The sequence below is a fragment of the Gardnerella vaginalis 1500E genome (assembly GCF_000263595.1).
GTDB lineage: Bacteria > Actinomycetota > Actinomycetes > Actinomycetales > Bifidobacteriaceae > Bifidobacterium > Bifidobacterium vaginale_E.
The window spans coordinates 1-102,476 of the sequence record NZ_ADES01000027.1 but is presented as its reverse complement, the minus strand read 5'-3'; the positions used below and the strand labels follow the sequence as shown (position 1 = coordinate 102,476).

Genomic DNA, 102,476 nt, shown 5'->3' with positions numbered 1-102,476 from the left:
TGCTTCTATAGTGCTGTTTTGCAAAAATGTAGGTATAGGCGAATATATTTTGCGTACTATGCTGCTATTTTTTAAAAATGGCTGTATAACACGCGACTTTCTGTAAACTATGTTGACATTTTGCTGTTTTCGTTGTTTTGTTGCGGATTTTGACGAGTAACAGAGAGTTTTGACTTAAGTGGGTGAAGCAAGCGATGTTTAGGAATGTTACTGCGTTTGAGCGCGCGCTTGGCATGGGGATTATTATCTCCAGCAGCAAGCCGATTCCGCAGCGCGTTGAAAAGCGGATTCGCGCTTTTATTGACGAGTATGAATCGGTGCTTTCGCGCTTTCGCGCAGATTCGCTAGTTTCACGCATGGCCTGTGCGGCTGCTGGCGGCGATTTTGAGTTTCCGTCGTGGGTGCAGCCGATTTTTGAGATTTACGACGAGTTTTACGCTGTAACGCACGGAGCTTTTGATGCTTGCGTTGGCGCGGATCTGCTTGCGCTTGGATACGATAATTCTGTGCAATTCGTTCCAGAGTCTACTACTAACGCGAGTGAGAACGAGAATAGCAGCAGTCACAGTTGGGCTAATTATCGCCGCGCTCTGCCAGTTACGTGGGCAGATATTTCGCGAAATGACGGCAGTGCAACGCTTCGCACAAATAAGCCAGTGCATCTTGATTTTGGTGCAGCTGGTAAAGGTTATTTTGTAGATCTTGTAACACAGATTATTAAAGAGGAGCTCAGTGGCGATATTCCTTCGAATTGTGATTCACTCGCGGATTTTGATTTTTTGGTAAACGCTGGCGGAGATATGCGCGCTTGTTTTAGCGAAGAGAATAGTCAAATAAAAGTGGCTCTGGAAAATCCTTTTGACACAACTCAAGCAGTTGCAGTGGCATCAATCGCAAGTGGAGCGTTGTGTGCATCGTCTACTTCAAGAAGGCGATGGAAAGTAAAAGACGCAAGTTATTTAGGCAAAGATGCAAGTGTATTTGAGTCTAATTTAATTGCGACTCACTTAATCAACGCTTTAGATGGAACTCCTGCGCAAAAACTTTCTGCAAGCTGGGCGTACATTCCTGCCAAAACTTGCGCTTTTCCAACGGCTTATGCTGATGCGCTCGCAACAGCGTTGTTTGTATCGCAAGAAAGCGATTTGCAAAAAATCGTGCAAACTACCAGCGCTGAGTTTGCTGTAATTCTGCCTAATAAAACGCTTCGCAAAACGCGCGCATTTCCCGCGCACTTTTTTGCAGCCTGATTCCGCTTGATTTCAACTAATGCAAACTAATGCCCAATAATGACGATGCGAGTTAGCTTGCCTGCAGAATTGAAGTTCTATGCAAGCAATACGAGTATTATCGCAATCAACTTACACTTTCAAATGTGAATAGTAAAATTGTAAAATGAATTTTACTGTAAAGTAAAAAATTGCAGAGAAGAGATTATGTGTAATGTCTTATAAAACAGTTGATTCTTTAATGCGACATCTTAGAGATAGTGGCGTAATGATTTCTGGTAGTGCACAAAAAAGACAACTAATAAATACTGGATATTTGGGTTATAGGCCAAAAGGTCTATAACCCAAATTTTTTACTCGGCACTGTTAACTCAACCTTAAACCCACCGTATTTGCTTCTACTTATATCAACTGTTCCATTATGAGCGCCAATAATCTGCTGAACAATCAGCAAACCCAAACCATGCCGTTGCTCTGCAGTACTTGTATCGCAAATCATATAGTGCGGTGCATGGTTAAGCTTTTCGATTTTTTCATCTGAAACACCTATACCGTTATCTTCAACACAAATAATACAATTATTATTATTTGCAGCAACGGATACATAAATCGTGCACCCATTTTCATTATGAGATATGCTGTTCTGAATAAGATTAGATATTGCTCGTTTTAATAAATCTTTGTCTACATTAATATTGCAAACAGTCAATTCTGCGTCTGTTTCCCATTTAATCGAAAACTCATCTTGCATACCCATATTCATAAAATCCACAACAACTTGCCTAACAACAGCAACAACATTTTCCTCTTTTTTCATAATTGGTTGCATATTGTATTCAAGTTTTGAAGCCAGATTAAGGTCATTAATCAAATTCTTCATTCTGGCACTTTGCTTAATAATCATCGTCGCTTTTTTACGATCTTCTTGCGAAATATGGAGAGAATTTTCTAACTGTCCCGCATATCCCATAACCATAGATAACGGCGTACGAATATCATGCGAAACCCCAGCTATCCAATTCGCTCTCGCAGTCTCCCTTTTCCTCAATTGTTCTTTTTGTATTTGCAAAATATCGGAAGCAGAATTTATGTTAGATGAAATTTCTGAAAGCGCTCCTATTTCTGGAATATGCACGCTTTCTCCACTAGATAAACGTTGTATCCCTTTCGTAATCGGATTAATTGATTTTAGTAGTTTTATATTAGCTATTAAATAAATTCCAAGAATCAGCAAAATGTTGATAAATAATACGCTTAAAACAATCTGCGGAAAATTTGAGATTAAACTGTAGTTCCAACTTGGTTGAGTATGTTTCCAAAAGCTGTTGTGCGGAAATCCGACTACAACAACTCCATCCTTATTTTTGCCAGTGTAAGTTGGATAATCATCAATGTATCCAACGCTCAAATTAGCTATATCAGACAAAGTATAGTTGTTTGGGATACCTGCAGGGACATTTTCTGTTTTCCATACGACTTTCAACGTATTATTATCAATCAAAATTGCCCATGCGCCAGAATTTGTCAATTTGGAAGACATATTTTTTGATAATGCATAATCCCCACTTGGTGATAAATGTAATGCTTCTCCCGTCTCTTTTGCTATGCTATAAGGAGACATCTCTTTATCGGGAGCGTAATTTCCTATAAGTACAGCAAACGCAATAATATTCATTAATACTACAAGCACAGAGCTTAGTAGAAAAATACTTATAAAGCGTTGTATTAGTTTTGGTATGCTTTTCATTCTGCTTTACTCCACAATAAGCTTATATCCTAAGCCTTTAACTGTTATTAAAGAAACAGGCTGCGATGGATTGAGTTCTATTTTTTCTCTGATACGACGTATATGTGCCATTAAAGAATTTTCATATCCAAAAGGATTAGCTCCCCATGCAGCTTCACATAACGCGTCAATTGTTACAATGCATCCAGCATTTCTATATAAAGCAGAAAGCAAATCGTGTTCTTTGGCCGTGAGTGGAATATGTTCGTTATTTTTTATTACTTGGGCAGAAGAAAAATCAATCTGACTATTTTTCAGTTTAACAATGGGATTTTCGCTCTTGTAGCTTCGTCTTAAAATTGCCATAATGCGAAACGTTAGCTCTTTTGGAAGAAACGGCTTTACAATATAATCGTCTGCGCCTAAGTCAAATCCCTTAAACTTATCTTCATCTTCACCGCAAGCCGTAAGGAATAAAATAGGACAATCGCTATATTGTTTTATCTGCTTCATTAACTCAAATCCATTACCGTCTGGGAGCATAACATCAAGTATTGCTAATTCTGGACGTAATTTTTGTGTTGCCTCTACTGCATCTTTTATACTTTTTGCAGTCGTTATATTATAAAAACCGTATTCGTTTAATATGGATACAACCATATCTAGAAGTTCCTGCTCATCATCAACAAGTAGCAGATGCTTGTTCAATAAATAATCATTCCGATTCATGGAGAACCCCCTAACATTATTATGCCATGTGAATATTCATTTTTTGACCTCGCATAAAAATGTAAGGTAGATGTAAGGTGAAGAGAATGTTGTAGAAAGGTTGACGCAATATCATAAATCCCGAAAGGAGATATTGCCATGAACAATATTGTTACAACAGAACATTTAACAAAAAAATATAAGTCATTTATTGCTGTTAATGATGTTTCACTTCATATTCGCAAAGGTAGCATTTACGGCTTTCTTGGGCCAAATGGAGCTGGAAAATCTACAACAATGAAAATGCTCCTAGGGCTTACGGCTCCAACAAAAGGTGTATTTACAATCGACGGAAAGCAGTTTCCTGCCGACCGCATACCTATTTTGAAAGAAATAGGCTCGTTTATTGAATCACCATCTTTCTATGCAAATCTAACAGGTAGAGAAAATCTTGACATTATACGTCGCATTTTAGAACTACCTAAGAGTGCAGTTGATGACGCATTAGAATTAGTAGGTCTTTCTGAGTTTGCAGACCGTCTTGCAAAAAAATATTCGCTTGGCATGAAGCAAAGGCTTGGTCTTGCTGGAGCATTGCTTGGTAGACCACCTATTTTGATTTTAGATGAGCCAACAAATGGACTCGATCCATCTGGCATACACGAAATCCGAAACCTGATTAAGTCGCTGCCAGATCTTTACGATTGCACGATTCTTATTTCTTCTCATATGCTATCCGAAATTGAGCTTATTGCAGATGATATTGGAATACTTAATCACGGACACTTGTTATTTGAAGGTAGTTTAGATGAACTACGACAGCATGCATTACAATCTGGTTTTGCTTCCGACAATTTGGAAGATATGTTCCTATCCATGATTGATGAAGACAATAAGATCAGGAAACAGAGTGCAAGACTATGAAAACGCTTGTAATCGAACTAAAAAAATGCAAGAGAACTGGCTTTATAGCTCTTATGATTGCTATTGGCGTTATGGGAGCAGCGTACGCTTTTGCGAATTTCATTGTACGAAAAAATACATTATTAAACCTGCCTTTAGCTCCTATGGATATTCTTCTCACACAGCTTTACGGCATGATTATGGTGTTAAACATGTTCGGCATAATAGTCGCAGCATGCATTATCTACAACATGGAATTTAAGGGAAATGCAGTAAAAAAGATGCATATGCTGCCTATGAGCGTTCCTGCTATGTACCTATGCAAATTTATGCTGCTGACTGTTCTATTACTAATCGCTATTTGCATACAAAATTTAGCACTTGCAAAAATCGGTGTAACAGATTTGCCACAAGGCACGTTTAATGTAAGTACTCTTATATCTTTTGCTGCATATTCATTTATTACGTCAATGCCTGTATTGTCCTTTATGATTTTTGTATCATCACGATTTGAAAACATGTGGGTAACGCTTGGAATTGGTGTAGCAGGATTTTTAAGCGGCATGGCATTGGCTTCGTCAGACATAGTACTTTTTATGGCATCACCTTTTATCGTTATGTTAAAACCAGCAGTTGCCATGAGCGCGCAGCCTAATATTACGGTCGTAATCGTATCCATAGTTGAAACACTTCTGTTTTTATGTTCTGGATTGTGGGCAGCTAAGAACCTGCACTACGAATAAGGAGATTATGAAAATGAGATTTTTTGAACTTCTTAGAATCGAATTTAAGAAAGTAAAGCGTAGTAAAATTATTCCTTTAATTTTTATTGCACCACTAATTGTGGTTGGATCTGGTGTAGCAAGCCTTCATAGCTACTTCACCCCAGAATATACACACGCATGGGCTGCTATGTTTATTCAAAGCGCATTAGTCTATTCATACTATTTGCTTCCTCTTAGTATGATTGTTATTTGCGTTATGATTGCAGGACGAGAAACAAGCAATAACGGAATACTAAAAATGCTGGCACTTCCTGTTAGCCGATACGCGATTTCTGCTGCAAAATTTTGCGTACTGTTATTTTATTTGCTTATGGAAATGGTCGTATTTTTTGCTGTATTCGTTATAGCAGGATTGTTTGCAACCAGTAGCACAGGAGTTACAGAAACGCTACCAATTATGTATCTACTAAAATGGTGTTTAGATCTGTTTTTGACTATGATTCCAAGCGTAATAGTCATGTGGGCGATTACTGTGCTTTTTGAAAAGTCAATGTTATCCGTTGGATTAAATATACTTCTTGTAATTCCTGGCGTATTAATAGCAAATACTCCACTTTGGATAGTTTATCCTTATTGCTACAGCGGATATATGGTCTCCCGCTCTCTACATGCAGTTACATCAACAGGATTAGGAAACGGATTTAATCTTATACCATTTTTGCCATGCGCAATTGCAATATCTTTGTTCGTATTTTTGATAGCAATAACACAATTTGGCAAAAAAGAAATGAGATAACAAGGGATACTAAATAACAATGCTGCGAAATAACAAATGCAGATGCGACTTGCAAAATCTCATATAAGGTTTTAGCTATACGCAAAACGCGCGCATTTCCCGCGCACTTTTTTGCTGACTAATCACGAAAAATGATATTGATAATTCTCGTTATCAATATCATTTTTGTAATATTTGCGTGTTTTTTGCTCCGAACTATATCAATCTACTTGATATGTCGATATTATGTACCTGTGGGGCCTTTGATGGCAAGTTTTAGTTGGGTGCGCTCAATCGGGGTAGAGCGCGTTGAGAAGCAGGAAGTGTAAGAAGACACGAGGAGATGTTATGCGCGCGTGTAAAAGTGTGCGCCGAGTTGTTTCCGGCGCTACCGCGCTCATGCTGGCTGTGTGCATGGCTGTGTGCATGTCTATGTGTACGTTTGCGAGTTTTGTTATAAGCTCGTTTGCTGTAACTACGCCAGCTTTTGCAACAGACGCAGATCGTTCGTACGCCAGTTGGTCGGATGTTTCTAAGGCGATTGATAGCCAATTGAATCAGGGCCAAAGTGAATATAAAAGCGGCAATAATTCGGGAGCTGCCACACGATTCCAAGCAGCTTACAATTCCGTTTATGTTGCTTCGAATATGATTACTGTTGTGCGAGATACTTTTGGCCAAAACAAAGTTCAATCGCAAAGCGATCAATTTCAGCAGCTACAAACGCTTGTGTACCAGCAAAATCAGGGAGATCAAATAGCCGCTGTATCAAAAGCTCTTTCGGAAGATGTTGCGCAAACTGCAGCTCAGCTTGACTCAAACTCAAAAATAGATAAGCCAAATGTTTACTCGCAAAAACTTCGTGCACAAATCAAAGCAGAACGCAAAAAGCTCGATGCTGCAAAAAAGAAAAATCTTGGGCGCAATGGTCGCACATGGAGTCAAGTTGCTCGAGAAATGAACGTTATTCTAGACAAATCTGTTGCAACCTACAAATCTGCAAAAGGAAACAAGTCTCAAGTTGCAACAGCAGTTGATTTAATCAACGAAGCCTACTATCAGTATTACGAAAAGCTAGGTTTTGAAAAGAATGTAATGAACGCAATAAGCGGTAGTCGCGTTTCAACTGTCGAATATCAGTTCAAAGAGTGCCGCCAAGCAATGAACAACGGAAAAACTGTTGAGCAAGCTAAAAAGTTCGTAACGGATCTTAAAGCAATGCTTATTGAAGACTCGGCGAAATTAGATAAAGGCGCATCTTCAAACGCTAATCCATTTATGCAGTTTATAACCAGTTCTTTCGGCCAAGCTTTTGTGATTTTGCTTCGCGAAGGCTTGGAAGCGCTGCTGGTTGTTGCCGCAATTATTGCGTACCTGATTAAATCCGGCCACAAAAACATGGTTAAGTACATTTACTTAGGACTTGCTGCCGGTATTGTAGCTTCGCTGGTTGTTGCCGCACTGTTTGGCTTACTTTTCAACGGTTCTGGACCTCAGCAAGAGATTACAGAAGGCGTGGTTGCACTGTTTGCAATGCTTATGCTTCTTTACACAAGCAACTGGATGATTTCGCGTTCTTCCGTACAAGCGTGGAATAAGTATATTAGTGATCAGACTACGGCTGCAGTGTCTAAAGGCAGTCTGATTTCACTCGCTCTGCTTAGCTTCCTTGCGGTGTTTAGAGAAGGCGCAGAAACCGTAATCTTCTATCAGGCTATTTTTGCTGTTTCAAGCGGGGCTGACTCCCTGATTTGGGGCGGTTTTGCTGCCGCGGCTGCAGTTCTGGTAGTTATATTCTTGCTTATTCGTTTTGCTTCCGTTCGCATACCAATTCGCCCATTCTTTACCGGCACAAGTGCTCTTATGTCTGTGCTTGTGGTGATTTTTGCCGGCGGCGGCGTGCATGCTCTTATTGAGGGTGATGCGCTCGCAGGTATGTATATTCAAGGCTTGCCAACTAACGATTGGCTTGGGTTCTATCCGTATGTGGAAACGATTACGGCTCAGATTGTTGCTGCAATCGTGGTAATTTCGCTACTTTGCGTGTCTATTGCGCGGAGTCGTGGAAAGCGCGCGATAGAAGGTAAATAGGCAAAATTAAATAAATAACAAATAAATAACTAAATAACAACTAAACAATAAATAATAAAAATAACTAATCAATCAAAAGAAAAGGTTAGATATGAAGAATAAAAAAATGATGGCAATTGTAGCTTTGGCTCTCGCAGGTGTGCTTGCGCTTGCTGGCTGCGGTTCTAACGGAAATTCCGCAAAGTCTGCTTCTAAATCACAGGCAACCGAGCAGAAGGCTGACGACAAGGCTGATGACAAAGGCGGCGATAAGGGCTTTGAAGAGGTTCCAGTTGGCCCTCACCAGGATCAAAACATTGGACCTTTTACTATTGGCGCTGTGTACTTCCAGCCAGTGGACATGGTTCCAGCTGGCATGGGTTTGAAGGCTTCAGAGGCTAGCTTCCACCTTGAGGCAGATATTCATGCTAACCAAAAAGGCACTAAGCTCGGCTACGGTAAGGGCGAGTTCATTCCAGATTTGACTGTGAACTATGAGATTGTTGACAAGGCAAGCGGCGAATCCGTTGGCAAGGGCACTTTCATGCAGATGAATGCTTCCGACGGTCCTCACTATGGTGCAAACGTTAAGCTCGACAAGGCTGGAAACTACAAGCTCGTACTTTCGATTGAATCCCCAGAAAAGAAGGGTTGGATGCTTCACGTTGATCCTGCTACCGGCGTAACCGGCCGCTTCTGGACTGAGCCAATCAAGGCCACATTCGACGATTGGAAGTACACTCCTCGTCAGTGGTAGTAATAGTTAGTAATAGTTAGTAATAACAATTAGTGATTGTTAGTAAATATTAGAAACTATTGAATAATAGATTGTAACGAATAGCAAAGGAGGGAGTTATGCTCAGACTGTTCGTAACAGTGCTTCCTGGGCTGCTCCCTCTTATGCTACTTACAATGGGCTTAAGTGCCTCACTTACAGTGGGTGAGGGGCGAGATAAGCCGCTGAGTGCGCGCTGGAGACTGTACGGATTGTCGTTTGGCACAGTTGCTGCACTTATTTTTGCAATTCTTCGCGCAAGCGTAGTAATTAATCAGCGTAACTTTGTGAACATGCCGGCGCTTTGCGTTGCAGTTCCTTTCGATATTGCAGCGATTGCTGTTGTAATTCGCTCTCGCAAAACTGTTGAAAACTGGCGTGAGCATCCACTTGCAATGCACATAAGCAACGCAATCGGCGCGTGCGCACTAGCATTTACAGTATTTTATGCGCTTCCGGATGTTATTTTGCAGCTTACTATTTTTGTAGATTCAAGCACACCTCCTTTTACATCCGACATGCTACTTCGCGCGCTCGGATTCGTGCTTGGTGCAGCTGCCGCGATTTGCATAAGTCTTATGGTGCGCTCTTTGCAAGCCACATCTAACGCAATTTCCTTCAAAATTGCAATTGTGCTCAGCATGATTATTCTGCTTGTGCAGCACGTAACTTCACTTTTGCAGATTATGCAAGGAAGTATTCTGCTTTATATTGACGACTTTTCTTTCAGCGTGCTTGTTTGGCTGATTAACAATAATCCGCTTATGATTATGACGCAAATTAGCGTATTTTTGATTCCTGCAGTTGCGTCTCTCGTAATCGGTTTTAAGACGGCAGTAGTTGGCGAAAATGCTGCAGAAATTCGCACAAAGCGAGCTTTTAAGCGGAAATCTCGAAAGTCTGCTCTTGCTGCACTTTTGGCTGCTGTTACAGTAATACTTACGCTTACTGTAGGCGTATCTATTATGAATATTAAGCCAACTCTTACGCCGCCTGAACCGTACGAATTGCACGATGGTGTGGCAACTATCAACTTTGTGCAAATTTCAGACGGCCACCTTCATCGTTTCCAATACAAAGCAAAAGATGGCACTGTTATGCGCTTTATAATCATTAAAAAGAATGGTGGAGCGTACGGTGTTGGCTTGGACGCGTGTGAAAACTGTGGAGACGCAGGCTACTACGAAAAAGACGGTAAGATTATTTGCCGTAAATGTGATGTAGCAATTAACTTAGCAACTATTGGTTTTAAGGGTGGTTGCAATCCGATTCCGTTCCCGTACAAGGCTGGGCATGGCAAAATCACAATTCATACTGCTGATTTAGACGTGCTTAGTTCGCACTTTAAGTAAGGAGCAACTAATGTTTATGATGCGCATGGTTGCTCGATCTCTTGTGCGGCAAATAAAAAAGCGTGTGCTGATTGCGCTTGTAGTGTGCTTAAGTGCGTGCGTTAGTGTGTCAATGCTTAGCGTTGTGTACGACGTTGGAGACAAGATTAACGCCGAGCTTAGCTCGTACGGTTCGAATATTGTTGTTCAGCCAAAATCTAGCGCTGTTGTAAATGATTTGTATGCGTCTCGCGAGCAGGAAGACGTTGCTTCTTTGCATAATCTAGCAGCTGCCGAAAGCCAAGAGTCTACTGTTTTTTTGAAGGAATCAGACGCTGCAAAAATTAAAATGATTTTTTGGGCGTTCAATATTACGAATTTTGCGCCGAAAATAAAAGTTCACGCAAATCTTGAAGAAAATTCTTCTACGAAAACTGTTGTGCCTATTGTTGGAACTTGGTTTAATCGCAAACTTGCGCTCGCTTCAGGGGAAACAACTGTTGTTGGTGTTCGAGGCTTGCGCTCTTGGTGGAAAATTAATGCAGGCCGTTGGGCAAAAGATAATCAATCCGAAGCGATGGTTGGTTCGCAGCTAGCTGAGCGCTTGCACTTAAAACTTGGTCAGCGTTTGCGTTTGCTTCGCGACGGGCGCGAGGTTTCATTGCGCTTGGTTGGCGTATACGATTCTGGTGACGACGATAATAACGCAATTTACGCAAGCTCTAGCGATGCTCAAAACCTTGCAAATAAGCCGAATATGGCTGATTTGATCGAGGTAAAAGCGCTTACTACTCCTGAAAATGATTTAGCGCGTAAGGCGGCTAAAAATCCGGCGGCACTCAGCCAGGAAGAGTGGGAAACTTGGTATTGCACTGCTTACCCGAGTTCGATTACTTACCAAATTGAGGAGGTAATTCCTGGAGCTGTTGCAAAGCAGGTTCGTCAAGTTGCAGCTCTTCAGGGTAACGTGTTAAATAAGACGCGCGCTGTTATGGTTTTGATGACTGCTTTGAGCTTGATTGCTGCGGCTGTTGCTGTGGCGAATCTTATGGCTGCTTCGATTTCTGAGCGTTCGGGCGAGCTTGCATTGCTTAAGGCGTTAGGTGCGCGAGATGGTGCTGTTGCGCGGTTAATGCTTATGGAAACCGCGGTTATTGCGTTTGGTGGAGCGTTACTTGGCATGGCTTTGGGATTTGCGGTTGCGCAGATTATTGGTTTTACAGTGTTTGGCTCTGCGATTTTGTTCCGACCAATGGTATTTGTTCTGGTGTTTGTGCTGCTTGCGTTGACTGTGCTTGCGGCTGCAGGCTCGTCGATTCGTTCGATTCTGAGTGTGCGTCCTGCGGAGGTGCTTCATGGCAGGTAAATCTTATATGACTTCCAACAATGCAATGTTTATAACTATGCTATTTAGCGCGGTATTTCGCCGAAAATCGCGTGCTTTAATGGCTGTTATTGCAACTCTTGTTGGTGCTGCTACGCTGTTTTGTTTGGCTGCAATCTGCTTGGTTGTACCTCAGCAGATGAGCGACGAAATGCGTGCGTATGGAGCAAATATTATCGTAACTCCTTTAGAGGGCGAGTGGAAAAACGGTATTGATCGTGCAATGGTTTTGCACACAAACGATATGGTTCTTGCAAAAGGTGCTATGCGCTCTGCTACGTATCGTTACGAAAATGTGCGTATTAACGCAGCTCCGTATGTTTTAGCAGGAATAGATGTTCGTTCAGTAAAGTCTCTTAATAAGCATTGGAATGTAGACGGCTCTTGGCCGAGCAGTGTAAATGTGATGGTTGGGCGAGATGTTGCTTCTGCGATGGGCTTAAAAATAGGCTCTCGCATTGCAATTGCGTATAGGTCTTCGGATAATACTGACGGTTCGCATAAGCCGGCAGAAAAGTCCGCAAGTCAGTCTTCCAGTAAGTCTGCGAATCAGTCTGCGCAAAAATCTTCTCAGCAAAAGCTTGTTGAAGGTCGCGTTTCAACGGATATTATGGATACTCACGGCACAACTTTCCGCGTTTGTGGCATTTTGGACACTGGTGGTGCGGAAGATTCCATGCTTTATGCTCTTAATGCGGATGTGAATACTCTTACTAGAGTTAAGCGCGGAGCAGACGTGATTGCTTACTCGTCTTCTGCGCCTAGTGTTGATGCAGTTGTTAGAAGTATTAACGATATGACTTCTATGCGTGTTCGCGCTCAGCAGGTTACTAAAGTTACTGCTGCTGACACTGGCATTATTACTATGCTTCGCAGCCTGTTCTGCATTGTGTCGCTTGTTGTTTTAGTGCTGATGATGGTTGGCGTTAGCACTACGATTTCTTCGATTGTGCAGCAGCGTCGAAATGAAATTGGTTTGCGCAAGGCTTTGGGTGCGAGTGCGCGGAGTATTGGCGTGGAGTTTACTGCCGAAGCTGGATTATACGGCTTGATTGGCGGCATTGCGGGTACTGCAGTAGGGTATGTGTTTGCTCGTTTGCTTGCAGCAATGGTGTTTGCTAGAGATTTGGGCGTGAATTGGTGGCTTGTTGCATTTTCTGTTGCATTTAGCCTGATTGCGTCTTGCGTTGCGGCGTTGCCGCCTGTTTTGCGCGCTTCAAAAATTGACCCTGCGATTGTGCTTCGAGAAGAATAGCTTTTAGAGTGATTTTAGAGTGATTACTAAGGATTTGAGTTAAGGATTTAATATGACAGAGAATAAAGAAACTAAGCCGGAGAACACAAAAGCTACGCCAAAAATGCTTTTGACTTTGGACCATATTTCCAAGATTTACGGATCTCTTCGTGCGGTTGACGATTTGTCGCTCACTGTGCCAGAAGGTGAGTGGCTTTCAATCGTTGGCTCGAGTGGTTCTGGTAAAACCACGCTTATGAACATTATTGGCTGCATGGATTCGCCGTCCAAGGGTTCCGTGTCTTTGCAAGGTCGCAAACTTGAGGATTTGAATGCAGGTCAACTTGCAGACGTTCGTAAAAACGTAATTGGCTTAGTTTTTCAAAAGTTTTATCTTGTGCCGCATTTAACGGCAGTTGAAAACGTGATGGTTGCGCAATACTATCATTCTGTTGTTGACGAAGCTCAGGCAATGGATGCTTTGGATCGAGTTGGATTGAAGGACCGCGCTCACCATTTGCCAAGCCAGCTTTCGGGAGGTGAGCAGCAGCGTGTTTGCGTTGCTCGTGCGCTTATAAACTGCCCTAAGTTGCTGCTTGCGGATGAGCCGACTGGTAATTTGGATGAAAAAAATGAGCAGATTGTACTCGATTTGTTTAAGCAGCTGCACAATCAAGGAACGACGATTATTGTTGTAACGCACGATTCTTTGGTTGCTCAGTGTGCGGATCGCGAAATTATGCTCAACCACGGTGTGCTTGTTGGTGAGCGCTGGAATAATGAGGATGCGCACAAAGCGTACGAAGCGATTGGTGGAAAGCCTGCGTTTACGAGTGCGCATATTGATGAAAGCGTTGCGGAAGCTTTGCAAGACCATGAGCCTACTAAGTCGCCTAAGTTGGCGAATTTAGATGATTAGTTGCGCAAGGTTTTAAAATATATAAGATTTGAAGGCGATGATTTTATGGTTTCAGATAATATGTTTCACGATGTTTCACGCGATGATTTGAAATCCAAAAAAGTTGCAAAAACCGTTGCTACACTTGCGATTGTAGCCGCGTCGTCCGCTATGTTTTCTGCTTGTGGTGAGCCAAGCGCTGTGCCGATGAACGATGAGTTCGCTGGTAATTCCGGTCAGAGCGCTGATGATGGCGGTAATCCTTCTGGAAAGTACGATGCTGGCGCTCAGCAATCTAAATCTTCTGCGCAAATTGAGGATTCTGGAGATTTGCAAGATTCTAAAAACCAGCAGAATCATCCTAAAACAGACACCGGCAATTATAAAGATGGCGATTATAAAATCAAAGCTACGTATGGCCCTGTTGCAGAAGATAGTATTGAAGTAAATTTAAGCGTTGCAAATGGAAATGTTAGCGATGTGCAAATCACGCCTCATCCGTTTACGCCGATTTCAAGAGGCCATATGGATGCATTCTCAAAGGCTATTCCAGGAAAAATCGTTGGTAAGCCGTTAAAAGATTTGCATATTTCGGTTGTTGCTGGAGCAAGTTGGACTAGTGATGCCTTCAACAAAGCGCTTGATGTTGCTCGCCAAGAGGCTTCAATTCAATCCGCGCAATAATCTTGAACCACCTTAATCTTTGACTTCAAAAATAGTGCCTTCGTTTCGAGTCATCGTTGCTGTGCTTGCTCCGGTAGTTGCTATAAATGGAATAATAGCATTACTGTATTCGTGCATGAACTGTACAAAATCATGATTCCAAGAAATAATCGCAACGTACAAAATAAAGAATTCGAATGCTGTAAATATTGCCCACTTAAGAATCCAAATAAGCGTTTCTTTAATAAGTTTTATATAGTACTTGCTCATGAGTTGTTTCCCTTCCAATTTGCTGTTTTGTTTGTGAGCATTGTAGCTAATTCGCGTACATTGCTTCTCGTTCATACGTATTTTGTATTTCTAGTATAAATATTGCAATTTTTTGCAGCAATATGATGTACTCAAAACTCAGTACTCAAGATTGCGCGGAAAATGTTTGTAATTAGACTTAAAGCAACGCACAAATGTGTTGCAAATATATGTTGCAAATATAAGTTGCGAATATATTACAAATATAAGGAGATGCAAACATGAGTAGCGCAAATATGTATAGTGAAAATACTGTCAATCAAACTAAAGAGCAGGAAGATAAACTTGCGGAAAATAGTAGCGAAGAGCTTTCACAAGATGAAATTGATGAATTAGCTAAGCAATTAGAAGAATTCTTTACAAAATATATTGTGCTAGAAAATGGCTCTTTTGTTGTAAAAGATGATGCTATTATTGCAGACGGTTATGGAGATTGCATGGAAGATTTTCACAAAGCTGCAAAAGGATTTAACGTTGCAATAGAAAAGCAACATAAGCATTAATTCCTTAGAAATCGCTTTCATCAATAGGGTGACCTTGTGGGCGCTTTATTACTCGCCACAAAATCACCAATGTTAAAACGCCATTTGCAATTCCGTAGTAATAAATCCAAGGAACGTGAATAAGCCCACAAATAAAGCATGAAATAATATTTATTAAATTATTTGAGTAATTGTTGAGTATTTGCTTATTTTGTGATTCGACTTTTTTGCGCTCTTGCTCAAGAGTAATTATGTAATCTTTGTTGTTCTCTGTATTCTCAACGTCACTACTTATGCTGTTAGCACCCGCGCCGCTAATCTTAGATATATTATTTTCTATATACGCATTTTTTGCTTTAATAACGCTGTTGAGCAAGAAAAAATATGCACAAGAATACATTGCAACAGAAAGAAGTCCTAGAACAAGCCACAAAGCGAAAAGGTCAAAGCTACGCATAAAAGCAGCTGCTGAGGCAAACGCCATCGCAGCTACTTCTGCGGAGTGCAATACTACTAGTCGTTTTGTCATATAATCCTGCTGCAATCATTATTGAAAATGAATTTTCAACGCAACCAAAAGTCACATATTGTTACTTATTATAATCACATTTGACTTACATGCATTACTTGTAATCATTTATTACTACACGATTTGCTCTACTTTGCGCGCGTTTATAAAGTAGAATATAAGAAAAGTAGCGTGTGATTGCAAGAAAGCCATTATGCCAAAAACGTATGCAATAGTAGATAACGACCCGCTAGTTTTAGCGGTTATGCGAAACGTGCTCAGCAAGCTTTTGCCGAGTGAGTACGTGTGCAAATGGTGCGTAAAATCTGGAGCGCAAGCTTTGAAATATTGCCTCGTAACAAAAACAACTCCGGATTATATTTTGATTGATATGTCAATGAAAGACATGTCTGGAGTAGACGTAATACGCGCAATTCGCGAAAAAAACAACAGCATTATTTTAATTGGTATGACTTCGTATGACTGCAGATCCTATGCTTCGATGGTTTCGCAAGTTGGCGGGCAAGCGATGGTTGCTAAAGACAATTTCAAAGGGCTAGCAGAAGCTTTGCAATATTGCGATAAGCAGAATGTGTATGGCTGCCGTTGCGTTAAAGGCGTTGCTTACGATTTTGCTACACCGCAAGAATCTTTTATTAGGCTTTCTAAATCAAGGTCGCGCAGCGTTTTGCCGCCTCAAGAACTGAAAATCATGGATCTGCTTGCTAAAGGTTACACAACGAATCAGATTGCGGCTCAACTTGGCCTTATGCCAAACACTATTAACACGCATATTCATAGAATTTACAAAAAATTGCATGTTTCTAACCGAGTGCAAGCAATATCCGCGTTTGCTGCGATGCAAAATCGTGAGCAAGATAGCAATATGCAATATTTTAATGATTCGCCGCAGAATCATCCAAATCTTTTGCAAGAAACGGATAACGCATGTTAATGAACACATTTTCGCGCGTTATCGAGTTGGTTAAAAGCTGGAAAATTCAGCGAACTTTATTCATAATATTGGCGATTCTTGTAGTATCAATGGACGTGCAATCTTGCAATACAGCTGGTTTGTGGCATAACCCGCAGCAATCTGTGTGCCAATACGTTTGGATGTTTGCAACTTTTCTTATGATTGCTTTTCCGCGTCAAATATCACTCGTAACTCCGATTTTGTATTGTTTAACGCTAGCAATGCCAGGTGTAAATGCAACTTGCTTTCTTTTTTCATTGATTGCTAGCATGTTTGTTGCAGGCTTTTACGATTCGTGGAAGTATTTGCTTTGTGCATACATAGTTTCGTTGAATATTATGTACTTTGCAAAAATGGCGTACATTCCGCTTACTTTCCCTTGTTTTATTCTTATTTCCATGATTTGCGGTTACGCTTTGCGCAAGTATTTGACCATGTTGGAGGAAAACAGTCGCGCAAAAATGGATATTGTGCGCAGCGAATTCCAGTCTTATATTGCGTCTGTTGCATTGCAATTGCACGACGATGTGAACAATGAGATTACTGATATTACGTTGCTTGCAACGGATGCTTTATATGCCGAGAAAAGTGATCATACAAAAGAATCGTTAGAGCAGATTATTGAACATTCGCGTAATGCACTTTCCAAAGCGAGACTTGTTATCAGCCTGCTTGAGCAAGCTGAACAAAAGTATGATGATTCTTTAGATTCAAATATTGCTAGCACGCAGTTTATTTATGGTTCTAATGGCAATAATTGCATGACTTTGGCTGATTTTCTATGTAATATTCGCGCGCGCTTACAGTCTGAACGTAAGATTTGTGAGCAGCTTGGGTATTATGGCTCTATAACAGTAAATGATGAAAGTTCGGGGAGTGGTGATTTTACTGCATCTGCGACTGTTAGTACTGAAAAAGCTCAATGTGCTATTCGCATGTGCAGCGAGCTGCTTACTAATATTCGTAAGCATTGCAGTACTAGCGTTGATTTTTCTATGAATGTTACGGTTGATGAGCGTGAATGCAAAATAATGTGCATGAATTCGATTTCGACGTTGAACAAGTTTGACGAAAAGCTTGTTTTTGGCAAAGGACTACTGTTCCACAAAAAATCTGTGGAACTTTTAGGTGGATCTTTAAAGGCGCAAAAAGATGATGACACTTGGTTGGTCAATGTTGTTATTCCGTTAAACTAACATCACTCAAATCGCACGTTATCGTGGCAAAAATTGCAAAATTAGAAAAAATCACAAATCTAGCAAAAACTGCCACGATAGCTCCATGTTCTCATATGTTACGTAAATATATATCTTTATTATTTTGGCGGCAAGACGGCAATTTTGGCGACATAAAAATGTCTCTTTGCGTCATATCTCTCATGCTCATGCTTGACAAACTCATACAGCGACTTTAATATTTTTAATAAAAGTTTAATTTAATTAAAGTTTATAGGCTGAAGAAAGGGGTGATATGGATCATATTCCAAAATGGATGGCTAATCTCACAGATGAAGATATGTCGTTTATAAAGAACTTTGTATTATCGTCTGGATCGTTAAAAGAAATGTCGCAAATGTATCAAGTCTCTTACCCAACGATGAGAATCAGGCTTAACAGGCTCATTGAAAAAATTCGAATAAGCGACAATGAACCAGAAGACCCGTTCGTTCTTTTAGTAAAGAGTCTTGCTATTGACGATAAATACGATGTTGACACAGCTCGAACACTCATAAACGAATATAGAAAAAGAAAGGATGAATCATGAGCTATGCATTATTTGGTCCGATAATTGACATTCTTATCGCACTTGTTATATGTGCTTTAGTGTTCTTTATTGCAAGAAGTCTTATTCGCTATGCGCATTCTCTTAAGAAAGACGATAAGTCATCTAAACAGTCTGCAGAAGATAAAAGAATTGCGTTACAGGACTTATAAAACACAAAAACCGAGTTATCGTGGCAGTTTTTGCTAATTTTGCAATTTTTGCCACGATAACTCGAAATTTAACGAAGAGAAGAGAAGCAATGCAACTACCGAGCTAACGCCTCAATATGCAACACACGATCACATCGCTGAGCAATCAAAGGATCATGTGTCACTACAAGCAATGTCTTGTTATATTCTTTATTCATCGCTTGCAATTGCGCAAACACTTTATCAGCAAGATCTCTATCAAGTGAACCCGTCGGCTCATCTGCCAAAATCAACGAGCCAGGTTTCAGCATTGCACGAGCAATCGCAACTCGCTGCTGTTCACCACCAGAAAGCACAGCAATACGGTCATTTTTAGCATACTCAATATTGAGTTCAGCAAGAACTGCATCAATCATTTGGTGTTTAACAGACTTTGACTCTTTATTATATGCCATCGCAATCCACAAATTATCAAATACAGTTCGATTATTGAGCAATGCAAACGATTGAAATAAATAGCTAATATGATAACGACGTAACTTAGTAGCAGCAACAGAATTAATAGCTGGAAGTTCTTTGCCAGCAATCTTTATTTCACCTTTATCATAGGTTTCAAGCATGCCGAGAATGTTTAGAATAGTGGATTTTCCAGAGCCGGAAGCCCCCATGATTGCTAACGATTCTCCTTGTTGCACACTAAAACTAAGATTATTTAAAACCAGTCGATTCCCATATGATTTATAAAGATTGCGTACGCTTATTAAAGGTTCAATACTGTTATTTTGCATTATCGACTACTCCTTTACCATAGAAGTAATGTGTTTATTACTCAAATAATATGTTTGTATCGTTAATAATATGAGTTCAATAATTGCCGAAATCAGCACATATATCATGCCAGAACGAGTCCGTTCAATCGAAGCAATAATAAAAAGTACTCCTTGAACGAGTCCCACAAGCAAGAATGGCATAGAGAATATGCGTAATAGCGAAAAACCAAGCAATCGTTTCACTGCAATACTTTCTTGATAGCATGCTGCAAACATAGCAATAATCGCTATAAGCAATATCAACATAAGCAGAGTAATAAGCAGAATTACGCTACCAAACAATTGCAACGTCTGCATAATCGTCTTTTGGTAGCCTGCAATGCATTCTCCTACTTGTAAGAATTGAAGATGATTATCATCAAGATGATACCGTGCAGTATAAGCGTCGCTCAGATATCGAGCTGCTGCTTGATCATTCAATTTAATGTAGCTATTGTCAAGGCCGCCAGCAAGTAATGATTCACTTTCAGATGCATTCAAATTATCGCTCGTCGCATAAAAAATAATAGGATCTTTTACCATAACTTTATGATGAATATCCGTAGACCAGTTAAACCACTCGCGAGAAGGATGATACGTGCGGAATGCGAATTGTGGATGCGCAGTAAACTTGGTCGAAACATCAGTAGACGTTAAGTTGTCTGACTCTTGAAGCCACTGCTTCATCGAAGTCTGCTCTTGAGGATTATACGTGTCGGGAATGAAGTAGATGCGCACACCCTGACGAGCAAGGTTTTTGACCTCGTTATCTACAGTAAATCCTTGATCTTGCAAGTACTTAGGCGATGCCACAAACGACCAGAATGGCTTAGAAGGCACATGCTTATATACGCTACCGTTGCGCCAATCTTGTAGTATATCCGCATCAAAGAAGCTTGTGTAAATAAGCCTTACTCCTGGCTTATCCTCAATAGAACGATACCATGCAAAAGCATCTTTGGCATACTGCGTCGATTGACCAGATACCGAAGCACCATCTTGCCCTACAAGGCGGTGATACATAATTCTCTGGTTTAATACAGGATGCCACATACGAGCAACTTCCACACTTTTCGTCAACTCGCCTATTGGCCCATCTATGCTATGCACACCTTCTAATACACATGTTGATGCAATAGCATAAACGAGTGCAAGAGCAATAAGCATACCGCGTTTGGTAATACGATTACGAATTGCATCTACTGGTTTTACAGAAATAATCATCAAAATAACTAATGCACTGAGAAGCAACACAACTGCAATAACTGGCAACGCTATAATCAGCGCCTGCATTAACAATTGAATATTCCATATAAATCCGTGAGTAAATAAACTCATCACGATACAAACAAGAGGATATACGGCGAGCTCTGAAACAAGTATCGGCATAAGATGACGCAAAGCAAACGATGAACGCGACCAACCCAGCAACAAGTAGCTTCCCAATGTTCTATACGAAAGATACCCATCAGCGATTATCGTAATGCCAAGAAGCAACACTGTTACAATGCAGACAATAATAAAAGTAAGTTGATTAAAACTATTGGATCGTGCTATTCCAGATTTTCCACGTTGAAAATCTTGGTAGGTTGTACCAGCGATGCGAGCAGCTTGAGTAACTAATGCATGGTAGTCTCGATTGGAAAGTCCCACAATCCTGTAATCACCAAGCTTTGTTTTACTATTGTCGACGAGGGCATCTAATTGACGAACAACTAAACGCGAACCCTCAATGGAAATAGTGGGCAGATCGGCAAGCATATCTGCTTTTGCCATATCAAGTCCAAGCGTTTTGTTACTTTCGCTGTGCAATAATTGCGTAAAGGCATGCGATGTCAGAATCGGCGTTCCGAGATATGACAAAGTAAGCAAATCATCTTTACCCCGCGGATTGCCAAATATGCCAAGCTCAAAACCATCTACACCGGCGTCACTCGCTGCCAAGCGCATATCATTACGAACCACAAAAGCATTATGCTGAGCAACAGTCTTCTTGAGTAATGCATAAATTTGATCAGCTTTGTCTTCTGTCACACCGCGTAATGAAAAAAGGCGACTCGTTTGTGGATATATAGCAATACAATCACCCAAGGAGTCATTCATTTTTGTCAAACCTAACAGCGATGCAAATAATGCAAGCAGAAGAACAAGTGCGCATGACAATGAACGCAACAATCGAGACATCGCATCCCCTATGATAAGTTATTCATACATACAGATTATTTGCAATCCCAATATGCAGTAGCGCATGGAGCCAATGCCATGGAAATTGCTAACACTACTGTCGATGCAATACGTGAAATTTTCTTCATCGTAAACCTCCAACTTATTTGCTGGGGGGGGGGGCAATGTGCCTCCCACTAACATTATAGATTCACTTATTTGTTGCGTCAACAAGAAATGCTAACGACTTATTCCGACCGAGTATTTAGACGAACCTTTGCGTAGCAAACGCAAATAAGAAGTTAATCTGCGATGCAGAATGGTGTTTCGTTGCTATGTTATACGAGTTATCGTGGCAAAAATTGCAAATTTAGCAAAAACTACCACGATAACTGTGTGCGTCACGCATTTGCTGGTTCTATTGCAATACGTCCACCTAATGCTTGAACAACCTTCGCAATAGTTTGGAAGCTGGGATTGCCGTCTCGTCTTAAGCTTTTGTAAAGGCTTTCCCTTCCAACCTCGGCTTTTTGAGCAATTTCTTTCATTCCTCTAGCTTTTGCAATATCGCCTATAGCGGCTTGCAGTAAACAAGGATCATTTAGTTCTGCTGCTGCATTGAGATACGCAATAACATCATCATCGTTCTCAAGATACTCACTCGCATCCCATTTACTTATATTTACCATTTCTTCTCCTCAATTAACTGTGCAAGGAGTATCTTTGCTTGTTTAATATCTTTACTTTGACTACTTTTATCTCCACCAGCGAGTAACAGCATTAGTTTTGAGCCTTTTTGCGCAAAATACACACGATATCCTGGCCCAAAAGTAAAACGCAGCTCGCTAATGCCATTGCAAACTGGATGCAAATCACCTACTGGCTTGCCTGCAATTTCACATAATCTCAGCCTCGCGTTAATTCGAGCTTTAGATTGCGTATCGCGAAGTTTTTTCATCCAATTGCGATACTCATCTGTTTTAAGTATCTCCATAAAAATATTTTATCCTGTAGGATACAGTTTTGCAATAATAAGTAAACAGTCATATCAGTTATCGTGGCAAAAATTGCAAAATTAACAAAATCTGCCACGATAACTCCATAAGTAAGCCTCTATTTAAAAATAGTTCCAAAACGGAAATATTCTTAAATATTGATTGTTAGGAACATACAAACTGCCAATAGTAAAAGTTTTTTTAAAAGTTTTTCTAAAAGCACTATCGTTAAAAATAGGTACGCCTATTTGTGTAGATAAAATCTGCACGTTAGTATGTTGGTAATTTACAAAACAAGAATCACGAGGAGGTGCTTATTATGACTAATCCTTTGCGCGGTATACGAGAAGAGGATATTGTTAAGTACTTTAAAGCGCATAATCTTTCAGTTGGCAAAACGTATGTGCTTACTATGAAGTACGACCCTTGGTGGAAAGATTTAATCAAACTATTTTTGTTACCTAAATTATTCTATGTAGCGCAAAGCGTTGTTGCGCGTATTATTGCTGCCACTAATAATGAGTTTATTATTGTTAATCCGAATGTCATTTTAGGCTCGGGTAATCTAGCTAAATTAGACGATAAGTATCTTCGTCGTATTGCGTGGAATCAACTCACTAATTTTGAAGTTATAAGTAAGCCAACAACTCAAATAATTCGTTTTACTGCGAATGGCAAAACCGAAGAATGGAGTGTGCCAACGGAAAGTGCTAGCGTATGGCACTTTAATGTGTACAATCTTGATAATTTGAGAAAAACAATACAATCGCACATCTCTTGATAAGTGGATTCCAAAACAAGATACCATATATTGTATGAACACTACCTACGCAATTGTTGATAATGACACGCTTGTATTGCGATATATGCAACTTCTTCTGAAAAGTCGTTTGCCTGAAAACTTTGTTTGTGCATGGATGTGTTCTTCTGCAAAACAAGCTATTCATCGTTGCGTTACAGAAAATACTCCTGACGTACTTTTAGTAGATATGTCAATGAGAGAAATGAGTGGCGTTGATGTAATTAAGGCAATTCGCGAGCGCAATAGCAATATTGTTTTAATCGGCATTACTTCCTACATGTTAGATGAATACGTATTGCAAGTGGCTAAGTCAGGTGGTCAAGCGCTAGTACATAAAGACAATTTATCAGACGTAGTTGCAGCTATCCAATCGCGCGCAACAAGCTACGGGTGTCCAGAATTGCCACAATATATTGACTATTTTCACACTCCGCAAGAATCATTTAATATGATTTCTCAACTTCCGAAGACTTCAGTTTTGTCTCCTCAAGAATCGGAAATTATGCGCTTGTGCAAACAGGGGTATTCTACGAAAGAGATTGCAGATCAGCTTAATGTGAAAGTTTCAACAGTCAACACGCATTTACGGCGTATTTATGGAAAACTTCACGTCCGAAGTCGAATGCAGGCGCTTGCTGCGCTAGCAAAATATTCGCATGACATATAACGTGTAAGAAATTAACGTGTAAAAGTAGGTAGTTATGAAATTATTAACGCGTATGATCAATTTTTTGCCGCATGATGCTTGGCAGAAAATTGGAATTGGTGCAATCATAAGTTGTACTTTGATTCTTGAAATTTGTTCTTATAATAATCTTCATTACTACTCTAATTGGCATGCAATTACGGTTGAAATAGTATGGATTGTAATCTGCTTATGTATTGCAATCTGGCCTCGTAAAGCATCTTTTATTGTGCTTATTTGGATGCCGTTGGTAATTATTGCGCCAAATATCAACTACTCATCTATGATGCTTACTATATTGATTTGTTTGGCAATTGCTGTAATTACTCAACCTTGGTACACTGTGCTTTCTTCTTGCGGAGTATCTTCATGGTTCTTTATTATCTGCGATTTTCAAAACGCTTATGTGTTAGCGTGGTGGCTTCTTATCACTCTTATTTCTAGCGCAATCGTAAAATACTATATTTCTACTATTCACCAACAGCAGGAACAGTTATTTGCACAGCGTTACAACGTTTTTCAAAAATATGCCACTATTGCAGCAATTCGCATGCACGATGAAGTAACTAATGAGCTTTCCAGTATTATGATGATGGCCCAACAATCTATTGAACCTCAAACAACTCATGACCAAGAGCATGAAAATTCTCGAGAGATTCTTCAATGTGCTACTACAACTATTCATAAAGCACGTAATATTATTTCTCTTCTTGACAATGCTACAACTGCAAGCACTAGCGATGTTATGCAATCTACTACATGTTATAAAGATTTTTGCACAGGCTTACGTGTTTTATTTGACTGTGAACAAAAGTCATTTGAAAAGCTTGGCTATATTGGTTCCATTGACTTGAGTAGTGATTTAACTGCTGAAGATTCTCAATCAATGCGTTTGCCTTTTGAAGAATGTGCTCAAATTGAATATATTTGCAGAGAACTACTTGCGAACGTAAAAAAGCATGCTGCAAAGCCTAAAGAATATGCTATGAATGTAATGCTTAATGACCATGAATGTCATATTACGTGTATAAATAGTGCACAACGCGGTATTCTTTCTAACTTGCAATTAGGATATGGACTGCGTTTTCATAAGATGCTTGCGGAACGAGTTGGCGGAACTTTTAAAGTTATTGAAGATGGAGATTCGTGGATTATTAATGTACACGTTCCACTTCATGTAGAGAAATAGCCATTGTGCAAGAATAAATTATTGTGCTTTTTTGCGCTTTAATCGAGTATTTGGATCTATTTCAATCGAGTATTTGGACGAACCTTTGCGTAGCAAACGCAAATAAGAAGTTAATCTGTGATGCAGAATGCTGTTTCGTTGCTTTTTATACACGTTATCGTGGCAGAAAATGCAAATCTAGCAAAACTGCCACGATAACGCGTGATTTCGGCCGCGCGATATGGTCGTAACTATTGTCTCGTAATCAGTTAAAAAACATTGCCTGTTCATCAACCTCGTCGATGCACAAACAATATTTTTTAAGACAACAAAATTTGGTGAATAATCTAAATTTTGCGGCTAAATCGTTTACTATTTTGCTACGTCAAGAACTACTAGACGTTGTCCGCCATAAGTTCTGGCATCGAGACAAGTTTGAATAAAGTAAGCAGACTTAGGGAATTGGTCAACGTACTCTTTGAATACTTTTAGCAACTTATCCGAGCTTCCGCCACCCTCAAAGTCTTTATAATCCGCCACTTTGTAATCTTTGCCGTTTAATTTAACTGGCATGCCTTTTTGGAGTTTCTTTAATAAGATGCCTGAACTGTTCAAACGGTCAACGACCATATAATGGCCAGTATTAACCTGGAACCAGTCGTCTTGAAGAGTCCAGTGATAGAAAGCATCTTTAACGTAAGCCAACTGATCAGGATAAGCGTCCCAAATAACGCGTTTAGTTTCACCTAGGGCTTCCAAAGTACCTTCTTGTCCCTTTACAAAAGCTTCGGCGATTTTCTTTTTTGAGGCTTTTTTGACTGGTTTTGAATGTTTTTTAGTAGAATGACGGCTTATTTTTGTTGGCACTGGTTTGTTTGCTTTGGAGTTACCGCAGGCTGCTAGCCCAACCAGCGAGCTGAAGAGCACTACAACACAAAGTAATTTTTTATAAGTCATTTTCCCCATAAATGGACTTCTTTCTTCTTCTAGATGCGTCTAACGGATGTTAGTCATCTTTATAAACTTGAACTCCAACTTTAGTGCCTGCTCAGTTCAGTTCAAAAATCTTGGTTTGAACGTGAGTAGGAGTGACGGCACTGCTGATTTTTGCATAAACAAATCAACAAGACCGGTTCCTTTTCACATAGTGTAGCATAAAGGCTGAGTGACCTGTGTTATTTTTTGACTTCTAGCTTTTATATAGGATCTATTTTGCTGCAATAATTAACCTAACTAAATTAAAATTGGTTAGCTAATTAAGATAATTAGCTAACCAATCAGTTAGTTATTCAGTTATTTAGTAAATCAGTCAGTTAGCAAACTGTGAGATTAGAAGTCCCAATCATCGTCGTCAGTTTCAACCGACTTGCCCATAATGTAGCTGGAACCAGAGCCGGAGAAGAAGTCGTGATTTTCGTCGGCTGCAGGAGAAAGAGCTGCGAGAATCTCAGGGCTTACGTGAGTCTCTTCTTCGCTGTACTTAGCAGGGTAGCCAAGGTTCATCAAAGCCTTGTTAGCGTTGTAACGAACGAAGTCAAAAACGTCATCGTGGAAGTCAAATCCTTCATAAATCTGACCAGAATACTCAACTTCCAAATCGTACAAAGTGTCAAGCAAGTTCATAGTGAACTTTTCAAGATTCTTCTTATCGTTTTCGCTTCTAAGCTCCAGACCGCGCTGGAACTTGTAGCCGGAATAATAGCCGTGAATCGCCTTATCGCGCAAAATCAAACGAATCATGTCGGCAGTGTTCATCATCTTTCCGCGAGAAGCAAAGTAAAGCGGAAGGTAGAAGCCTGCGTAAAGAAGAAGTGAAGAAAGCATAGTTGCTGCAATCTTGCGCTTAAGCGGATCTTCGCTCTCATACTCGCAAAGCACAGTGGTAACTCGCTGCTGCAAAACGTCGTTGCCAACAGCCCAACGGTAAGCTTCGTCAATCTCCTCGCTAGAGCAAAGAGTGGAGAAAATAGAGGAGTAGGAGCGAGCGTGAATCGACTGCATAAAAGCAATATTCGTGTAAATAGCCTGCTCGTGCTCAGTGCGAGCGTGCTCAATCTGGCAAAGCTCACCAATAGTTGCCTGACTGGTATCAAGCAAAGTCAATCCTGTAAAAACGCGAGTAGTTGTCTTGCGCTCAAGATCGGTGAGGGAACGCCAAGAAGGAATATCGTTGCTCAGTGGCACTTTTTCTGGAAGCCAGAAGTTAGCGATAAGACGATTCCAAACGTCCAAATCCTTGTCGTCAACAATATTATTCCAATTAACTGGGCGCACACGCGAACCGTGATGGTAGCGGTATTGAGCTGGTGTGATGGAAGCTGCCATCATAGAGTCATCTGCGATTACGCGGTTCGTGCCGAAAGGCTTATCGAGACTACTGCGTAGTGCTGTTGGATCGAGTTCTGTCATAATTACTCCTGATCTTGTGTTTACGTTTTATAAAATTTTTAAGTTTTTGATTTAATTTGCGAAAGATTTACGCTGATAGATTTACGTCGCTGCGATTTTTAGCGCTACGATTTACAGCGTGCAGCTTACGCAACCCTCGATTTCCGTACCTTCCAAAGCTTTTTGGCGAATACGAATGTAGTAAAGAGTTTTAATGCCCTTACGCCACGCGTAAATCTGAGCCTTGTTCAAATCGCGAGTAGTCGTAGTGTCTGGGAAGAACAAAGTAAGCGACAATCCCTGATCCACATGCTGAGTCGCTTCAGCGTAAGTGTCAATAATCGCCTTCCAACCAACTTCGTAAGCATCCTTAAAGTACTGCATATTGTCGTTCGTCATATAAGCGGCAGGGTAGTAGACGCGTCCAACTTTGCCTTCTTTGCGAATCTCAATGCGAGAAGCAATCGGGTGGATCGAACTCGTGGAATGGTTGATGTACGAGATGGAACCAGTTGGAGGGACAGCTTGCAAATACTCGTTGTAAATGCCGTCGCGCAAAATATCGTCGCGCAACTGCTCCCAGTCCGAAACGGTTGGAATCGCAACGTTAAAACGAGCAAACAAATCGCGAACCGCTTGAGTTTTAGGCTCAAGCGAGCGGCTGCCATCAGTGTACTTATCGAAGTAGTTGCCTTTGCCTGCAGGCTTAGCGTAGGCGCTAGTCTTAAAGCTTGCAAAAGCGCGGCCACGCTCCACAGCCAAATCGTGAGAAGCTTTATAAGCGTGGTAAGCAACCGTCATAAAGTACATGTCTGTAAAGTCAAGCGCTTCCTCGCTTCCGTACTGCATGTGTTCGCGAGCAAGGAAACCGTGCAAATTCATTTGACCCAAGCCAATAGCATGGCCTTCTGCGTTGCCGCGACGAATCGAAGGCACGGAATCAATCGAAGTGTGCTCCGAAACAGAAGTGAGCGCGCGCACAGCCAAATCAACGCTTGTGCCTAAGTTTCCATCCATTGCCTTAGCAATATTAAGAGAGCCAAGGTTGCAAGAAATATCGCGGCCAACGTGGCTATAAGACAAGTCTGCATTGTAAGTACTTGCTTCTTGAGTTTGCAAAATCTCGGAGCACAAGTTACTCATAGTAATGCGGCCCTCAATAGGATTCGTGCGATTCACAGTATCCTCAAACAAAATGTAAGGGTAGCCAGATTCAAACTGGATTTCCGCAATCGTCATAAAGAATTCGCGAGCATCAATGTACTTCTTGTGAATGCGAGGATTTGCAACCATCTCATCGTAATGTTCTGTAACAGAAATGTCTGCAAAAGGCTTTCCGTATTCGCGCTCAACGTCGTAAGGGCTAAACAAAGCCATCTTTTCCTTACGCTTAGCAAGTTCGAAAGTAATATCTGGAATCACAACGCCCAAAGAAAGAGACTTAATGCGAATCTTTTCGTCCGCATTCTCACGCTTAGTATCAAGGAATCGCATAATATCTGGGTGATGTGCGCTAATATACACAGCGCCAGCGCCCTGACGAGCGCCAAGCTGATTAGCGTAAGAGAATGAATCTTCCAAAAGTTTCATAACAGGCACAACGCCACTCGACTGATTCTCAATGCGCTTAATAGGAGCGCCGAGCTCGCGCAAATTAGTAAGAAGCAGAGCTACGCCGCCGCCGCGCTTAGAAAGCTGCAAAGCAGAATTAATTCCGCGCGCAATAGACTCCATGTTATCTTCCAAACGCACGAGGAAGCAGCTCACAGCCTCGCCTCGCTGGGCTTTACCAAGATTTAAGAACGTTGGAGTGGCTGGCTGGAATCGCCCTGCAAGCATCTCGTCCAAATAGTTGAGTGCAGCCTTTTCGTCACCATCGGCAAGTTCCAAAGCGACTGCAGCTGCACGCTGAGCGAAGTTTTCCAAATATTGCTTGCCGTCAAAAGTCTTTAAAGCGTAAGAAGTGTAGAACTTAAAAGCGCCCAAGAAAGTGCCAAAAGTGTGGTGAGCGGATTCTGCGTGCTCGTAGAACTTATCTAGAAACTCGTCGCTGTACTTTCCGAACACATTGCCGTTGTAGTAGTAGTTGTCAATCAAATAGTTCAAGCGCTCGCGAGTTGAAGCAAACTTCATGCTGTGTTCTTGCACGTAACCCGAAACGTAAATCTTTTCTGCTTCCTGGTCCTTGTCGAACTGAATGCCTTTTTCTGGATCAAAAAGACCGAGCATAGCGTTAAGAACGTGGTAATCGCGGCTGTTGCGAATGCGTTCTGCTGTGCTGCTAGCAGCTGCGTTTGCAGTTTCGCTGGAGTCAGTGTGATCAAGATTAAGCGAAGTAGATTCGCTCATCGGATCCGTGCTATTCATTTGATTGATTCCTTTCTTCATGCGTTATTTTTGCTTTTCAAACGCTGATTGTTTTTTGATTCTTTTACTTATTTTGATTATTTAGTTTCTTCTGCTTCTTTTAATTGCCTTAAAAATCTAGGTATTCCCTGCGCTACTTTTTCAATATCTTCTTGAGTTCCTGTCAACTCAAACGAATACATATTTGGGATTGCGCACTTTCCTGCAATCTGACCGCCTGCAGCGCAATAAGCGTCTCCAAAATTCGTGTTTCCGGAAGAAATTACTCCGCGAATAAACGAACGATTTTCGCGATTGTTTAGGAATTTGCGTACTTGCATTGGTATTGCTTTTGCAATATTTCCGCCGCCGTAAGTTGGTACGATTAGCACGTACGGTTCGCGCACATTTAATTCCGGGTCTTTTGGTCGAAGCGGTATGCGATACACGTTTACATTGTTGCTAGGAAAATCGCAATTTTGCACGAAGCGTAATGTGTTTTCGGAAACTGATGAAAAGTAGACTACAGCTCCGATTGATTCGCCTTGTGCGCGAGATTCTGGCTCGCTTGGCTGTTGGATTCTTTCTTGTTCACACATTTATCATGCTTCTTTTGCTGTTTCTGAGGAAGTTCCGAGTTTATCCGCAATTTGCGCGATTAAATCTGGGCGGTAACCGCTCCATGATGTGTCTGGCGCAATAACTACAGGTGCTTGACGGTATCCAGCGTTGCGCAATTGATCCAGTGCTTCAGGGCTTTTTGATAAGTCTACAGTTTCGAAGTTCACGCCAAGTTTTGTGAACTGTCGTTTAGTGGCATCACACTGTGGGCAATGAGGTTTTGTAAACACTGTAATTGTCATTTCAATCTCCTCTGGTGATGGGGAATCGTTAGATTCCGCGGTGTTAGCACAAAAGCCAAAAGTCAGCATACTACTCATAATTACTATTTGTAGTGGTGTGTCGATTATTCAAACACTACATATAGTTATTGTTTATATTTACAAAATCCGCGTGTTTGTAAGCGTGTCGTACTTTTTTGGAGATTTTGAGAACGATTTGTTTGTATTAAAAATGTAATTTATATCACAAAATTTACTTAGTGTAACTTGCATTTTTTGCATCGAAAATCTTGTGCATATAGGCCGATAAAATTAAAAAGTGTGTTTCCTGAAGGGGAGTAGCGCAGAAACGAAAATATAACAACAAGATAAGAGGTGTCGTAATGACTCAAGCTCAGGCAAATATTGGCGTTGTTGGCTTGGCTGCAATGGGATCTAATTTAGCGCGAAATCTTGCGCATCACGGAAATACTGTGGCAGTTTATAATCGTCATTATTCGCGAACTGAAACGTTAATGAATGAGCACGGCACTGAGGGTGCTTTCGTTCCAGCTAAAACTGTTGAAGAATTTGTGGCTTCTCTAAAGCGTCCGCGCACGGCGATTATTATGGTAAAAGCTGGTGCTCCTACGGATGCTGTTATTGAAGAGCTTGCAAATGCTATGGAGCCTGGAGATATTATCGTCGATGGCGGAAACTCTTATTTTGAAGACACGATTCGCAGAGAGCGCAGCATTCGTGCGCGTGGTCTTCATTACGTTGGTTGCGGTGTTTCCGGTGGCGAAGAAGGTGCTTTGCGCGGCCCTTCAATGATGCCTGGTGGCACTGAGGAATCTTGGGAGACTCTTGGGCCTATTTTGAAGTCTATTGCGGCTGTTGCAGAAGGTGAGCCTTGCGTAACGCATATTGGCACCGACGGTGCTGGTCATTTTGTGAAGATGGTTCACAACGGTATTGAGTACTCAGATATGCAGCTTATTGCCGAAAGCTACGATTTAATGCTTCGCGGCTTGGGTATGAAGTCTGATGAAATTGCGGACGTATTTAGCGAGTGGAATAAGGGCGAGCTTGATTCTTATTTGATTGAGATTACGGCTGATGTGCTTCGCCAAAAGGATGCTAAGACTGGTAAGCCTTTGGTTGAGATGATGGTGGACCATGCTGGCATGAAGGGCACTGGTACTTGGACTGTACAGTCTGCGCTTTCTCTAGGAATACCAGTTACGGGTATTGCCGAAGCTGTGTTTGCTCGCGGACTTTCAAGCCAAGTTGCTTTGCGTGAAGCTGCCGAAAGCCAGGGTTTGACTGGGCCAGATATGCATTTTGATTTGAATGATGCTGAGCGTAAGGCGTTTATTGAGGATATTCGCCAAGCTTTATACGCTTCTAAGATTGTTTCTTACGCTCAGGGCTTCGATGAGATTGCGGCTGCTGCAATTGAGCATGATTGGAAGATTAACCAGGCTGCTGTTGCTCGCATTTGGCGAGGCGGATGCATTATTCGCGCTCAGTTCTTGAACCGCGTTTCCGAGGCTTTTGAGTCTGGTGAAGCAAGCGTTTCTTTGCTTTTTGCACCGTACTTTAAGGATGCTATTGAAAAGTCTCAAGCTGCTTGGCGTCGTGTTATTGCGCGTGCAGTTGAGCATGGAGTGCCTGTTCCAGCATTCTCTAGCTTGCTTGCGTACTACGATGGATTGCGTTCCAAGCGTTTGCCAGCTTCGCTTATTCAGGCTCAGCGCGATTTCTTCGGCGCGCACACTTACGGTCGCATCGATGAGTCTGGCGTATTCCACACTTTGTGGGCGGATCCTAATCGTCCGGAAGTAAAGCAAGATTAAATCAAATAATATTTATAACTAACAGGCCTCTGCATAACAATGCAAAGGCCTGTATGTTATTCTGCTCTTTGTAATATATTTTATTGCCGAATTTTATTAATTTTTCTAAATCGGTTGTTTCCCTTGGAATTTCAACGATTTTGCATTCGTTTTCGCAAATGCGCCATGTTTTTAGGAGTTGATTTTCCCAAATGCGCCGCTCTGCTATGTTTATTCAACTTTTAGTTGGCTGAATATTATGCAGATTATTGAATTGCAGCTTGCAGTGTTTCCGCTGTTGTCATCCAAGCGATTTCGTCGGTGCCGTTTGCAAAAGACGCAGGATATTCAGGATTATTAGCTCCCGAAAGTGTATTCATTAAAGCAGCTCCCTTTTCTGCTCCGGCAGTCAAGAACCAAGTGCGACGACTGTGAGCCAGCACGGGAACTGTAAGCGACAATCGCATTGGCGGAAGTTTAGGGGAGTGATTTACTCCAACAACAATGCGCTCGCGATTATTAACTTGTGGCAATCCTGGGAAAAGCGAAGCCATATGTGCGTCCGTGCCCATGCCAAGAATTGCTAAATCAAACACCGGTTCTGGTCCAAGTAATCCTATAATTTCTTCCTCATAGTCGTGTGCTGCCGCATCTAAAATAGCGTCATTTTCAGCGTCGCTGGCTTTTGCAATTTCCTCTGCGTTGCGCTCATCTGCAGGCATCTCGTGAATATGAGATTCTGCCAAAGCTTTGTTAGAAGTAAGTAAGTTAAGCAAAGCTTCGCGAGTTTTACGTGCGTTGCGATCCTCGCTATCGTAAGCTACGAAACGCTCATCTGCCCACCAAATATGCACTAAATTCCAATTAATCGCTGGCAAAAGTGGGTTGCTAGCAAGCATTTGGAACATGCGTATTGAATCCGTGCCGCCAGTAAGAAGTAAATGGAATGGTTTGTTTAGATTTTGCACATTATTTTGTGACTCCATAATAAACGTTACTAAGCGTTGAGCTGCGACGGCTGAGAGTACATCGGGATTATTGTAGACGTAGATGTTTGCGTTGTGTGCAAAAGTAACTTCATTATCTGTCATGTCATTCCTTTTATGCAATTAAAAATGTTTCACACGCTGTTTCACAAGTTGTTTCACGCGTTGTGTATTTTTATAGACTTAATTGTTTTCTTCAGGATTATCTCTCACCAGCTGTGCGTAAATTTCGTCCGGATCAATTCGTCGCAATTCCTCACTTAAGCAATCATCCAAAGTGCGAATAGGAAGCGCAATAGGTTGAGCGGTCTGATAGGGAAGGCTAATTAAAGCCTGATCTCCTCCAGCAGGGCGAGTAAGAGACAAAGTGCCATCCTCACGCTCTAAAGTTACGGAAGTAATAGCTTTAGCATCAGGATTCTCAACTATTTCTACAGGCACGCGCAAGCTACTCTTAAGCCAAGATGCAAGTAAATGCAGAGAAACGTAGTGAGTAGGGCCAGTAACTTTTGCGCTAGTAATTGGCAAATGCGGAGGTTGATCGAGCATAGAAGCCAAAAGTGCACGCCATGGAGTAAGACGCGTCCAAGATAAGTCTGCATCTTGCGGAGACCAGTTTTTGCGCAAGTTTTGAACAGTTTTAAGAGTGTCGTCTGCGCGCTGAGCATCAGTAATTCTGCTACTAGCCATAGCTCCAAGCAAATCGTGAGCAGGGTCTTCCGGAGCGTTCGTTGGCCACCAGGCTACAATCGGCGCATCTGGCACAAGTAGTGGAATAACAAGCGTATCCGGATGACGAACCAAACCGTTATGCGGATACAAAATAATAATCTCGCCAGCTCCAGCATCAGCACCAAAACGCACTTGAGCGTCAAGATTTGGCACAATTTCTCCGCGCTCAGCAGCATGCTCGCTAGACCAGTCGCGAACCATAGCAATAACGCGGCAAGGATGCTCGCGGCTCGCAGCATTAGCAGCTTCAAGAGCATGTTCTAATTCTTGAAGATCTGTGTCGATTAAAAGAGTAAGCACGCGCCCAGTTGCGGATTCTCCACGCTCTTCGTGCAATTCGTCGATTTTTTGCGAAATTTTACTGGTATTAGTATCAGGAAGGTTGATAATCATGGCAGCCTCCAATGGCGATTATTACGAGCAAGCATGTAGTCTGCTTCCTTAGGTCCCCAAGTTCCAGCGCGATACGGCTGTGGCTGTGTGCCAAGTGAACTCCAGAATTCCTCAATAGGGTCGAGAATCTTCCAGCTCAAATCTACTTCTTCAGTAGTTGGGAACAGTGGAGGCTCGCCAAGAAGAACGTCAAGAATCAGACGTTCATAAGCTTCAGGCGAACTTTCAGTAAACGAACGTCCGTAACTAAAGTCCATAGAAACGTCGCGGACTTCCATAGCAGTTCCGCCAGGAACTTTCGCTCCAAAACGCATAGTAACGCCCTCATCCGGCTGCACGCGAATAACAATAGCATTGCTACCAAGCTCTCGAACAGCAGTTGATTCAAACGGCAAGTGCGGAGCGCGCTTAAAAATCACAGCAATTTCCGTAACGCGCTTGCCTAAACGTTTTCCAGTGCGCAAATAGAATGGGACTCCAGCCCAGCGGCGAGTGTCAACGTCTAGTCGCACAGCAGCATACGTTTCAGTAGTGCTTTTAGGGTCGATTCCTTGTTCTTCCAAGTAACCAACTGCTTTGTAAGATCCTTGCCAGCCTGCTGCGTACTGTCCTCGAGCAGTATTTGCGGCCAAATCGTGAGGCAAACGAACTGCAGATAAAACCTTCGTTTTTTCTGCAGTCAAATCGCTAGCGCGGAAACTTACAGGTTCTTCCATAGCAGTCAGTGCCATAAGTTGAAGCAAGTGGTTTTGAATCACATCGCGCGCAGCACCAATTCCGTCGTAGTAGCCGGCACGTCCGCCAATACCAATGTCTTCAGCCATCGTAATTTGCACGTGATCAACATAATTTGCGTTCCAAATCGGCTCGTACATTGCGTTAGCAAAACGGAAAGCCAGCAAATTTTGCACGGTTTCCTTACCTAAGTAATGGTCGATTCTAAATACGGAATTAGGATCAAAAACTTCTGAAACGACGCGGTCTAATTCGCGAGCGCTCGCTAAATCATGCCCGAAAGGCTTTTCAATAATTACGCGACGCCACGCGTGCTCGGAAGAGTGAGAAAGTCCAGACGCTGCCAACTGTTGAGCAACAATAGGGAAGCTTGAAGGAGGAATAGACATGTAAAATGCGTGGTTTCCGCGCGTGCCGCGATCTCTATCTAATTCGTTTACTGTTTTGCTTAAACGTTCAAACGCAGACGCGTCGTCAAAAGTGCCGCGCACAAAGCGTATTCCTTTTGCAAGATTAATCCAAGTTGACTCACGAAATGGTGTGCGGCAGTGTTGCTCAATATTTTCGCGCACAAAGTTTACGAAATGCTCGTCCGTCCAGTCTCTTCTCGCAAAACCAGTTAAACCAAATCCTGGTGGTAAAAGCCCTCGATTAGCCAAGTCGTATACGGCTGGCATAAGTTTTTTGCGTGCTAAATCGCCAGTAATACCAAAAATTACTAAACTGCACGGGCCGGCAATGCGAGCCAAACGTAAATCTCTAGGATCTCGTAATGGGTTCGTCCACGCAGCCGCATCATCAGCAGTGTGTTGCGTGTTAAAAGGAATCCTCAACTCAGTCATACATACTATCGTAATATTTCGCTGCTATTTTTCCTACACGAGTCGTTATTTTCATTGCGATTCGTTATAGGATTTGCTTGTATCGCGCGCAAAATACTCGTAGTTATGCCAAAATTTATTTTATTGATAAATCAGGCTCCGCATAGCGCGAGTCGAATCATTTTTGCGTATTTTGGACCGCCAACTGGGGTTAAATGCACGCCATCGTCAGTCAAATATTCCGAGTGACCATTACTCAAACCATACCAGTCAATAATGCCAACATTAGGATGAGTTTGAGCAAACTTACGCAGGCGGTCGTTGGTAACGTCTTGCCATGGCTGTGGAACTCTAGTTGTAACGAAATAAACAGGCTTACCCTTAGCAACATCTACCATGTGCTGCAGAACGCTGTCGTCGTGAGGCGGGCCGTTTGTTCCTAGCGCGTAAATAACAACATCCCCAGCATGTTTGTTCGAAATATCTTGAGCGTATTCGTCAGCTCCGTGGAAAATCTGCCTGCTTACTTTTCCGTCAATATAAGCATTAGGCATTACTTGTAGCAAGTATGGTTTTGCGCCTTCGGTAATAGAGTCGCCTACCATAGTTAAGTTTACTGAGCAAGTGTTGTGCTTTTTATCAATACGAGTGTGTGATGCGGAAAGATTTTGCGGAACTTTTTCTGCAATTGGGAAAAGCACAGGATATTTTGATGGTTTTGGCGGAATCGCTTGTTTTACTACGGTCTTGTGCAATCCTTTTGTTTTCTTATTTGAAGCGGATGCGTTTGCCTTCTTATTAGTTTTTGTTTTTTCTGCTTCAACATTTTTAGAAGCATTTACAGTTAGTTCTGGTCGAATTTGTATTGCGCGTTGCTGTGCAATGCTATTCCAATTCAACGGCAAAGCAATTAAGAAAATAGTTATTACGCAAACTATTGCTAATGCTACGAAATGTGCCAATTTTTGCAGATGTTTTTCTGTTTGTTTTTCAAATAGTTGATAGAAACATTCTGCTACTGCAACAATTACTACAGCTTGAAAAATCTGCTCTTCCCAAGAAACAGTTGTTGTTCTTGTGGCAGGATTGCACAATTCCAAAATTGGGAAGTGTACTAAATAAATAGCAAATGCGCGCTTTCCAAGATAAGACAACGGCGCAAATGCGAAAATTTTTGAGCAAATATTATCAGTTTGAGTGCAAGACCACAGTATTAGCGCACAGATTGCTGCTGTTAAAGTGTATCCGCCAAAAGTAAATGCTGAGGATGTGCCGTCTGCATAAACAAAGCACAAAATCAGAACTATTGTTGTAACAATACCTATTAAGGATCTTTGCCACGCGTGCAAAGGTTTGCAAAACACTGTTTTTGGGGCGGTAAATACGTTATCTGGAAGTTCGCGTATTTCAGATTTAGAAGAATCTTCTAAATCTGTATTCTTGTAGTTATCTTGCAATAATTCAGCATTATCAGATAAATCAATTTGTAATCCAGCTCGCAAATCTTCTGGAATACTATTTTCAGCAGGAGATTTTGCAGCATTCTCTTCAGCATAAGTCTTGTTTGAAGAAGAGCTAGTAATAAAAGATTTCGGCAATTTTGTGGAAATCTTAACTATTGCATGCTTATTGCCACGAATCCAATAAAATGCGCGAATAATCCAAGCATGTAATGAATGTTTGGTAAACCAAGCCCCATACATTGCCAGCATTGCGCCTAGCAGGAATTCCGATGCCCTTGTGTCAAGAGAATAATAGACGCGAGCTGGAGTAGTGTAATTGCCAAACATGTAGGCAAAAGTAAATGTAAGTATTGTAGAAAGTATTGCCAATCCTGCAGTAATATACATGCGAGTAATTGCGCGTTTAACAAGCTTTACGAGGGCTGTAAGAATAAGCGGCCACACAACGAATGCTTGCATGATTAAGCCAAGATACCATAAGTGTTTAATTGGGGAAGGCAATCCTGTTTGCTCAAAGTACGATAGTTTGCGCGCAACGTACATTATGTTGCTAAAGAAGCCAGCTCCAGAAAAAGCATCCGCTTGTAATTTTGGAAGTAGACTTGGCGAAAAAATCCACATTATTGGTGCGCTAACTCCAATAATTCCAAGTGTTGGCGGCCAAATTCGCTTTAAGCGATGCCAAATATAATTAAAGTAGCAAGTGATTAATCTTTTAAATTCGCCAGTTTTTGTTTTACTTTTCTCAATGCTGTTTGCATTGCTACTTGTATTTCCGTTTGTTTTGGCGCTTGTACTGCTGCTAGTTTCGGCACTTTTTTGAGAGTCTAAATAGCGAAGTATGGAATGTGTACAAAAGTATCCAGCTAAAACTAAAAATAGCGTTACTCCTAAAAATCCTCCAGAAAGTACGATTGGACGCATATGGAAGCAAACAATTCCAATAATTGCTAAAGCGCGCAATCCATCTATTGCAGGATTTCTTTTAGATTCAACCTGATTTTTTACTTCACTAACAGTATTAGTTGATTTAGCGCTTTCATTTGCAAGCTTTTTATTTACGAGTGTTTTACTAGCATTATTTGCTGCCTCAGCTTCCTTTTGGCGGAAGTTTTTATTGGCCAGTGAAACAGTGGGAGTATTCACGCGTTTCTTTTTTGTCATCTTGCCTGCGCTTCGTCAACCATGCTTTTGTATGTGCACATATTATGTGTAAAACAGAGCCATAATAACTGTGTCTTTCGACACTTTTGAACCTCAAAGCGTGTTTTGAAATAATGCTTTCTTTAGTGCGCGCTAAAGTGAAATATAACAGTTGTGTCAATTGTTATTAAAGATAATAAAGGAGCCAAAATGGCAGAAACTTTTAACGTTGTGGTAGAAATCCCACGTGGTTCTAAGAACAAGTATGAAGTGGATCACGAAACCGGTCGTGTTTTCTTGGATCGTACCCTTTTCACAGCAATGGGTTACCCAGATGATTACGGATACATTGAAGGAACTTTGGGCGAAGATGGCGATCCGCTTGATGCTCTTGTTATGATTCCAAACTCCGTATTCCCAGGATGCGTTGTTGAGTGCCGCGCTGTTGGCTTGTATCACATGGTTGATGAAGCTGGCGGAGACGATAAGGTTTTGTGCGTTCCAGCAGACGTTCGTTTCGACGACATTAAGGATGTTGATGATGTGAACGAGTATCACAAGGCAGAAATTAAGCACTTCTTCGAGCAGTACAAGGCTTTGGAACCAGGTAAGGAAGTTCTTCCTGGTGACTTCTGGGCTGGTGTAGATCAAGCTGAGAAGGAAATCGTCGCGGCTCGCAAGCGTCTGGAAGAAAGCGAAAAATAAGTTTCGCTTTTTGAATAAAAAAATTCCCCTGTGAGTTCATGGAAAAAATAGTTAAAAAAATAAACTCACAAGGGAAACCTATAATGCATTTTCATGCAACCACTAGCATACCAAGTCCTGCAATATAAATCAACATTCCTGAAAACATTATTGGAAGTAACGAAATAGCAATGTTGTTAGTCACGTTATTTTCGTAGTAGTTTTTGCAATTATTTCTAACCCACAAATACGATAGTCCGGAAAGCAAAATTACCATCAATATGCATAGTGCAGCAACAAATATTCCGCCTTCTGTGTTGCGCAAAGATGGCATAAATCTAATAATAGAAGGCAAAAACATCCAGCCGGGAAGAGCTGCACAAGCAATACTTGCTGTTAGAGTGTGAGAAAGGTTTCTAACTAAATTTGTGCGGTTTTCGCGTAACATTTGTCTTAAGAAAGTTATGAATGTTGCTGCTACAAGAATTAGCGCAAATGACACAGACCAGCGTTCATAAGGTCGTATTGCTGCAATGAATTTACTCATTGAAACAGTTTCATTGTCAATAATAACGCTTTGTGGAAGCCAGCCTTTTAGCGCAAGAGTTGCGCACCATGCTGAAGCTATGCAGGATAGTAAAGCAATAGCTCGATCAATAACATTTCCGTGCAGCGGCCAAAAAGTAAGGAAAGCTAAAAGTATAAGCGCGCAAACAACAAGAGTTATTTTTGCTGTTGCTATTGGTAGTGCAGATGCTCCTGCAATTAGCATCACAACAAAAATCTGGCTTGCAATCATTGCTAGAAAATTAGTGTGAGGAATATGTGCTTGTTTTTGAGTGCTAGTACAAGAAGTAGCATCGTTCTGCACTTGTTTATTGCAGATATGTGTTTCGTCGCTCATAGCACTCCTATTTAAGGTAAATATTCGCTCTTATGAATAGTAATATATGTATAAACTTGCTACATATTACTTATTTCTTATTACTAATGTAGCTTACAACCTGCACTTATTTTTTGCGATTGTTGATTACACAGAACTTTTGGATTGCTGTATTGTTGACGCAACTTTATGCGAAATAAATTAAAGGTAAGTCGATATTTTTCGTAGCATGGTTTACAATTCCTGTAAAGGCTTGTATTTGGCATTACATTATTTGTTGGCTGGAGGCATCACATGACCGATATTACGTTGATGACTTCGTGCGCTTCTCCGGCAACTGTTTTGCCTTCTCTGGCACTGCTTTCTCATAGAGTGCGCGTCCTTTCGTTAGATTCTGCAAGTTTATCTAAACTTCCTGCGCAAACAGTTCTTCTAATTGATGCTCGTGAAGATTTGGCTTTGGTTAAATCTTTATGCGCTATTTTGCGTGCTGAAAATATTACAGTTCCAGTCGTATTAGTTCTTACAGAAGGTGGATTTACTGTAGTAAATTCCTCGTGGAATATTAATGACGTTGTTCTTACAAGCGCTTCCCCTGCGGAAGTAGAAGGAAGATTGCGCTTAGCTTCTCAGCGTATTGCAAGTAATGGGTCGTTCGTTCAATCTCATGATTCTCAAATTAATGATTCTGCTGTTGATGATGGAACAATGCGCTCAGGTGATCTTGTTGTTGATATGCGCAGTTATACAGTGAGTTTGCATGGCCGTCCTGTTGATTTAGCTTATAAAGAATTTGAATTGCTAAAGTATTTTGTGCAGAATCCTAGGAGAGTGTTTACTAGAGCACATTTGCTTCAGGAAGTTTGGGGATACGACTACTACGGTGGCACTCGAACAGTTGACGTTCATATTCGACGTCTTCGCGCTAAGCTTGGTGTTGAGTACGAGCATTTAATTGGTACGGTAAGAAATGTTGGGTATCGTTTTGATCCGTCTGAGGCGGAAGAAAATAGCGATGTGAATGAAGATGCTCCCAACGATTCAAATGGTGAATTAACTTCTGATTCCAGTGCTTCGGACAGTGTCTCTAAAAATTTACAAGATACTGTATCTAATGCAGATGTTTCTTCAACGAACTTATAAAGTTGTAGTATGAAAGAATCAAAACAGGAAAAACTTGCGCGTATGCACGAAGAGTATGCGCTTCTTTGCAAGGAAATACCTGATCCTAAATGTGCGCTTAATTTTTCTAATCCTTTTGAGCTGCTTATTGCTACTGTTTTAAGCGCTCAAACAACCGATAAGCGAGTTAACTCTGTAACTCCGGAACTTTTTGATACTTTTCCAGATTCACGTTCGCTTTCTGCGGCTTCAGTTAAGCAAGTCGAATCTATTATTAAACCTCTTGGATTTTATCGAGTAAAAGCTCAGCATATTATTGCGCTGTCTGTGCGTTTGGAAAGCGATTTTCATGGCGTAGTCCCCTCAAGAATGGAAGATTTAACATCTTTGCCTGGAGTTGGTCGTAAAACGGCTAATGTTGTTAGAGGGAATGCTTTTGGATTGCCTGGTTTTCCTGTAGATACTCACGTAATACGCGTCACAGGCCGTTTAGGTTGGCGTAGAGATTGCAATAAGCCTAAAAAGTATGCAAATCCAGAATCTATTGAGAAGGAAATAACATCTTATTTTGACCCTGCAGATTGGACTAATCTTTCTCACCGTCTTATTTTGCACGGCAGAAAAATATGCACTGCTCGCAATCCCAGATGCGCTTCATGCCCTCTAAAAACAACATGTCCTTCGTCTAATATATTCGTTTAATGCAATTGTGTGTTGTTCTACATTCAGTTGTTGATATAAACTATGAACTATGTCAAGAACAGGCAAATACGCATATCGTACTTACAGATCATCTCATAGTCGTTCTAGTGCAGGTTGGGTTCCATGGGTTGTATTCATGGTTGTCTCTGTAGTAATGATTGGTGTTTTGTGGTGTGGATGGCAGATATACCAGGGGCGTTCGCCTATTGATTCTTTTACGCATCCTGCTGGTAATTCTGTATTAAAAGTCGGATTAAGAACGGCTCCAGATTCTCTTGATATTCGTAAAGATAGCAGTGATTCTTTGCAGCAGGCGTTAATTGGCAACGTGTATGAAACTCTTGTAAAACGTGGTGACGATAACAGTTTGCAGCCTGGTCTGGCACAGTCTTGGGATGTTTCTCAAGATGGATTAACGTATCGTTTTAATTTGCGCCAAGGTGTGCGATTCTCCAACGGTGACGTTATGAATTCGGATTCTGTGTTGCAATCATTGCAGCAAGGAATTACTAATAATTATCCAGGTTATGAAGCTTTAAACACTATTAAAACAGTTGCTAACCCAGATAATCATACTGTAGTTTTTACGCTCACAAAGCCTAACGCTTTACTTTTACGTCGACTTTCGGGTAGAGCTGGAATAGTGTATGACACTAAAGCTGTTGCTATTGATTATGCGAATGGTGCTTTAGGAACTGGTCCTTTTACTGTTAGCAGTTACAATAAAGGACATTCTTTGGTACTTGTGCGCAACAATAGATATTGGGGTACGCCTGCATCTTGCGCAAGTATTACTTTGCAATATTTTGATAGTGATACCGCTTTGGCAGATGCTATGGAAAAGGGCAATATTCAGATGGCTGTTCCGCTTGAAGGCAATGAAAACAAGCGTCTTGCTGCTATTGCGAATACAAAAATGGTTGAAGGTCAAAGCACTCGCGTTCGATTCCTCGCATTTAACTCGACTGTTGCATCTATTTTCTGTGATGAGCAAGCGCGTAAAGCTGCTCGATACGCTATGAATATGCAAACAGTGATGTCTGCCGATGGTAATGGTGGCGTTCCTGTAGGTGGACCTATTGATCCTCTTTCAACAGGATATGAAGATTTAACTGGATTGTATCCTTATAATCCTTCAAAAGCTGGTCCACTTTTCCATTACTTCAGCTCAAATTATTTAGGAACTATTAGCTTCCTTGTTCCACAAGGTGAAGGCGATGTTGGCCGCGAACTGTCGAAGCAAATTGGCTCTGTAAGTGGTTTTAAGGTCAATCTTGAAGAGGTTGATCAAAAAACTTTGCAACAGCGTATAAGCGAAGGCAAATATGATATTGCTCTTACAACTTTGAGTAATACTTTAGATGAAGGTGCTTTTGCAGAAAGTGGCTCGCCGTTTGTTTTGCAGGATTCTAGAGCTCAGCAGGCTTGGGAGAATGCAGTCCACTCAAGAAATGCTTCCGAATATGAAGCAAATGTTCGTGCTTATGCGCGTGAAGTAAGCAATAATGCTGCAGCGCACTGGCTTTATGCTCGTAAAAGCATAATGGCTGTAAAGTCTAATATAAGCGGTTACACACAGAATATGACAGATCAGCTGCTTCCATTGCACGATGTAAGCGTGAAGTAGAAAGCGTAAGATTTGCGTTGTCGAACTGAGTTTCTAATATTCAGTTCATGAGTGAACAGGATAATAACGCAGTAAAACACGCACATTTAACACCTTTGCCTAACAAGGTTGGTGTTGATGGTCTTGAAGACAAGTGGCGTAGTAATTGGGACGAAGCTAAAACTTACGCTTTCCATAATTCCCGCGACCGCAAGGCCGTATATTCTATTGATACTCCACCTCCAACCGTTAGTGGCCACTTGCATGTAGGTCACGTATTCTCTTACACGCATACGGATGTTATTGCACGTTATAAGCGCATGCAAGGCTTTGACGTGTTCTACCCAATGGGTTGGGATGATAACGGATTGCCAACAGAGCGCCGCGTGCAAAACTATTACGGCGTGCGAGTAGATACTTCGCTTAAATATGATCCTGATTTTAAGCCGCCGTTTGAAGGCACGGAAGGCAAGAAGATTGAAGCTAAAGATCAGGTTCCTGTAAGCCGACAGAACTTTATTGAGCTTTGCGAGCGCTTGACTTCCCAAGATGAGAAGCTTTTTGAAGCTTTGTGGCGCAGGCTTGGTCTTTCTGTAGACTGGTCGCAAACTTACCACACTATTGGCGAGCAGCCTCGCCGAGTTGCACAAAAAGCATTCTTGCGCAATCTTTCGCGCGGAGAAGCTTATCAAAAAGATGCTCCAGGCTTGTGGGATGTTACATTCCAGACTGCTGTTGCTCAGGCAGAGCTTGAATCGCGCGAATATCCTGGTTTCTACCATAAGATTGCGTTCCGTTTCGAAGATGGTACGCCAATTTATATTGAAACCACGCGCCCAGAATTACTTGCTGCTTGCACATCTTTGATTGCAAATCCAGAAGATGAGCGTTACAAGAAGTACTTTGGTCAGGAAGTTTATTCGCCACTGTTTAAGGTGAAGGTTCCGATTTTGGCTCATTCTGCTGCTCAAATGGACAAGGGTGCCGGCATTGCAATGTGCTGCACTTTCGGTGACGTAACAGACGTTGAGTGGTGGCGCGACTTGAGTTTGCCAACTCGACCAATTATTCAGCGTAACGGCCGCATTGTGATGACCACTCCTGATTGGATTACGGATGAGTCTGGCCGTGAAATGTTTGAGAAAATTGCTGGTAAAACCACGTTCTCTGCTCGCAAGGAAGTTGTTGAAGCTTTGCAAGCTGCTGGAGATATGGAAGGCGATCCAAAGCCAACAAAGCGTATGACGAACTTCTACGAAAAGGGCGATAAGCCTTTGGAAATCGTCACTTCTCGCCAGTGGTATTTAAAGAACGGCGGCACGGACGAAAAGCTGAACGCTGAGCTTATTGAGCGCGGCAAGGAACTTAACTTCCACCCAGACTTTATGCGCGTGCGCTACGAGAATTGGGTTCACGGTTTGAACGGTGACTGGCTTATTTCTCGCCAGCGCTTCTTCGGCGTACCATTCCCACTTTGGTATCCGGTAAACGAAAATGGGGAAGTGGATTACGAGCATCCTTTGACGCCTAGCGAAGATCGTTTGCCAATCGACCCAACTATTGACGTTCCAGAAGGATTCGACGAATCTCAGCGAGATCAGCCAAACGGCTTTACTGCTGAGCAAGACATTATGGACACTTGGGCAACATCTTCCTTAACTCCACAAATTGTGACTCGTTGGGAAGAGCCAGGTGAGGAAAATCAAGCTTTGTTTAAGGCTACTTTCCCAATGGATTTGCGCCCACAAGGCCAGGATATTATTCGTACTTGGCTATTTAGCACGGTTGACCGCGCGCATCTTGAAAACGGCTGCTTGCCTTGGAAGCATGCTGCGCTTTCTGGCTGGATTCTTGACCCAGACCACAAGAAGATGTCTAAATCTAAGGGCAACGTGGTTGTGCCAAATAAGCCAATTGAAGAGTTTGGTGCGGATGCTGTACGCTACTGGGCAACTTCTGCAAAACTCGGCTTGGATGCAACTTACGACGAAGGTCAAATGAAGATTGGTCGCCGTCTTGCGATTAAGCTTTTGAACGCTACGAAGTTTGCGCTCGCAATTGGCCGCGAAGATGAGGAGCATCAGGTTCTTGAGTCTGCTACAGCGGACTGGAATTTTGCAGACGTTACGGAAGTTTTGGATCGCTCTGTTATGGCAAAGCTTGCATCCGTTATTCGTACTGCAACTGATGCGCTTGAATCTTACGAGCATTCTAAGGCTTTGGAAGCAATCGAAACCTTCTTCTGGGAGTTCTGTGACGATTACATTGAGCTTGCAAAGAATCGTGCTTACGGTACTGCAGAATCCACTGGACGTACTCCAAGCGAAGCTGCTGTAAAGTCTGCTCGCACAACTCTTGGTCTTGCGCTCGATGCTTTGGCTCGCCTGCTTGCTCCTTACTTGCCTTACGCTACGGAAGAAGTGTGGAGCTGGATGCATGACGGCGAAGGTTCTGTGCATCGTGCAAGCTGGCCATGCGCTAAGGCTTACGAGGCTGCTGCAAACGGTGTTTCTGCAGACACTTTGGCTTATGCAGGTGAGGCTTTGGCTACTTTGCGCAAGATTAAGTCCGAAGCAAAAGTTTCTGTGAAGACTCCTATTTTGCAAGTGACTTTGAACGTAGCAGAAAACGCTTATAAGGCTGTTGAAGCTACTTTGGATGACGTTGCTGAAGCGGGTCGCGTTACTGGAGAAGTAAAGCTTAACGCTGTTAAGGCTGCAGATACTGGAGATTCTTCTGAATCTGAATCTGCGGAATCTGATGCAGCTAACGTAAACGTTTCTGTTGCTCAAAGCGAACTTGGCGAAGCTCCTGCAAAAAAGAAGTAATTGCCAGTAATTGCAAGTAATCGAAAATAATTAATTGCAAAACAAAAGCGCTGGAAGTCAATCTTCGACTCCAGCGCTTTTTGTGTATTTAATCGCTAAGCATCGCGCGGTAACGCTAGACTGTAAACCATGAATCCAGAAAGCTTAAGTGAATTAATTGAAAAAATTGCTAAAGATTTAGTAGCAAACGGTAAAGCTGGCAGTCTAACAGAAGATTTGATTCCTGCTGCCGAAAAACTTGCAGTTATGAGGCCAAAAGATCGCGCACACGGCGATTGGGCTACGAACGTTGCTATGCAGCTTGCTAAAAAAGCTGGTATGAAGCCTCACGATTTAGCTGAACTTTTTGCAGAGCGCTTGCAAGAAGCGGAAGGTATTGCATCTGTAGAAGTGGCAGGTCCTGGCTTTATTAACATAACGCTTGATTCTGCTTCTGCGGCGGCAGTCGTAGACGAAGTCTTAAAGCAGGGTGCGGATTTTGGTAAGAATGCTCACTTGGGCGGCAAAACCTTAAATCTTGAGTTTGTTTCAGCAAACCCAACTGGTCCAATTCATATTGGTGGAACTCGCTGGGCTGCAGTTGGTGATTCAATGGCTCGAGTTTTGGAAGCAAACGGCGCAAAAGTTGTGCGCGAATACTACTTCAACGATCACGGCGAGCAAATTAACCGTTTTGCAAAGTCTTTAGTTGCGGCAGCTCACGGCGAAGAAACGCCTGCAGACGGCTACAAAGGCGCGTATATTAACGAAATCGCGGACGCTGTTATAAAAGAAGCGAATGCGGATGGCGTTGATATTCTTTCTTTGCCTAGAGTCGATCTTGGAAAAGACGAGGAAGGTTTGCCGCTTGGCGAAGGAGATTCCGAGCAGCGCGAAGAGTTCCGCAAGCGCGCAGTGCCAATGATGTTTGCCGAAATTCGCAAGTCCATGCGCGATTTTCGCGTTGGTTTCGACGTGTGGTTCCACGAAAACAGCCTGTACGAGGATGGCGAAGTCGAACGCGCTATTGCAGACTTGCGTGAGCGTGGAGACATTTTTGAAAAAGACGGAGCAACTTGGTTTGAATCCACTAAGCATGGCGACGATAAAGATCGCGTAATTATTAAGTCCGACGGAAACTACGCTTACTTTGCTGCAGATATTGCATACTATCGCAACAAGCGCCACCGCGAACAGAATCCTGCAGACGTAGCAATCTACATGCTCGGCGCGGATCATCACGGATATATCGGTCGAATGATGGCAATGTGCGCTGCTTTTGGAGATAATCCTGGCGAAAATATGCAGATTCTTATTGGCCAGCTTGTGAACGTTATGAAAGATGGTAAGCCTGTGCGCATGAGTAAGCGTGCTGGAAACGTTATTACTATTGACGATTTAGTTGATGCAATTGGCGTTGATGCTTCGCGCTACTCGCTTGCTCGCACTGACTACAACACAAGCGTTGATATTGATTTGGATTTGCTCGCTTCTCACAGCAACGATAATCCTGTGTATTATGTGCAATACGCTCACGCGCGAAGCTGCAATGTGGCTCGTAACGCTGCGGATGCTGGAATTACGCAAGATGGCGCTGATTTAAGCTTGCTTAACACCGAGGCAGATGGCGAAGTGCTGGCTGCTTTGGCGCAATGGCCTGCTGCTTTGGCACAAGCTGGCGATTTGCGCGCTCCTCACCGCGTTGCGCATTATCTTGAGGATTTGGCCGCAAGCTACCACAAGTGGTACAACCTTGAGCGCGTAGTGCCAATGGAGTTAAGCGACCCAGAAAATCGCTTGCCAGAAGAAGAGCGTGAGGCGGCTCGCATTGCAAAGTGCCCAGAGCCAGCACGCGCTGCAGCCAGGCTTAAGCTTAACGAGGCTGTGCGCACAGTAATTGCAGAAGGCCTTGATTTGCTTGGTGTTTCTGCTCCAGAAAAGATGTGATTTAGCGCATTTGCTATTATTGCGCATTTGCTTTTTATTTAGGACGTTAGTTTTTATGCTAGCGTCCTTTTATTTTTAATTAGGAGACACGCGCGGATTATAACTTTTTCCGATTAAGTACATGCGATTTATTAATATACCCCCTAATATTATTTTTCGGTTTCAGTTTTGTTATTAAATGCGTTAAATAATATGCTTAAACAATTTTTCACCATATAGGAGGTGTAGCATGAGCGTCACAACACAAAGTGTCAGCACAGACAGTGCCCCGAAAAAAAGGAACTTGACAATTATTGAATCCGCATACGTGGCGGTCATGTTGTTTGGCATGTTCTTTGGCGCTGGAAACCTTATTTTCCCAGTATTTCTTGGTGCTAACGCAGGAAACAATTCTGCTCCTGCAACAATCGGCTTTATTGTTACTGGCGTTGGTTTGCCATTACTTGGTGTTACGGCTCTTGCAATGAGCCGCGCAAACGGCCTTTTTGAGCTTTCAAGCAAAGCTAGCAAAAAGTACGGCATGTTCTTCACTTGTGTGCTGTATTTAACAATCGGCCCGTTCTTTGCAATCCCACGCTGCGCAACAACTTCGTACACTGTTGGCTTAGAGCGCGTTGTTCCGCAAGATGGAAACGGTCAGCTTTACTTATTCTTGTTCTCAGTAGTGTTCTTTGCGCTTGCGTTCTTCTTTGCTATGAAGCCGAGCGGAATACTTACGTGGGTTGGTAAAGTTCTTACGCCAATCTTCCTTGTGTTCCTAGCGATTTTGGTATTTACAGCACTATTTTCTCCTGTAAGCGGCGCTTCTGCGGATGCTGCTCCTATGGGAAATTACGTTAATAAGTCATTCTTTACAGGATTCTTAGATGGTTACAACACAATGGATGCTTTAGCTAGCTTGGCATTTGGAATTGTGGTTGTTAGCACCATTCGTCAGTTCGGTGTAAAGGATCCTAAAGATGTGGCAGTGAATACTGCTCGCTCTGGATTCTTTAGCTGCTTGCTTATGGCAGTGATTTATGTTGCGATTGTTGTTGTTGGCGTGCGTAGCCGCGCTCTGTTCCCACCTGCGGAAAACGGTGGCGTAACTTTGGCGCAAGTTGCACGCTACCATCTTGGTAACGTTGGCTTATTCGTGCTTGCTGCAACTGTAACTCTTGCATGCTTAAAGACTGCGGTTGGCTTAATTGTAAGCTGCTCGGAAACTTTCTCTAAGTTATTCCCTAAGGGGCCTAGCTACCGTGTTTGGGCTGTATTGATTACGCTTGTTTCGTTTGGTCTTGCAAACTTTGGTTTGAGCGCAATCATCGAATACGCTGTTCCAGTATTGATGTTCTTGTATCCACTGTCAATCGTGCTTATTCTTTTGGCTTTGTGCGGTCGACTTTTTGGAAATTCCAAAGTCGTGTACGCTTGGACACTTGGTTTTACTGGCGTTGCAGCTGTATTTGACTTTTTGAATAGTTCGCCAACAGCTTTGCGCAACGCATTGCATATGAACGATATGTTGATTGTTGCTCAAAACTGGTTGCCGTTCTCGGAATTTGGCATGGCTTGGGTTTGCCCAGCTGTTGTTGGATTTGTTGTTGGCTATGTGCGCATGGTTTTATGTGACAACAAAGGCATGGAAGAAGTGGCTCGTGCAGCTTCTGGCCCAGATCTTGAAGGTAGCGTTGCTAGCGACGATGATTATTCTTCAAGCAATGCTGAGTTTAACGAGCCTGCTGACTTCGCTAAGTCGAACGTTGATGAACCTAATTTTAGTGAGCAATCCTAAAGTTTTGTAGCGTCGCGTAGACGTCATAATAATCGCCATATTTTGATGCGTATTTTACGTAACAGGATATGGCGATTTTTGTTAAAACGCGTACTTGACTTATTTATTGGAACGATTTAGTATATTTCAATAACGAACAAAATAATGTGCAATCTAAAGTAATTCTCGCTTAGCCAGTAAAGCAAGATACAAAAGGCACGCGTCTAATGCTCGATGTTGAGGCATTGACAAAAGTGGTTGTTCATGAGTGAAAGGAGTAAACGACGCTGTTTGCAGCATAAGTCTGGCGTTGCTATATATCAAATGATTCATTGGGCGGTATGTCCAAGAACCTTTAAGTTTCTCTAAATATTTCTAAGGAAGAACAACGATGTTGAAACTAAAAAAGTTTGGAGCAATCTCTATGATGCTCGCTGCTGCGCTGTCTCTTACTGCATGCGGTGGCGGCACAAGCTCTACAAGTAATACTCAAGGTAAAACGACCGTTTCTGTTTGGCACTACTGGGATGGTGCTAATGCAGATGCTTTCGATAAAAAAGTAAAAGCATTTAATGCTTCGCACAAGAACATTGAGATTAAAACTACAAATGTTCCTAATGCTGATTTCTTAACAAAATTACGTGCATCTGCTACGTCAAATACTTTGCCTGATATGGCCATAGGTGATTTGATTTGGATGCCTCAAATGGCGCAAATTGGCAAATCTGCAGACTTAAAAAAGCTTCTCAAGCCTGAAGTAATTGATAATATTAACCCAGCATTAAAGAATTTCGGTTCAATTGACGGTCATTTAGTATCAGTTCCAATGTCAGCCAATAATCTTGCGTATATGTATAATCGCACAGTATTTAAGAAGGCTGGTTTAGATCCAGATAAGCCGCCAAAAACTTGGGATGAATTAAAGCAAATGGCCAAGCAGATTAAGGATAAGACTGGTCTTCCAGGTTACGATTTGCCAACTGAAGCAGGAGACAGTGGTGAGGCTCTTACCTGGAACTTCCAAGTCAATCTTTGGCAAGCTGGTGGCGAATTCTTAAAGAAAGATAACTCTGCTGCAGCATTTAACACTCCTGCAGGTAAGAAAGCTGCAAACTTCTGGATGGATCTTATTAAAAGCGGAGTGAGCCCATACGCAGGATGGGGTAAGTTCGAAAAAGGTCAAGGTGGTTCTGCTCAGGAAGGCTCATGGATGGTAGGTATTTGGGCTGCTGATCCTCCATTTGAGTTTGCTGCAGCGCCATTGCCAACCCCTGAAGGTGGTAAGCCATCTACCAACCTTGGCGGAGAACAGGCAATGCTGTTTAATAATGATGATGCAAAAGTAAAAGCCGCTGCTGAATTTGTGACTTGGTTCTTGCAAGATAAGCAAGTTCTTGATTGGTGCGAGTCTACTGGCTTCCTGCCTGCAACAAAGAGTGCTGCTAGCAACGCAGAGTATCGTTCTTGGGTTGAGAAGAAAGAGCCTCGCTTGATGCCATACATTGAACAAATGGCAACTGCTCATACTCGTCCAAACACCAAACTATATCCACAGATTTCGTTGGCATTCGCAAAGGAAATGGAAAAAGCATTTTCTGGCGAAGTAAATGTTGATACTGCATTAAAGAATGCAGAAAAAGCAGTCAACGACGTAATAGCGCAAGGTAAGTAATCATGCGTAACCCGATAGCACAGCTAAAAAATAAGCAGACAGCTGCTATTGACAACGTAAAAGTTGGCAGTAGTAAGCTGATGCAAAATGGTCATAAAACTGTAGGAAAATGGGAGCAAATTCTCACAGCGTGGGGATTATTGCTTCCTGGATTAGTGATTCTCGTCATCTTCACTTTTTATCCAATTATTTCTGCAGCCTACACGAGCTTAACGAATTGGAACGGTTTTTCTGCAAATCCAGATTTTATTGGATTGAAGAATTATGTAAAACTATCTAAAGATCCAGAATTTTGGAATAGTTTAACCGTGACTGTTATATATGCGTTTGGCGTAGCTGTGCTATCGGTTATTTCCGGCTTGATTTTTGCGGTATTACTAGATGCGCCAATTCGCGCTCGCGGATTGTATCGCACCATATATTTCCTTCCTGTCGTTACCTCCTCGGTGGCTGTAGCAATTGTATGGAAATATATGTTGGATCCATCGGGTCTTGTAAATTCTGTACTCTCATCCCTAGGTATTGCAGGACCCGACTGGCTCCACGATAAGTGGCTAGCATTATTTGCTACTATATTTCTTACGGTTTGGAAGAACCTCGGTTTTAATATCATTCTATATTTGACTGCTTTGCAATCTCTTTCTAAGTCAACTTATGAAGCAGCAAGTCTTGATGGTGCTACGAGCTGGCAACAGCTGCGTTATATTACAGTTCCTCTGTTAAGACCAATGACATTCTTCGTGGTTGTGCAAGCGCTGATTAGTAGTTTCCAATCATTTGATTTAATTTACGTGTTTACTGAAGGTGGTCCTCGAGGGGGCACTGACGTACTAGGAATGTTTATGTATCGTCAAGCATTTAGGTTAGGCAATTTTGGTTATGGCACAGCAATCGCAATAGCGTCGCTGGTATTGGTACTTATCGTAACTCTTGTGCAATGGAAGGTAAGCAATGCAGAAAATAAGTAAAGTCTTTACGAGATTGCGTTCGTTGCATCTTGCTCGACATATTGTGCTCATTATTGGTGCAGCTTCGGTACTTATTCCATTTATGTGGATGTTTACAACGTCGTTGCAAACAAAAGCCGAAACGTATGCTGTTCAATCAGTAATTCCAACATCATGGCATTGGGAAAATTATCTGCACGCTTGGCAAAGCGCTCCGTTCGCAAACTATTATATTAATAGCTTGATTATGTCGGCAATTATTGTAGTTGGTCATCTTGCGTTTGATGCTATGGCAGCTTTTGCTTTTGCTCGATTAGAGTTTCCTGGGAAGAAAATATTATTCGTGTTGCTGCTTTCTGCTTTCATGGTTCCAGCCTTCGTAACAGTTATACCAATGTACGGTATTATCGCTCAGTTGCGTTGGATTGATACTATGGCAGCTTTAACAGTTCCGCGTTTAGCTGATGTGTTCGGCATTATTTTGCTGCGCCAGCATTTTAGTACTATCCCGCGCGAACTAGATGAAGCTGCAAGAATTGACGGATGTTCAAGCCTTGGTATTTTTATTAAAGTTATTCTGCCACTTTCTAAGCCTGCTCTTGCAACTCTTGGTGTATTCTCATTCCTATTTGCATGGAATGATTTCCTGTGGCCTCTGTTGGTTACAAATGCAGAAGAAATGCGTACTATTCAAATCGGATTAAGCGGTTTTGTTGGACGTTATGGTACTTCATGGAATTATTTAATGGCTGGAACTTTGACGTCAACTTTGCCATCAATCATTATTTTCTTCTTCTTCCAAAAAGCTCTTGAACGAGGAATCGCTTCTACTGGTCTTAAAGATTGAAGAAGTGATAAAACTTTCGTAATTTGTAAAATTTACTATTTGTTAGGAACAAGTCATGCAACCTGAATGGGTAAAATCAAGCGTATTCTATCAGATTTTTCCGGAGCGATTCGCAAATGCAAATGCTTCTATTAACCCTAATCCTGTAGAATCATGGGATAAATCTCCAACTAGGGATAATTTTTTCGGTGGTGATTTGAAAGGGATTAGGGAGCATCTGCCATATCTTGCGGATATGGGTGTCAATTCTTTATACCTCACTCCAATTTTCCAAGCAGATACGAATCATCGCTATGACGCTACTGATTATTTCAAAATTGATTCTCGACTTGGGAATGACGCAGATTTTGATGAATTTATTAAGCGCGCTCATGAATTGCAGATTCGTGTAGTTTTAGATGGTGTATTCAATCATTGTGGAATAGGCCACTGGGCATTTCAAGATGTTGTGCGTAATGGCGAACAATCGCAATATGTTAATTGGTTTTCAGTAGAGGGTTTTCCTGTAGTGCCTCATCCGGAACCAAATTATAAAACATGTTCCGGATGCTACTATTTGCCAAAATGGAATGTATATAATCCAGAAGTGCGTAGACACCACTATAACGTTGCTAAATATTGGTTAAATCGTGGTATTGATGGTTGGCGTTTAGATGTTCCATATTTCGTCAATAAAACATTTTGGAAAGGTTTCCATAAAGTAGTGAAATCTTTTGGTGACGATAAATACTTAGTGGCTGAAGAATGGCGTAATCCTTCTCAATGGCTTACGCCGGAACTTATGGATGGAACCATGAATTATACTGTTCGTGATTTAGTCCTAGGTTTTTGCGCTGATGAAACATTGGATGCTTATGATTTTGCAGATGGCATGAATGCTTTGTATAACGATATTCCAGAAGAACACCGATCTTGTATGTTGAATTTGCTTGGGAGTCACGATACTGAGCGATTGCTTACGCGCACAAAAGCTCATGAATATGCTTGGGATACGCCTGCTGAAGACGCTGAGAATTTAGCTTATGCGTTGTTATTCGCTGCTGATGGTGCTCCTATGGTGTATTACGGCGATGAAAATGGCATGGAGGGAGAAAATGATCCAGGTTGCCGCGCTCCTATGATTTGGAATGAGAATGCTTGGAATTTATCTGTTCGTAAAACAGTTTGCAAATTAATGCGTCTGCGTAGAGAAAATGCTGCTCTCCAATATGGCAGGCAGCATGTAGCTGCTTTAGGTAAACATACTGTGTGTATTACTCGTACTTTGCCTTCAGGGCGTGCATGCTTATGCTTAGTGCATCGCGGATCTGGAGCTTACATTAATTGTGATGATTTGCCAGTGCGTATGGATCGTTCGCTATTTGGTGTGCCAAGTATAATAGGTAACCAGTATCGTATGGGAGAAAAATCCATTATAATGTATGAGGGTGAAGCCGCGGGGAAACTATGAATGTTCGTAGAGTGACTATTAAGGATGTTGCAGAAAAAGCTAATGTTTCCAAGTCTGCAGTATCTTTTGCATATAATGATCCGTCAAAACTATCTGAGGCGACGGTTGAACATATTATGCAAACTGCTGAAGAAATGGGATATGTGCGAAGTGCAACAGCTAGAGCATTGCGTACAAATTCTTCGAACGCTTTGGGATTGTTGCTTCCGCAAGGTATTGATACGATTTTGCAAAATCCTTATTATTCACTTTTGATTCAAGGAATTGGGCAGGTTTGCCAGTCGGAAGGCTACACTTTGATGCTTGTTCCTCCATTAAGAGGTTCAATGTTAAAAGCTATTCCTACGGCTGCAGTAAGCGGTTTTATAATTTGCGGCCTGGAAGCTGAACGTGCAGAAGTTGTTGAAATCTTGAATAAGCATGTTCCTGTAGTGATTGTGGATCCTGCTCAACCTATTAACGTCCCAACTGTAGAAGTTGACGATGAGCATGATTTTGAAGATTTAGTAGATCGACTTATTGATTTAGGTCATAGGAACATTGGTATTGCGGCAATTGAAACGAAATCGCATACTGATTATCCTGGATGGCAAGGAATAGTTGGTAGGCGCATGGCAAGTGTTGTGCGTGCGCTTAAAAAGCATAACTTATCGCCGGAAGATAAAGAGATTACCGTTATAGAAACGCCTTGCACGTATCAGGGTGGCGCTGATGTTTTTAATAAAATGTGGAATGATACTAATCTCGAATGCAGACCTACTGCGATTGTGTCGTTTAGTGACATTATTGCGCTAGGTGTGCTTGGAGCAGCTCAACAACAAGGGTTGCGAGTGCCTGAGGACCTTTCCATTACTGGTTATGACGATTTGCCTTTGTCTACAATTTGTACGCCACGATTAACTACGGTTCATCAGCCAATTACTTCAAAAGGACGTTTGGCTGCAGAAAGTTTGATTGATCAAATACGCTTTGATGAAGAAGCTTTGCCTGTTTCGCATAAAAAACTAGGAACTGCCCTCATCGTGCGTGAATCGGTTGGGGCAGCTCCTCTTAAGAAGTAATTGGCTTTAATATATTTTGCAGTTTTACATAGAAGTTGCCGCCGTTGCCGATTGTTAATTCATATTGCTAGCGATCAAGCAATATTATAAAATTGATATTTAAAGAGGGGATAACTGTAGTTGAAGGGGATCAACATGGGTAATGAAATTAAATTATTTGAAGGCAAGCAAGTGCGTTCCACTTGGGATAACGAAAAAGAAGAATGGTATTTTTCGGTAGTGGATGTAGTTGCCATTTTGACGGATAGTAAGAATCCAAGAGACTATCTAAAGAAGATGTGCAAACGCGACGAGCAGTTAGCTGCCTAGTGGTGTCAAATTGTCCCATGATAGATTGGTGATAGCCTGCATAGTTTGAAGTTGCTTGAGAAAACGCATGCAGGAAAGATTGATGTGATTTAAATAGATCCACCTTATAACGCGGGAAGCAAAGATTTTAGAGCTTCTACCAAAGTTTAAAATCAAAAAACGAATAGTTGGTGTGCTGTTTAGAGCATTTACTACGAAAATAAATGTTATAAACCGTACATCAATAAAGGAGGAACTCATATGTCCAAAGTAAAAAAAGAGATAATTGAAGCAAAGGGATTTGCTATTCAGATTTATACTGAAGACTTTAAAAATGACTATATAAGTCTTACGGATATCGCTAAGTATAAAAGTGATGAACCAAGTGATGTAATTAAAAATTGGATGAGAAGAAAAGATACAATTGAATTTCTTGGTTTATGGGAAAACTTAAACAACACGAATTTTAATTCGGTCGAATTCGACCGAATTAAATCGGAAGCTGGATATAATTCCTTTACACTGTCCCCTAAGAAATGGGTAGAAAAAACAGACGCAATCGGAATTATCTCAAAAGGCGGAAGATACGGTGGTGCATTTGCACATACAGATATTGCCTTTGAATTTGCTTCATGGATTTCTGCTGAATTTAAGATGTATGTAATCCAAGATTACAAAAGACTTAAGTCAGATGAAAACTCTAAGCTATCATTAGGTTGGAATCTTAATCGAGAAATTTCAAAGATTAACTACAAAATTCATACGGACGCAATTAAAGAATATCTCTTAAAAGATCTTACCAACGAACAGTTGTCTTACAAGTATGCAAGTGAAGCAGATATGCTCAATGTAGCCTTGTTTAACAAGAGAGCTAAACAGTGGCGTGAAGAAAATCCAGATTTGAACGGTAATATGAGAGACTATGCAAGTCTGAATGAGTTGTTGGTGCTTGCAAATATGGAAAGCTATAATGCAGTTCTTATTGGTAAAGGTGCGGACCAAAAAGAAAGAATGATTGAACTTAGAAAGCTTGCCAGAACACAATTAATGTCACTTGAAAAACTTAGTGATAGTGGCATTAAAAAATTGGAAGGAAACATCAAGTAATTTTTGTCGATCACACTAACATCTATTGGGAGTGACAAAGCCTACCGCGCTTGTTTGCGGTAGGCTTTTGTTTAGGTTTTTGATGTGATTATTTGCGACTTACGAGTTGCTGCGTGCGACTTGCGACTTTCTGCTTGCGACTTGCGGCTTTGCGATTAGAAGTTAGCTGCCTAGCGGGGGCAAATTGTCACATGATAGATTGGTGATAGCCTACATAGTTTGAAGTTGCTTGAGAAAATGCATGCAGAAAAGATTGATGTGATTTAAATAGACGGGTAAACAACGAATATAGAATAAATAAAGGCTAGTCAATATGGAATTTATCTTGTATAATCAGTGCGTTAAAAAGTTATGCATAAAGGTTGACAAGCCATGGAAATACTGACAAAATCCTCGCAGGCAGGCAGGCAGGCAGGCAGGCAGGCAGGCAGGCAGGCAGGCAGGCAGGCAGGCAGCATAGCTCTGTCTCTTTTTCCGTAGAATTTTTTAATAGGCAGAAACATATACCTGATGGATAGGTATATGTTTCTGCCTATTTTTATGCAATTTTTCAAAGCAGTAATATAAATCATTTGAATATATGGAAGATATAAAAATAAAAAATAAGAGATGAGATGAAAATGAAAATGAAAATGAAAAGGATAACGGGCCTACTTCTTGCCCTATTTATGACCATGGGTTGTCTGTCTTTAAATCCAATAGCTAGCTATGCAGATGACAATGTAAGTGGCGGTGTACCGATAGATCGTGAACACTTTCCGGATCGTGATTTTAGATTTTATGTACATAACAATTTTGATTTAGATGGTGATCAAGAGTTAAGTCCGCAAGATATAGAAAAAATTGAATCTATTGATGTAGGCAGCATAGAACTTTCTAATTTAAAAGGAATTGAATATTTTAAAAATCTTAAGGAATTGTATTGTTATAATAACAAGCTAAGGAGTTTGGATTTAAGTAACAACCCAAAGCTTGAGGTATTGGATTGTTCTAATAACAAGCTAAGGAGTTTGGATTTAAGTAACAACCCAAAGCTTACTGAATTGGATTGTTCTGGAAACCATCTAACAGAGTTGAATTTAAGTAACAACCCAAAGCTTACTGAATTGAAGTGTAATAATAACTATCTATCGAGTTTAGATTTAAGTAACAACCCAAAGCTTACTAAATTGGATTGTCATAAAAACTATCTATCGAGTTTGGATTTAAGAAACAACATAGAGCTTACTGAATTGGATTGTAATAATAACTGGCTAAGGAGTTTAAATTTAAGTAACAACAAAAATCTTACTTCCTTGAATTGCTCTAACAACGATCTACCAAGTTTAGATTTAAGTAACAACACAAAACTTTCTAACTTGAATTGTGGTAATCAACAATACAATATAGTACTTAAGGGCACAAAAGAATTTAAATATAGTAACTTCCCAGGAAAATTTGACAAAGAAAAAGTTAAATCACTAGTTGGAGCAAGTCTTGGCGATGATGCTCTTATAGTTAATGATGATAATCCACGTGAAGTAACTTACAAATATAAATTTAGCAACAGTGTAGAGATGAATGTCAAATTAACTGTTGGCTATATTGAATTTGATCCAGAACGTATAGCAAGTGCGAAAGTAATAACACAGCCTACATTAAGCTACGCGGAGGGAGACCGTCTAGATTTAACGGGGCTTGAAGTAACGCTCGCAGATGATCAAGGCTTGAAAAAAAATGTACCATTTGCAGAGCTTGGAAGATATAACATCACGGCAACTCCTGAAAATGGAACATTTTTAACAGTAGTAGACCACAATTGTAAGCCTGTTAAATTAACATTTTCTATTCCTGGAGTGCCAATGAAATTCTATTTAGGACAAACAGGCATATTAACGGTAAAGAAGTTTGACCCGACTAATGTAAAGTCTATGAGTGTAACACACCAGCCTACAAGATTGACTTACACGGAGGGAGAGAACCTAGATTTAACTGGGCTTGAAGTCACGTTAGAGGATGCTAATCATGTGAAAAAAGTCGTGACTCCTGCAGAATTTGAAGCGAATGGCATCAAGGCAACTCCTAAGAATGGTAAGAAACTAGCGTTAACAGACAATGAGGCAAAGGTTAAATTAACTAAAGATGATTTGCAAGCTGTTGAGACTGAAAAGCTAACGGTGAATAAGATTAACCCAACGTCTATGAGTGTGACGAGCCAGCCTAATAAGTTGAGTTACACTGAGGGTGAAAACTTGGCTTTAGATGGTCTTGTTGTAACGTTAAGGGATGATAAGGGCGTGACGAAGACCGTGGAGCCTAAAGACTTTGAAGCGAATGGGATCAAGGCAACTCCTGAGAATGGTAAGAAACTAGCATTAACAGACAATGAGGCAAAGGTTAAATTAACTAAAGATGGTGTGCCATCTGTTGAGACTGGAAAGCTGACGGTAGAGGAGTTGCATCCAACGTCTATGAGTGTGACGAGCCAGCCTAATAAGTTGAGTTATACGGAGGGTGAAAACCTAGATTTAACTGGGCTTGAAGTCACGTTAGAGGATAATAATCATGTGAAAAAAGTCGTGACTTCTGCAGACTTTACGGCTAATAACATCATGGCAACTCCTGAGAATGGTAAGAAACTAGAGTTAACTGATGGTGGAAAGCCTGTTAAGTTAACGAGAGGAAACTTGACTGCAGAAACAGGTGCATTACAGGTGAAGCAGCAAAGTTCTGGTTCTGGTTCTGCTGGTGGTGCTGGCGTAGGCGCAGGTTCTAGTACTGGTCATGGTTCTAGTGCTGGTGTGAATGATGATGCGCCTGCTACTTTGGATAATGGCGAGTTGAATATTCAGATTGATGGTGCTGAAAGTGATTATAAGCCTGGCTATGCTGGAGATGGATTTAGTAACGCAAACGCTGGTAACGCTGGTAACGCAAACGCCGGCTCAGCTCCAGAAGTTAAGCAGCCAGATGCGGACGTTAAGCAGTCGGCGGATACGTTAGCTTTGGCGCAGGCTCAGGTGGATGCTGCTGCACGCAAGCTTGCAGATGCTCGTAAGTCGCAGTCTGAGGCACCGGCTCCTAAGTTGCAGACTGTGACACCGGCTCCTAAGTCGCAGTCTGAGAAACCAGCTCCTAAGCCGCAGTCTGAAAAGCGTATTGGTATGATTCCTAAGACAGACAAATCAGCATCGTTTGCAGGGTTGATCGCATTGTATGCAGGCTTGATTGCAGTGCTTGGCTTCTCGATTGCGGGACTTGCAATTTTTCGTAAGAAGAAAATGATGGAAGAAAACATCAAGTAATTTTTGCCGATTACACTAACATCTATTGGGTATAAAAAAGCCTACCGCGCTTGTTTGCGGTAGGCTTTTTGTTTAGGTTCTTGATGTGATTATTTGCGGCTTGCTACGTGCGACTTGCTACTTGTGATTAGAAGTTGCCGCCGTTCCAACCCCAGTCAGTGGTTGCAGTGTAACGAATGTAAGTGCGGTCCTGTGGAACTCCAAGCTCGCGCTCCAAAGCTGCCATAATCTGCTCAGTCAACTTTTCCCAAGCAGACCCAGGCACGCTGGAACCAAACACATTCACCTCAACGTAAGCTGCAGGCTTGGAATCGTCTCCTGCAAAATAAATCGGCATATTATCCTCGAATGGGCACATAAGCCAATGCTCACTTTTGCCTGGAACTGCGTTAATCGCCTTGCCGTAAGCAGCTTTTAATGCGTCGCGCTGGGCAGGTGTTGTGCTTACAGAAACATGAGTGTGAATAACTGGCATAATCGCTCCTTTGCCAAATTTAGTAAGTTTTATTACTACACAATATTACTTCACAATATTACTTCACGGTTATATGTTAATTGTTAGCCGTCGCGTGTTTAATGGAATGTATGAAAAAGCTTATTGAACAGGTTGTTAAATTCGGAATTGTAGGAATTATTGCGCTTATTATTGATGTTGCGCTTCTGAATTTGTTGCTGCTTGTGCACTTAAATAACGTTGTTGCAGGCACTATTTCGTTTATTATTTCGCTTATTTTTAACTATATTGCCAGCATGAAGTACGTGTTTAAGCACCGCGAAGACATGGCCCGTTGGATGGAATTGCTGATTTTCGTTATTTCTGCTGTTATTGGTTTGCTTATTAACGATGCGATTATTTGGCTTAGCACGCTTGGAATGGCACAAACTTTGCGCGGTACTGCAATTTACATGCTTCGCACAAACATTGGCAAGCTTATTGCAACAGTTGTTGTGGCTATATGGAATTTTGTTATTAGAAAGTGGCTTTTAGACGACACAAAATCACAAAAACCTGATTATGATGCCGCTAAAGACAATACTTTTGCTCACAAATTGGGTGAGTGGTCGCTGAATCATACGCCAAAAGGTTGGAAGTAAAAGTAGGAGTTAGTAATGCCGGCTACAACAATTCATTTTGTGCGTCACGGAGAAGTTGATAATCCAAATCATGTGCTGTACGAGAGATTGCCAGGATTTCATCTTTCTTCGCGAGGTGTGCGAATGGCAAGAGCTACTGCGCAATATATTGCAACAGTGCCGCAAATGCGCGGAATTACTGCAATCTACTCGTCTCCGCTTGATCGCACTCGCGAAACAGCGCGCGAAATCGAGGATGCTTTGCGTGGTGTTCCTGATTCTTGCTATGTAAAAGCGCACTGCGATGAGGATTCTGCGCAATCTTCTGCGCAATCTTCTGCGCAATTTCCGGTTCAATCTCATGAAAGCGACATTATTTTAGATAAGCGCTTGATTGAAGCTGGAAATAATTTCCGCGGAAAACGCATCTGCTATGGTGAAGGTGCGTTGTGGAAAAACAATAATTGGAAGCTTGTGGTCAATTTGTGGAAGCCAAGTTGGGGAGAAAGCTACCGCAGCATTGCTACTCGCGTTGGTGATTTTGCGCGCGAGCAGGTTCGTAAACATCCTGGTGAGCAAATTGTGGCTGTAACGCATGAGTCGCCAATTTGGTCTTACCGCCATCTGCTGGAAACTGGCCATGCTGAGCACAATATGCTTCTTCGCCACACAGCATTGGCGTCAATTACTTCTATTACTTACGATTGCAAAACTTTGCGCGTACTTTCTATTACGTATGTAGATCCTGCAGCAAACGTTAAGTAGTATAAAGGAATTGTAAGTAAGCGATTAAGGTAAAGGGACGTTCGATGGTAGCTTCTTTTGAAAGCGCGGAAGTTGAAAGCGCAAAAAATGAAAGCGCGGAAAATCTAAAGAATGCATCGCAATCTGCTGCAAATTTGACCGCGCTGTGGCCATTAACAGAAGCGCGTCACCTTGATAATGACGCAAAATATGCTGAAAATCTGGAAGTGCGCTCAATGCGAGCAATAGCGCGAATACTTACGAATCTTGACGTTACTGTGCCGGATGCTGAATTTGTGTACGAAGGTGCGGATGAAATTCCTGGACGTCCGCAAGAAATAGTCGATGCTTTGCTCGCGGCTGCAGACGCATACGACGCAATGGATTCGTGCTATGAGCCTAATTACGATGAAGCGGAAGCGGAAATTTTAGAAAACGACGTCAATAATGACGCAAATAATGACATCAATAATATAGAAACTATTTTTAATAAACTTGCCTATCACTCTTCTGCGGATGCTGATGCAATTAATAGCGCTGCAGATACGCTGGGAGTGCAAGGAAATTGGGTTGCTGAAGATTTGCAAAACGCTATCGGATACGCAAAAAAGCAATCTTTTGAATATAGGGAATCTGTAGAGTCGCAAAAAATTATTCTGGTTTTGTGTATTCTTATCAAGCTAGTTGCAAAAACTAGCGATATTAAAGAAACTTTACCGGTTTTCCTTTATATTAACGAAGTATGCGAGTGTGCTGGAGTGCCTCGCATGATGTTTAAAGATACTCAGTGGTGCGAGCTTGTTGATTACGTGCGCAATTCGCAAGTAGACTGCAACGAAAGTAACGAAAGTAACGAAAGTAACGAAAGTAACGAAAATAGTATTAGCGCTTTAATTAATTTTGCGTCGCCTTTGTTAGCTGCGGAATGGCAAAAGCATCGTGAAGATGTGTTGTGGGATCCTGAAGTTGCAAAGAAGCTCGCAAAAGAAGAGGATGATAGAAAGTCTCGCGAAGCGTTAGCAGCAAAATTTGCGCATGTAGAAGGAAATAAGGAATCTACGCAAGCTTTGGACTGATGTAATCCGTCCGTAACGCGCGGCACAATGGAACTTATGACTGATACAGAGGAAACTCAAAACGCTGCGCAAGTTGCAGCAAAATCCGAAAAGCCTGAACTTCCAAAGAATGTTCGTGTGCGTTTTTGCCCTTCGCCAACCGGCACACCTCACGTTGGTATGGTTCGTACCGCGCTGTTTAATTGGGCAGAGGCTCGCCATACTCACGGCAAGTTGCTGTTCCGCATTGAAGATACAGATAATGAGCGCGATAGTGAGGAAAGCTACCAGCAGATTATTGAGGCTCTTCGTTGGCTAAATATTGATTGGGACGAGGGTATTGATGTTGGTGGAGATAATGGTCCATACCGCCAGTCCCAGCGCATGGAAATTTATAAAGACGTAGCACAAAAGCTTTTTGAAGCAGGATACGCTTACGAATCCTTCTCTACTCCTGAAGAAATTAAGGAGCGTAATATTGCTGCTGGTCGTCCAGCTGAGTTTGGCTACGATGGCTACGATCGCAATCTTACAGAAGAGCAGAAGCAAGCTTTCCGTGCGGAAGGCCGCAAGCCTGCGCTTCGCTTGAAGATGCCAAATGAAGACATTACTTTTAACGATTTGATTCGTGGCGAAATCACCTTTAAAGCTGGATCTGTTCCAGATTATGTGATTGTTCGCCCGAATGGTGATCCGCTTTACACGCTTACGAACCCTGTTGACGACGCGTTAATGGACGTGAACGTGGTTTTGCGCGGTGAAGATATTCTTAGCTCAACGCCTCGCCAGATTGTGCTTTACCGTTACCTTATGGAAATGGGCATTGCTAAGGAAACTCCACTTTACGGCCATATGCCTTACGTTATGGGCGAAGGTAAGAAGAAGCTTTCTAAGCGAGATCCAGAGTCCAACTTGTTCTTGCATAGAGATAACGGCTTTATTCCAGAAGGCTTGCTGAACTACTTGGCTTTGCTTGGCTGGTCGATTGCGCCTGATCGTGACGTGTTCACTATGGACGAAATGATTGAAAAGTTTGATGTGCGAGACGTTAAAGCAAATCCTGCACACTTTGACTTGGATAAAGCAATTTCGATTAACGCTGAGCATATTCGTATGCTCGATCCGCAAGATTTCTTGAACCGTTCCGTGCCATACTTGCATAAGGATGGCGTAGTTAGCGCGGATAATTGGGATGCCTTAACTGACCGCGAACGTGAAGTGCTAACTGCTGCAGCTCCACTCGTGCAGCCTCGCGTGCGTTTGCTTGGTGAGGTTGCTGGAATGGTTGGAAGCCTTCTTAGTGAAGATGGCTACATTGCTCCAGATGACGACGCTCGTAAGCAGTTGAAGGAATCTGCAGGCGAGGTTCTTGACGCTGCGCTCGCTGCCTTGAAGGACGTTGATACTTCTGATTGGCATACTGATTCCTTGCATGAGCTTTTGAACAAGAAGCTTGTTGAGGAAGCTGGTTACAAGCCGCGCTTGGCGTTTGGCCCTGTGCGAGTTGCTCTTTCTGGCCGTCGCGTTTCGCCTCCACTGTTTGAGTCCATGGAAATTGTGGGCAAGGACGTGACTCTGGCGCGTTTGGCTGGATTGTGTGAGCATTTGTAAATCACAAATAATTTATAATCGCAAATAAAATTTTAATAAGGCGGGAGTGTGGCACTATTGCTGCATTCCCGCCTTATTATTTGTTTTATGTTTTAATATATTTTCGACACGCCGCGGTTGCATGTATTTGCTTTATGTTGTAAAGTCGCTATTTGTTGCGTCAAGAGGCGTAGCGATAAATGAAAGCCCCCGTCGTCTAGCGGCCTAGGACTACGCCCTCTCACGGCGCCAACACCGGTTCAAATCCGGTCGGGGGTACGAAGACGGAACGGTTCCAAGAGCCGCGAAGCCTGCCAATTGGGGTATGGTGTAATTGGCAACACAGGTGATTCTGGTTCATCCATTCTTGGTTCGAGTCCAGGTACCCCAGCGAATAGCTCTCGTAGAACGAGGGCTTTTTTGTTATCTATATAAATTTCTGAGAATCATACGTTTAAAAATCAAAAACCCCGGCGCGTGACCGGGGTTAGAGAAAAGAGAAGAAGAGAGGTTAAGTTCTTTAAGGTTTCGTAACTACTTGTTTGTAGTTCGTTTTCCTTTTGATGTATCTATAATAAACACATTATGCTGAGTGCAATAATGCGATTGCCTGTAAGTTTCCTGTGAATTTGTAACTATTTTGCTGATTTTTGCTGATTTCCACCCATTCTTCACAAGTTTGCACCTGTTTTTTCGTTGGATCAACGAGTTTTGCGAATCTCAATCATTTTGCAAGCAAACCGATTTTTACAAGAATTAGCGAATTTTTGAAAACGCTGCAAAAAATTTAGTGAGTCGTTTCGTATCTGCCGTATGCTTAAAGTATGAGTGATTCTGCACAATCTGAAGTTACTGCAAACGCAGAGCTTCCTTTATCAATTTCAGCGCGATTGGGACGCTTACAGTTCCATCTTTCTGGTAAGTTTCGCGTACTTCAATGTGCAGATGTTCAAGATGTTCCTAAAGTGTCGTCGGATACTATTCGACTAATTGAATCTGCTTGCAGCGCCGTGCGTCCTGATTTGGTTGTGTTTACAGGTAATCAGATTGCTGGCTACGAAAAAGTTTTTTCAAGCACTTTTACGCGCAGACGTTGGCAGAAGTCTGAAAATATGCCTGACTGTGATAGGAAACAGCTACTTCAGCAGGTTAAAAACGGAATATCTCGCTTAGTTGAACCATTAGAAAAGCGCAAAATTCCATGGGTTGTAACATATGGTAATCATGATTTTCAGTGTGGATTAAGTAACGAGGAGCTTGACTCACTGTATCGTGAATTTTCTTGCTGCATGAATCGTGTTTCTAACTATACGTCTTCATCAAGCGCAATGCAGTCAACGAATTGTATTTTACACAAGCAGATTATATTGCCTTGTGAGCCAGGCACTTTCGCTCTTCCTGTTATGGACGAAAGCCAAGAGAACGTTGTTTTTTCAATTGTTTTAATAGATTCAGGAGATTATTCTCAATCGGGCGGCTATGGCCAGCCTTCTAAAAAGGCTCTTAATTTTGTAGAGAAGCTTCCGGATTCTTTGCCGCCTCGTTTCTGCGTGTTTCAGCATTTTCCGTTGCAACAGTATTATCGTGTTCTTCGTGAGGTTTCTAAAGATTCTGCTGCACAAGAAAGCGCAATTGAAGGGTATCGTACTTTTTCTGGACGTTACTACGCTCTTGACGAGAATCGTGTTCTTCCGGACGGCTATTTGGGCGAGGGCATTAGTTGCCCAGATGTTGACAGCGGCGAGTTTGCGCTTTTAGCTAAAGTTGGCGCGTTTGCTGTTGTTGCTGGTCACGATCATCTAAATGCTTTTGCTGGTAAAGAGCCTGAAAAGAATATGCTTCTTATTGCAACTCCTACTTGTGGATTTAGTTCATACGGCCCGGAGCCTGCAAAGCGTGGTGTACGTTTGCTTGAATTTGATATTCGTCACCCATTTGAACCGCGCACGCAAATGCTGGAATTTGGCAATCTTGTTGGCAAACCATCAACTAAAAAGGCTTATACGTATGGTCTTACCGCAGAATCTGAGCATGATTTACCTGAGGTTGATTTATTGCGAAAACCATCATTGTTAACTAAGTTAATTCGCAGATGGCGTCAGCATCAAACCCATTAAAATGCGAGTTTAGTGGAGTTAGTATTTTATTAAGCAATATATCTGAGCGCGTTGGCAAGTATGCCGGTATGATAGTTAATAGTTTTTTAGCGCGAACGAAAGAGGTAAACGTGTCCGCACATAATACGGCTGAACAGAACAACAATAGTGGCATTGATGCTGCAGACGTGTTGCATGTAGAAGGTGGTAAGCCGCTTAATGGCACTATTAAAGTGCGTGGTGCGAAGAATTTTGTAAGCAAGGCAATGGTTGCTGCTCTTTTAGCACCTGGAAAGTCTGTGCTTAAAAATGTTCCAGAAATTCGTGACGTGCATGTTGTTTCAGATTTATTGCGTTTGCATGGTGTTTCTGTAGACGTAAATGGTCCGGAAGGAATCGTTACAATCGACGCAACAAAAGTGCAGCTCGCAGATGTTGCAGACGTCGATACTCTTTCCGGCTCTTCGCGTATTCCTATTCTTTTCTCTGGCCCTCTTCTTCATCGTCTTGGAGAAGCGTTTATTCCAGCGCTTGGAGGCTGTAATATTGGCGGTCGCCCAATTGATTTCCATCTTGAAACCTTGCGAAAGCTTGGTGCAAATGTAGATAAAGATCACGAGGATGGCATTCATATTACTGCACCTAACGGTTTGCACGGTACTAAAATTCATCTGCCGTATCCTTCTGTTGGAGCAACGGAGCAGACTTTACTTGCAGCAGTTCTTGCAGAAGGTCGAACTGAGCTTTCGGGTGCTGCAATTGAGCCTGAAATTATGGATTTGGTAGCTGTTTTGCAAAAAATGGGTGCGATTATTTCTGTAGACGTTGACCGTACTTTCCGAATTGAAGGCGTAAAAGAATTACAAGGCTATACGCATACTTCACTAACCGATCGAATTGAAGCTGCTTCTTGGGCTTCGGCGGCTCTTGCTACTCACGGAGACGTGTTTATTAAGGGCGCAACTCAGCCGGAAATGATGACTTTCTTAAACGTGTTCCGCAAAGTTGGCGGACAATTCGACGTTACGGATAAAGGTATTAGATTCTGGCATCCGGGTGGAGATTTGCATCCTGTTGCTATTGAAACCGACGTGCATCCTGGTTTTATGACTGATTGGCAGCAGCCGCTTGTTGTTGCGCTTACTCAGGCGAAGGGCTTGAGTATTGTGCATGAAACGGTTTACGAGAATCGTTTTGGTTTCACTAAGCCTCTTGTCCAAATGGGTGCTATGGTTCAGCTGTATCGTGAGTGCTTGGGTTCTCTTCCTTGCCGCTTCCAGCAGCGTAATTACAAGCATTCTGCCGTGATTTTTGGACCTACTCCTTTAACCGGTCAAGATATTGATGTTCCGGATTTGCGAGGCGGTTTTAGTCACTTGATTGCAGCTCTTACTGCTAAAGGTCCATCTAATGTTCGCGGTATTTCGCTAATTGATCGCGGTTACGCTGATTTTCGCGGAAAACTTCTTGCACTTGGCGCGGATATTGACTAATTAATCCAAGTATTTTGTAGGATTCTAAGCTTTTAACCACAATAGGTAAAAAAGCTTTTTTATGCACGAAATTATCGATACAGTAGTCGCAATTGTAATTTAATTGCTCAGTAAATTAACCAAATTTTGCCGAGCAATTTACATTATTTAGATTGCGAGGATTGACGATGGTTTGTGTAGGAGGGCGATACCAGTTACTAGGAGAGCTGGGTTGCGGTGGTACTTCAACCGTATTTCTTGCGGTTGATACCGTGCTGCACAAACAGTGGGCTGTAAAAGAAACCTTGCTTCAAGGTGACGAATCGTATCGCAAAAATATAGTCCAATCTTTACGTGCTGAAGTTGATGTATTAAAAGAGTGCGATCACCCTGCAATACCTAGAATCGTCGATTTTTTTGAAGAAAATGGTCGAGCTTATGCCGTACGAGATTATGTAAAAGGACGTTCTCTTAAATCAATTGTTGACGAAGAAGGTTTACAAAACCCTGCAACGGTTAAAAACTGGGGAGTGCAATTATGCTCGGTTTTAGCTTACTTGCACTCGCATTATCCTCCAATTATTTATGGTGATCTTAAACCTTCAAACGTTATTATTTCGCAAGACGGAACAGTTCGTCTAATTGACTTTGGTGCCGCAAGCAAATTGTATACTCGCGAAGGATCTGTTGATTTTCAATCTGCTAGTATGAGAGGTTTTGAGAAATCAGATTTGCGTTTTGCAACTCCACGTTTTTCAGCGCCTGAAGTTTTAGATGGTAGTGAGGAAATAACTCCTGCTAGTGACGTTTATGCTCTTGGAATGACATTGAGATACGCGTTATTTCCTAGCGATGCTTCTAAAGCAGGTCTGCAAGCTGTAGCTGTAAGTAACGAAAATCGCGAATTGTTTGAGAATCTAGTATCTGTTATTGCACTGGCAACTACTTCTAACCCTTCCAACAGGTATAAAGATTGCGAAGAGATGCTTTCTGCGCTAGAGTCATGCGGATCAAGCAGCAGTCGAAGTTCATTAAATAATAAAAATTCTGTTATTAGCAGGCGCAAAAGTCGAGCATCTTCTATAAAGAGACGCGAACGTAGCGTGCATATTAGCTCTCCTGTAAAAACTGCAGGCTTATCTGCATTGCTGCTATTTTTTGTGGTTGTATTATTCAACTGCCTGCCTATTTTCAGCAGCAATGCAGCGGTTAAGCCTACGAACAAAACTTTAAGCGCAGAAGCGAAAATAAGTCGCCTGAAATTAATAAAGAAAAATAAAGCAGATTACGATTCTCTTATACGCATGGCAGAACGTGAAAGCAGCTCCGGTTTTGCTAAACGCTATATTTCGCGCGCTATGCAAATACAAAATAGCATGTTGCAAAAGCATTACGTTCGGCAAATGTCTTTTAGGCCTTTGCGCGTTTTGCTACGCTCGCAACTTGCGGATCAGCAGTGGAGTGTTGGGGAGGAGCGCGATTTTATGAGCTTAATAAGCAAGTATGATTATCAGCTGCGTTCAAATATCAACGATTGGGCAAGTATTTCTGGCGATATTGGTAAAGCGTATTGGTACTATTTTGCAGGATTTTCTGGAAAAGTTGTGAATGCGGAAAGGCTTTCGCGCATGCGAGTGGCGAGGGCTTGGTTTGTTGACGCATTGGCAACTTTCAAATCATCTTTAGTAAAAAATCAAGTGCACAAATTAAGCAATAAAGCAAGCATATTTAAGGCTTATGTTTCTATTTCTGATTGCTACGCTCGTCTTGTTGATGTTAGTACAGATTCTCCCAATGAAGAAACGTATAAACAGTATGTGAACTATTTGCAGAATCTTATAAAAATATCGAAGCAGAATAATGTGAACATACTTCGCATTGACACTGGTGAATTGGTGCTGCAATCCTTACACTCTTGGATGCGGATGTTGCGTGTAAGCGGTTTTAGTAAGCAAGAAGTTCAACAGTTATGTGATGATGCGAAAAATCTTCTTAATCAGTCACATGCTTCGAATGATGATGTTGTAAAAAGGCAAAAAGCTGCGCTTGATAGCGTGCTTAAAATTCAAGATGAAATAAACTCAATTTTTTCAGAAAAATAATTTAAGCAATAAAAGGTAATAAAAGTTAATAAAAGTAGAACAAAGTAACAGCAAAGTAATAACAAAATAAAACAAATAAGGGATTAACAAAAGGGGGAATATATGAAACAGCAAAATCGAGAAGGGTTTGCTAAGGTGAAACATTCTTTGTGGGGGAAGGCAGAGATGTCTTTTAATAAACTTATTAAAAGATCTTTAGCAAGATTTATTGCAGGTGTTTGCATCTCTGCATTTTTCTTTATGAGCATTGTTGCAGTATTGCTGCCGATTAATGCTTCCTACGCTCAAACAAAGAATATTAGTGTAACAACAGAAAACCATGTAAAAACGCAGAATGTCAACACTGATCGCAATTTGCACATACGACATATTTCTGTTATGCCAAACCAGCGAACAGTTCGCTCTAAAGCTAAGTACATGTTTACTAAGCGTCCAGTTTTGCTAGTTGTTACGGTTGACGGAATGGATGCGTCAACAATAAAGCGTATTCACAAAGTTTATGTAAATATTGGACGGTACAAAGTTGCTAATTCTAAAGCTGAGTTGGCTAAAACAGAAGTGTTGTCGTCTTTAGTTAATTTCCGCTACCAACTACGCCCTATCCCGGTAGGAGTAGTAAAAGTTGAGTTGAAAAGTCGCGGAATTTACGATTTGCGCGACGTTTCAGTGCGAATTGCGTCCGTGGCAATTGCGCCGCATCGCATATGGGGTGGTAGTAATGCAAATAAAAAGAACGAAAATAAGGCATCTAGTATTACTCGTGTAGCAAAATCTTCTACAAGTAAAATGAATTTTCAAGAGCCAATACTAAATATTCCTGCTTTAGCTGTAAATATTTCGGATTCAACGCAAAGTAGCAATATGCTAGATTCTGTACGTTTTGTGGTTATTGATTATACTGAGCCGCGGTTAAAGGTTATTTACGACAACAATACCGTTTACGGAGGTAAATATTTTAAGGCGAATCGTTCAGCTAGGGTAATAGTAGACGATGAGTCTTTTGCTTTTTCTTATCTTCTTAGAGACTCTTCGCCAATAGCAACTGTTAAAGCAAACGGAAAACAAGTTATTAATCTAACTGCTCAACAGTTTAAAAACGACAGTTTGCACCCAAACATTTGGTATGCAGATATTTCGTTTAATAAAGATGCTTCTTGGGAAGCTAAATATGCTGCTCAAGATTTGTCTGGCAATTTCAGTTCTTCGCGTAGTGACAATTTTGTTATTGATACTCACATTCCAACTGTTTCGATTAACGGTGTTAGTAATGGTGGAGCTTATTCTCATGAAGTAAAACCAACGGTTGTTATTAGTGATAATTATTTGAATCCAAAAAGTGTAAAGTGCTGGCTGCGTCGCATTCGTGGTGGTCAGAACGTAAATCCGGCTTCTGCAAAATTTAGTAATAACAGTGCAAAAGTCCAGTACGAAGCTTTTTATAGTGGTCCAAACGATGACGATATTTATCAGTTGCAGTGGAGCGCAAAAGATGTGGTAAATCATGAGATTCACGGAAGTATGCAATTTTCTATTAACAGCTCCGGGTCAACGTTTAGCTTAGATAGTTCAACTGCTGCAATGAACAACAAACAGTTGCAACATGCGAAAGATGTTCGTATTGAAGAAGTTAATGCCAGTGCTTTGGCGCATCCTGCAAAAGTCAGCGTTGTGCAAGACGGTGTTGAAAGAAACCTAAGTAAAAACGATTTTTCTGTAGCCGTAAGTACAGATCGCGGTTGGCCTCGTTTAACATACACTATTTTCCAACGTAATTTTGCGGATAATGCGAATTACAGAGTGTTAATTAATTCTGTAGATAAAGCAGGTAATCATTCCTCTAACGAGCGAGTAGTAGGTGAATCTAACGGAGTGCTACGTGCGTCTTCTGCGTCTTTGCGATTTACTGTAGATCATATTGCTCCTCTTGCAACAGCATTTGATATTCGTAAAAATTCAGTTTACAAAACTGAAAAAGATGGAAAATTAGTGAGAATTAGTGCAAAAGATAATATGGCTTTGAAATTAGTGTCATTTAATGTTGACGGCAAAGCTAAGCATATTTGGCGAGGAAAGTCGGCGAATAAGCCAGTGCTGTCTTTGAAAATGAAGCCTGATGGTGTGGCCCACGATGTTCTTGTAAAAGCTGTGGATTATGCAGGAAATATAACAGAGTTAAGATACAACAATGTGAAAGTTGTGCAGATTTCGCACAGTCTAAAAAAGATTTCTGCATTAGAAAAGAAGAAAAATGGTGGTAAAAAAGACGATAAAAATGATGATGTAGCAAGCTCTCAAGTGCAAGATTCGAATAATACAAATAATGCAAATAAAGCGGATTCTAATGTAGTATCTAATGATGATTTGAGCAGCGATTTGAATGATAAAAACACAAGTGGAAGAAGCTCGTCAAATCTGCTAGTAGTGCTTGCATATGTTGGAATAATCGTTGTGGCATTGTTATGCGTGGCTCTTGGAGCTGGAATAATCTACAAAAAGCATAAAAGTAGTAAGGAAGATGATTAAGTGCGCAATAGGGCTAAGCGAATAAAAAAGCCCACTGCGGTGGAATGAATGCAGTGGGCTTCGTGGAGCTAATGGTAATCGAAACCACGACCTCTTCGATGCGAACGAAGCGCTCTACCAACTGAGCTATAGCCCCAAAATTAAAAAATATATTGTCTTACGACTCTGCACACTGTACTACAAATCTTGTATAAAAACAATATTTCTTATAGTGCAGTGTGCATGAGTGTCGTAAGCGCAGTCTATTTAGATGCCTTTTTTGCTTTGTGTGCCTTGTATAAGCCAATAAAAGTTGGAACAAGTGAAATAAGTAAAATGGCAACAATCACTAATTCAAAATTCTTCTGTACGAAATCAATCTTTCCAAAGAAGTATCCAAGAAGCGTGAAAAGTGAGGACCATATAATTCCGCCAAGAATAGAAAATGGTGTAAAACGAACCCAGCGCATTCCGGATACGCCGGAAATAAACGGCATGAACGTGCGAATAAATGGGAAGAATCTGCCCAAAAATACAGCTAAAGGACCCCATTTTTCAATCATTGCTTCGGTTTTAGCAACGCGCTCTGGAGTAAGAGCCTTAACTTTACCAGATTCTACAATCTTGCGTCCGAAGAAATGGCCAATAAAGTAGTTGCACTGATCGCCAATAATAGGCGCTAGCCAAACAACCGCAAGCAACAGTGGAAGAGGCAGTGCGCTGTGACCAGTTTGAGCATCGGGAGCTGCAAAGAAACCAGCCGCAAAAAGCAAGGAATCTCCCGGCAAAAATGGGAAGAATACTACGCCTGTTTCAATAAAAATAATTAGAAAAATAAGACCTAATGCTGGAGCTGTACCCATCGCAATCCAACTTGCAATAGCGGAGCGTGGATCCTTAAGTAAGTTGACAATAAAATGAATAAATCCCATGATATCCTGTCGTATTTTTTGCGACTAAACGCCGCTTTTTAAGCAAAACGCATGCAAAACATGCCTTTACAATGAGACTAGCAGTCGGCATAAACGGCAAACATGTTAAGTGCACTACTTATTGCGCGAGTTATTGAATACAATAATAAAGTATTGATAAAATATTATTACTGTTATGCAGGTGTGCTTAAACTTGCGAAGGATTGGGCGAATGCTAAAGATTTGCAGGAGAATTATCTTATGACATTGAACGATGAACATAGTGAGAGTCCTAAAAGTTTTACGCCAATAAAAGTAAGACGACGTCCAACATCTTCTAAAAGTGCTGTAACTGTAAAAAGTGCTGCGCCCGTAAAAAGTGCTGCGCCAGTAAAAGAAATATCAGATGAGTATTTAAGCTCAGATTTGCCTGAAACAGAATTATCAATTGCCGATTTTTCGCGTAAACATGCGAATCCTAAGCGTTGGTGGATATATTTAGGAATATTATTGCTCGCAATTGTTCTACCGTATTGGGTTGGACGCACTCTTGCTGTTCAATATACGTCGTGGGTTGTTTCGCATTGTGCAGGACTGTCTGCTCAAGGAGTAGTTTTTATTTCCTGGGTTATTACAGTTGCTGCTTTTACAAGTCTTGCAATGGCTTTAATTGAATCAAGTAGCTGGGTTTGGAGATTTATTTTTGTGGTGTTCCTAGCTTTTGAACAGCTTATTGCGGGATTGTGTATGTTAAGTATGAGTTTTTGGTATTCAACTTACGTAGTTTATGGTCATGCTTCCGGGCTTGCTAACGCAGCTAATCTTGGCATTATTTCTGCAGGATTTGCTGTGGCTGTTTTTGCCGTATTGTTCGTTGGCTTGCTTGTTATTATTCCTAAAAAATCGCGTTTAAATGTACTAACTCGCAGCTGGGCATCTTTTATTATGTTTTACGCTGTTGAAGTTTTGGCAATTCTAGTTGTGCTATTTGGTGGCTTTATGACCGCAATGTAATATTTTGTACGGCAAATTTTGATTAACAATAACAACTTGTTGACGATAATTGTATCTAGTGCTATACCGAGTGATGTATATGCTCTTCTTTAAAAGAAAGTGGCTTTATTATGAAACGATATAGCAAAAGCATTTTTACGGCTTTAGTTTCTCTTTGTTTATCATTGTTTTTATTTAAGGTCTAATGAACATTACGGTGGGAAGACTCGTTGGGTTGGTTTGCAGAGTCTTTACTAAAAGATTTTTAGATATAGGTGTATATGAAATTACATATTGGTTTATTTCACAGTAATCGAGACAATAAGCGCTGGTATATTGCATTGCGATGCGTGGCAGTGTACATCATTGTATGGCTATGCGTTTTTAATATGTTAAATGGCGCAAAAGAATCGTACTATCAACAATATTACGATTTGGATTATGCTCTTGATATTGATGGGTCAATTACAGAATCGTTGGAAATTGCTCATAAAAAATCTCCTGGCCATGAACCTAATATACAAGAATCTGCTCCACTTTCATGTAATGATTGTCAAGATAAGCTGTCGGACGAAGGTGTACCACTGATAACCACAATGCTTTTTGATTATTTCAAATTTAAGAACGCGACGAGCAACATTACAAAAGCAAAATATGAATTGTTTGATCACTCACTGTCTATATCTGATACGTATGTGACGCATAATTATGAATATGATTAAAAGATGTCATATGCGTATTTCAACTTGTTGACGAGTGGTTGTATAATAGAGATTCGGCGTGTAACGCCCGCGGATTGAGAGCGCTACAACAGAAGGTTGTGGCACCGCGCAGTGATATTAAGGAGGACGCCGTGGCATTAACGGCTGAAGATAAGAAGAACATTATCAACGAATACGCGACGCACGAGGGTGACACGGGTTCCCCAGAAGTGCAGGTCGCTTTGCTTAGCAAGCGCATTGCTGACCTTACTGAGCACTTGAAGGAGCACAAGCACGATCATCATTCTCGTCGCGGCTTGTTGCTCATGGTTGGTGACCGTCGCCGTCTTCTTGATTACTTGAAGCGAGTTGACATCAATCGCTATCGTTCTTTGATTGATCGACTCGGCTTGCGCCGATAGTCTTTTAGCCCGGGCTTAGCTCGGGCTTTTGTATATATTTATATATACATAATTGAAAGCATAATTTAAAATTGAATCATAACTAAAGATTGAAGAATAATTTAATATTAAAATAATTTAAGATTGAAGCATAACTAAATACGGATGATTGAAGTAACCGAAACAAAAAACACTACGAAATATTGGCGTGAAGGATTGCGAAAAATCGTTAGGGATAATAACAACGCGAAGTCGCCAATGTTATTACGCATGTTGGTTGATTAGGTAAGTTAAGAAAAGGAGGAACCCGTGGAGGGTCCCGAAATTAAGGCTGTAGAAGCCGTTATTGATAATGGTTCATTTGGTAAGCGCACGCTGCGCTTTGAAACTGGTCGACTCGCACAACAGGCAGACGGTGCTGTTGCTGCCTACTTGGATGACGATTCCATGATTTTGTCGACGACGACTGCAGGATCTAGTCCGAAGGAAAATTACGATTTCTTCCCACTTACTGTTGATGTGGAAGAGAAGATGTATGCCGCTGGAAAGATTCCAGGTTCGTTCTTCCGCCGTGAAGGACGTCCTTCTAACGAAGCAACATTGGCATGCCGAATTATCGACCGCCCATTGCGCCCACTGTTCCCACACACTCTTCGTAACGAAGTGCAGGTTGTGGAAACTATTTTGTCTATTAATCCTGACGATGCTTACGATGTAATCGCTTTGAACGCGGCTTCTGCATCTACTATGATTTCTGGTTTGCCATTTGAAGGCCCAGTTTCTGGTGTTCGTTTAGCTTTGATTGACGGCCAGTGGGTTGCTTTCCCACGTTGGAGCGAACGTGAGCGTGCAGTATTTGAAATTGTTGTGGCTGGCCGAGTGATTGAAAACGGCGATGTTGCTATTGCAATGATTGAGGCTGGCGCCGGCAAGAACGCTTGGAATTTGATTTATAATGAAGGCCAAACTAAGCCGGATGAGGAAGTTGTAGCCGGTGGTTTGGAAGCTGCAAAGCCATTTATTAAGGTTATTTGCGACGTTCAAAATGAGTTGAAGCGCATTGCAGCTAAGGAAACCAAGGAATTCCAGCTCTTCCCAGAATATACGGACGAACTTTACGCGCGTATTGACGAAATCGCACACAAAGACTTGGATGAGGCTCTTTCTATTGCAGAAAAGCTTCCTCGTCAAGATCGCATCGCTGAAATTAAGGAAGGCGTGCGTGCTGCAATCGCAGAAGAATTCACTGATATGGACGAAGCTGAGAAAGAAAAGGAACTCGGCAACGCGTTTAAAGAATTGCAGCGTCAAATTGTTCGTCGTCGTATTTTGACGGAAGATTACCGAATTGATGGACGTGGTTTGCGCGATATTCGTACACTTTCTGCAGAAGTTGATGTTGTGCCTCGCGTTCACGGTTCTGCACTCTTCCAGCGCGGTGAAACCCAGATTTTGGGCGTAACAACTTTGAACATGCTTAAGATGGAGCAGCAGGTGGATGCGCTTTCTGGCCCACAGACTAAGCGCTACATGCACAACTACGAAATGCCTCCATACTCCACTGGTGAAACTGGCCGCGTTGGCTCTCCAAAGCGTCGCGAAATTGGCCACGGTGCTTTGGCAGAGAAGGCTTTGGTTCCAGTTTTGCCAGGCCGCGAAGAGTTCCCATATGCTATTCGTCAGGTTTCTGAAGCTATTGGTTCTAACGGTTCCACTTCTATGGGTTCCGTTTGTGCTTCTACGCTTTCACTTCTTGCTGCTGGCGTTCCTTTGAAGGCTCCAGTTGCTGGCATTGCTATGGGCTTGGTTTCTGGAGATGTTGATGGAAAGCATATCTTCAAGACTTTGACTGATATTCTCGGTGCTGAAGATGCATTTGGTGATATGGACTTTAAGGTTGCTGGTACTTCCGAGTTCATTACTGCTTTGCAGCTCGACACTAAGCTCGATGGTATTCCTGCAGACATTTTGGCTGCCGCTTTGCAGCAGGCTCACGAAGCTCGTGCAACTATTCTTGAAGTTATTAACGAGTGCATCGATTGCCCAGCAGAAATGAGCCCATTCGCTCCACGCATTATTACAACCACAATTCCTGTTGATAAGATTGGCGAAGTCATTGGCCCTAAGGGCAAGATGATTAACCAAATTCAGGAAGAAACTGGTGCTGAGATTGCTATTGAAGATGATGGTACCGTTTATATTGCTTCCGAAGGCGGCGAAGCTGCTCAGAAGGCAAAGGAAATCATTGATTCTATTGCAAATCCTCGCGTTCCAAAGGCTGGTGAAACTTTCACAGGTAAGGTTGTGAAGACTACGAGCTTTGGTGCTTTCGTTAATTTGACTCCTGGAACTGACGGTTTGCTTCACATTTCGCAAATTCGCAACTTGGCTAATGGTGAGCGAATTGACACTGTGGAAGATGTGCTTAAGGAAGGCGATAATGTTGAGGTTATCGTTCAAAGCGTAGATGAGCGCGGCAAGATTTCCTTGGCAATCCCAGGTTTTGAAGATCAAGAATCTTCTGCTCCAGCTCCTCGCGAAAATCGTGGCCGCGGTTCTCGTGACGATCGCGATTCTCGTAATGATTACCGCGGTGGACGTGGCCGTCGAGATGATCGCGACAGCCGTGATCGTTCGGATAGAGATGATCGTCCACGTCGTCGCATGCGTGATGATCGCGATGATCGTGACGACCGTGACAGCCGTGACAGCCGCTATTCCGATCGTGACAACCGTTACGAAGATCGCAATTCTCGTCGAGATGATCGTCGTTCGGATCGTGCAGATCGTTCGGAGCGCGACGACCGTTACGCTGACGGCGATTTTGATGACCGTCCGCGCAGGTCTTCTCATCGCGATGACCGTTACGAGGAGCGTGACGAGCGCGACAATCGCGACAATCGCGCAGATCGTGACGATCGTGCAGAGCGCGACGAGCGCAATAGCCGACGCAATTCGGAAGCTCGCCGTGGCTCCGATCGCAATCTTCGCTACGCTGCAGATGACGATCACTATGATGAGTATCGTTCTGCTCGCGAAGAGCGTACCGAGCGTCCTCGTCGTCGCGTGCGCCGCGATTTTGACCCATTTGAGGAAGATTAATCGCATAAAATTATCGAAAAGTAAATGCTAATCGGTAATAAATAAATAAATTAATAACTTACGAAATGCCTTCAAATTGCGCTTGCATTTGGAGGCATTTTAAAACTGTTTAGATAAGAGGTAAATATGGTTATGCATCGTACACTGGGGTCGTTTGACACAACAGCCATTGGCTTTGGCGAAATGCCGCTTACAATCGAAAACAATCTTGGACACAGCATGGGCATTGAAACCGTTCATGCAGCTCTTGATGCTGGCTGTACGCATATTGATACCGCATGGGCGTATTACTGCTCTGGTGGTGAGGAGCAAACTGGAGAAAAGCTTGTTCGTGAGGCTTTAGAAAGCTGGAAGGGCAATAAATCTTCTATTTTAGTTGCAACAAAAGTAGGTCATTTCCGTAACTTTACGGATGGCCGCCCAACGTGGGGCAAGGATGGCAAGCCGGAGCATTTAATCCGTCACGCAAAAGAGTCAGCTATGGCACTTGGCGTAGATACTATTGACTTGCTTTACTTCCACAGGCCAGATCCAGAAGTTCCATACAACGAATCCATTGAAGCAATGCAGCAGCTGCTTGATGAAGGAGTTGCTCGAGAAATCGGAATTTCTAACGCTTCTGTGGAACAAATTGATATTGCGCGCAATATTTTAGGAGAAAAGCTAGTAGCAGTGCAAAATCAATATTCTCCAGTTCATTTAGAGAATGAGGATACTTTGCAATATTGCGAAAAGCTTGGAATTGCTTTCGTTTGCTGGAGTCCTCTTGGTGGATTCCGTCATCCGTATGACGAGCATCTTTTCGATCCATTCCGCAAAGTTGCCGAGAATCATGGCGTAAGCTACCAGCAGGTAGTTTTGGCTTGGGAGCTTGCAAAAGGTGAGCACGTATTTGTGATTCCAGGAGCGCACAGGCCTGCAACTATTCTCGACAGCTTAAAAGCTTCAGATTTGAACTTAAGCGATGAAGAATTGGCTTATTTAGGGTGAAAGAAAGTAACATATGCAACAAACAAGCGTAACTGGCATGCCGCTGCCGCATGAAGATAACGAAGGCAAGCCAATTCCTGTAACTATTCCAGTTGCATTAGGAGCTCGCGCTCATGCAGTTTTTACTACTAGATTGGGTGGCATCTCTGAAGGTTCATTTGCTTCGCTTAATTTAGGCGGACGTGCAGGAGATAGTGAGGAAGCTGTTACAAGCAATCGCGCAGCATTACAGCGTGCGTTACAAGCAGACTTATCTTTAGTTGCTCAAGTGCACGGAAATGAAGTTTTTGACGCGGATACTGTAGTTGATTCATGGAATACGCCTTACGGATTCGACGCAACTGGTTTTGCGGATTCCAAATTGCGTATTGAATCAGATGCGCAAGTTTCTACAGCCTACTCGCTTGCTTTGGGAATGTTTGCAGCCGACTGCTTGCCTGTTCTACTTGCGGACGACGAAGCTGGAGTAATTGCAGCAGCGCATTGCGGAAGAAAAGGATTAATGGCTGGAGTTCTTGATTCTGCTATTGAAGCAATGTGTAAAAAAGGTGCTGAACGCTCGCGAATAAACGCTGTTTTAGGCCCATGCATTTGCGGAAACTGCTACGAAGTTGGCGAAAGTATTGCGCTCGATTTTGAAAAACGCTACCCACAAACCGTAACAAAAACTCGTTTCGGCGGAATCGGCATTGATATTGCTGAGGCTGCTCGAATTGACTTAGCTCTCGCAGGAGTTGCAAATATTGTTGACGCAATGCCTCGAGTTTATGCAGCAACGCAATATTTGCGTGAAGATGAGGAATTGCGCACAATTTGCGAAGTAGACGGTGAAGGAGAATCTTTGCCGGAACGTTTGCAAAATTTGCAAAACCCAATGTGCACTTTGGAAAATCCTCTGTGGTATTCGCATAGGCGCGCTCAACTTGCTGGAAAATCGCATGAAGGCAGACTTCTTGCGCTTGTAATACTAGACAAGTAGCTAAAATCTTCAGAAAGTAGGCTAATATTATGAATCAAATTAACGTTGTAATTTCAGGATTTGGCCCATATGCAGATTTAGAAGTCAACCCTTCTTACGAAGTTCCATCTGCACTAGAATCTGCGGAAAATCTTGCTAAACTGCAACCTTCTGAAGATATTTGTGTAAAAGTAACGTCTGTTATGCTTCCGATTAGTTTTGCGAATGCTTGGCCTAAATTATTAGAAACAATTGAGCGCGAGCAGGCAAATATTGTAATCGCCACCGGCGCAAAGCACACTGCGCGAGGTGTGCAGCTTGAAAGATGCGCAACTAATGTTATTGATGCTAAAAAGCCGGATGTAGATAATAGTCGCCCGCAAAAAATGCCGATTGTTGAAGATGGTCCTGCAGCTTACTGGACGAGGCTGCCTTTGCGAATGATTTTGCAGCGTTTTGCTCACGACTCAATTGCATCTAATTTAAGCTCCGACGCAGGAACGTACGTGTGCAATTCTTTGTTTTATCAGCTTTTGCACTGGGCGGCTAAAGATAATAAGCGTGTTCTTGCCGGTTTTGTGAGTTTTCCTCCGGTCGTAAGTTTGCACGATGCTAGAAACGGTTTGCCATTAAAACAGCAGATTGAAGCAGGGCAAGATATTGTGCGTGAAGCAGTCAGATATTATATGCAACCTTCTGCAGAAGGAATGTTATTAAAGTAGTTGTTACTAAATTATTTGTTACTAAATTATTTGTTACTAAATAGGTGATGATAAATTAGTTGTGTGAGCTTAGCAAAAACGTGCGCAACACACGAGTATTTTGCGCTCTTAAGTGATAGCGTTGATGCTGATGGCGTAGGCACACAGTCGGTGCAGCTTACTGGGGGCTTGTGAAAGGAATATTATGGCAACGGATTTATTCCCAACCGCGTTGCGTGGTTACGATAAAGACAAGGTAAATGAGGCCTTTGCTAACTATGAGCGTACAATTTCGCGTTTGCGTGAACAAGTGCGTTCCAGTGACGAATCAATTTTGCAATTGCAAGCTCAATTGCAAGAAGAAAAAAATAATGTAAAGCGCGCCAAAAGCGGAAATACTTTCGCATCTTTGGGTGCAAATGCGCAACAATTACTAGCATCTGCAGAACAAACAAGTGCACAATTACTTGAGCGAGCAAAGCAGGATGCTGCGTCAATCAAAAAGAATGCACAAGCTCAGGCTGGAACATTACTTAATAACGCTAAATTAGATGCAGCTCACTTAATGCAGGAGGCACAAACTAAAGCCGACACAATGCTTTCAAACGCTACGCAAAAGTCGACTCAAATGATGCAAGCTGCTCAAGAAGATTCTGCACGTTTGCGAGATACTACAGCAAAAGACGTGCAAGCGCAAAAAGATGCTGCAGAATTAGCTTTGCAAAATGCTCAAGAGGAGCACACTAAGCGCATGGCTTCTGAGCGCGCTCAGCAAGAAAGCAATATTTCCCAGCTTAAGTCGGAAGCTGCTCAAAAAATTGCAGAACAGCGTGCGGCTGCAAACGAAGAAATTGCACGCGCAAAGGCTGAAACTAATGATCAAATCGAATCTGCGTTGGCAGAGGCGAATAAAAAGTTGGCAGATATGCGCGAACATGCTTCTAAGATGATGGCGGATGCTCAGCGTAAGGCTGGCGAAATTACGGATGCTGCCGCGGCAAAAGCTCAGGAAATTGCGGATGATGCTCAAGTTGAGCGCACGCGTACGTTAAGCCAAGTTAGTGCAGAAGTTGAGCAGATTCGTGCAGATATTGCTGCCCAGCAGGAAGAAGCAACTAAGAAGGTTGACGCTTTGCTTTCTGGCTTGAAGGAAAAGGAGAGTGCAGCTCAAGAAGAAGCCGATGCTTTGGTGGCTCGCGCGAAAACTGTGCATCAAGAAGCTGACGAATATGCGGCGCAAACGCATCAGGCTGCAGATAATCAGGCTGCTGATATTGTGCGCAAAGCTATGCAGGAAGCGACTGCTCAGGTTGAAGAGCGTAGGGCTGCAGCACAGCAGGAATTAGATGGTATGACTGCGCGCTTGAGCCAATTGCAGCATCGCGAGGCAACTATTACGCAGCGAGTTACAGAATTACGTTCGCTGTTTGCAAACGCGTTCTCTGGTTTTGATTTTGGAGATGCTCAGCAGGATCAGCCTGTTCAGCAGGCTTCTGACGATGTTGACGATTCTGCGGATGCGAAATCTTCTGCCGAAGCAAAGAAGGCTCAGCGAGATGTTCAGGCTGCGTTAGCGGAATCTAACGAATCTGACGAATACAGTGAATATGACGAATCTCAAGAAAATTAGTAAAATAAGTTTTCTAAACAAATTTTAACTAAATAATTAATAGGAAAGGTAAGAATAGTGACTGAGATCACCGCTTTAACTGATGAAGCATTGCAAGGTTTGCGTGAGGATTTTGACGCAAATCCGTTAAACCGTTTAGCTATGAATGGTGTGACTGCTGCTGGTATTGATAAGGTTGCGCGTAATTATGACCGCGCTCGCTTGTTGCAGCGTCGTTTTTCCACGATTGTTGACAACGGTGATGCTACGCATCAGGATCGTTCTGGACGCTGCTGGCTGTTTAGCTCGTTGAACGTGGCTCGTTTTATTGCTAAAAAGTCGCTTGGTTTGAAGGAATTTGAGTTTTCTCAGAACTACGCAATGTATTACGACAAGCTTGAGCGAATTAACTACTTCTTGAAGGATGTTGCGGCTTTGGTTCGCGCGGGCGAGCCTTCAGATTCTCGTTTGATTCAGCATTTGTTGCACGACGTTATGGGCGATGGTGGTCAGTGGACCATGGCTATGAACGTTTACAAGAAGTATGGTGCTGTTCCTAAAGATTTGTTCCCAGAAACCGCTTCTTCTAAGAATACTGGCGCTATGAATACACAGTTGCGTGCGCTTTTGCATACTGCTGTGGCTCATATGTATGCTAATGCTACTGAAATTGATGAGATTATTGCAGACGCTACTGCTGCAGGTCATAGGATTTTGACAATTCACTTGGGCGAGCCACCTAAGAGCTTCGATTGGGAGTGGACTGATAGCGACGGCAAGTTCCATCGCGATGGTGAGATTACGCCAGTTGAGTTCTGGAAGAAGTATGTGAACGCTGGTCTTGAGGATTATGTGTGCTTGGTTGACGATCCTCGCGCTGAGCATCCTAAGGGCAAGAAGATTGCTATTGAGCATTTGGGTAATGTTGCCGGCGGAGACGCAACCGAGTATTTGAACGTGCCAAACCAGTTTATGAAGGATTGCGTGCGTAAGATTTTGGTTGAGAAGGGCATTCCGGTTTGGTTTGGTGCTGACTGCCATCCTATGATGGATCGCGAGAATGGCGCTTGGGCTACGGATTTGTTCGAGTATGGCCGCGTTTATGGCGTTGATTTTGATTTGGATAAGGAAGCGCGTGTGCGTTTTGCTGATTCTGCGATGAATCATGCTATGGCTTTTGCTGGCGTGGATGTTGCTGATGATGGCACGACTACTCGTCGTTGGCGCGTTGAGAACTCTTGGGGCACTGACATTGCGGATAAGGGTTACTTTACGATGAGCGACGATTGGTTTACTGAGTATGTGTATGAGGTTGCAGTGCCGAAGAATCTGCTTCCGGAAGAATATCGCAAAGCACTAGAAGAACCAGCAATCGTTTTGCCGGCGTGGGACCCAATGGGCGCATTAGCATAGCTTGAAATCATTAGGATTTCAAGCTAACCTAATGTGCCGAGCTTGCTCAAAGTTGAAAGCACACCGTGCTTTCAACTTTGAGCAAGCTCGGAGGTGTTTGCATCTTTATTCAAGATGCAAACACCGGCCACACCAAGTTAGGTTGGACTCTCTGCGCGAGTTCGGCGGTGCGCGTTCTAAAAACGCGCACCGACCGCACCAAGCATTGTTTTTTATAGGATGGTGAACAAATGTCTTCTACGGCTGAGCAGCGTACTTCTCGCGCGGTAAAGAAGGAAGTTGAGGAGGGGCGCAACCCTCTTAACTCTGCGAAGTTCCAGCGCTGGGAGGACCAGGTTGGTGTGGATCGCATTATCAACCGCCGCGTGCTTGAGCTTGAGCCGCTTCCAACTCCTGCTCAGGTGCTTGGCGAGTTGCCGTTGTCGCCGTATGCGCAGGATATTGTTGCTGAGTCTCGCGATGAGATTCGTGGCTGTTTGAATGGTGACGACGACCGTTTGCTGGTTATTGTTGGCCCGTGTTCTGTGCATGATCCTAAGGCTGCTCTTGATTATGCGAATCGTTTAGCTAAGTTGCGTTCGGAGCTTGAAGATGAGCTTCTTATTGTTATGCGCGTGTATTTTGAAAAGCCGCGCACGGCTCTTGGCTGGAAGGGTTTGATTAACGACCCAGATATTGACGGAACGCATGATATTCATAAGGGTTTGCTTCTTGCGCGTAAGACTTTGCTTGGTGTGTTGGATGCTGGTTTGGCTGCTGCTACTGAGTTTTTGGAGCCGACTAGCCCTCAGTTTATTGCGGATGCTGTGAGTTGGGGAGCGATTGGTGCGCGTAATACTGAGTCTCAGATTCATCGTCAGCTTGCTAGTGGTCTTTCTATGCCGGTTGGTTTTAAGAATGCTACTGATGGTTCTGTTTCTGCTGCTGTGAATGGTTGCTTGGCTGCGAGCCAGCATCATACGTTCTTTGGTATTGATCATCTTGGTCGCGCTTGCGCTGTTCAGACTCTTGGCAACCCGGATTGCCACGTGGTTTTGCGCGGATCTAGTAAGGGCCCGAATTATGATGCTGCGTCGGTTGCTTCTGCTGTGGCTTCAATTCGTTTGCGTTTGGGCACTGGTTGTGTGGCTTCCCATGGCGTTGTTGTGGATTGTTCGCACGGTAATTCTGGCAAGGATGAGCATCGTCAGATTGAGGTTGTGCGCGAGATTGCGGATCGTTTGGCTGCTGGCGAGCAGGGCATTAAGGGCGTTATGATGGAAAGCTTCTTGCAGGGCGGAAGCCAGGATCCTGCTCCTTTGAGTGAGCTTGAGTACGGCAAGTCTATTACGGATCGTTGTATTTCTTGGGAAGATACTGCCGATTTGTTAAGAACTTTAGCTAAATCTGTTGCAACACGCCGTAGAGATTAGAGACTAGAGAGTAGAGATTGTAGTAAGATAATCTCAATTTACTTCTACTAGGCTTATATTTTACTGTATTTGCCAGTTAAGTTTTGCACTATATTTTGCGTACAAGGGAGTGTGTTGAAATGTATAACAAAGACTTGAATAAAGCGAATAAAACAGATAAAGCGAATAAAGGTTTTGCGTGTAAAGCGTTTCCGATTGTGAAATATGTGCTGTTTGCTTTGATTGCAACTGGTGTTATTTTGCTTGCTTTTGCATGGTATCGTGGCACTCACAGTGCTGGGTATACGCTTGTGACAGATTCTGCATTGTGGTTTAGCGTTTTTATGCCGTTTGTAACTGGAATCGTTTTGCTTATTTTTGCTCGCGGATGGCGTCGCATTGTTGGCACTTTAGTTTGTGTGTTGCTTATAGCTGGATTTTTCACTTTTCTTGCTTTGCAAGATCAAATTATTGCGTTTTTCAATGTTCCTGTTGTGAATCCTTGGTTTGATTTTCAGTGCGGCGCATTGCTGAAGATTGCTACTTTAACTTTTGTTATTATGACTTTAGTATGCGTGTTTTTGGTTAAGAATAACGATAAATGCGTAAGTAGCGAAGTAAAAAAAGGATGATTCTTAATGTCTAATACTGAAAAACTTGCGGAAACTGATATTACTAAAGTTGCTATTGTTGGCGCTTTAGAGGAGGAAGTTGCGCATATTGCTAGCGCGCTTGAAAACGTGACTCACGATAAGTCTGCAAGTCTTGACGTATCTTGCGGCACTCTCGACTCTGCGGATGGTAGAAAAATCGAAGTCGCGGCTACGGTTGGCGGAATGGGCTTAGTAAATGCTGCTGCAACTGTGCAGTATCTTATTGACGCATACAATCCTCAAGCCGTAATTTTTTCGGGTATTGCTGGAAATCTTAATAAAAATTTGCATACGAACGATGTTGTTCTTGGAAAAACTGTAAAATATCTCGATACTGATATGCGCTTAATTGGCCAGTGGAAGCCGTTTGCAAGCGAGTTTCATTCGGATGATTATCTTCTTAAAGTAGCTAGCAAAGTGCTTACCGATATGAAAATCACACATATTGCTGGAACGATTGCGTCCGGCGGATATTTCGTTGATTCTCCAGAAAAAGTTGCGGAAGTAATTGCAGCTACTCAAGCCGATGCTGTGGAAATGGAAGGCGCTGCCGTCTTGCACGTAGCTGCGCGTAACGACGTTCCTGCTTTGGTTGTGCGCGCAATGAGCGATAATGCAGACACAAAATACGAGGATTTTCACACTTTTGACATTTCCGAATATGCAGACACTGCTGCAAGAATTACGGTAAATATTCTTCGCAATTTGTGAGATTTCGACACGCCGAGGCGGTCGCCGACCTTCATTTTGATTAGCTCGCGTTAAATATAGCGCCAAATACCGCCATTTTTGATACCCACTTTGTTTTTGCCGGTGCGGTTTAACCCACCTATTTATGATGGTTGCGTTAATAAAAAAAGATAGGGATTAATTAAAAGAATGCGCCCAATTCGCAAATATGGCTATAGGAACGCGAAAATGTGGTGGGGTGCAAGGCAATTCTTCGCGAAAGGAAAGAAGAATATGCGTAACAATATGAATAAGTCAAATATGAACAAATTGAATATGAATAAAAGCGCACTTAAGTTCCGTAGTATTGCTGCTGCGGCGCTCACTTTCGGCTTGTGCGCAACTTGCGCTGCTTGCGGCGACAATAGTCCAGCAGACAACAACAACGCAACCGGCGCGCAAAATGCAAAAATTTCCGGCAATTTCCAAGGCTCTGGCGCTTCTTCACAGCAGGTTGCAGTAGAAGCGTGGATTGCAGGATTCCAATCAAAAAACAACGGTGTAAAAATCGCTTATAATCCAACAGGCTCTGGCGCAGGAGTTACAACATTTATGACCGGTGCCACAGCTTGGGCTGGTTCAGACAAGCCGCTAAGCGACGACGAGGTAGAAAAGTCAAAGTCGGTTTGCGCAAATGGTACTACAGCTTTCGACGTTCCAGTATATGTATCTCCAATCGCTGTAATCTTTAATCTAAAAGGCGTTTCGGATGCCGGCAAGCATATTAATTTGGACGCTTCGACGATTGCTAAAATTTTCGACGGCAAAATCACGCGCTGGGATGACGACGCAATTAAATCGCAAAATCCTAAGCTAAAACTTCCTAGCACTCCAATTACGGTTGTTCACCGCTCCGATAAGTCTGGCACAACGCAGAATTTCTTAAGCTATGTGAAGGATGCAGCTCCGGACGATTGGTCGCATGATCTTAGCGAAAACTGGCCAAATAGCGTCGGTCAAGGCGCGAAAGGCACTTCCGGTGTTGTGTCAACAATTCGTATGGCTGACGGTGCTATTGGCTACGCTGATTTTTCGCAAGTTGGTAAGCTTGGCACAGTTGCTGTGAAGGTGGGAGATACTTATAATGAGATTTCTCCGGATGCAGCGTCGAAAACTTTAGCTGATTCCGAGATTGATTCTGATGCTTCGGCAAAATATCCTAACCGCGTTGTTATGAAAATTAATCATAATACGCAAACTAAGGGTGCGTACCCGATTGTGTTGGTTTCTTACGATATTTCTTGCCCGGTTTATAAGGATTCTTCAACTGCACAGTTTGTGAAGTCTTGGCTTAGCTACGTAACTAGCGCGGAAGGTCAGAATGCTGCTTCTTCTGCTGCTGGAACGGCTCCACTTCCGCAAAATTTGGTTGGCAAAATCAACAAGTCAATTCAAGCGATTAAAACCGGAAAGTAAAACTGGAAAGTAAAAAATAAAAATCGGAAAGTAAAACTTAAAAGTAAAAACTTTTCGTAACTGATATTATGAAAAATATCAGTTAAAAAGGAGAATGATTGAGTTCTACGAAAAATGCAGCAGCAGTTGCGTATACTGCAAACGAAGCTACTCAAGTTTCTGAGAGCAATAGCAAAAATTATGCAGGCACTCATTTTGCAGACCGTCTTTTTAAAGGCGTGGCTGCAAGCTGTGGCATGCTGATTTTGCTTGTGCTGACTGCAGTTGCAGTATTCCTGCTGTTTCGCGCGTGGCCGCTAATAAGCGGGAATCATGCGCAGGTAAGTCGCGTATTTTCCGACTTTACTGGCGGTAAAGCGCACGATTTTATAAGCTACGTAGCTCCGCTTATTTTTGGTACGGTGCTTATGTCTGCGCTCGCGCTGCTGTTCGCATTTTTTGTGGCACTCGGCATTGCTCTGTTTATTTCGTATTATGCTCCTAAAAAGATTGTTCCGCTTTTAAGCGGAGTTGTTGATTTGCTTGCTGCAATTCCGTCCGTAATTTATGGTTTGTGGGGCGGATTAGTTTTGGTTCCAGCTATGTATCCGTTCTGGGATTGGGTTTCTAAACTTTTTGGCTGGATTCCGCTATTTTCTGGTCCTGCGGCGAATCCTTCCAGAAGTTCTGCAACAGTTAGCTTAGTTTTAGCTGTTATGATTTTGCCGATTATTACTTCGATGGCTCGTGACATTTTTCAGCAGGCTCCTCGCTTGCAGCAGGAAGGTGCGCTGGCGCTTGGTGCTACAAAGTGGGAGATGATTAAGTTAGCTGTTTTGCCGTTTGCAAAGTCTGGTATTGTATCTGCTTCTATGCTTGGACTTGGTCGCGCTCTTGGTGAAACAATGGCAGTTTTGATGATTTTGTCTCCTGGATTTACTTTTGGAATCAATATTTTCAAAGCTTCTCAAAATCAAACTATTGCCGCAAATATTGCAGCGCAGTATCCGGAAGCGAACGGTCTTGGAGTAAGTGCGCTTATTGCAACCGGCTTAGTTTTGTTTGTTATTTCTTTTGCAGTCAACTTTATTGCTCGCAAAATTACCGGAAAGGCGGGCGCATAAATGGAGAATCAAATTAATAAATCTGCCGCAAGTGCTGTAGATTTTGCTGAAAATAGCGCCGAAAAGTCCGCTGAAAATTCCGCAGCTCCGGTTATTGACTTCAACAAATTCCGTCCAACTAGATCTTCTATAGCCGCGCGTAAACGCAAAGATATGCTTATGCGTGTGCTGATTTTCTTGTCTTTTGTTGTGGCGCTTATTCCGCTTGTTTCTTTGCTTTTAACAACAATTATTAACGGTATTGAGCGCTTAAATCTTGACTTTTTAACGCATAACATGACTTACGTTGTGGGCGGAAATGCTACTGGAACTGGCGGTTACGGTGGTATTTTGCACGCAATTATTGGAACGCTTGAAATAACTTTAGGAGCTATGGTTATTTCGATTCCAATTGGCCTAATGTGTGCTGTTTATTTGGTTGAGTATGCTAGCGGAAATAAAATTTCGCGCATAATTAATCTACTTGTTGATGTTATGAGTGGTATTCCGTCTATTGTCGCCGGTCTGTTTGCTTTTTCTATGTTTGCTCTTCTTGCAGGTCCTGGCACAATAAATGGTTTTGAAGGGTCTGTAGCTCTTTCTCTTCTTATGATTCCAACGGTTGTTAAATCTTCTCAAGAAATGCTAAAAATTGTGCCGAACGATTTGCGCGAGGCTGCTTTAGCTTTGGGTGTAACCAAGCAGCGCACAATTACGAAAATTGTTTTGCGCACTGCTCTTCCGGGAATTGTGTCTGGCTGTATTCTTGCGGTTGCGCGCGTTATTGGTGAAACTGCGCCACTTCTTATGGCTTCAGGCTTTATTGCTTCCACGAATTTCAACTTATTCGATGGGCAAATGACTACTTTGCCTGTGTACGTTTACCAGGAATATTCCAAACTTTCTGCAAATTGCCCAGCTGATGCTCCGGCTTCTTGCGTTACAACAATTCCAATGGAGCGCGCTTGGGCTGCGGCTTTAACGCTTATTGTGTTGGTGTTGTTGCTAAATATTTTGGGGCGAGTTGTAGCTCGAGTGTTTTCTGTAAAAGCGAAGTAAGGCGAAATAAGGCGAATTAGAAAGCGAGCATAAAATGGGTCAACGAATTGATGTTAAGAACTTAAATATTTACTATGGTGATTTTCTTGCCGTAGAAGACGTAAATATTAATATTGAGCCAAATAAAGTGACGGCTTTTATTGGACCTTCTGGCTGCGGAAAGTCAACAGTTTTGCGCACTTTAGACCGCATGCACGAGATTACGCCGGGAGCGCGCGTAGAAGGCCATGTGCTTCTTGAAGGCCGCGATTTATACGGAAAAGACGTTGACCCTGTGGCAGTTCGCCGAGATGTTGGCATGGTTTTTCAGCGCCCAAATCCTTTCCCAACAATGTCTATTCGAGAAAACGTGCTTGCTGGAGTTCGCCTAAATAATCGAAAAATTGCTAAGCAGGATGCTGACGATTTAGTCGAGTGGGCATTGCGAGGTGCAAACTTGTGGAATGAAGTTAAGGACCGCTTAGATAAGCCTGGAATTGGTCTTTCGGGCGGTCAGCAGCAGCGACTTTGTATTGCTAGGGCTGTGGCTGTGCATCCGCAAGTTTTACTTATGGATGAGCCTTGTTCGGCACTTGATCCTATTTCTACGTTGGCTGTAGAAGATTTGATTAACGAGCTTAAAAACGATTACACGATTGTGATTGTGACGCATAATATGCAGCAGGCTGCGCGTGTTGCAGATTACACGGCATTCTTTAATTTGAAGGCTGTAGGGCAGCCGGGGCATTTGGAATACTTTGCAGATACGACTACTATGTTCAACAATCCTCGCAATGCTGAAGCTGAGCGTTATATTTCCGGTCGTTTTGGCTGATTTGTTATATACTTTTTTGATTTCAATGTATTTCCTTGGTCAGCACGTGCGCGTAAGGTCGGAGCTGTTCGGTTGTTCAAAGGTTTCGCAATTTTCATAATTTTGTGTGAGATTTTGTGGTGCCTTCGTTCTTCCGACGAGTCGCAGTAACCTCTGCGTGAATGCCCAAATGTAATTGCGTCCGCGATTGCTCAAGTGCTATCGCCACGCTTTTTATGGTCTTTTGCGCTTGTAAACCAAGGAACAGAGAGTTTATGGAAAAGTTCTTCCATCTCAAAGAAAACGGCACGAATGTATCAACGGAGATCACTGCAGGTCTCACTACATTCTTCGCAATGTCATATATTATCGTCGTAAATCCAATGATTTTAAGCAAAACTGGTATGCCATGGGGTGGTGTGTTCTTAGCAACAATTATTGCCGCTATTATTGGCACGCTTGTTATGGGCTTATTTGCTAACGTGCCTTATGCTCAGGCTGCTGGTATGGGCTTAAATGCATTCTTTACGTTCACAGTTTGCTTCGGATTGGGTTTTACATGGCAACATGCTATGTGCATGGTGTTCTTATGCGGTTTAATTAACATTCTTATTACCGTTACTAAAATTCGTAAAATGATTATTCGTGCCATCCCGACTTCGTTACAACACGCAATCGGCGGTGGCATTGGTTTATTTGTGGCTTATGTTGGCATGGTGAACGTTGACTTGATTAAGTTCACTCCAAAGGATGATAAAGCTGCAAAAGTTGGTGCAATTCCTGCAATTCCAGGTCTTGCTGTTTTGAAGAATCCAGTTCTATGGCTGTTTCTTATTGGCTTGATTTTGGCAATTGTTCTTACTGTTTTGAATGTTCGTGGATCTTTGCTTATTTCAATTGTTGTTACCACTATCATTGGTATTCCAATGGGTTTGACGACTATGAGCAACTCTGTGTCAATCATGGGTGCTTTCCATGATTTGCCAACTACTTTCTGCGCAATATTTAGCCACGAAGGCTTCCCAACGCTGTTTGCAAAACCTTCGCTCATTCCGCTTGTTTTAATAACAATCTTTGCTTTCTCAATGTCTGATACTTTCGACACTTTGGGTACCTTTATTGGTACCGGTCGTCGTACGGGTATTTTCTCTGAGGCTGACGAAAAGGCTCTGGAAAACGGCTCTGGCTTTAGCTCCAAGATGGATCGTGCTTTGTTTGCTGATTCTATTGCAACTTCTGTTGGTGCAATCTTTGGTACTTCTAACACCACTACTTACGTAGAGTCTGCTGCAGGTATTGGTGCTGGCGGCCGTACCGGTTTGACTTCAGTAGTTGTATCAATCTGTTTCGCGCTTTCTATAGTGCTTGCTCCAGTCGTTTCCGCTGTTCCTGCTGCTGCAACTGCTGGCGTGCTTGTGGTTGTTGGTTGCATGATGGCAAGCTCTTTGAAGGAAATTGCTTGGGATGATATTTCCGAAGCAATTCCTGCATTCTTTGCTGCTGTGTTTATGGCGTTCTCTTACTCCATTTCTTACGGCATCGCTGCAGGCTTCATCATGTACTGCTTGGTTATGACTTGCAAGAAGCGTGCTAAGGAAGTTCATCCAATGCTTTGGATTGTTTCCTTGCTGTTCTTGCTTGATTTCGTTGCTAATGCTGTGCTGTAAAAGTTGTTGGTACTGTAAATAAACTTACGTAGTAGAAACTTACAGAGCAGTGAAATAATGTATTTGAGGGTGTGCAATTGCGCACCCTCTTTTTATTTCTAGTTTCCACATAAATTTTTGTTGACATTGTCTTGATTTTGTATTAAACTTGCCCAACGTAAACCACAGACCGTTGGTGGAATCGCAAGATTCCTGAAATTGATGCGTCAGGCCAGCACAGGTTGAGCAAGATTTACAGCGAGTATGTTGTAAGTTTTATTTAGCACTTAGTGTGCTTCGTATGTTGCTCTGCCAGTGCGCAGGGCTTTTTTATTGCCCTGTTTAATTAAGCTTGATGTGTTTCTTTCGAACTGACGGCCGATTTAGGAAGGAACGCCATGAAGAGGCCCGAAAAGGAAGCGGTAGTTGCCGATCTTACGGAACTTTTCCGTAATGCAGACGCTGTCTACCTTACCGAGTACCGCGGGCTTACCGTTCCGCAGATTTCTTCTCTGCGTGAAAAGCTAGGCCGCGATACTTCCTACTCTGTGGCGAAGAACACGCTTGCTCGTATTGCTGCTAAGGAAGCGGGCATTGAAGGTCTTGACGAGCTTCTCGCCGGCCCAACTGCAATCACCTTTGTTAAGGGTGATTTCATTGAGGCTGCTAAGACCTTGCGTGATTTTGCCAAAGAGAATAAGACTCTCGTCATCAAGGGCGGTTTCGCAGATGGAACTGTTTACGATGCCGAAGGTGCAAAGCAGCTTGCAGACTTGAAGTCTCGCCCACAGTTGCTTTCCGAAATGGCCGGCGCGCTCAAGGGCACCATGTCTAAGGCCGCCTACCTGTTCAACGCATTGCCAACCAAGACGGTGCGTACTATCGACGCTTTGCGCGAGAAGCAGGAAAAGGCCGCTTGATTCCCTTGCAGCTTGCTGCATGAGACCAACCAATAATAAAAATGTTATGGTCGTAAGGCACACCGTGTGCCTGGCCAAGTAAGAAAGGAAGCCAATTATGGCTAAGCTCACTAGTGAAGAGCTTCTTGAAGCTTTTGGTGAAATGACCCTCGTTGAGCTCTCTGAGTTCGTCAAGGCCTTTGAAGAGAAGTTCGACGTCGAGGCTGCTGCCCCTGTCGCCGCTGTTGCCGCTGCTCCAGCTGCTGCTGGCGCTGCTGAGGAAGAGAAGGACGAGTTCGACGTCGTTCTCACCGCTGCTGGCGACAAGAAGATTGCAGTCATTAAGGCTGTTCGCGCTTTGACCAACCTCGGCTTGGCTGAAGCTAAGGCTCTCGTTGACGGCGCTCCAAAGCCAGTTCTCGAGAAGGCTAAGAAGGAAGATGCCGAGAAGGCTAAGGCTGCCCTCGAAGAGGCCGGCGCTTCCGTGGAACTTAAGTAGTTCTAGCTTTTTATTACTTTGCGTGTAGCGGCAGTTTTATGCGTGTGCGCATAGTGAATAAGGCGGTAGGATTTATTCCTGCCGCCTTTTTTATTGCGCGTTTGTTGGCAGAGAAAATGGGTTATAGGCCAAAAAGTGTGTAAAGCTAGTCTGATGAATATTCTGTGGAATAAGCCACAAGTCTCAACACTGTTAAAAACTCAGTCAACAAACTGAGAAATTAACACTGATAGCCCAAATACCGTTACTAACTCAGCTAACAAACTGAGAAAACAACGGTTATGTGTTACTGGTGCAGTATGTAGACTGCGTTAGTAACGAAAAAGTGTGATTTATCGTTACTCGCGCAGTACGTAATCTGCGTTAGTAACGAATAGGTGATGAGAGAGCTTGCGGCGCGTGTGGTCTCCGCGCGTGTCGCGCTGTGAGTGGCGGTTTTTCAAGGCTTTGCGGGCGGTGCGGGGGAGTTGCCGCGAGTTTCCTGAGAGTTTTCTGAGAAAAATCTTTGAAAATCTTGAAATAGTATTTTTTACGATTAAACAGTGTAGTTTGTTGTATTTTTTATGGTTTTACGAGCTTTTACTGGAATATTTTTGTAATTTTGATGATATTTTCTTTGTTGAATGCTTGTTTTTGCTCTTGACTTTTTCGAACGGGGGGGGGGTATGTTAATAACAGCTTTCAGCTAGATGCTCTATCTGAAAGTTATCCACAAGAGATTGATTTTGTGGGTTTATGTTTTTCACCATGTGTTTTAAACGTGGTGGAGAAGAAGAAAGGAAAATATTATGTTTAACAAGAAGGCTATCGCCGCACTCGCTGCTGGCGCCACCCTCGTTTCTGGCTTGGCTTTTGCTGCTCCAGCAATGGCTGAGGCTAAGTTACCTGCGGATGCTATTGAAAATGCTAAGAAGCAGGAACAGGCTGATAAAGATGAGTTGGCTAAAAAGGTTGAAGAGAACAAAGCTAAGGAAAATAAGGCAGTTTTAGATAATCTCGATAAGTCCAAGGCTTTTGACAACTTCCTTAACGGTTCCGAAAAGGGAGACATTGTAAATGGTGCTTTGAGCACCTTGAATGGTCGTGGTGCTGCAGAGGTTTCAGCGGCTAGGTCCAAGGCTAATGAAGCTACTGCTGCTTTGAATGCTTTGAAGGCTAAGTGGGCTGATATATTGGCTCAGGCTGATTATCTTGACGCTGAAGGTGAACATGAAGCTGCTGCTGCTTTGCGTAAGTCTTACTACACTAATGTTCCATTCTTAGATAGTATTTCTGCTGCTACTAAGACTGAGAAGGAAGCCAAGGATGAGCTTGCTAAAGCTGAGAAGGCTTACAAGGAAAGTAAGGAACGCTTTGCTAAGTTCTTGAACAATCTTGGTGGCAAGAAGGCCGATGTTAAGAAGTCTGATAAGAAGTCTGACAAGAAGGCTGACAAGAAGGCTGCTCCATTGGCTAAGACCGGTGCTGCTGTAGCTTTGGCTGCTGTTGCTGCTTCCGTGCTTGCTGGCATGGGTGCTGCTCTTCGCAAGATCCGTCACTAAGCTTTTAACACGTTAATCGTGTTGATTGTTTAATGGTTTGTTTGTGAGCGTGCTGTATGTGAGTATGGTGCGCTCACTTGTTAAATCTTTCACTCAACGTGCTGCAAGGGCTTTATGTTCTTGCAGCGGGTTTGCTTTCGGGCTTTTGCATGATTCTACTGTTTTGCCAAATCTCTTTCTTCACGGTAGTGTTGTGCGCTGGTTTTCGGGGGCGTGACTGTTGAGTGTTTGGCTGGCTTGTTTGTTAGGGAAACGAGTCGGTTTTGTTAAAGGGCTTGGGTTTGGTGCTACTAGGGGCATCAGACTCCAGGCCCTTTCTTTTTATGCGTCTGTTTGCGTGGTGTGAGTGCTGCTTGTTGGTGCGATGCGACCAAAACGGCACGCGCGTGAGTAGTTTATGTCGCCACTGATTTGTCTACGACGAAACAAGTGGCTTGATGTTGTTTATGTGTGTTGCTGGATTAGTGAATAGCGAATGCGCGTTGAATAGAATGCATTGTGCATACAATTGTGAATAAATTGTAAACATTGTTTATTTTTTGCTGATTTTTATTTTTTTTTTATCCTGCCCTTGCGTGTTTGCATAAATATTCATAGAGAAAGGGTAAAAATATGCGTAAACGAATTAGTGTAATTTCATCGATTTTATCTGCAGTCGCATTGTTGGTTTCTTTTGGTATTGGTGCGGCTTCAGCGTCAGCGTTGAGCCTTGAGAAGATTGATGGAATAGGCAAAAAGGGTGTTGGATTCCTTTCTTGTGAAAAGGTTAAAGATAATGTTTGTTACAATCCTTACCAATATAAGCTTGATAATGGTAATAGCTCATGGACTATAACGTCTATACAATATTTGTCTTTACCCGCTAACGTTAACCCTAGTGGTCATACAACACAATCAACGGCTGCTAATTTTGTTTCTATTGATGTTAGAGGCATGAAAGATGGAGATTATGTATTTTATGCAATGGATGGTCGTGAGACAAGTAAGGGTAAATTATTCGCAATTAAGTTTAAGGTCAAGCATGTCAATCCTGTTGTAAACGTAGAGCTTACAACAAGTACAGATGGTAAGAAGCAGCTGCATATTACTTTTGCGGATGATACTACCAAAGATATCGATTTAGGCGATTTGAAGAGTGAAAAGGGTGACAAGGGCGATAAGGGCGATAAGGGTGATCAAGGCCCTCAAGGTCCTAAGGGCGACAAAGGCGACCCTGGCGCTCCTGGTAAAGATGGTAAAGACGGCATCAATGGAGCAGACGGCAAAGACGGCAAGGATGCTTTAAGCGGCTACAATGTTTACTGGCTTGGTGGCGATTATGGCGTAATTTTCGTGAAGGGTAAGCCTGCACAGGGAACTGATACTCCAAACTTTACAGTTCCAAGCACAATTACAACTAATCCAGTTGAGGTACAAACGCCACAAACTCAGGCGAATAGTTCTGAGTCGGAGAGCGCTAAGCAGTCTCAAACTAATCAAAGCCAGGAAAACAATTCCAAAGCTGACGAAAAGTCTGATTCAAAGCAAAGTGCAGATACTGAGACTCAGGCTAAGCCTCAGTTGAACAAAAAGCACGATCACGCTTTGCCTCCAACTGGTGTTGGTGTAGCTTTGGCTTCGATTTCTGTGGCTGTGCTTGCTGGTGTTGGTGTTGCTTTGCGCAAAGTGCGCCGCTAGTAAGAGGTTAGCTAACAGACTAGCTAGATAATGATTTACTGCTGGCTGCTTGATTGTAACTGGCTGTTTGATGCACTAACTAATAGTGTTGCTATGTTCTAGCAGAAAGTATTTAAGGGCTTTCGCTCGCGTTCGCTTGTTTGCGTTCGCGCGCGAAGGCTCTTTTCTTTATGCACTTTCCGATTGCGTTCTGTTTTTTATGTTTTGCAGCTTGTGCAAATATCACCTCACTTCGCAAAATTAAAAAATTTTCAAATTTGCGAAGTGGGATTTGGCTAGTTTTGAGAAGTGAGATTTGTTCGGCATTAAAGCTTGTAAATCATGCTACGCCGAAACGAGCGGCTGTATGTTATAGCGAACAACTTAAACTTGCAAAAATCAAAAGTTTAGGTAATCAATAACCTAAACTTACGAAAAATAAAAGTTTAGGTCACGAATAACCTAAACTTGTAAAAAATCAAAGTTTAGGTAATAATATTTATAAGATTCGTAAGATTCGTATGTTTATAACAGTGCAATCAATGTGAGCATTTTAGGAATTGCTAAATTTTCTAAAGCGGAGTCGAGGGTTATTATGGTAAATTCGCAAAATCCGTTACTTGAAAGCGCAAATATGCCAATGCGCAGTAATCGCACTTCAATAGTCGGCAAAAATATTAAAAATCGCGATATTTATCTTAATCAGCTTATAGCTTTTAAAGATACAGAGCCTGTAAAAGTTGTGACAGGTATTCGCCGCTGTGGCAAGTCAACTCTGCTTAAACTTATGCAAGCATACCTTCTTAACTCTGGGGTTGAGCAAAATCAAATTATATCTATAAACTTTGAGTCGCTTGAGTTTCAAGATATGAGTTACAAAGACTTATACAATTACGTTAAAAGCAAGATTGAGCCTACAAAGATTGAGTCTACCAAGATTGAGTCTTCTGGTATTAAGTCTACTAAAAAAACGTATCTTTTCTTTGACGAACTGCAGCGTATAGATCGTTGGGAAGATGCAATTAACTCGTTTCGCGTAGATTTTGATTGCGATATTTACATAACTGGCTCTAACGCATACCTGCTTTCTTCGGAGTACTCAACTTACTTGTCTGGGCGGTATGTGGAAGTGAAAATGTACCCGCTTTCGTTCAAAGAGTTTGTTGATTTTCAGGATTATTCCATTGAAGAATATAAGTCTCCGCTCGGCGATTTGAAAAAAAGAGCGGTGAGCGCGAATGGCGGTAGTGTAGAGCTGGGTGATTTGTTTGCAGCTTATATGCGTTATGGCGGTATGCCTGCAATCTGTGATATTGCTTTAGAATCAGGCTTTAATCAGAGTAGCGCAATGACTTTGCTGGACGGAATTTATTCAACTGTAGTAGTTCGAGATATACTCGAGCGCGAGAAGCGCCGCGGGCAAAGGCAGATTACAGACGCCGACCTTCTTAGAAAAATAATTATGTTTTTGGCGGATAATATTGGAAACAATACGTCTTTAAATTCTATGTGCAATACGCTTTCTTCGGAAAAGTTGCTTGATTCTTCGGATAGCAATTCTTACGAATCACGCGCGCGTGGCGCTAAGCCTGCAACTCAAACTGTGTCCGCTTATGTTAGTGCGTTAAAAGAATCTTATATGTTTTATGACGTTAAGCGCTTTGATATTAAAGGTAAGGATTATTTGCGCACTCTTGGCAAATATTACATTGTTGACATTGGGTTGCGAAATTATTTACTTGGTTTTAGGGACAGAGATAGAGGGCATGCGCTAGAGAACGTTGTGTTCTTTGAGCTTTTAAGGCGCGGCTATGATGTTGCTGTTGGCAAAATAGATAATTTGGAGGTGGATTTTGTTGCGACTTCTGCTTCCGAAAAGCTTTATATTCAAGTAACTGAAAGCATGATGGACGAGTCTGTGCGCGAGCGGGAGTTAAAGCCTCTTCGTAAGATTCAGAATAATTACGAGAAGCTGGTTATTACTTTGAGCAAGGCTTTGGACGATGATTACGACGGCATTCGCGTTGAAAACATTGTTGATTGGTTGCTTAAGTAGAAGGTAGTGTTTAAGATTTCGTGGTTTTAAGGGCTTTCGCTCGCGTTCGCTTGTTTGTTTTCTCTCTTTCGTTCGCGCGCGAAGGCTCTTTTCTTTTTTCACTATAACCATCTTTTTTACCTCATAACTCTTCTTTTGTGCGTCTTATTGCCGCCTGAACCGGTGCTAGTTGTTGCTGGTTCGATGTGACCTAAACTGCTCAGCGGTGAGTAGTTTAGGTCGCTTTTGCGGAAGATTCCGGCCAAAACGACTCAGCGTTGAGTAGTTTATGTCGCCTACGCAAGAAAATACGAGCAAAACAGCACGCGCGCGAGTAGTTTAGGTCGTGAGTGAAGGCGGGTCTCCGCGCGTGTCGCGCTGTGAGTGGCGGTTTTTCAAGGCTTTGCGGGCGGTGCGGGGGAGTTGCCGCGAGTTTCCTGAGAGTTTTCTGAGAAAAATCTTTGAAAATCTTGAAATAGTATTTTTTACGATTAAACAGTGTAGTTTGTTGTATTTTTTATGGTTTTACGAGCTTTTACTGGAATATTTTTGTAATTTTGATGATATTTTCTGTGTTGAATGCTTGTTTTTGCTCTTGACTTTTTCGAACGGGGGGGGGGTATGTTAATAACAGCTTTCAGCTAGATACTCTATCTGAAAGTTATCCACAAGAGATTGATTTTGTGGGTTTATGTTTTTCACTGCGTTTTAAGCGTGGTGGAGAAGAAGAAAGGAAAATATTATGTTTAACAAGAAGGCTATCGCTGCACTTGCTGCTGGCGCCACCCTCGTTTCTGGCTTGGCTTTCGCCGCCCCAGCTTTCGCTGCAGGTTTTTCTGGCTATGGTTCCGGCACTAATGGTGACGTTACTAAGCACGGCACTACTGAACAGCTCGGTGATACTACTCAGACTGATTCCCCAGCCGTTCCTAAGAAGGCTAGCGACATGCGTTTTGGTGAAGCTTCCAAGTTCGATGAAAAGGGCATTAAGGCTACAGATTATCCAGCATATGAGAACCCAGTTTACAACGAGGGTTACAATCCTGAGTATTCCAAGCATGCTGGTGCTGTAGAAGCTAAGAACAATGAGCTTGTTCGCTTGTACAACAAGAAGATTGAAAAGATTTACGCATGCGGCACTGCAGATGCGCTTATTGCAGATAAGGCTAAGTGCGTTGCTGAGATGGAGAAGGAGAAGGAGAACTTCGTTAACAACCGTCTCCCAAGCCTTTCTACTGAGGATGTTTACGGCCCACGCGATTCCAAGAACCGCACCGTAATGAAGTCTCATCGTCCAATCGATGGAGATAAGCCAGAAGCTAAGAAGGCTGAAGATAAGAAGGTTGCTCCAGCTAAGGCTGCTGGTAAGAAGGCTGCTGCTCCATTGGCTAAGACCGGTGCTGCTGTAGCTTTGGCTGCTGTTGCTGCTTCCGTGCTTGCTGGCATGGGTGCTGCTCTTCGCAAGATCCGTCACTAAGCTTTTAACACGTTAATCGTGTTGATTGTTTAATGATTTGTTTGTGAGCGTGCTGTATGTGAGTATGGTGCGCTCACTTGTTAAATCTTTCACTCAACGTGCTGCGAATGCTGTTTAGTGTTTGTG

86 protein-coding genes, 3 tRNA genes and 1 pseudogene are annotated in these 102,476 nt (G+C 42.3%); 69 read left to right on the top strand and 21 right to left on the bottom strand.

The annotated features are described in order from the left end of the window. The first annotated feature begins 194 nt into the window (after positions 1 to 194). Complete coding sequence (locus CGSMWGV1500E_RS00005) at positions 195 to 1,250, top strand: FAD:protein FMN transferase (RefSeq protein ID WP_004129751.1); 1,056 nt, start codon at positions 195 to 197, stop codon at positions 1,248 to 1,250. A gap of 316 nt (positions 1,251 to 1,566) precedes the next feature. Here the strand turns inward: CGSMWGV1500E_RS00005 and CGSMWGV1500E_RS00010 are convergent, their stop codons facing one another. Both CGSMWGV1500E_RS00010 and CGSMWGV1500E_RS00015 read right to left on the bottom strand, forming a co-directional pair. Then, positions 1,567 to 2,976: a sensor histidine kinase gene (locus CGSMWGV1500E_RS00010; RefSeq protein WP_032843730.1), complete on the bottom strand. Its 1,410-nt coding sequence runs from the start codon at positions 2,974 to 2,976 to the stop codon at positions 1,567 to 1,569. A 6-nt stretch (positions 2,977 to 2,982) separates the two neighbouring features. Continuing rightward, the gene (locus CGSMWGV1500E_RS00015) at positions 2,983 to 3,684 is read right to left on the bottom strand and encodes a response regulator transcription factor (protein WP_004129741.1); all 702 of its coding nucleotides are present in this window, start codon (positions 3,682 to 3,684) and stop codon (positions 2,983 to 2,985) included. A 138-nt stretch (positions 3,685 to 3,822) separates the two neighbouring features. Between CGSMWGV1500E_RS00015 and CGSMWGV1500E_RS00020 the strand changes: the two genes are divergently transcribed. The 10 genes from CGSMWGV1500E_RS00020 to CGSMWGV1500E_RS00065 all read left to right on the top strand — a co-directional run bounded on the left by CGSMWGV1500E_RS00020 (position 3,823) and on the right by CGSMWGV1500E_RS00065 (position 14,442). Continuing rightward, on the top strand, positions 3,823 to 4,587 hold the full coding sequence (locus tag CGSMWGV1500E_RS00020) for an ABC transporter ATP-binding protein (protein ID WP_004129738.1): 765 nt from the start codon (positions 3,823 to 3,825) through the stop codon (positions 4,585 to 4,587). Then, the gene (locus tag CGSMWGV1500E_RS00025) at positions 4,584 to 5,309 is read left to right on the top strand and encodes an ABC transporter permease (protein WP_004129735.1); all 726 of its coding nucleotides are present in this window, start codon (positions 4,584 to 4,586) and stop codon (positions 5,307 to 5,309) included. The genes CGSMWGV1500E_RS00020 and CGSMWGV1500E_RS00025 overlap by 4 nt, the downstream gene beginning before the upstream one ends. Before the next feature lie 13 nt (positions 5,310 to 5,322). Further along, positions 5,323 to 6,087 (top strand): ABC transporter permease, encoded by a 765-nt coding sequence (locus tag CGSMWGV1500E_RS00030; protein ID WP_032843751.1) that lies wholly within the window; start codon positions 5,323 to 5,325, stop codon positions 6,085 to 6,087. A gap of 327 nt (positions 6,088 to 6,414) precedes the next feature. Further along, positions 6,415 to 8,157 (top strand): FTR1 family iron permease, encoded by a 1,743-nt coding sequence (locus CGSMWGV1500E_RS00035; protein WP_004129730.1) that lies wholly within the window; start codon positions 6,415 to 6,417, stop codon positions 8,155 to 8,157. 91 nt (positions 8,158 to 8,248) lie between these two features. Further along, positions 8,249 to 8,893: an iron transporter gene (locus tag CGSMWGV1500E_RS00040; protein WP_004129727.1), complete on the top strand. Its 645-nt coding sequence runs from the start codon at positions 8,249 to 8,251 to the stop codon at positions 8,891 to 8,893. A 98-nt stretch (positions 8,894 to 8,991) separates the two neighbouring features. Next, complete coding sequence (locus tag CGSMWGV1500E_RS00045) at positions 8,992 to 10,263, top strand: DUF2318 domain-containing protein (RefSeq protein WP_004129724.1); 1,272 nt, start codon at positions 8,992 to 8,994, stop codon at positions 10,261 to 10,263. Positions 10,264 to 10,273: 10 nt separating this feature from the next. Then, positions 10,274 to 11,608 carry an ABC transporter permease gene (locus tag CGSMWGV1500E_RS00050; protein ID WP_004129721.1) on the top strand — a complete coding sequence of 445 codons (1,335 nt, stop codon included), beginning with the start codon at positions 10,274 to 10,276 and terminating at the stop codon, positions 11,606 to 11,608. Next, a complete protein-coding gene (locus CGSMWGV1500E_RS00055) occupies positions 11,598 to 12,881 on the top strand; it encodes an ABC transporter permease (protein WP_004129718.1) in 1,284 nt (427 codons plus the stop codon). The genes CGSMWGV1500E_RS00050 and CGSMWGV1500E_RS00055 overlap by 11 nt, the downstream gene beginning before the upstream one ends. A 52-nt stretch (positions 12,882 to 12,933) precedes the next feature. Further along, complete coding sequence (locus CGSMWGV1500E_RS00060; RefSeq protein ID WP_004129714.1) at positions 12,934 to 13,779, top strand: ABC transporter ATP-binding protein; 846 nt, start codon at positions 12,934 to 12,936, stop codon at positions 13,777 to 13,779. Between the two features lie 45 nt (positions 13,780 to 13,824). Further along, on the top strand, positions 13,825 to 14,442 hold the full coding sequence (locus CGSMWGV1500E_RS00065) for an FMN-binding protein (RefSeq protein ID WP_004129712.1): 618 nt from the start codon (positions 13,825 to 13,827) through the stop codon (positions 14,440 to 14,442). Between the two features lie 12 nt (positions 14,443 to 14,454). On the opposite strand, the gene CGSMWGV1500E_RS00070 is transcribed toward CGSMWGV1500E_RS00065, so the two are convergent. Further along, complete coding sequence (locus tag CGSMWGV1500E_RS00070) at positions 14,455 to 14,691, bottom strand: hypothetical protein (RefSeq protein WP_004129709.1); 237 nt, start codon at positions 14,689 to 14,691, stop codon at positions 14,455 to 14,457. A 275-nt stretch (positions 14,692 to 14,966) separates the two neighbouring features. On the opposite strand from CGSMWGV1500E_RS00070, the gene CGSMWGV1500E_RS00075 reads away from it, so the two are divergent. Next, positions 14,967 to 15,233, top strand: a complete 267-nt coding sequence (locus CGSMWGV1500E_RS00075) for a hypothetical protein (protein WP_419185106.1) — start codon at positions 14,967 to 14,969, stop codon at positions 15,231 to 15,233. A 4-nt stretch (positions 15,234 to 15,237) separates the two neighbouring features. Here the strand turns inward: CGSMWGV1500E_RS00075 and CGSMWGV1500E_RS00080 are convergent, their stop codons facing one another. Beyond that, positions 15,238 to 15,741, bottom strand: coding sequence for a hypothetical protein (locus CGSMWGV1500E_RS00080; RefSeq protein ID WP_032843726.1), 504 nt, complete (start codon positions 15,739 to 15,741; stop codon positions 15,238 to 15,240). 193 nt (positions 15,742 to 15,934) lie between these two features. Between CGSMWGV1500E_RS00080 and CGSMWGV1500E_RS00085 the strand changes: the two genes are divergently transcribed. From CGSMWGV1500E_RS00085 to CGSMWGV1500E_RS06420, 4 genes are all read left to right on the top strand, one after another. Then, positions 15,935 to 16,675, top strand: coding sequence for a response regulator transcription factor (locus CGSMWGV1500E_RS00085; protein WP_004129696.1), 741 nt, complete (start codon positions 15,935 to 15,937; stop codon positions 16,673 to 16,675). Beyond that, a complete protein-coding gene (locus CGSMWGV1500E_RS00090; protein ID WP_004129687.1) occupies positions 16,669 to 17,892 on the top strand; it encodes a hypothetical protein in 1,224 nt (407 codons plus the stop codon). The genes CGSMWGV1500E_RS00085 and CGSMWGV1500E_RS00090 overlap by 7 nt, the downstream gene beginning before the upstream one ends. Positions 17,893 to 18,166: 274 nt before the next feature. After that, positions 18,167 to 18,460 carry a DUF2089 family protein gene (locus CGSMWGV1500E_RS00095; protein ID WP_004129686.1) on the top strand — a complete coding sequence of 98 codons (294 nt, stop codon included), beginning with the start codon at positions 18,167 to 18,169 and terminating at the stop codon, positions 18,458 to 18,460. Continuing rightward, positions 18,457 to 18,630 carry a hypothetical protein gene (locus CGSMWGV1500E_RS06420; protein WP_004129684.1) on the top strand — a complete coding sequence of 58 codons (174 nt, stop codon included), beginning with the start codon at positions 18,457 to 18,459 and terminating at the stop codon, positions 18,628 to 18,630. The genes CGSMWGV1500E_RS00095 and CGSMWGV1500E_RS06420 overlap by 4 nt, the downstream gene beginning before the upstream one ends. A 95-nt stretch (positions 18,631 to 18,725) precedes the next feature. Here CGSMWGV1500E_RS06420 and CGSMWGV1500E_RS00100 read toward each other — a convergent pair whose 3' ends face one another. From CGSMWGV1500E_RS00100 to CGSMWGV1500E_RS00115, 4 genes are all read right to left on the bottom strand, one after another. Then, entirely contained in the window at positions 18,726 to 19,397 is a 672-nt protein-coding gene (locus tag CGSMWGV1500E_RS00100) for an ABC transporter ATP-binding protein (RefSeq protein WP_004124371.1), read from the bottom strand. Positions 19,398 to 19,403: 6 nt separating this feature from the next. Beyond that, on the bottom strand, positions 19,404 to 21,602 hold the full coding sequence (locus CGSMWGV1500E_RS00105; protein ID WP_004129681.1) for a hypothetical protein: 2,199 nt from the start codon (positions 21,600 to 21,602) through the stop codon (positions 19,404 to 19,406). Between the two features lie 380 nt (positions 21,603 to 21,982). Next, positions 21,983 to 22,270 carry an addiction module antidote protein gene (locus CGSMWGV1500E_RS00110; protein WP_004129679.1) on the bottom strand — a complete coding sequence of 96 codons (288 nt, stop codon included), beginning with the start codon at positions 22,268 to 22,270 and terminating at the stop codon, positions 21,983 to 21,985. Beyond that, a complete protein-coding gene (locus CGSMWGV1500E_RS00115) occupies positions 22,264 to 22,575 on the bottom strand; it encodes a type II toxin-antitoxin system RelE/ParE family toxin (RefSeq protein ID WP_004129677.1) in 312 nt (103 codons plus the stop codon). Before CGSMWGV1500E_RS00115 ends, CGSMWGV1500E_RS00110 begins: the two co-directional genes overlap by 7 nt. Positions 22,576 to 22,895: 320 nt before the next feature. On the opposite strand from CGSMWGV1500E_RS00115, the gene CGSMWGV1500E_RS00120 reads away from it, so the two are divergent. Genes CGSMWGV1500E_RS00120 through CGSMWGV1500E_RS00130 form a run of 3 tightly spaced genes read left to right on the top strand, consistent with a single transcriptional unit; the run spans position 22,896 to position 25,252 of the window. Further along, on the top strand, positions 22,896 to 23,357 hold the full coding sequence (locus tag CGSMWGV1500E_RS00120) for a hypothetical protein (RefSeq protein WP_004129675.1): 462 nt from the start codon (positions 22,896 to 22,898) through the stop codon (positions 23,355 to 23,357). Positions 23,358 to 23,391: 34 nt separating this feature from the next. Next, a complete protein-coding gene (locus CGSMWGV1500E_RS00125; protein ID WP_004129674.1) occupies positions 23,392 to 24,045 on the top strand; it encodes a response regulator transcription factor in 654 nt (217 codons plus the stop codon). Positions 24,046 to 24,079: 34 nt separating this feature from the next. Beyond that, entirely contained in the window at positions 24,080 to 25,252 is a 1,173-nt protein-coding gene (locus CGSMWGV1500E_RS00130) for a hypothetical protein (RefSeq protein WP_004129661.1), read from the top strand. A 351-nt stretch (positions 25,253 to 25,603) separates the two neighbouring features. Here CGSMWGV1500E_RS00130 and CGSMWGV1500E_RS00135 read toward each other — a convergent pair whose 3' ends face one another. The 5 genes from CGSMWGV1500E_RS00135 to nrdH all read right to left on the bottom strand — a co-directional run bounded on the left by CGSMWGV1500E_RS00135 (position 25,604) and on the right by nrdH (position 30,828). After that, positions 25,604 to 26,197, bottom strand: a complete 594-nt coding sequence (locus CGSMWGV1500E_RS00135) for a hypothetical protein (RefSeq protein WP_004129658.1) — start codon at positions 26,195 to 26,197, stop codon at positions 25,604 to 25,606. A gap of 363 nt (positions 26,198 to 26,560) precedes the next feature. Continuing rightward, positions 26,561 to 27,640, bottom strand: coding sequence for a class 1b ribonucleoside-diphosphate reductase subunit beta (gene nrdF, locus CGSMWGV1500E_RS00140; protein WP_004129655.1), 1,080 nt, complete (start codon positions 27,638 to 27,640; stop codon positions 26,561 to 26,563). A 111-nt stretch (positions 27,641 to 27,751) separates the two neighbouring features. Continuing rightward, positions 27,752 to 29,986, bottom strand: coding sequence for a class 1b ribonucleoside-diphosphate reductase subunit alpha (gene nrdE / locus CGSMWGV1500E_RS00145; RefSeq protein WP_155114891.1), 2,235 nt, complete (start codon positions 29,984 to 29,986; stop codon positions 27,752 to 27,754). A gap of 77 nt (positions 29,987 to 30,063) precedes the next feature. Further along, entirely contained in the window at positions 30,064 to 30,564 is a 501-nt protein-coding gene (nrdI, locus tag CGSMWGV1500E_RS00150) for a class Ib ribonucleoside-diphosphate reductase assembly flavoprotein NrdI (protein ID WP_004129651.1), read from the bottom strand. Between the two features lie 3 nt (positions 30,565 to 30,567). Further along, positions 30,568 to 30,828, bottom strand: a complete 261-nt coding sequence (gene nrdH / locus CGSMWGV1500E_RS00155) for a glutaredoxin-like protein NrdH (RefSeq protein WP_004129649.1) — start codon at positions 30,826 to 30,828, stop codon at positions 30,568 to 30,570. A 362-nt stretch (positions 30,829 to 31,190) separates the two neighbouring features. Between nrdH and gndA the strand changes: the two genes are divergently transcribed. Continuing rightward, positions 31,191 to 32,645: an NADP-dependent phosphogluconate dehydrogenase gene (gene gndA, locus CGSMWGV1500E_RS00160; protein ID WP_004129648.1), complete on the top strand. Its 1,455-nt coding sequence runs from the start codon at positions 31,191 to 31,193 to the stop codon at positions 32,643 to 32,645. 245 nt (positions 32,646 to 32,890) lie between these two features. On the opposite strand, the gene pgl is transcribed toward gndA, so the two are convergent. The 4 genes from pgl to CGSMWGV1500E_RS00180 form a co-directional block, all read right to left on the bottom strand. Then, a complete protein-coding gene (gene pgl, locus CGSMWGV1500E_RS00165) occupies positions 32,891 to 33,715 on the bottom strand; it encodes a 6-phosphogluconolactonase (RefSeq protein WP_004129646.1) in 825 nt (274 codons plus the stop codon). Positions 33,716 to 33,793: 78 nt separating this feature from the next. Next, positions 33,794 to 34,735: a glucose-6-phosphate dehydrogenase assembly protein OpcA gene (locus CGSMWGV1500E_RS00170; RefSeq protein ID WP_004129644.1), complete on the bottom strand. Its 942-nt coding sequence runs from the start codon at positions 34,733 to 34,735 to the stop codon at positions 33,794 to 33,796. Continuing rightward, complete coding sequence (zwf, locus tag CGSMWGV1500E_RS00175) at positions 34,732 to 36,312, bottom strand: glucose-6-phosphate dehydrogenase (RefSeq protein WP_004129642.1); 1,581 nt, start codon at positions 36,310 to 36,312, stop codon at positions 34,732 to 34,734. Before zwf ends, CGSMWGV1500E_RS00170 begins: the two co-directional genes overlap by 4 nt. 131 nt (positions 36,313 to 36,443) lie before the next feature. Continuing rightward, complete coding sequence (locus CGSMWGV1500E_RS00180) at positions 36,444 to 38,918, bottom strand: acyltransferase family protein (RefSeq protein WP_004129640.1); 2,475 nt, start codon at positions 38,916 to 38,918, stop codon at positions 36,444 to 36,446. 189 nt (positions 38,919 to 39,107) lie between these two features. On the opposite strand from CGSMWGV1500E_RS00180, the gene CGSMWGV1500E_RS00185 reads away from it, so the two are divergent. Then, a complete protein-coding gene (locus CGSMWGV1500E_RS00185; RefSeq protein WP_004129639.1) occupies positions 39,108 to 39,602 on the top strand; it encodes an inorganic diphosphatase in 495 nt (164 codons plus the stop codon). Positions 39,603 to 39,693: 91 nt separating this feature from the next. Here CGSMWGV1500E_RS00185 and CGSMWGV1500E_RS00190 read toward each other — a convergent pair whose 3' ends face one another. Beyond that, a complete protein-coding gene (locus tag CGSMWGV1500E_RS00190; RefSeq protein ID WP_004129637.1) occupies positions 39,694 to 40,485 on the bottom strand; it encodes a hypothetical protein in 792 nt (263 codons plus the stop codon). A 273-nt stretch (positions 40,486 to 40,758) separates the two neighbouring features. Here CGSMWGV1500E_RS00190 and CGSMWGV1500E_RS00195 point away from each other — a divergent pair, with 273 nt between their 5' ends. The 15 genes and pseudogenes from CGSMWGV1500E_RS00195 (at position 40,759) to CGSMWGV1500E_RS06200 (ending at position 61,060) form a co-directional block, all read left to right on the top strand. Continuing rightward, complete coding sequence (locus CGSMWGV1500E_RS00195) at positions 40,759 to 41,607, top strand: winged helix-turn-helix transcriptional regulator (protein WP_004129634.1); 849 nt, start codon at positions 40,759 to 40,761, stop codon at positions 41,605 to 41,607. 9 nt (positions 41,608 to 41,616) lie between these two features. Beyond that, positions 41,617 to 42,288, top strand: coding sequence for an endonuclease III (nth, locus tag CGSMWGV1500E_RS00200; RefSeq protein ID WP_004129633.1), 672 nt, complete (start codon positions 41,617 to 41,619; stop codon positions 42,286 to 42,288). Between the two features lie 136 nt (positions 42,289 to 42,424). Beyond that, on the top strand, positions 42,425 to 43,915 hold the full coding sequence (locus CGSMWGV1500E_RS00205; protein WP_004129630.1) for an ABC transporter substrate-binding protein: 1,491 nt from the start codon (positions 42,425 to 42,427) through the stop codon (positions 43,913 to 43,915). Positions 43,916 to 43,962: 47 nt separating this feature from the next. Beyond that, entirely contained in the window at positions 43,963 to 46,722 is a 2,760-nt protein-coding gene (gene valS, locus CGSMWGV1500E_RS00210; protein ID WP_004129628.1) for a valine--tRNA ligase, read from the top strand. A gap of 129 nt (positions 46,723 to 46,851) precedes the next feature. Further along, entirely contained in the window at positions 46,852 to 48,648 is a 1,797-nt protein-coding gene (gene argS, locus CGSMWGV1500E_RS00215; protein WP_004129625.1) for an arginine--tRNA ligase, read from the top strand. A 229-nt stretch (positions 48,649 to 48,877) separates the two neighbouring features. Further along, positions 48,878 to 50,425, top strand: a complete 1,548-nt coding sequence (brnQ, locus tag CGSMWGV1500E_RS00220; RefSeq protein ID WP_155114890.1) for a branched-chain amino acid transport system II carrier protein — start codon at positions 48,878 to 48,880, stop codon at positions 50,423 to 50,425. Between the two features lie 370 nt (positions 50,426 to 50,795). Continuing rightward, positions 50,796 to 52,076 carry an ABC transporter substrate-binding protein gene (locus CGSMWGV1500E_RS00225; RefSeq protein WP_004129621.1) on the top strand — a complete coding sequence of 427 codons (1,281 nt, stop codon included), beginning with the start codon at positions 50,796 to 50,798 and terminating at the stop codon, positions 52,074 to 52,076. Positions 52,077 to 52,078: 2 nt separating this feature from the next. Beyond that, complete coding sequence (locus tag CGSMWGV1500E_RS00230; RefSeq protein ID WP_004129618.1) at positions 52,079 to 53,044, top strand: carbohydrate ABC transporter permease; 966 nt, start codon at positions 52,079 to 52,081, stop codon at positions 53,042 to 53,044. Next, positions 53,028 to 53,870, top strand: coding sequence for a carbohydrate ABC transporter permease (locus tag CGSMWGV1500E_RS00235; protein WP_004129617.1), 843 nt, complete (start codon positions 53,028 to 53,030; stop codon positions 53,868 to 53,870). Before CGSMWGV1500E_RS00230 ends, CGSMWGV1500E_RS00235 begins: the two co-directional genes overlap by 17 nt. 55 nt (positions 53,871 to 53,925) lie before the next feature. Continuing rightward, complete coding sequence (locus CGSMWGV1500E_RS00240) at positions 53,926 to 55,320, top strand: glycoside hydrolase family 13 protein (RefSeq protein WP_004129616.1); 1,395 nt, start codon at positions 53,926 to 53,928, stop codon at positions 55,318 to 55,320. Further along, positions 55,317 to 56,381, top strand: coding sequence for a LacI family DNA-binding transcriptional regulator (locus CGSMWGV1500E_RS00245; protein WP_004129613.1), 1,065 nt, complete (start codon positions 55,317 to 55,319; stop codon positions 56,379 to 56,381). Before CGSMWGV1500E_RS00240 ends, CGSMWGV1500E_RS00245 begins: the two co-directional genes overlap by 4 nt. A 135-nt stretch (positions 56,382 to 56,516) precedes the next feature. Next, positions 56,517 to 56,690, top strand: coding sequence for a hypothetical protein (locus tag CGSMWGV1500E_RS00250; protein WP_004129611.1), 174 nt, complete (start codon positions 56,517 to 56,519; stop codon positions 56,688 to 56,690). A gap of 240 nt (positions 56,691 to 56,930) precedes the next feature. Then, positions 56,931 to 57,776 carry a KilA-N domain-containing protein gene (locus CGSMWGV1500E_RS00255; protein ID WP_004129609.1) on the top strand — a complete coding sequence of 282 codons (846 nt, stop codon included), beginning with the start codon at positions 56,931 to 56,933 and terminating at the stop codon, positions 57,774 to 57,776. 614 nt (positions 57,777 to 58,390) lie between these two features. Then, positions 58,391 to 58,786 (top strand): annotated as a pseudogene (locus CGSMWGV1500E_RS06575) (leucine-rich repeat domain-containing protein); the annotation flags it as partial. 348 nt (positions 58,787 to 59,134) lie between these two features. Continuing rightward, positions 59,135 to 61,060, top strand: a complete 1,926-nt coding sequence (locus CGSMWGV1500E_RS06200) for a bacterial Ig-like domain-containing protein (RefSeq protein WP_230455201.1) — start codon at positions 59,135 to 59,137, stop codon at positions 61,058 to 61,060. A 127-nt stretch (positions 61,061 to 61,187) separates the two neighbouring features. Here CGSMWGV1500E_RS06200 and CGSMWGV1500E_RS00260 read toward each other — a convergent pair whose 3' ends face one another. Continuing rightward, entirely contained in the window at positions 61,188 to 61,535 is a 348-nt protein-coding gene (locus CGSMWGV1500E_RS00260; RefSeq protein ID WP_004129605.1) for a phenylpyruvate tautomerase MIF-related protein, read from the bottom strand. Positions 61,536 to 61,645: 110 nt separating this feature from the next. On the opposite strand from CGSMWGV1500E_RS00260, the gene CGSMWGV1500E_RS00265 reads away from it, so the two are divergent. The 10 genes from CGSMWGV1500E_RS00265 (at position 61,646) to CGSMWGV1500E_RS00310 (ending at position 73,716) form a co-directional block, all read left to right on the top strand. Next, complete coding sequence (locus tag CGSMWGV1500E_RS00265) at positions 61,646 to 62,155, top strand: GtrA family protein (RefSeq protein ID WP_004129604.1); 510 nt, start codon at positions 61,646 to 61,648, stop codon at positions 62,153 to 62,155. A gap of 15 nt (positions 62,156 to 62,170) precedes the next feature. Then, complete coding sequence (locus tag CGSMWGV1500E_RS00270; RefSeq protein WP_004129602.1) at positions 62,171 to 62,899, top strand: histidine phosphatase family protein; 729 nt, start codon at positions 62,171 to 62,173, stop codon at positions 62,897 to 62,899. A gap of 44 nt (positions 62,900 to 62,943) precedes the next feature. Continuing rightward, positions 62,944 to 63,954 (top strand): hypothetical protein, encoded by a 1,011-nt coding sequence (locus tag CGSMWGV1500E_RS00275; RefSeq protein ID WP_004129600.1) that lies wholly within the window; start codon positions 62,944 to 62,946, stop codon positions 63,952 to 63,954. A gap of 27 nt (positions 63,955 to 63,981) precedes the next feature. Next, positions 63,982 to 65,544 (top strand): glutamate--tRNA ligase, encoded by a 1,563-nt coding sequence (gene gltX / locus CGSMWGV1500E_RS00280; protein WP_080572241.1) that lies wholly within the window; start codon positions 63,982 to 63,984, stop codon positions 65,542 to 65,544. 185 nt (positions 65,545 to 65,729) lie between these two features. Beyond that, positions 65,730 to 65,802, top strand: a tRNA-Glu gene (locus CGSMWGV1500E_RS00285). Positions 65,803 to 65,842: 40 nt separating this feature from the next. After that, a tRNA-Gln gene (locus CGSMWGV1500E_RS00290) sits at positions 65,843 to 65,914 on the top strand. A gap of 433 nt (positions 65,915 to 66,347) precedes the next feature. Next, entirely contained in the window at positions 66,348 to 67,640 is a 1,293-nt protein-coding gene (locus tag CGSMWGV1500E_RS00295) for a metallophosphoesterase (RefSeq protein WP_004129597.1), read from the top strand. Positions 67,641 to 67,750: 110 nt separating this feature from the next. Beyond that, the gene (gene murA, locus CGSMWGV1500E_RS00300; protein WP_050543282.1) at positions 67,751 to 69,112 is read left to right on the top strand and encodes a UDP-N-acetylglucosamine 1-carboxyvinyltransferase; all 1,362 of its coding nucleotides are present in this window, start codon (positions 67,751 to 67,753) and stop codon (positions 69,110 to 69,112) included. 167 nt (positions 69,113 to 69,279) lie between these two features. Further along, positions 69,280 to 71,193 carry a serine/threonine protein kinase gene (locus CGSMWGV1500E_RS00305; protein WP_004129591.1) on the top strand — a complete coding sequence of 638 codons (1,914 nt, stop codon included), beginning with the start codon at positions 69,280 to 69,282 and terminating at the stop codon, positions 71,191 to 71,193. 102 nt (positions 71,194 to 71,295) lie between these two features. Further along, positions 71,296 to 73,716 (top strand): hypothetical protein, encoded by a 2,421-nt coding sequence (locus tag CGSMWGV1500E_RS00310; RefSeq protein WP_004129590.1) that lies wholly within the window; start codon positions 71,296 to 71,298, stop codon positions 73,714 to 73,716. Positions 73,717 to 73,779: 63 nt separating this feature from the next. On the opposite strand, the gene CGSMWGV1500E_RS00315 is transcribed toward CGSMWGV1500E_RS00310, so the two are convergent. Beyond that, a tRNA-Ala gene (locus CGSMWGV1500E_RS00315) sits at positions 73,780 to 73,852 on the bottom strand. A gap of 106 nt (positions 73,853 to 73,958) precedes the next feature. Next, positions 73,959 to 74,627: a DedA family protein gene (locus CGSMWGV1500E_RS00320; protein ID WP_004129588.1), complete on the bottom strand. Its 669-nt coding sequence runs from the start codon at positions 74,625 to 74,627 to the stop codon at positions 73,959 to 73,961. 240 nt (positions 74,628 to 74,867) lie between these two features. Here CGSMWGV1500E_RS00320 and CGSMWGV1500E_RS00325 point away from each other — a divergent pair, with 240 nt between their 5' ends. From CGSMWGV1500E_RS00325 to CGSMWGV1500E_RS00435, 23 genes are all read left to right on the top strand, one after another. Then, positions 74,868 to 75,620 carry a hypothetical protein gene (locus CGSMWGV1500E_RS00325; RefSeq protein ID WP_032843737.1) on the top strand — a complete coding sequence of 251 codons (753 nt, stop codon included), beginning with the start codon at positions 74,868 to 74,870 and terminating at the stop codon, positions 75,618 to 75,620. 260 nt (positions 75,621 to 75,880) lie between these two features. After that, entirely contained in the window at positions 75,881 to 76,321 is a 441-nt protein-coding gene (locus CGSMWGV1500E_RS00330) for a hypothetical protein (protein ID WP_004129585.1), read from the top strand. A gap of 131 nt (positions 76,322 to 76,452) precedes the next feature. After that, positions 76,453 to 76,722 carry a 30S ribosomal protein S15 gene (gene rpsO / locus CGSMWGV1500E_RS00335; RefSeq protein WP_004129583.1) on the top strand — a complete coding sequence of 90 codons (270 nt, stop codon included), beginning with the start codon at positions 76,453 to 76,455 and terminating at the stop codon, positions 76,720 to 76,722. 288 nt (positions 76,723 to 77,010) lie between these two features. Continuing rightward, a complete protein-coding gene (locus CGSMWGV1500E_RS00340; protein WP_004129580.1) occupies positions 77,011 to 79,803 on the top strand; it encodes a polyribonucleotide nucleotidyltransferase in 2,793 nt (930 codons plus the stop codon). A 126-nt stretch (positions 79,804 to 79,929) separates the two neighbouring features. Further along, the gene (locus tag CGSMWGV1500E_RS00345; protein ID WP_004129578.1) at positions 79,930 to 80,793 is read left to right on the top strand and encodes an aldo/keto reductase; all 864 of its coding nucleotides are present in this window, start codon (positions 79,930 to 79,932) and stop codon (positions 80,791 to 80,793) included. Positions 80,794 to 80,806: 13 nt separating this feature from the next. Beyond that, entirely contained in the window at positions 80,807 to 81,772 is a 966-nt protein-coding gene (locus CGSMWGV1500E_RS00350; protein WP_004129575.1) for a polyphenol oxidase family protein, read from the top strand. Between the two features lie 29 nt (positions 81,773 to 81,801). Then, on the top strand, positions 81,802 to 82,473 hold the full coding sequence (locus CGSMWGV1500E_RS00355) for a pyroglutamyl-peptidase I (RefSeq protein WP_004129572.1): 672 nt from the start codon (positions 81,802 to 81,804) through the stop codon (positions 82,471 to 82,473). Between the two features lie 184 nt (positions 82,474 to 82,657). Further along, a complete protein-coding gene (locus CGSMWGV1500E_RS00360; RefSeq protein WP_004129568.1) occupies positions 82,658 to 84,082 on the top strand; it encodes a hypothetical protein in 1,425 nt (474 codons plus the stop codon). Positions 84,083 to 84,139: 57 nt separating this feature from the next. Further along, positions 84,140 to 85,474, top strand: coding sequence for a C1 family peptidase (locus tag CGSMWGV1500E_RS00365; RefSeq protein WP_004129566.1), 1,335 nt, complete (start codon positions 84,140 to 84,142; stop codon positions 85,472 to 85,474). Between the two features lie 230 nt (positions 85,475 to 85,704). After that, on the top strand, positions 85,705 to 86,886 hold the full coding sequence (locus tag CGSMWGV1500E_RS00370; RefSeq protein WP_004129563.1) for a 3-deoxy-7-phosphoheptulonate synthase: 1,182 nt from the start codon (positions 85,705 to 85,707) through the stop codon (positions 86,884 to 86,886). Positions 86,887 to 87,005: 119 nt separating this feature from the next. Beyond that, positions 87,006 to 87,497, top strand: coding sequence for a hypothetical protein (locus CGSMWGV1500E_RS00375; protein WP_004129561.1), 492 nt, complete (start codon positions 87,006 to 87,008; stop codon positions 87,495 to 87,497). A gap of 6 nt (positions 87,498 to 87,503) precedes the next feature. Further along, positions 87,504 to 88,229 carry a 5'-methylthioadenosine/S-adenosylhomocysteine nucleosidase gene (gene mtnN, locus CGSMWGV1500E_RS00380; RefSeq protein WP_004129559.1) on the top strand — a complete coding sequence of 242 codons (726 nt, stop codon included), beginning with the start codon at positions 87,504 to 87,506 and terminating at the stop codon, positions 88,227 to 88,229. Positions 88,230 to 88,436: 207 nt separating this feature from the next. Then, the gene (pstS, locus tag CGSMWGV1500E_RS00385) at positions 88,437 to 89,663 is read left to right on the top strand and encodes a phosphate ABC transporter substrate-binding protein PstS (RefSeq protein WP_004129557.1); all 1,227 of its coding nucleotides are present in this window, start codon (positions 88,437 to 88,439) and stop codon (positions 89,661 to 89,663) included. 98 nt (positions 89,664 to 89,761) lie between these two features. Continuing rightward, a complete protein-coding gene (pstC, locus tag CGSMWGV1500E_RS00390) occupies positions 89,762 to 90,766 on the top strand; it encodes a phosphate ABC transporter permease subunit PstC (RefSeq protein ID WP_004129555.1) in 1,005 nt (334 codons plus the stop codon). Beyond that, positions 90,767 to 91,804, top strand: coding sequence for a phosphate ABC transporter permease PstA (pstA, locus tag CGSMWGV1500E_RS00395; RefSeq protein ID WP_004129554.1), 1,038 nt, complete (start codon positions 90,767 to 90,769; stop codon positions 91,802 to 91,804). 34 nt (positions 91,805 to 91,838) lie between these two features. After that, positions 91,839 to 92,618 carry a phosphate ABC transporter ATP-binding protein PstB gene (pstB, locus tag CGSMWGV1500E_RS00400; RefSeq protein ID WP_004129551.1) on the top strand — a complete coding sequence of 260 codons (780 nt, stop codon included), beginning with the start codon at positions 91,839 to 91,841 and terminating at the stop codon, positions 92,616 to 92,618. Between the two features lie 254 nt (positions 92,619 to 92,872). After that, the gene (locus CGSMWGV1500E_RS00405) at positions 92,873 to 94,264 is read left to right on the top strand and encodes an NCS2 family permease (protein WP_004129549.1); all 1,392 of its coding nucleotides are present in this window, start codon (positions 92,873 to 92,875) and stop codon (positions 94,262 to 94,264) included. A 377-nt stretch (positions 94,265 to 94,641) separates the two neighbouring features. Next, positions 94,642 to 95,163 (top strand): 50S ribosomal protein L10, encoded by a 522-nt coding sequence (gene rplJ / locus CGSMWGV1500E_RS00410; protein ID WP_004129547.1) that lies wholly within the window; start codon positions 94,642 to 94,644, stop codon positions 95,161 to 95,163. A 97-nt stretch (positions 95,164 to 95,260) separates the two neighbouring features. Then, a complete protein-coding gene (gene rplL, locus CGSMWGV1500E_RS00415; protein ID WP_004129545.1) occupies positions 95,261 to 95,641 on the top strand; it encodes a 50S ribosomal protein L7/L12 in 381 nt (126 codons plus the stop codon). Between the two features lie 788 nt (positions 95,642 to 96,429). Beyond that, complete coding sequence (locus CGSMWGV1500E_RS00420; RefSeq protein WP_004129542.1) at positions 96,430 to 97,182, top strand: hypothetical protein; 753 nt, start codon at positions 96,430 to 96,432, stop codon at positions 97,180 to 97,182. Between the two features lie 612 nt (positions 97,183 to 97,794). Further along, positions 97,795 to 98,859: a collagen-like protein gene (locus CGSMWGV1500E_RS00425; RefSeq protein WP_004129540.1), complete on the top strand. Its 1,065-nt coding sequence runs from the start codon at positions 97,795 to 97,797 to the stop codon at positions 98,857 to 98,859. A gap of 574 nt (positions 98,860 to 99,433) precedes the next feature. Next, positions 99,434 to 100,894 carry an ATP-binding protein gene (locus CGSMWGV1500E_RS00430; RefSeq protein WP_004129539.1) on the top strand — a complete coding sequence of 487 codons (1,461 nt, stop codon included), beginning with the start codon at positions 99,434 to 99,436 and terminating at the stop codon, positions 100,892 to 100,894. A 721-nt stretch (positions 100,895 to 101,615) separates the two neighbouring features. Continuing rightward, on the top strand, positions 101,616 to 102,350 hold the full coding sequence (locus CGSMWGV1500E_RS00435; RefSeq protein WP_004129538.1) for a hypothetical protein: 735 nt from the start codon (positions 101,616 to 101,618) through the stop codon (positions 102,348 to 102,350). The last annotated feature ends 126 nt before the right edge of the window (positions 102,351 to 102,476 follow it).

Excerpts from the sequence above, each read along its gene's own strand:
- CGSMWGV1500E_RS00120 (WP_004129675.1), top strand. The coding sequence starts at position 22,896 with ATGACTAATCCTTTGCGCGGTATACGAGAAGAGGATATTGTTAAGTAC.
- CGSMWGV1500E_RS00305 (WP_004129591.1), top strand. The coding sequence starts at position 69,280 with ATGGTTTGTGTAGGAGGGCGATACCAGTTACTAGGAGAGCTGGGTTGC.
- nth (WP_004129633.1), top strand. The coding sequence starts at position 41,617 with ATGAAAGAATCAAAACAGGAAAAACTTGCGCGTATGCACGAAGAGTAT.
- CGSMWGV1500E_RS00100 (WP_004124371.1), bottom strand. The coding sequence starts at position 19,397 with ATGCAAAATAACAGTATTGAACCTTTAATAAGCGTACGCAATCTTTAT.
- CGSMWGV1500E_RS00115 (WP_004129677.1), bottom strand. The coding sequence starts at position 22,575 with ATGGAGATACTTAAAACAGATGAGTATCGCAATTGGATGAAAAAACTT.
- nrdI (WP_004129651.1), bottom strand. The coding sequence starts at position 30,564 with ATGTGTGAACAAGAAAGAATCCAACAGCCAAGCGAGCCAGAATCTCGC.
- CGSMWGV1500E_RS00125 (WP_004129674.1), top strand. The coding sequence starts at position 23,392 with ATGAACACTACCTACGCAATTGTTGATAATGACACGCTTGTATTGCGA.
- CGSMWGV1500E_RS00135 (WP_004129658.1), bottom strand. The coding sequence starts at position 26,197 with ATGGGGAAAATGACTTATAAAAAATTACTTTGTGTTGTAGTGCTCTTC.
- nrdE (WP_155114891.1), bottom strand. The coding sequence starts at position 29,986 with ATGAATAGCACGGATCCGATGAGCGAATCTACTTCGCTTAATCTTGAT.
- CGSMWGV1500E_RS00310 (WP_004129590.1), top strand. The coding sequence starts at position 71,296 with ATGAAACAGCAAAATCGAGAAGGGTTTGCTAAGGTGAAACATTCTTTG.
- CGSMWGV1500E_RS00080 (WP_032843726.1), bottom strand. The coding sequence starts at position 15,741 with ATGACAAAACGACTAGTAGTATTGCACTCCGCAGAAGTAGCTGCGATG.
- CGSMWGV1500E_RS00070 (WP_004129709.1), bottom strand. The coding sequence starts at position 14,691 with ATGAGCAAGTACTATATAAAACTTATTAAAGAAACGCTTATTTGGATT.
- CGSMWGV1500E_RS00005 (WP_004129751.1), top strand. The coding sequence starts at position 195 with ATGTTTAGGAATGTTACTGCGTTTGAGCGCGCGCTTGGCATGGGGATT.
- CGSMWGV1500E_RS00095 (WP_004129686.1), top strand. The coding sequence starts at position 18,167 with ATGGATCATATTCCAAAATGGATGGCTAATCTCACAGATGAAGATATG.
- CGSMWGV1500E_RS00320 (WP_004129588.1), bottom strand. The coding sequence starts at position 74,627 with ATGGGATTTATTCATTTTATTGTCAACTTACTTAAGGATCCACGCTCC.
- CGSMWGV1500E_RS00110 (WP_004129679.1), bottom strand. The coding sequence starts at position 22,270 with ATGGTAAATATAAGTAAATGGGATGCGAGTGAGTATCTTGAGAACGAT.
- pstA (WP_004129554.1), top strand. The coding sequence starts at position 90,767 with ATGGAGAATCAAATTAATAAATCTGCCGCAAGTGCTGTAGATTTTGCT.
- pstS (WP_004129557.1), top strand. The coding sequence starts at position 88,437 with ATGTGGTGGGGTGCAAGGCAATTCTTCGCGAAAGGAAAGAAGAATATG.
- CGSMWGV1500E_RS00230 (WP_004129618.1), top strand. The coding sequence starts at position 52,079 with ATGCGTAACCCGATAGCACAGCTAAAAAATAAGCAGACAGCTGCTATT.
- CGSMWGV1500E_RS00085 (WP_004129696.1), top strand. The coding sequence starts at position 15,935 with ATGCCAAAAACGTATGCAATAGTAGATAACGACCCGCTAGTTTTAGCG.
- rplJ (WP_004129547.1), top strand. The coding sequence starts at position 94,642 with ATGAAGAGGCCCGAAAAGGAAGCGGTAGTTGCCGATCTTACGGAACTT.
- CGSMWGV1500E_RS00195 (WP_004129634.1), top strand. The coding sequence starts at position 40,759 with ATGACCGATATTACGTTGATGACTTCGTGCGCTTCTCCGGCAACTGTT.
- argS (WP_004129625.1), top strand. The coding sequence starts at position 46,852 with ATGAATCCAGAAAGCTTAAGTGAATTAATTGAAAAAATTGCTAAAGAT.
- CGSMWGV1500E_RS00330 (WP_004129585.1), top strand. The coding sequence starts at position 75,881 with ATGAAATTACATATTGGTTTATTTCACAGTAATCGAGACAATAAGCGC.
- CGSMWGV1500E_RS00240 (WP_004129616.1), top strand. The coding sequence starts at position 53,926 with ATGCAACCTGAATGGGTAAAATCAAGCGTATTCTATCAGATTTTTCCG.
- CGSMWGV1500E_RS00295 (WP_004129597.1), top strand. The coding sequence starts at position 66,348 with ATGAGTGATTCTGCACAATCTGAAGTTACTGCAAACGCAGAGCTTCCT.
- CGSMWGV1500E_RS00040 (WP_004129727.1), top strand. The coding sequence starts at position 8,249 with ATGAAGAATAAAAAAATGATGGCAATTGTAGCTTTGGCTCTCGCAGGT.
- CGSMWGV1500E_RS00010 (WP_032843730.1), bottom strand. The coding sequence starts at position 2,976 with ATGAAAAGCATACCAAAACTAATACAACGCTTTATAAGTATTTTTCTA.
- CGSMWGV1500E_RS00020 (WP_004129738.1), top strand. The coding sequence starts at position 3,823 with ATGAACAATATTGTTACAACAGAACATTTAACAAAAAAATATAAGTCA.
- CGSMWGV1500E_RS00225 (WP_004129621.1), top strand. The coding sequence starts at position 50,796 with ATGTTGAAACTAAAAAAGTTTGGAGCAATCTCTATGATGCTCGCTGCT.
- CGSMWGV1500E_RS00015 (WP_004129741.1), bottom strand. The coding sequence starts at position 3,684 with ATGAATCGGAATGATTATTTATTGAACAAGCATCTGCTACTTGTTGAT.
- CGSMWGV1500E_RS00130 (WP_004129661.1), top strand. The coding sequence starts at position 24,080 with ATGAAATTATTAACGCGTATGATCAATTTTTTGCCGCATGATGCTTGG.
- CGSMWGV1500E_RS00425 (WP_004129540.1), top strand. The coding sequence starts at position 97,795 with ATGCGTAAACGAATTAGTGTAATTTCATCGATTTTATCTGCAGTCGCA.
- CGSMWGV1500E_RS00275 (WP_004129600.1), top strand. The coding sequence starts at position 62,944 with ATGGTAGCTTCTTTTGAAAGCGCGGAAGTTGAAAGCGCAAAAAATGAA.
- mtnN (WP_004129559.1), top strand. The coding sequence starts at position 87,504 with ATGTCTAATACTGAAAAACTTGCGGAAACTGATATTACTAAAGTTGCT.
- nrdF (WP_004129655.1), bottom strand. The coding sequence starts at position 27,640 with ATGACAGAACTCGATCCAACAGCACTACGCAGTAGTCTCGATAAGCCT.
- CGSMWGV1500E_RS00435 (WP_004129538.1), top strand. The coding sequence starts at position 101,616 with ATGTTTAACAAGAAGGCTATCGCTGCACTTGCTGCTGGCGCCACCCTC.
- CGSMWGV1500E_RS00190 (WP_004129637.1), bottom strand. The coding sequence starts at position 40,485 with ATGAGCGACGAAACACATATCTGCAATAAACAAGTGCAGAACGATGCT.
- CGSMWGV1500E_RS00360 (WP_004129568.1), top strand. The coding sequence starts at position 82,658 with ATGGCAACGGATTTATTCCCAACCGCGTTGCGTGGTTACGATAAAGAC.
- CGSMWGV1500E_RS00235 (WP_004129617.1), top strand. The coding sequence starts at position 53,028 with ATGCAGAAAATAAGTAAAGTCTTTACGAGATTGCGTTCGTTGCATCTT.
- CGSMWGV1500E_RS00030 (WP_032843751.1), top strand. The coding sequence starts at position 5,323 with ATGAGATTTTTTGAACTTCTTAGAATCGAATTTAAGAAAGTAAAGCGT.
- CGSMWGV1500E_RS00325 (WP_032843737.1), top strand. The coding sequence starts at position 74,868 with ATGACATTGAACGATGAACATAGTGAGAGTCCTAAAAGTTTTACGCCA.
- CGSMWGV1500E_RS00055 (WP_004129718.1), top strand. The coding sequence starts at position 11,598 with ATGGCAGGTAAATCTTATATGACTTCCAACAATGCAATGTTTATAACT.
- CGSMWGV1500E_RS00355 (WP_004129572.1), top strand. The coding sequence starts at position 81,802 with ATGAATCAAATTAACGTTGTAATTTCAGGATTTGGCCCATATGCAGAT.
- CGSMWGV1500E_RS00035 (WP_004129730.1), top strand. The coding sequence starts at position 6,415 with ATGCGCGCGTGTAAAAGTGTGCGCCGAGTTGTTTCCGGCGCTACCGCG.
- rplL (WP_004129545.1), top strand. The coding sequence starts at position 95,261 with ATGGCTAAGCTCACTAGTGAAGAGCTTCTTGAAGCTTTTGGTGAAATG.
- CGSMWGV1500E_RS00350 (WP_004129575.1), top strand. The coding sequence starts at position 80,807 with ATGCAACAAACAAGCGTAACTGGCATGCCGCTGCCGCATGAAGATAAC.
- CGSMWGV1500E_RS00105 (WP_004129681.1), bottom strand. The coding sequence starts at position 21,602 with ATGTCTCGATTGTTGCGTTCATTGTCATGCGCACTTGTTCTTCTGCTT.
- brnQ (WP_155114890.1), top strand. The coding sequence starts at position 48,878 with ATGAGCGTCACAACACAAAGTGTCAGCACAGACAGTGCCCCGAAAAAA.
- CGSMWGV1500E_RS00420 (WP_004129542.1), top strand. The coding sequence starts at position 96,430 with ATGTTTAACAAGAAGGCTATCGCCGCACTCGCTGCTGGCGCCACCCTC.
- zwf (WP_004129642.1), bottom strand. The coding sequence starts at position 36,312 with ATGACTGAGTTGAGGATTCCTTTTAACACGCAACACACTGCTGATGAT.
- CGSMWGV1500E_RS00025 (WP_004129735.1), top strand. The coding sequence starts at position 4,584 with ATGAAAACGCTTGTAATCGAACTAAAAAAATGCAAGAGAACTGGCTTT.
- CGSMWGV1500E_RS00375 (WP_004129561.1), top strand. The coding sequence starts at position 87,006 with ATGTATAACAAAGACTTGAATAAAGCGAATAAAACAGATAAAGCGAAT.
- CGSMWGV1500E_RS00250 (WP_004129611.1), top strand. The coding sequence starts at position 56,517 with ATGGGTAATGAAATTAAATTATTTGAAGGCAAGCAAGTGCGTTCCACT.
- CGSMWGV1500E_RS00370 (WP_004129563.1), top strand. The coding sequence starts at position 85,705 with ATGTCTTCTACGGCTGAGCAGCGTACTTCTCGCGCGGTAAAGAAGGAA.
- CGSMWGV1500E_RS00075 (WP_419185106.1), top strand. The coding sequence starts at position 14,967 with ATGTATAGTGAAAATACTGTCAATCAAACTAAAGAGCAGGAAGATAAA.
- CGSMWGV1500E_RS00405 (WP_004129549.1), top strand. The coding sequence starts at position 92,873 with ATGGAAAAGTTCTTCCATCTCAAAGAAAACGGCACGAATGTATCAACG.
- gndA (WP_004129648.1), top strand. The coding sequence starts at position 31,191 with ATGACTCAAGCTCAGGCAAATATTGGCGTTGTTGGCTTGGCTGCAATG.
- CGSMWGV1500E_RS00265 (WP_004129604.1), top strand. The coding sequence starts at position 61,646 with ATGAAAAAGCTTATTGAACAGGTTGTTAAATTCGGAATTGTAGGAATT.
- CGSMWGV1500E_RS00245 (WP_004129613.1), top strand. The coding sequence starts at position 55,317 with ATGAATGTTCGTAGAGTGACTATTAAGGATGTTGCAGAAAAAGCTAAT.
- CGSMWGV1500E_RS00065 (WP_004129712.1), top strand. The coding sequence starts at position 13,825 with ATGGTTTCAGATAATATGTTTCACGATGTTTCACGCGATGATTTGAAA.
- CGSMWGV1500E_RS00060 (WP_004129714.1), top strand. The coding sequence starts at position 12,934 with ATGACAGAGAATAAAGAAACTAAGCCGGAGAACACAAAAGCTACGCCA.
- CGSMWGV1500E_RS00345 (WP_004129578.1), top strand. The coding sequence starts at position 79,930 with ATGGTTATGCATCGTACACTGGGGTCGTTTGACACAACAGCCATTGGC.
- CGSMWGV1500E_RS00180 (WP_004129640.1), bottom strand. The coding sequence starts at position 38,918 with ATGACAAAAAAGAAACGCGTGAATACTCCCACTGTTTCACTGGCCAAT.
- CGSMWGV1500E_RS00430 (WP_004129539.1), top strand. The coding sequence starts at position 99,434 with ATGGTAAATTCGCAAAATCCGTTACTTGAAAGCGCAAATATGCCAATG.
- pgl (WP_004129646.1), bottom strand. The coding sequence starts at position 33,715 with ATGACAGATAATGAAGTTACTTTTGCACACAACGCAAACATCTACGTC.
- CGSMWGV1500E_RS00170 (WP_004129644.1), bottom strand. The coding sequence starts at position 34,735 with ATGATTATCAACCTTCCTGATACTAATACCAGTAAAATTTCGCAAAAA.
- CGSMWGV1500E_RS06420 (WP_004129684.1), top strand. The coding sequence starts at position 18,457 with ATGAGCTATGCATTATTTGGTCCGATAATTGACATTCTTATCGCACTT.
- CGSMWGV1500E_RS00090 (WP_004129687.1), top strand. The coding sequence starts at position 16,669 with ATGTTAATGAACACATTTTCGCGCGTTATCGAGTTGGTTAAAAGCTGG.
- CGSMWGV1500E_RS00185 (WP_004129639.1), top strand. The coding sequence starts at position 39,108 with ATGGCAGAAACTTTTAACGTTGTGGTAGAAATCCCACGTGGTTCTAAG.
- pstB (WP_004129551.1), top strand. The coding sequence starts at position 91,839 with ATGGGTCAACGAATTGATGTTAAGAACTTAAATATTTACTATGGTGAT.
- valS (WP_004129628.1), top strand. The coding sequence starts at position 43,963 with ATGAGTGAACAGGATAATAACGCAGTAAAACACGCACATTTAACACCT.
- nrdH (WP_004129649.1), bottom strand. The coding sequence starts at position 30,828 with ATGACAATTACAGTGTTTACAAAACCTCATTGCCCACAGTGTGATGCC.
- CGSMWGV1500E_RS00255 (WP_004129609.1), top strand. The coding sequence starts at position 56,931 with ATGTCCAAAGTAAAAAAAGAGATAATTGAAGCAAAGGGATTTGCTATT.
- CGSMWGV1500E_RS00260 (WP_004129605.1), bottom strand. The coding sequence starts at position 61,535 with ATGCCAGTTATTCACACTCATGTTTCTGTAAGCACAACACCTGCCCAG.
- CGSMWGV1500E_RS00270 (WP_004129602.1), top strand. The coding sequence starts at position 62,171 with ATGCCGGCTACAACAATTCATTTTGTGCGTCACGGAGAAGTTGATAAT.
- CGSMWGV1500E_RS00045 (WP_004129724.1), top strand. The coding sequence starts at position 8,992 with ATGCTCAGACTGTTCGTAACAGTGCTTCCTGGGCTGCTCCCTCTTATG.
- CGSMWGV1500E_RS00050 (WP_004129721.1), top strand. The coding sequence starts at position 10,274 with ATGTTTATGATGCGCATGGTTGCTCGATCTCTTGTGCGGCAAATAAAA.
- CGSMWGV1500E_RS00205 (WP_004129630.1), top strand. The coding sequence starts at position 42,425 with ATGGTTGTCTCTGTAGTAATGATTGGTGTTTTGTGGTGTGGATGGCAG.
- gltX (WP_080572241.1), top strand. The coding sequence starts at position 63,982 with ATGGAACTTATGACTGATACAGAGGAAACTCAAAACGCTGCGCAAGTT.